118 protein-coding genes, 4 tRNA genes and 3 pseudogenes (1 of these 125 cut by a window edge) are annotated in these 109,150 nt (G+C 61.9%); 36 read left to right on the forward strand and 89 right to left on the reverse strand.

The genetic code is table 11. The features are described 5' to 3' along the window. Positions 1-197 (forward strand): hypothetical protein (locus tag ACWUKX_RS14655; protein ID WP_456007595.1); only part of this gene is annotated, 197 nt, incomplete at its 5' end. A 1,150-nt stretch (positions 198-1,347) separates the two neighbouring features. On the opposite strand, the gene ACWUKX_RS14660 is transcribed toward ACWUKX_RS14655, so the two are convergent. Next, a tRNA-Ser gene (locus ACWUKX_RS14660) sits at positions 1,348-1,437 on the reverse strand. A gap of 105 nt (positions 1,438-1,542) precedes the next feature. After that, positions 1,543-1,818 carry a hypothetical protein gene (locus ACWUKX_RS14665; RefSeq protein ID WP_456007597.1) on the reverse strand — a complete coding sequence of 92 codons (276 nt, stop codon included), beginning with the start codon at positions 1,816-1,818 and terminating at the stop codon, positions 1,543-1,545. Between the two features lie 35 nt (positions 1,819-1,853). On the opposite strand from ACWUKX_RS14665, the gene ACWUKX_RS14670 reads away from it, so the two are divergent. The 8 genes from ACWUKX_RS14670 to ACWUKX_RS14705 all read left to right on the forward strand — a co-directional run bounded on the left by ACWUKX_RS14670 (position 1,854) and on the right by ACWUKX_RS14705 (position 9,986). Further along, the gene (locus ACWUKX_RS14670; RefSeq protein ID WP_456007599.1) at positions 1,854-3,086 is read left to right on the forward strand and encodes a septal ring lytic transglycosylase RlpA family protein; all 1,233 of its coding nucleotides are present in this window, start codon (positions 1,854-1,856) and stop codon (positions 3,084-3,086) included. Positions 3,087-3,199: 113 nt separating this feature from the next. Next, positions 3,200-4,366 carry a D-alanyl-D-alanine carboxypeptidase family protein gene (locus ACWUKX_RS14675; protein ID WP_456007601.1) on the forward strand — a complete coding sequence of 389 codons (1,167 nt, stop codon included), beginning with the start codon at positions 3,200-3,202 and terminating at the stop codon, positions 4,364-4,366. 159 nt (positions 4,367-4,525) lie between these two features. Next, positions 4,526-5,197 (forward strand): dTMP kinase, encoded by a 672-nt coding sequence (gene tmk, locus ACWUKX_RS14680; RefSeq protein ID WP_456007603.1) that lies wholly within the window; start codon positions 4,526-4,528, stop codon positions 5,195-5,197. Continuing rightward, positions 5,194-6,249 carry a DNA polymerase III subunit delta' gene (locus tag ACWUKX_RS14685; protein WP_456007605.1) on the forward strand — a complete coding sequence of 352 codons (1,056 nt, stop codon included), beginning with the start codon at positions 5,194-5,196 and terminating at the stop codon, positions 6,247-6,249. Before tmk ends, ACWUKX_RS14685 begins: the two co-directional genes overlap by 4 nt. Positions 6,250-6,330: 81 nt before the next feature. Beyond that, entirely contained in the window at positions 6,331-7,884 is a 1,554-nt protein-coding gene (gene metG, locus ACWUKX_RS14690; RefSeq protein ID WP_456007808.1) for a methionine--tRNA ligase, read from the forward strand. After that, the gene (locus ACWUKX_RS14695) at positions 7,884-8,678 is read left to right on the forward strand and encodes a TatD family hydrolase (RefSeq protein WP_456007607.1); all 795 of its coding nucleotides are present in this window, start codon (positions 7,884-7,886) and stop codon (positions 8,676-8,678) included. The genes metG and ACWUKX_RS14695 overlap by 1 nt, the downstream gene beginning before the upstream one ends. 3 nt (positions 8,679-8,681) lie before the next feature. Next, positions 8,682-9,500: an MBL fold metallo-hydrolase gene (locus tag ACWUKX_RS14700; protein ID WP_287091922.1), complete on the forward strand. Its 819-nt coding sequence runs from the start codon at positions 8,682-8,684 to the stop codon at positions 9,498-9,500. 15 nt (positions 9,501-9,515) lie between these two features. Next, the gene (locus ACWUKX_RS14705) at positions 9,516-9,986 is read left to right on the forward strand and encodes a YbaK/EbsC family protein (RefSeq protein WP_456007609.1); all 471 of its coding nucleotides are present in this window, start codon (positions 9,516-9,518) and stop codon (positions 9,984-9,986) included. 17 nt (positions 9,987-10,003) lie between these two features. On the opposite strand, the gene ACWUKX_RS14710 is transcribed toward ACWUKX_RS14705, so the two are convergent. Beyond that, a complete protein-coding gene (locus tag ACWUKX_RS14710; protein WP_095520601.1) occupies positions 10,004-10,663 on the reverse strand; it encodes a TetR/AcrR family transcriptional regulator in 660 nt (219 codons plus the stop codon). A gap of 243 nt (positions 10,664-10,906) precedes the next feature. Between ACWUKX_RS14710 and ACWUKX_RS14715 the strand changes: the two genes are divergently transcribed. From ACWUKX_RS14715 to ACWUKX_RS14725, 3 genes and pseudogenes are all read left to right on the forward strand, one after another. Then, positions 10,907-11,854 (forward strand): homocysteine S-methyltransferase family protein, encoded by a 948-nt coding sequence (locus tag ACWUKX_RS14715; protein WP_456007611.1) that lies wholly within the window; start codon positions 10,907-10,909, stop codon positions 11,852-11,854. A gap of 265 nt (positions 11,855-12,119) precedes the next feature. Then, on the forward strand, positions 12,120-12,413 hold the full coding sequence (locus ACWUKX_RS14720; RefSeq protein ID WP_456007613.1) for a hypothetical protein: 294 nt from the start codon (positions 12,120-12,122) through the stop codon (positions 12,411-12,413). 130 nt (positions 12,414-12,543) lie between these two features. After that, positions 12,544-13,448, forward strand: a pseudogene (locus ACWUKX_RS14725) (agmatinase). Positions 13,449-13,592: 144 nt separating this feature from the next. Here ACWUKX_RS14725 and ACWUKX_RS14730 read toward each other — a convergent pair. The 4 genes from ACWUKX_RS14730 to ACWUKX_RS14745 form a co-directional block, all read right to left on the reverse strand. Beyond that, on the reverse strand, positions 13,593-14,156 hold the full coding sequence (locus tag ACWUKX_RS14730; protein WP_456007615.1) for a DUF2076 domain-containing protein: 564 nt from the start codon (positions 14,154-14,156) through the stop codon (positions 13,593-13,595). 126 nt (positions 14,157-14,282) lie between these two features. Beyond that, entirely contained in the window at positions 14,283-14,999 is a 717-nt protein-coding gene (locus ACWUKX_RS14735; RefSeq protein WP_029352369.1) for a Bax inhibitor-1/YccA family protein, read from the reverse strand. 20 nt (positions 15,000-15,019) lie between these two features. Further along, the gene (locus ACWUKX_RS14740) at positions 15,020-15,793 is read right to left on the reverse strand and encodes an anti-sigma factor family protein (RefSeq protein ID WP_456007810.1); all 774 of its coding nucleotides are present in this window, start codon (positions 15,791-15,793) and stop codon (positions 15,020-15,022) included. An 8-nt stretch (positions 15,794-15,801) separates the two neighbouring features. Beyond that, entirely contained in the window at positions 15,802-16,350 is a 549-nt protein-coding gene (locus ACWUKX_RS14745) for a sigma-70 family RNA polymerase sigma factor (RefSeq protein ID WP_051695153.1), read from the reverse strand. A 319-nt stretch (positions 16,351-16,669) separates the two neighbouring features. Between ACWUKX_RS14745 and ACWUKX_RS14750 the strand changes: the two genes are divergently transcribed. From ACWUKX_RS14750 to mazG, 3 genes are all read left to right on the forward strand, one after another. Next, entirely contained in the window at positions 16,670-17,827 is a 1,158-nt protein-coding gene (locus tag ACWUKX_RS14750) for an OpgC family protein (protein WP_456007617.1), read from the forward strand. 178 nt (positions 17,828-18,005) lie between these two features. Continuing rightward, the gene (locus ACWUKX_RS14755; RefSeq protein WP_456007619.1) at positions 18,006-19,190 is read left to right on the forward strand and encodes an amino acid aminotransferase; all 1,185 of its coding nucleotides are present in this window, start codon (positions 18,006-18,008) and stop codon (positions 19,188-19,190) included. An 82-nt stretch (positions 19,191-19,272) separates the two neighbouring features. Further along, positions 19,273-20,097: a nucleoside triphosphate pyrophosphohydrolase gene (mazG, locus tag ACWUKX_RS14760; RefSeq protein WP_456007621.1), complete on the forward strand. Its 825-nt coding sequence runs from the start codon at positions 19,273-19,275 to the stop codon at positions 20,095-20,097. A gap of 6 nt (positions 20,098-20,103) precedes the next feature. On the opposite strand, the gene hflX is transcribed toward mazG, so the two are convergent. From hflX to dusB, 8 genes are all read right to left on the reverse strand, one after another. After that, positions 20,104-21,495, reverse strand: a complete 1,392-nt coding sequence (gene hflX, locus ACWUKX_RS14765; RefSeq protein WP_456007623.1) for a GTPase HflX — start codon at positions 21,493-21,495, stop codon at positions 20,104-20,106. Next, positions 21,496-21,741: an RNA chaperone Hfq gene (hfq, locus tag ACWUKX_RS14770; RefSeq protein ID WP_128260111.1), complete on the reverse strand. Its 246-nt coding sequence runs from the start codon at positions 21,739-21,741 to the stop codon at positions 21,496-21,498. 145 nt (positions 21,742-21,886) lie between these two features. Beyond that, on the reverse strand, positions 21,887-22,750 hold the full coding sequence (locus tag ACWUKX_RS14775) for a D-amino-acid transaminase (RefSeq protein WP_065008747.1): 864 nt from the start codon (positions 22,748-22,750) through the stop codon (positions 21,887-21,889). A 182-nt stretch (positions 22,751-22,932) separates the two neighbouring features. Next, on the reverse strand, positions 22,933-24,294 hold the full coding sequence (gene ntrX / locus ACWUKX_RS14780) for a nitrogen assimilation response regulator NtrX (RefSeq protein ID WP_456007625.1): 1,362 nt from the start codon (positions 24,292-24,294) through the stop codon (positions 22,933-22,935). Then, entirely contained in the window at positions 24,284-26,569 is a 2,286-nt protein-coding gene (locus ACWUKX_RS14785) for an ATP-binding protein (protein ID WP_456007627.1), read from the reverse strand. The genes ntrX and ACWUKX_RS14785 overlap by 11 nt, the downstream gene beginning before the upstream one ends. Before the next feature lie 218 nt (positions 26,570-26,787). After that, a complete protein-coding gene (ntrC, locus tag ACWUKX_RS14790; protein WP_029352345.1) occupies positions 26,788-28,248 on the reverse strand; it encodes a nitrogen regulation protein NR(I) in 1,461 nt (486 codons plus the stop codon). Next, positions 28,245-29,387: a two-component system sensor histidine kinase NtrB gene (locus tag ACWUKX_RS14795; protein ID WP_029352343.1), complete on the reverse strand. Its 1,143-nt coding sequence runs from the start codon at positions 29,385-29,387 to the stop codon at positions 28,245-28,247. The genes ntrC and ACWUKX_RS14795 overlap by 4 nt, the downstream gene beginning before the upstream one ends. Continuing rightward, entirely contained in the window at positions 29,384-30,412 is a 1,029-nt protein-coding gene (dusB, locus tag ACWUKX_RS14800) for a tRNA dihydrouridine synthase DusB (protein ID WP_029352342.1), read from the reverse strand. The genes ACWUKX_RS14795 and dusB overlap by 4 nt, the downstream gene beginning before the upstream one ends. Positions 30,413-30,649: 237 nt before the next feature. On the opposite strand from dusB, the gene ACWUKX_RS14805 reads away from it, so the two are divergent. Both ACWUKX_RS14805 and ACWUKX_RS14810 read left to right on the forward strand, forming a co-directional pair. Further along, the gene (locus tag ACWUKX_RS14805) at positions 30,650-31,879 is read left to right on the forward strand and encodes a bifunctional 2-C-methyl-D-erythritol 4-phosphate cytidylyltransferase/2-C-methyl-D-erythritol 2,4-cyclodiphosphate synthase (protein WP_456007629.1); all 1,230 of its coding nucleotides are present in this window, start codon (positions 30,650-30,652) and stop codon (positions 31,877-31,879) included. Next, entirely contained in the window at positions 31,876-32,385 is a 510-nt protein-coding gene (locus ACWUKX_RS14810; protein ID WP_456007631.1) for a CinA family protein, read from the forward strand. Before ACWUKX_RS14805 ends, ACWUKX_RS14810 begins: the two co-directional genes overlap by 4 nt. Here ACWUKX_RS14810 and ACWUKX_RS14815 read toward each other — a convergent pair. The 10 genes from ACWUKX_RS14815 to eno form a co-directional block, all read right to left on the reverse strand. Next, positions 32,361-32,819, reverse strand: coding sequence for a type II toxin-antitoxin system RatA family toxin (locus tag ACWUKX_RS14815; protein WP_456007633.1), 459 nt, complete (start codon positions 32,817-32,819; stop codon positions 32,361-32,363). The genes ACWUKX_RS14810 and ACWUKX_RS14815 overlap by 25 nt on opposite strands. A gap of 12 nt (positions 32,820-32,831) precedes the next feature. Continuing rightward, positions 32,832-33,797, reverse strand: a complete 966-nt coding sequence (gene lipA, locus ACWUKX_RS14820; protein WP_029352336.1) for a lipoyl synthase — start codon at positions 33,795-33,797, stop codon at positions 32,832-32,834. Between the two features lie 133 nt (positions 33,798-33,930). Continuing rightward, on the reverse strand, positions 33,931-34,188 hold the full coding sequence (locus tag ACWUKX_RS14825; RefSeq protein ID WP_029352334.1) for a GlsB/YeaQ/YmgE family stress response membrane protein: 258 nt from the start codon (positions 34,186-34,188) through the stop codon (positions 33,931-33,933). 96 nt (positions 34,189-34,284) lie between these two features. Next, entirely contained in the window at positions 34,285-35,748 is a 1,464-nt protein-coding gene (lpdA, locus tag ACWUKX_RS14830) for a dihydrolipoyl dehydrogenase (RefSeq protein WP_456007635.1), read from the reverse strand. 224 nt (positions 35,749-35,972) lie between these two features. Next, positions 35,973-36,611 (reverse strand): SGNH/GDSL hydrolase family protein, encoded by a 639-nt coding sequence (locus ACWUKX_RS14835; RefSeq protein WP_456007637.1) that lies wholly within the window; start codon positions 36,609-36,611, stop codon positions 35,973-35,975. A gap of 143 nt (positions 36,612-36,754) precedes the next feature. Then, on the reverse strand, positions 36,755-38,131 hold the full coding sequence (locus ACWUKX_RS14840) for a pyruvate dehydrogenase complex dihydrolipoamide acetyltransferase (RefSeq protein WP_456007639.1): 1,377 nt from the start codon (positions 38,129-38,131) through the stop codon (positions 36,755-36,757). Positions 38,132-38,149: 18 nt separating this feature from the next. Then, entirely contained in the window at positions 38,150-39,580 is a 1,431-nt protein-coding gene (locus tag ACWUKX_RS14845) for a pyruvate dehydrogenase complex E1 component subunit beta (protein WP_456007641.1), read from the reverse strand. Positions 39,581-39,595: 15 nt separating this feature from the next. After that, positions 39,596-40,642, reverse strand: a complete 1,047-nt coding sequence (gene pdhA / locus ACWUKX_RS14850; RefSeq protein ID WP_456007643.1) for a pyruvate dehydrogenase (acetyl-transferring) E1 component subunit alpha — start codon at positions 40,640-40,642, stop codon at positions 39,596-39,598. Positions 40,643-40,813: 171 nt separating this feature from the next. Continuing rightward, positions 40,814-41,137, reverse strand: a complete 324-nt coding sequence (locus ACWUKX_RS14855; RefSeq protein ID WP_456007645.1) for an FtsB family cell division protein — start codon at positions 41,135-41,137, stop codon at positions 40,814-40,816. A 187-nt stretch (positions 41,138-41,324) separates the two neighbouring features. Next, on the reverse strand, positions 41,325-42,599 hold the full coding sequence (eno, locus tag ACWUKX_RS14860; RefSeq protein ID WP_287151778.1) for a phosphopyruvate hydratase: 1,275 nt from the start codon (positions 42,597-42,599) through the stop codon (positions 41,325-41,327). Between eno and ACWUKX_RS14865 the strand changes: the two genes are divergently transcribed. After that, entirely contained in the window at positions 42,586-42,885 is a 300-nt protein-coding gene (locus ACWUKX_RS14865; protein WP_456007647.1) for a hypothetical protein, read from the forward strand. The genes eno and ACWUKX_RS14865 overlap by 14 nt on opposite strands. Positions 42,886-43,000: 115 nt before the next feature. On the opposite strand, the gene ACWUKX_RS14870 is transcribed toward ACWUKX_RS14865, so the two are convergent. From ACWUKX_RS14870 to ACWUKX_RS14895, 6 genes are all read right to left on the reverse strand, one after another. Further along, entirely contained in the window at positions 43,001-43,366 is a 366-nt protein-coding gene (locus ACWUKX_RS14870; protein WP_029352317.1) for a PRC-barrel domain-containing protein, read from the reverse strand. 84 nt (positions 43,367-43,450) lie between these two features. After that, positions 43,451-43,654, reverse strand: coding sequence for a dodecin family protein (locus tag ACWUKX_RS14875; RefSeq protein ID WP_029352316.1), 204 nt, complete (start codon positions 43,652-43,654; stop codon positions 43,451-43,453). A gap of 101 nt (positions 43,655-43,755) precedes the next feature. Continuing rightward, a complete protein-coding gene (kdsA, locus tag ACWUKX_RS14880) occupies positions 43,756-44,586 on the reverse strand; it encodes a 3-deoxy-8-phosphooctulonate synthase (protein ID WP_287339333.1) in 831 nt (276 codons plus the stop codon). Then, positions 44,583-45,491, reverse strand: a complete 909-nt coding sequence (locus tag ACWUKX_RS14885) for a VOC family protein (protein WP_456007649.1) — start codon at positions 45,489-45,491, stop codon at positions 44,583-44,585. The genes kdsA and ACWUKX_RS14885 overlap by 4 nt, the downstream gene beginning before the upstream one ends. A gap of 283 nt (positions 45,492-45,774) precedes the next feature. Next, positions 45,775-46,065, reverse strand: coding sequence for a Dabb family protein (locus tag ACWUKX_RS14890; RefSeq protein WP_029352314.1), 291 nt, complete (start codon positions 46,063-46,065; stop codon positions 45,775-45,777). A gap of 106 nt (positions 46,066-46,171) precedes the next feature. Continuing rightward, entirely contained in the window at positions 46,172-46,306 is a 135-nt protein-coding gene (locus tag ACWUKX_RS14895; RefSeq protein ID WP_456007651.1) for a hypothetical protein, read from the reverse strand. 307 nt (positions 46,307-46,613) lie between these two features. Here ACWUKX_RS14895 and ACWUKX_RS14900 point away from each other — a divergent pair. Further along, a pseudogene (locus tag ACWUKX_RS14900) lies at positions 46,614-47,652 on the forward strand (class I SAM-dependent methyltransferase); the annotation flags it as partial. Between the two features lie 129 nt (positions 47,653-47,781). On the opposite strand, the gene ACWUKX_RS14905 reads toward ACWUKX_RS14900, so the two are convergent. Beyond that, positions 47,782-49,044 carry an NAD(P)/FAD-dependent oxidoreductase gene (locus tag ACWUKX_RS14905; protein WP_456007653.1) on the reverse strand — a complete coding sequence of 421 codons (1,263 nt, stop codon included), beginning with the start codon at positions 49,042-49,044 and terminating at the stop codon, positions 47,782-47,784. Between the two features lie 315 nt (positions 49,045-49,359). Here ACWUKX_RS14905 and ACWUKX_RS14910 point away from each other — a divergent pair, with 315 nt between their 5' ends. Beyond that, the gene (locus ACWUKX_RS14910) at positions 49,360-50,025 is read left to right on the forward strand and encodes a 5-formyltetrahydrofolate cyclo-ligase (protein WP_456007812.1); all 666 of its coding nucleotides are present in this window, start codon (positions 49,360-49,362) and stop codon (positions 50,023-50,025) included. On the opposite strand, the gene ACWUKX_RS14915 is transcribed toward ACWUKX_RS14910, so the two are convergent. Further along, positions 49,960-50,433: an Lrp/AsnC family transcriptional regulator gene (locus tag ACWUKX_RS14915; RefSeq protein ID WP_023675099.1), complete on the reverse strand. Its 474-nt coding sequence runs from the start codon at positions 50,431-50,433 to the stop codon at positions 49,960-49,962. The two genes, ACWUKX_RS14910 and ACWUKX_RS14915, sit on opposite strands and share 66 nt — an antisense overlap. 160 nt (positions 50,434-50,593) lie before the next feature. Here ACWUKX_RS14915 and ald point away from each other — a divergent pair, with 160 nt between their 5' ends. Continuing rightward, complete coding sequence (gene ald, locus ACWUKX_RS14920; RefSeq protein WP_065008786.1) at positions 50,594-51,709, forward strand: alanine dehydrogenase; 1,116 nt, start codon at positions 50,594-50,596, stop codon at positions 51,707-51,709. A 199-nt stretch (positions 51,710-51,908) separates the two neighbouring features. Beyond that, positions 51,909-53,207, forward strand: a complete 1,299-nt coding sequence (locus ACWUKX_RS14925; protein WP_456007656.1) for an outer membrane protein — start codon at positions 51,909-51,911, stop codon at positions 53,205-53,207. 239 nt (positions 53,208-53,446) lie between these two features. On the opposite strand, the gene ACWUKX_RS14930 is transcribed toward ACWUKX_RS14925, so the two are convergent. From ACWUKX_RS14930 to ACWUKX_RS14960, 7 genes are all read right to left on the reverse strand, one after another. Then, positions 53,447-53,914: a DUF1203 domain-containing protein gene (locus ACWUKX_RS14930; RefSeq protein ID WP_456007658.1), complete on the reverse strand. Its 468-nt coding sequence runs from the start codon at positions 53,912-53,914 to the stop codon at positions 53,447-53,449. A 77-nt stretch (positions 53,915-53,991) separates the two neighbouring features. Further along, complete coding sequence (dapB, locus tag ACWUKX_RS14935) at positions 53,992-54,798, reverse strand: 4-hydroxy-tetrahydrodipicolinate reductase (RefSeq protein WP_456007660.1); 807 nt, start codon at positions 54,796-54,798, stop codon at positions 53,992-53,994. Between the two features lie 247 nt (positions 54,799-55,045). Then, positions 55,046-55,603, reverse strand: a complete 558-nt coding sequence (locus tag ACWUKX_RS14940) for an OmpA family protein (protein ID WP_456007662.1) — start codon at positions 55,601-55,603, stop codon at positions 55,046-55,048. 99 nt (positions 55,604-55,702) lie between these two features. Next, positions 55,703-56,266 (reverse strand): GNAT family N-acetyltransferase, encoded by a 564-nt coding sequence (locus ACWUKX_RS14945; protein WP_095494886.1) that lies wholly within the window; start codon positions 56,264-56,266, stop codon positions 55,703-55,705. After that, on the reverse strand, positions 56,266-57,123 hold the full coding sequence (gene sseA / locus ACWUKX_RS14950; RefSeq protein WP_456007664.1) for a 3-mercaptopyruvate sulfurtransferase: 858 nt from the start codon (positions 57,121-57,123) through the stop codon (positions 56,266-56,268). The genes ACWUKX_RS14945 and sseA overlap by 1 nt, the downstream gene beginning before the upstream one ends. A gap of 35 nt (positions 57,124-57,158) precedes the next feature. After that, positions 57,159-57,902: an alanyl-tRNA editing protein gene (locus ACWUKX_RS14955; protein ID WP_455840488.1), complete on the reverse strand. Its 744-nt coding sequence runs from the start codon at positions 57,900-57,902 to the stop codon at positions 57,159-57,161. After that, positions 57,902-58,936, reverse strand: a complete 1,035-nt coding sequence (locus ACWUKX_RS14960) for a cysteine synthase A (protein ID WP_029352299.1) — start codon at positions 58,934-58,936, stop codon at positions 57,902-57,904. Before ACWUKX_RS14960 ends, ACWUKX_RS14955 begins: the two co-directional genes overlap by 1 nt. 213 nt (positions 58,937-59,149) lie before the next feature. Between ACWUKX_RS14960 and ACWUKX_RS14965 the strand changes: the two genes are divergently transcribed. After that, positions 59,150-59,971: an SDR family oxidoreductase gene (locus tag ACWUKX_RS14965; protein WP_456007666.1), complete on the forward strand. Its 822-nt coding sequence runs from the start codon at positions 59,150-59,152 to the stop codon at positions 59,969-59,971. 92 nt (positions 59,972-60,063) lie between these two features. Then, positions 60,064-61,038 (forward strand): alpha/beta hydrolase, encoded by a 975-nt coding sequence (locus ACWUKX_RS14970; protein WP_456007668.1) that lies wholly within the window; start codon positions 60,064-60,066, stop codon positions 61,036-61,038. Between the two features lie 100 nt (positions 61,039-61,138). On the opposite strand, the gene ACWUKX_RS14975 is transcribed toward ACWUKX_RS14970, so the two are convergent. Next, on the reverse strand, positions 61,139-62,542 hold the full coding sequence (locus tag ACWUKX_RS14975; RefSeq protein ID WP_029352295.1) for a DEAD/DEAH box helicase: 1,404 nt from the start codon (positions 62,540-62,542) through the stop codon (positions 61,139-61,141). 388 nt (positions 62,543-62,930) lie between these two features. Here ACWUKX_RS14975 and ACWUKX_RS14980 point away from each other — a divergent pair, with 388 nt between their 5' ends. Both ACWUKX_RS14980 and ACWUKX_RS14985 read left to right on the forward strand, forming a co-directional pair. Next, positions 62,931-64,463: an acyl-CoA carboxylase subunit beta gene (locus ACWUKX_RS14980; protein ID WP_455840483.1), complete on the forward strand. Its 1,533-nt coding sequence runs from the start codon at positions 62,931-62,933 to the stop codon at positions 64,461-64,463. 276 nt (positions 64,464-64,739) lie between these two features. Beyond that, complete coding sequence (locus ACWUKX_RS14985; protein WP_456007670.1) at positions 64,740-65,540, forward strand: M48 family metallopeptidase; 801 nt, start codon at positions 64,740-64,742, stop codon at positions 65,538-65,540. A gap of 34 nt (positions 65,541-65,574) precedes the next feature. Here ACWUKX_RS14985 and ACWUKX_RS14990 read toward each other — a convergent pair whose 3' ends face one another. Both ACWUKX_RS14990 and ACWUKX_RS14995 read right to left on the reverse strand, forming a co-directional pair. Further along, on the reverse strand, positions 65,575-67,581 hold the full coding sequence (locus tag ACWUKX_RS14990) for a hypothetical protein (RefSeq protein ID WP_456007672.1): 2,007 nt from the start codon (positions 67,579-67,581) through the stop codon (positions 65,575-65,577). Then, positions 67,578-69,110, reverse strand: coding sequence for an NAD(P)H-hydrate dehydratase (locus tag ACWUKX_RS14995; protein ID WP_456007674.1), 1,533 nt, complete (start codon positions 69,108-69,110; stop codon positions 67,578-67,580). Before ACWUKX_RS14995 ends, ACWUKX_RS14990 begins: the two co-directional genes overlap by 4 nt. Before the next feature lie 398 nt (positions 69,111-69,508). Here ACWUKX_RS14995 and ACWUKX_RS15000 point away from each other — a divergent pair, with 398 nt between their 5' ends. Beyond that, entirely contained in the window at positions 69,509-69,847 is a 339-nt protein-coding gene (locus ACWUKX_RS15000) for a P-II family nitrogen regulator (RefSeq protein ID WP_006205430.1), read from the forward strand. A 54-nt stretch (positions 69,848-69,901) separates the two neighbouring features. Further along, on the forward strand, positions 69,902-71,311 hold the full coding sequence (gene glnA, locus ACWUKX_RS15005) for a type I glutamate--ammonia ligase (RefSeq protein ID WP_292406131.1): 1,410 nt from the start codon (positions 69,902-69,904) through the stop codon (positions 71,309-71,311). A gap of 169 nt (positions 71,312-71,480) precedes the next feature. Here glnA and ACWUKX_RS15010 read toward each other — a convergent pair whose 3' ends face one another. Then, positions 71,481-72,521 carry a glutamine synthetase beta-grasp domain-containing protein gene (locus tag ACWUKX_RS15010; protein WP_456007676.1) on the reverse strand — a complete coding sequence of 347 codons (1,041 nt, stop codon included), beginning with the start codon at positions 72,519-72,521 and terminating at the stop codon, positions 71,481-71,483. 317 nt (positions 72,522-72,838) lie between these two features. On the opposite strand from ACWUKX_RS15010, the gene ACWUKX_RS15015 reads away from it, so the two are divergent. Continuing rightward, complete coding sequence (locus ACWUKX_RS15015) at positions 72,839-73,033, forward strand: DUF2735 domain-containing protein (RefSeq protein WP_127211217.1); 195 nt, start codon at positions 72,839-72,841, stop codon at positions 73,031-73,033. Between the two features lie 87 nt (positions 73,034-73,120). On the opposite strand, the gene ACWUKX_RS15020 is transcribed toward ACWUKX_RS15015, so the two are convergent. The 6 genes from ACWUKX_RS15020 to ACWUKX_RS15045 form a co-directional block, all read right to left on the reverse strand. Then, positions 73,121-75,010 (reverse strand): MFS transporter, encoded by a 1,890-nt coding sequence (locus tag ACWUKX_RS15020; RefSeq protein WP_456007678.1) that lies wholly within the window; start codon positions 75,008-75,010, stop codon positions 73,121-73,123. A 270-nt stretch (positions 75,011-75,280) separates the two neighbouring features. Next, positions 75,281-76,072 carry an ATP12 family chaperone protein gene (locus tag ACWUKX_RS15025; protein WP_456007680.1) on the reverse strand — a complete coding sequence of 264 codons (792 nt, stop codon included), beginning with the start codon at positions 76,070-76,072 and terminating at the stop codon, positions 75,281-75,283. Positions 76,073-76,083: 11 nt separating this feature from the next. Continuing rightward, entirely contained in the window at positions 76,084-76,959 is an 876-nt protein-coding gene (locus ACWUKX_RS15030) for a DMT family transporter (RefSeq protein ID WP_456007814.1), read from the reverse strand. A 50-nt stretch (positions 76,960-77,009) separates the two neighbouring features. Further along, a complete protein-coding gene (locus tag ACWUKX_RS15035) occupies positions 77,010-77,990 on the reverse strand; it encodes an RluA family pseudouridine synthase (RefSeq protein WP_455840476.1) in 981 nt (326 codons plus the stop codon). A 132-nt stretch (positions 77,991-78,122) separates the two neighbouring features. Continuing rightward, the gene (crcB, locus tag ACWUKX_RS15040) at positions 78,123-78,500 is read right to left on the reverse strand and encodes a fluoride efflux transporter CrcB (RefSeq protein WP_029352249.1); all 378 of its coding nucleotides are present in this window, start codon (positions 78,498-78,500) and stop codon (positions 78,123-78,125) included. Between the two features lie 183 nt (positions 78,501-78,683). After that, positions 78,684-79,601 carry a LysR family transcriptional regulator gene (locus ACWUKX_RS15045; protein WP_456007682.1) on the reverse strand — a complete coding sequence of 306 codons (918 nt, stop codon included), beginning with the start codon at positions 79,599-79,601 and terminating at the stop codon, positions 78,684-78,686. Between the two features lie 76 nt (positions 79,602-79,677). Between ACWUKX_RS15045 and ACWUKX_RS15050 the strand changes: the two genes are divergently transcribed. Continuing rightward, the gene (locus ACWUKX_RS15050; protein WP_456007684.1) at positions 79,678-80,088 is read left to right on the forward strand and encodes a cupin domain-containing protein; all 411 of its coding nucleotides are present in this window, start codon (positions 79,678-79,680) and stop codon (positions 80,086-80,088) included. 7 nt (positions 80,089-80,095) lie between these two features. On the opposite strand, the gene ACWUKX_RS15055 is transcribed toward ACWUKX_RS15050, so the two are convergent. The 30 genes from ACWUKX_RS15055 to tuf all read right to left on the reverse strand — a co-directional run bounded on the left by ACWUKX_RS15055 (position 80,096) and on the right by tuf (position 99,103). Then, positions 80,096-81,406, reverse strand: a complete 1,311-nt coding sequence (locus tag ACWUKX_RS15055; protein ID WP_127315873.1) for a replication-associated recombination protein A — start codon at positions 81,404-81,406, stop codon at positions 80,096-80,098. A gap of 50 nt (positions 81,407-81,456) precedes the next feature. After that, positions 81,457-82,944 (reverse strand): DegQ family serine endoprotease, encoded by a 1,488-nt coding sequence (locus tag ACWUKX_RS15060; RefSeq protein WP_456007686.1) that lies wholly within the window; start codon positions 82,942-82,944, stop codon positions 81,457-81,459. A 192-nt stretch (positions 82,945-83,136) separates the two neighbouring features. Then, complete coding sequence (rplQ, locus tag ACWUKX_RS15065) at positions 83,137-83,568, reverse strand: 50S ribosomal protein L17 (RefSeq protein ID WP_023799277.1); 432 nt, start codon at positions 83,566-83,568, stop codon at positions 83,137-83,139. Positions 83,569-83,684: 116 nt separating this feature from the next. Then, positions 83,685-84,695 (reverse strand): DNA-directed RNA polymerase subunit alpha, encoded by a 1,011-nt coding sequence (locus ACWUKX_RS15070; RefSeq protein ID WP_023799278.1) that lies wholly within the window; start codon positions 84,693-84,695, stop codon positions 83,685-83,687. Between the two features lie 100 nt (positions 84,696-84,795). Continuing rightward, complete coding sequence (gene rpsK, locus ACWUKX_RS15075) at positions 84,796-85,185, reverse strand: 30S ribosomal protein S11 (protein WP_023799279.1); 390 nt, start codon at positions 85,183-85,185, stop codon at positions 84,796-84,798. Between the two features lie 146 nt (positions 85,186-85,331). Then, on the reverse strand, positions 85,332-85,700 hold the full coding sequence (rpsM, locus tag ACWUKX_RS15080; RefSeq protein ID WP_029352234.1) for a 30S ribosomal protein S13: 369 nt from the start codon (positions 85,698-85,700) through the stop codon (positions 85,332-85,334). Positions 85,701-85,891: 191 nt separating this feature from the next. Continuing rightward, complete coding sequence (locus ACWUKX_RS15085) at positions 85,892-86,500, reverse strand: adenylate kinase (protein WP_456007689.1); 609 nt, start codon at positions 86,498-86,500, stop codon at positions 85,892-85,894. Continuing rightward, positions 86,497-87,837: a preprotein translocase subunit SecY gene (gene secY / locus ACWUKX_RS15090; RefSeq protein ID WP_065008707.1), complete on the reverse strand. Its 1,341-nt coding sequence runs from the start codon at positions 87,835-87,837 to the stop codon at positions 86,497-86,499. The genes ACWUKX_RS15085 and secY overlap by 4 nt, the downstream gene beginning before the upstream one ends. Before the next feature lie 191 nt (positions 87,838-88,028). Then, positions 88,029-88,502: a 50S ribosomal protein L15 gene (gene rplO, locus ACWUKX_RS15095; RefSeq protein ID WP_029352230.1), complete on the reverse strand. Its 474-nt coding sequence runs from the start codon at positions 88,500-88,502 to the stop codon at positions 88,029-88,031. Positions 88,503-88,524: 22 nt separating this feature from the next. Beyond that, positions 88,525-88,722, reverse strand: a complete 198-nt coding sequence (gene rpmD / locus ACWUKX_RS15100) for a 50S ribosomal protein L30 (RefSeq protein WP_006205449.1) — start codon at positions 88,720-88,722, stop codon at positions 88,525-88,527. Between the two features lie 25 nt (positions 88,723-88,747). Then, on the reverse strand, positions 88,748-89,311 hold the full coding sequence (gene rpsE / locus ACWUKX_RS15105) for a 30S ribosomal protein S5 (RefSeq protein ID WP_006333394.1): 564 nt from the start codon (positions 89,309-89,311) through the stop codon (positions 88,748-88,750). A 155-nt stretch (positions 89,312-89,466) separates the two neighbouring features. After that, positions 89,467-89,826, reverse strand: coding sequence for a 50S ribosomal protein L18 (gene rplR, locus ACWUKX_RS15110; protein ID WP_029352225.1), 360 nt, complete (start codon positions 89,824-89,826; stop codon positions 89,467-89,469). An 85-nt stretch (positions 89,827-89,911) separates the two neighbouring features. Next, positions 89,912-90,445, reverse strand: coding sequence for a 50S ribosomal protein L6 (rplF, locus tag ACWUKX_RS15115; RefSeq protein WP_023799285.1), 534 nt, complete (start codon positions 90,443-90,445; stop codon positions 89,912-89,914). 92 nt (positions 90,446-90,537) lie between these two features. Then, complete coding sequence (gene rpsH / locus ACWUKX_RS15120; protein ID WP_006205453.1) at positions 90,538-90,936, reverse strand: 30S ribosomal protein S8; 399 nt, start codon at positions 90,934-90,936, stop codon at positions 90,538-90,540. A 12-nt stretch (positions 90,937-90,948) separates the two neighbouring features. Then, positions 90,949-91,254 carry a 30S ribosomal protein S14 gene (rpsN, locus tag ACWUKX_RS15125; RefSeq protein ID WP_029352223.1) on the reverse strand — a complete coding sequence of 102 codons (306 nt, stop codon included), beginning with the start codon at positions 91,252-91,254 and terminating at the stop codon, positions 90,949-90,951. Positions 91,255-91,281: 27 nt separating this feature from the next. After that, positions 91,282-91,860, reverse strand: coding sequence for a 50S ribosomal protein L5 (gene rplE, locus ACWUKX_RS15130; RefSeq protein ID WP_023799287.1), 579 nt, complete (start codon positions 91,858-91,860; stop codon positions 91,282-91,284). Further along, entirely contained in the window at positions 91,853-92,167 is a 315-nt protein-coding gene (rplX, locus tag ACWUKX_RS15135; RefSeq protein ID WP_013531428.1) for a 50S ribosomal protein L24, read from the reverse strand. The genes rplE and rplX overlap by 8 nt, the downstream gene beginning before the upstream one ends. Positions 92,168-92,179: 12 nt before the next feature. Further along, positions 92,180-92,548: a 50S ribosomal protein L14 gene (gene rplN / locus ACWUKX_RS15140; RefSeq protein ID WP_006205457.1), complete on the reverse strand. Its 369-nt coding sequence runs from the start codon at positions 92,546-92,548 to the stop codon at positions 92,180-92,182. An 81-nt stretch (positions 92,549-92,629) separates the two neighbouring features. After that, positions 92,630-92,869: a 30S ribosomal protein S17 gene (gene rpsQ / locus ACWUKX_RS15145; protein WP_023799288.1), complete on the reverse strand. Its 240-nt coding sequence runs from the start codon at positions 92,867-92,869 to the stop codon at positions 92,630-92,632. An 11-nt stretch (positions 92,870-92,880) separates the two neighbouring features. Further along, positions 92,881-93,081: a 50S ribosomal protein L29 gene (rpmC, locus tag ACWUKX_RS15150; protein WP_023799289.1), complete on the reverse strand. Its 201-nt coding sequence runs from the start codon at positions 93,079-93,081 to the stop codon at positions 92,881-92,883. A gap of 13 nt (positions 93,082-93,094) precedes the next feature. Beyond that, complete coding sequence (gene rplP / locus ACWUKX_RS15155; RefSeq protein WP_023799290.1) at positions 93,095-93,508, reverse strand: 50S ribosomal protein L16; 414 nt, start codon at positions 93,506-93,508, stop codon at positions 93,095-93,097. Between the two features lie 27 nt (positions 93,509-93,535). Further along, positions 93,536-94,261, reverse strand: coding sequence for a 30S ribosomal protein S3 (gene rpsC, locus ACWUKX_RS15160; protein WP_456007693.1), 726 nt, complete (start codon positions 94,259-94,261; stop codon positions 93,536-93,538). After that, positions 94,261-94,650, reverse strand: a complete 390-nt coding sequence (gene rplV, locus ACWUKX_RS15165; RefSeq protein WP_023799292.1) for a 50S ribosomal protein L22 — start codon at positions 94,648-94,650, stop codon at positions 94,261-94,263. The genes rpsC and rplV overlap by 1 nt, the downstream gene beginning before the upstream one ends. A gap of 2 nt (positions 94,651-94,652) precedes the next feature. Further along, positions 94,653-94,931, reverse strand: coding sequence for a 30S ribosomal protein S19 (rpsS, locus tag ACWUKX_RS15170; RefSeq protein ID WP_006205463.1), 279 nt, complete (start codon positions 94,929-94,931; stop codon positions 94,653-94,655). Positions 94,932-94,947: 16 nt separating this feature from the next. Then, a complete protein-coding gene (gene rplB, locus ACWUKX_RS15175) occupies positions 94,948-95,781 on the reverse strand; it encodes a 50S ribosomal protein L2 (protein ID WP_029352208.1) in 834 nt (277 codons plus the stop codon). A 23-nt stretch (positions 95,782-95,804) separates the two neighbouring features. Next, a complete protein-coding gene (locus tag ACWUKX_RS15180; RefSeq protein ID WP_010909275.1) occupies positions 95,805-96,098 on the reverse strand; it encodes a 50S ribosomal protein L23 in 294 nt (97 codons plus the stop codon). Continuing rightward, positions 96,095-96,715 carry a 50S ribosomal protein L4 gene (gene rplD, locus ACWUKX_RS15185; RefSeq protein ID WP_065008704.1) on the reverse strand — a complete coding sequence of 207 codons (621 nt, stop codon included), beginning with the start codon at positions 96,713-96,715 and terminating at the stop codon, positions 96,095-96,097. Before rplD ends, ACWUKX_RS15180 begins: the two co-directional genes overlap by 4 nt. Continuing rightward, positions 96,715-97,461: a 50S ribosomal protein L3 gene (rplC, locus tag ACWUKX_RS15190; RefSeq protein WP_456007695.1), complete on the reverse strand. Its 747-nt coding sequence runs from the start codon at positions 97,459-97,461 to the stop codon at positions 96,715-96,717. Before rplC ends, rplD begins: the two co-directional genes overlap by 1 nt. A gap of 94 nt (positions 97,462-97,555) precedes the next feature. Then, positions 97,556-97,864 (reverse strand): 30S ribosomal protein S10, encoded by a 309-nt coding sequence (rpsJ, locus tag ACWUKX_RS15195; protein ID WP_006205468.1) that lies wholly within the window; start codon positions 97,862-97,864, stop codon positions 97,556-97,558. Between the two features lie 63 nt (positions 97,865-97,927). Next, positions 97,928-99,103, reverse strand: coding sequence for an elongation factor Tu (gene tuf / locus ACWUKX_RS15200; RefSeq protein WP_029352152.1), 1,176 nt, complete (start codon positions 99,101-99,103; stop codon positions 97,928-97,930). A 308-nt stretch (positions 99,104-99,411) separates the two neighbouring features. On the opposite strand from tuf, the gene ACWUKX_RS15205 reads away from it, so the two are divergent. After that, positions 99,412-100,299, forward strand: a complete 888-nt coding sequence (locus ACWUKX_RS15205) for a DMT family transporter (protein WP_456007697.1) — start codon at positions 99,412-99,414, stop codon at positions 100,297-100,299. 138 nt (positions 100,300-100,437) lie between these two features. Here ACWUKX_RS15205 and ACWUKX_RS15210 read toward each other — a convergent pair whose 3' ends face one another. After that, positions 100,438-100,695 (reverse strand): GlsB/YeaQ/YmgE family stress response membrane protein, encoded by a 258-nt coding sequence (locus ACWUKX_RS15210; RefSeq protein ID WP_065008269.1) that lies wholly within the window; start codon positions 100,693-100,695, stop codon positions 100,438-100,440. Positions 100,696-100,832: 137 nt separating this feature from the next. Here ACWUKX_RS15210 and ACWUKX_RS15215 point away from each other — a divergent pair. Then, a pseudogene (locus ACWUKX_RS15215) lies at positions 100,833-100,972 on the forward strand (YidB family protein); the annotation flags it as partial. Between the two features lie 124 nt (positions 100,973-101,096). On the opposite strand, the gene ACWUKX_RS15220 reads toward ACWUKX_RS15215, so the two are convergent. Beyond that, positions 101,097-101,170, reverse strand: a tRNA-Gly gene (locus ACWUKX_RS15220). A gap of 89 nt (positions 101,171-101,259) precedes the next feature. Next, a tRNA-Tyr gene (locus tag ACWUKX_RS15225) sits at positions 101,260-101,344 on the reverse strand. 200 nt (positions 101,345-101,544) lie between these two features. Here ACWUKX_RS15225 and ACWUKX_RS15230 point away from each other — a divergent pair. Further along, positions 101,545-102,390, forward strand: a complete 846-nt coding sequence (locus ACWUKX_RS15230) for a TrmH family RNA methyltransferase (protein ID WP_456007699.1) — start codon at positions 101,545-101,547, stop codon at positions 102,388-102,390. 73 nt (positions 102,391-102,463) lie between these two features. On the opposite strand, the gene ACWUKX_RS15235 is transcribed toward ACWUKX_RS15230, so the two are convergent. The 3 genes from ACWUKX_RS15235 to gcl are packed head-to-tail and all read right to left on the reverse strand — an operon-like array spanning position 102,464 to position 105,984. Then, the gene (locus tag ACWUKX_RS15235; protein WP_456007701.1) at positions 102,464-103,351 is read right to left on the reverse strand and encodes a 2-hydroxy-3-oxopropionate reductase; all 888 of its coding nucleotides are present in this window, start codon (positions 103,349-103,351) and stop codon (positions 102,464-102,466) included. Positions 103,352-103,385: 34 nt separating this feature from the next. Further along, the gene (gene hyi / locus ACWUKX_RS15240; protein ID WP_456007703.1) at positions 103,386-104,183 is read right to left on the reverse strand and encodes a hydroxypyruvate isomerase; all 798 of its coding nucleotides are present in this window, start codon (positions 104,181-104,183) and stop codon (positions 103,386-103,388) included. A gap of 19 nt (positions 104,184-104,202) precedes the next feature. Continuing rightward, a complete protein-coding gene (gene gcl / locus ACWUKX_RS15245; protein WP_456007705.1) occupies positions 104,203-105,984 on the reverse strand; it encodes a glyoxylate carboligase in 1,782 nt (593 codons plus the stop codon). Between the two features lie 205 nt (positions 105,985-106,189). On the opposite strand from gcl, the gene bhcR reads away from it, so the two are divergent. Next, the gene (gene bhcR, locus ACWUKX_RS15250; protein ID WP_456007816.1) at positions 106,190-107,008 is read left to right on the forward strand and encodes an HTH-type transcriptional regulator BhcR; all 819 of its coding nucleotides are present in this window, start codon (positions 106,190-106,192) and stop codon (positions 107,006-107,008) included. A 94-nt stretch (positions 107,009-107,102) separates the two neighbouring features. Here bhcR and ACWUKX_RS15255 read toward each other — a convergent pair whose 3' ends face one another. Then, positions 107,103-107,411, reverse strand: a complete 309-nt coding sequence (locus ACWUKX_RS15255; protein ID WP_456007707.1) for a BA14K family protein — start codon at positions 107,409-107,411, stop codon at positions 107,103-107,105. Positions 107,412-107,600: 189 nt separating this feature from the next. After that, positions 107,601-107,768 (reverse strand): hypothetical protein, encoded by a 168-nt coding sequence (locus ACWUKX_RS15260; RefSeq protein WP_456007709.1) that lies wholly within the window; start codon positions 107,766-107,768, stop codon positions 107,601-107,603. Positions 107,769-107,920: 152 nt separating this feature from the next. On the opposite strand from ACWUKX_RS15260, the gene ACWUKX_RS15265 reads away from it, so the two are divergent. After that, positions 107,921-107,996: transfer RNA gene (locus ACWUKX_RS15265), tRNA-Thr, on the forward strand. A 277-nt stretch (positions 107,997-108,273) separates the two neighbouring features. Here the strand turns inward: ACWUKX_RS15265 and ACWUKX_RS15270 are convergent. After that, complete coding sequence (locus ACWUKX_RS15270; protein WP_456007711.1) at positions 108,274-108,687, reverse strand: hypothetical protein; 414 nt, start codon at positions 108,685-108,687, stop codon at positions 108,274-108,276. 108 nt (positions 108,688-108,795) lie between these two features. Here ACWUKX_RS15270 and ACWUKX_RS15275 point away from each other — a divergent pair, with 108 nt between their 5' ends. Further along, positions 108,796-109,150, forward strand: partial view of a hypothetical protein gene (locus tag ACWUKX_RS15275; protein ID WP_456007713.1) — the 5' portion only. It continues 35 nt past the right edge of the window; the window shows 355 of its 390 coding nt (coding positions 1-355); the start codon lies at positions 108,796-108,798; its stop codon lies off the right edge, out of view.

A 109,150-nucleotide genomic window follows, 5' to 3' on the forward strand; every position in this document is an offset into this window, starting at 1 on the left:
TGCAGCGGGCGGTCGAGATTACTCGTGGACATGGACAACCTCCTCGCCCCGGATCAGTCAAGAAAGGCAACACGACAAGGGCTTCGGAGTTGAGCCCGTGCTGGGGGGCGCAAAAACTTCCTGCCCAGGGCAAATTAGCTTTCGGCCTCTGCCATATTGCCGAGGTCGAGATTACGCGTGTTGCAAACCCATCATAACACGAAAATGCATCTGCGGGTCGCCCCTTTTCGCCAGCCGTCTCGAGCGCCGCAGTAAACAAATGGGTCGTCTCATCCGTGCCATGGCGTGATACAGCGGTGAGACCGATTGGATCTTCAGATACGCGCGTCCTTGCGGTGTTCAACGTCTTGAAACTTGGGCGGGCCTCGATGTGACCGGACGCCAAATGTCGTGAATGACCCACACTAGAGCACTCCCGAATGCTCTTGCGCTGAAGGTCAGGTTCCCGACCTGGTTTGGACGTTCAAATCTGCAACGACCAAGGTCGTCAACGGGGCCGACACCTGCCGAAGCGCGAACGGCGGGTTTGGAGAAACACCATGAATGTCGGGAAATGGCGCGACTACGACTTCCAGCATGGTCACCCGGGATGTCTGCTTCCGGGCGGAGACAAAGTTTGGCTTTTGGTCGACATGAGGCGCATTTCCTCCCCGCAGGCTTGTGGCCGGAAGCAGCTGGGCCGCTTCTGGCATCGGAAAATCGCTAGCGGACGTACAAGTCGTGGATGCCGACGTCTCGGCCTGACCCTTTCTGGTCATTCGCGTGCGTCTACCTTTACGTCCGCTTGGCGGACCAAAACCAGCCGTTCACTGACCCTATAGGGATAACCAGATGCATGCCTGCTGGTGACAAATCTGAAGCAGCCCCTCAGCGCCTAGCCGACAAGTCTCGATGTGACAGTGCATAAGCACTCATCCACCGTCGCGGAAGATTAGCGGCGCTGCGCGGAAATGGCGAGAAGCGTCTTCGTTTCGTGGCCTGCCCGGCGGCCAGCGCGAGTTTGCGCTCTATGGCCGACTTGCGGCGCACTGCTGCCAATCGCGGCGAGGAGAATGAAGGTCTGCAATGGTCAAATGCGGACATACGATTTGGATTTCAACTAAGGTCGCCTAGCGAGAAGGCTGCCAACTCCAAATGGTCGCCTGCTCCGTAAGCCGCTGAAATTGTTGAGGCCAAAACCTCTGAACCAAATCTGCGTGGTTCATAGCTTTGGAGAATTTCGCCCAAAGAGAACGCTCATTCAACGTGAATGGGCGCGCCCGTGGTTCACAGGTTTCTCTCAAGCCCGCAGTTCCGCGGGGTTCCGTGCCGTGAAGCACGGGCAGAGAAAGTTGGGGCAGGGTGCATTGGCGGAGGGAGTGGGATTCGAACCCACGGTGGGCTTGCACCCACGCCGGTTTTCAAGACCGGTGCCTTAAACCGCTCGGCCATCCCTCCATCGTGATTTTTCAACCACTTGGATGCTCGTCCTGATCTCAACTCATACCTGTTGGCACCGCTGCGCCGCCTGGAGATCGTCCGCGCTTCATTGCTCTAGTGCGCCTAGCGAAGTCCTGTCAACCGGCCGTTGCCCGTTCCTGCCAAGGGCAGGGCATGGGCGCTTGACGGCGGGGCTGAAAGCAAGCCGAACAGCGCAGCGCCGAAGGTCGAAAAGCGGTGATTTTTCACAGCGACCACCGGGACGGTTTGTGCCACAATGTCGCCCGGTTCCGACCACAATCGGTTAATACGGTGATAAACAATTCCTGTGCACAAGGGATTGCGAATCAAGGTGGCGCTGGCGTTTGTCGAGTGGGTTTTGGCCCCGCCGACGATCAAGTTGCGGTGCCTTTGTTGAGAGGGGACAACCGAAAATGCAAAGCACGGCGCGCCCGCGTCTTCGTCGCGCTTCCGCGTTCGCCTTGTTTGCCCTGTCGGCTGCATTGCTGGCGGCTTGCGCCGCGCCGCCACAGCCGAAGGCGATGGTCAACAAGAAACCCCGCTCCAAGGAATATTTTTCCGAATCCGAATACGGCGTGAAGGCCAGCCCGCGCGTCACCTTCAAGATGTCGGGCCTGCAGCGTGGCGGCGGACGCGACCAGCTCGGCAAGCCCTATCAGGTGCGCGGCAAGTGGTATTACCCGAAAGAAGATAAGCGCTATGCCAAGATGGGTCTCGCCTCCTGGTATGGCGAAGCGTTCCACGGCAGGCTGACCGCCAACGGCGAAGTCTACGACATGACACATCTGACCGGCGCGCATCCAACAATGCCGCTGCCGAGCTATGCGCGCGTCACCAATCTGAAGACCGGCAGCTCGGTCATCGTGCGCGTCAACGATCGCGGCCCTTACCATGACGGGCGCATCATCGATGTTTCGAAGCGCGCCGCCGAAATGCTCGACTATGCCAATATTGGCACGGCCAAGGTGAAGGTCGAATATGTCGGTCGGGCGCCGCTTGACGGTAATGACGATCAGTACCTGATGGCCTCCTACAATCCAGGGAACAGGGTGCCGGATCCGTCGGACGGCCTGCCGACCGGTGTCATGATCGCCATGAATGGGCCATCGCCGAGCAGGGCGTTGGGCGCTGTCGCCGCTCCATTTCCCGGTCAGTTGACGAATTCCGCATCAGCACAGCCTGTCATTGCGGCGCAGGCGCCAGCCTTTGGCAATGTGACGCTGCCCGATTTCGGGCCGATCGTGCCGGAACGCCCGCAGATCAATCTGCCGGCGCAATCGCCGTTCAGCGTAGCGTCGCTGTCTTACGCGGACGAACGCGTGCAGCGCGCCCCCAATGTCTTTGCCGCGCTGGATGGCGCCGGTATGTCGCCTGCCGAAATCCTTCGATCGTGGAAGCGGCAAGCTCCTCCCGCCGATTCGCCCACGGACTATATCGCGGCGGGCTCGTTCGAGGATGTCGCCGAGGCGCAGCGTGTGGCAGCCCGGCTTTCCAGCTTCGGCAAGACCGAAATCCAGCGCTCCGAATTCGAGGGCAAGGACTGGTCCTCGGTCAACCTCTATCCGGACGGCCATGGCAGCCTGGACGAGATGCTGCAGGCGGCATGGTCGCATGGCGCACCGGACGCGCTCGTGGTTCGGAACTGACCGGCAAGACCTGAAGTTCTGCCCCTGTTGTCTATCGCGTGGTTGATCGGCCGGGACAAAGCCTGATAGCCTAGAGCTTCCCCAGAAATACCGGCTGACAGGTCGAACTTCTCATGAAATCTCGCTTCGCCGCGCCTCTCGCCGGGCTTTTGGGTTTTGCCCTCCTGCTGTTTTCGCTGGCTCCGGCCGCGGCGCAGCTTTTCGAGACCAAGGCCGCGCAGGCCTTCATGATCGATGCCGAAACCGGAACGGTGCTGTTTTCCAAGGATGCCGACAGGCCGATTCAGCCGGCGTCGCTGGCCAAGCTGATGACGATGGAGGTGGTGTTCAACGCCATCAAATCGGGGCGCGTGACGCTCGACGACACATTCGTGGTGAGTGAAAACGCATGGCGCACGGGCGGGGCGCCATCCGGGACGTCGACAATGTTTGCCAAACTGAAGTCAACGATCCGGCTTGAAGACCTGATCCAGGGCGTGACGGTTCAGGCCGCCAATGACGGCTGCATCATCATCGCCGAAGGTTTTGCGGGATCGGAGGCGAATTTCGCGACTGAGATGACCGAGCGCGCAAGGCAGATTGGCCTTGAGAAATCGACATTCGTCAATTCAACCGGTCTGCCGGCCGACGGTCAGCAAACGACGGTTCGAGAGCTTGCGCTTCTGGCCCTGCATATCTGGCGCTCGTACCCGGACCTCTATCGCTATTACGGCCAGAAGGATTTCACCTGGAACAAGATCACCCAAAGGAACCGCAACCCGCTGCTGGCGATGGATATCGGCGCCGACGGCCTGGCGATCGGCAGGAGCGAGGCATCAGGCTTCGGCGTCGTCGGCTCGGTCAGCCAAAGTGGCAGGCGGGTCATTGCGGCGATGAGCGGCCTGGCAAGCGACCGCGAGCGCGCCGAGGAAGCGCGAAAGCTGCTCGACTGGGGCCTTCGTTCCTTCCAGAAGACCGAGATTTTCGCCAAGGACGAGGTGGTCGGCGAGGCCCAGGTTTTCGGCGGTGCGAAATCCGGCGTGGCGCTGAAGGCAAAAGCGCCCGTGGTCATCTTCCTGCCCATCGCCAACCGCGACAAGCTGACCGCCAAGATCGTCTATGACGGGCCGGTTGCAGCCCCGGTGGAGGAGGGGCAACCAGTGGGTGCGCTGCGGGTCTGGATCGGTGATACGCTGAGCCAGGAGACGCCGCTTTTCGCGGCCGAATCGATCGGCGTCGGCTCGCTGCCGCAACGCGCGCTCGATGCTGCCAAGGAACTGGCCGTCGGCTGGCTGCGTTAATGCGTGTCGCCCAAAAGTGCTCAGCGGTTTGAGGCGACGACACGCATGAAAAGGGCCTAAAGCGCGTCGCATCTCTTCAGACGCGACGCGGTTTGGCACCGTGGCGTGGACCTTTTCTCAAGTCAGGACTATTACGGTCCCGCAGCATGGATATAGGCTTTGGTGCACGGATTTTTCATCACCTTCGAAGGCGGAGAAGGGGCAGGCAAGTCGACGCAGATCGAGCGGCTGGCCAGTAAGATGCGCGCCAAGAAATACGATGTCCTTGTCACGCGCGAGCCGGGGGGCTCGCCAGGCGCAGAGGCGGTCCGGCATGTCCTGCTTTCCGGCGCTGCCGAGCCATTCGGCCCCAGGATGGAGGCGCTGCTTTTCGCCGCCGCGCGGTCCGACCATGTCGAGCAGGTCATCCGGCCGGCGGTCGAGCGCGGCTCGATCGTGCTTTGTGATCGCTTCATGGACTCCTCGCGCGTGTACCAGGGCGTCACCGGCGGCCTCGATCCGGCGTTCATGGGCGCGCTGGAAAAGGTCGCCATCAACGGCATGGTGCCCGACATGACGCTGATCTTCGATATCGACCCGGCCGAAGGGCTGCGGCGCGCCACGGCACGGCGGGGCACCGATACCGGCGCCGATCGTTTCGAAAAGGAAACGCTTGATATCCATCAGCGCCGCCGCGAAGCCTTTCTGGCGATCGCCGCGGCAGAGCCCGAGCGCTGCATCGTCGTCGACGCGTCCGCCGACCCCGACACAGTGGAGAATGTCGTCACCACCGCCGTGTTCGCGGCCCTGGAGACGATGACAACGGCGCACAGGAAGCAGGCGCCGGGATGATTTTCGAACGGATCGCACCAGAACAACACGACACATTGGACGGCGTTCCGGAGCCGTCCGAGACCCCGCGCCTGGTTGGACATGGCCAGGCAGCGATCATGCTGGCGTCGGCCTATCGCTCCGGGAAGCTGCCGCATGCGCTGATCTTTGTCGGACCGGTCGGCATCGGCAAGGCGACACTCGCCTTTCACCTTGCGCATCATCTGTTGAAGCATCCGGCGTTCGAACAGGCGCCGGAAGTCCTTGCCGTTCCTGATCCGGCGTCATCGCTGTTTCGCCAGATCGCCACCGGCGCACATCCTTCGGTGCTGCATCTGACCCGCCCGCCGAACGATAAGACGAAGAGCTTCAAGACGGTCGTCACCGTTGATGAGATCCGCAAGGTCAGCCGCTTCCTGTCGCTGACCTCGCATGACGGTAGCTACCGGGTGGTGATCGTCGATCCGGCCGACGACATGAATACCAATGCGGCCAACGCTTTGTTGAAGAATCTTGAAGAACCACCGGCACGCACACTGTTCATCCTCATCGTCCATGCGCCGGGCAGCCTGCTGCCGACGATCCGCTCGCGCTGTCAGATGGTGCGGCTGACGCCGCTCGACGCTGAGAGCCTGATGACGGTTCTGGAGAGCGTCGAACCACCGCCGCCGGGCGATCCCGCGGCGCGCGCGGCACTGGCCAAGCGGGCAGGGGGCAGCGCGCGCACCGCAATCCTGTTGACGCAGTATGGCGGGCTGGAAATCGCCGAGACGCTCGACGCCCTGGCGACAGCAAGAAAGAGCGATGTTGCCGGTGCCTATCGCCTCGCGGAAGCGGTCGCCGGTCGCGACCAGGCGATCCAGTTCGATATCTTCAATCGCCGTGCGCTCGACCTGCTCTCGACCGGCGCAAGCCAGGCCGCGCTGGCGGGCGATCTGGCGCGGGCGAAAACTCTGTCGGATACTTGGCACGAGGCTTTGAACGCTATATCTGAAACCGACACCTACAATCTCGACAGGAAGCAGCACGCCTTGACCATGATCGACCGCTTGAATTCTGCAATGCGAATGTGACGGCCCATCGGGATGGCAATCGCCGTTTCGATGCGATATCTCACCGGCATCTTTCATTCAGACATTCATGACGGCTCATCCATGGCACGCGATAAATACTACCTCACGACGCCGATTTTTTATCCGAACGGCAAGCCGCATATCGGTCATGCCTACAATGTCATCGCCAGCGACACGCTTGCCCGCTTCCAGCGGCTCGACGGCAAGGACGTCTTCTTCGTCTCGGGGACCGACGAGCACGGCTTGAAGATGCAGCAAACGGCGGACGCTGAAGGCCTGACGCCGAAAGCGCTTGCCGATCGCAATTCGGCGATCTTCCGCTCGATGCTCGAAGCGACCGGCTGTTCTAACGACGTTTTCATCCGCACCACCGAGGAGCGCCACTACAAGGCCTGCCAGGCGATCTGGACGCGCATGGCGGAGAATGGCGACATCTACCTCGACCGCTATAGCGGCTGGTATTCGGTGCGGCAGGAAGCCTATTTCGACGAGGCCGAAACCAAGGTCGGCGACGACGGCATACGCCGCGAACCGCTCGGCTCGCCCGTCGAATGGACCGAGGAAGAGAGCTATTTCTTCCGCCTTTCCGCCTATCAGGACAGGCTGCTCGCGCTCTATGAGAGCAGCCCCGAATTCATCGGTCCGGCGGAGCGGCGCAACGAAATCGTCAGCTTCGTCAAATCCGGGCTGAAGGATCTGTCGATCTCGCGCACCACGTTCAAATGGGGCGTGCCGGTGCCGGGCGACGACAAGCATGTGATGTATGTCTGGGTCGACGCACTGACCAACTACATCACGGCTGCCGGTTATCCGGATACGGCCAATGACAGATGGTCCTTCTGGCCGGCGAACGTCCACGTCATCGGCAAGGACATCGTCCGCTTCCACGCCGTCTACTGGCCGGCCTTCCTGCTGTCGGCAGGAATCGAACTGCCGAAGCGCGTGTTCGCGCATGGCTTTTTGTTCAACCGCGGCGAGAAAATGTCGAAGTCGGTCGGCAATGTCGTCGATCCGTTCGCGATGATCGAGCATTACGGCCTCGATCAGGTGCGCTATTTCTTCATGCGCGAAGTGCCGTTCGGCCAGGACGGCAGCTACAGCCACGAGGCCATCGTCAACCGCACCAATGCCGACCTCGCCAACGATCTCGGCAATCTGGCGCAGCGCTCGCTGTCAATGATCGCCAAGAACTGCGGCGGCATGGTGCCGAAGCGCGGTGAACCGAACGATGCCGACAAGGCGATCCTCGACCAGGCAAGTGCTGCCCTTGTCACCGCGCGCAGGACGATGGCCGAACAGGGCATCCATCTGGCGCTGGCGGCGATCTTTGGCGTGGTGGCCGAAGCCAACCGCTATTTCGCGGGGCAGGAGCCGTGGGCGCTGAAGAGGACCGATCCCGCGCGCATGGAAACGGTGCTGTGGACGACAGCCGAGGTGATCCGGCGTATCGCGATCCTTTGCCAGCCCGTCGTCCCGACCTCGGCGGCAAAGCTGCTCGACCTGCTGGCGGTGCCGGCGGACAGCCGCGATTTCGCGCATGTCGCCGAGGGTCACGCGCTGGTTTCAGGTACGGTTCTGCCGGCGCCGGAACCGGTGTTTCCACGCTATGTCGAGCAGACGGATGCAAGCGTCTGATGTTGGTCGACAGTCACTGCCATCTCGACTTTCCGGATTTCGCAGAGGAGCGGGCGACCATCGTCGCCCGCGCTTTAGCCGCAGGAATCGGTCGTATGGTGACGATCTCGACGCGTGTGAAGCGGTTCCAACAAGTACTTGAGATCGCTGAATCTTTCGACGAAGTCTGTTGCTCGGTCGGCACCCATCCGCACAACGCCGCCGAAGAGCTTGATGTGACTGTCGAGGATCTTGTCCGGCTATCCGCTCATCGCAAAGTGGTGGCGATCGGCGAGGCCGGGCTCGATTACTTTTACGATCATGCGCCGCGCGTTGCCCAGGCGCAGGGTTTTCGAACCCATATCGCCGCCGCGCGCGAGACGGGCATGCCGCTGGTCATCCATTCGCGCGACGCCGACAGCGACATGGCTGATATCCTCGAGGATGAAACAGGGAAGGGCGCCTTCCCCTTCATCCTGCACTGTTTTTCGTCCGGGCGCAGGCTGGCCGAAGTCGGCGTGGCGCTCGGCGGCTATGTTTCCTTTTCCGGCATCCTGACCTTCAAGAATTCGGCCGAGCTGCGCGCCATCGCCGCCGATGTGCCACGTGACCGCCTGCTGGTCGAAACCGACGCGCCATACCTCGCGCCGATACCGTTTCGCGGCAAGCGCAACGAGCCTGCCTATGTCGCGCATACAGCCAAGGTGCTGGCCGAAACGATCGGCGTCAGCGAGGCCGAGATCGCAGACGTCACCACGGACAATTTCTTCCGGCTGTTCAGGAAGATGCCGCGCCCAAGCGCGCTGAGCACCTGACGCATGAGCGACCGGCTGCGCCTCACCATTCTCGGCTGCGGCTCATCGCCGGGCACGCCCCGCATTACTGGCGACTGGGGCAATTGCGATCCGGCCAATTCGAGGAACCGGCGCATGCGCACCGCAGCGCTCGTCGAGCGGATCGCGGCAAACGGCGACAAGACCACCGTCGTCATCGACACCGGGCCGGATTTCCGCGAGCAGATGCTGCTGGCAGCGGTCAGGCGCATCGATGCAGTCGTCTATACGCATCCGCATGCCGACCATATCCACGGTATCGACGATTTGCGCGGCTTCGTGCTCGAGCAGCGTCATCTGATCGATATCCACGCCGACCAGCCCACCATGCTGCGGTTACGGGAAGCGTTCGGCTATTGTTTCGAAACACCGCTAGGCAGTTCCTACCCGCCCATCGTCGAGCCCCATATCATCGACCACGCCAGGCCGGTGGTGATCGAAGGCGAGGGGGGTGCCCTCACCCTCGAGCCGCTGCCGCAAATCCATGGCGACATCATATCGCTTGGTTTTCGTATCGGCGGGCTCGCCTATTGCCCCGATATCAGCGATTTCCCCGACGCCACGGCCGAACGGCTGCGCGGTCTGGACATGCTGGTCATCGACGCGCTGCAATACAGGACGCATCCGAGCCATCTTTCGCTCGGCCAAGCACTCGACTGGATCGAAAAACTTGCGCCGAAAAAGGCCGTGCTGACGCATATGCATGTGCCGCTCGACTACGCCACGGTGATGGCGGAGACGCCGGCCGATGTCGAGCCAGCCTATGATGGTATGATGATCGAAATCAATTTTGAATCAGCATGATAGGTTCGGTTCTTCATGGCTGGCAGCATCGATCGTGTGACCAAGGCAGCAGCCGATGCCGGCCTCGACATCGAAATCAGACGCATGGGCGCCTCGACACGCACCGCCGAGGAAGCCGCCGCGCAATGCGGCTGCACCGTTGCACAGATCGTCAAATCGTTGGTTTTCCAAGGACAAGCTAGCGGAAAGCTGTTTCTCTTCCTGGTTTCCGGCTCCAATCAGCTGGATCTAGCCAAGGCTGCCGCACTGATCGGCGAGCCGCTGAAGCGCGCCGACCCGCGGCAGATCCGCGACGAAACCGGCTTTGCCATTGGCGGCGTAGCGCCGATCGGCCATCTGATCGCGATCCCGACGTTCGCCGACAAAATGCTGCTCGGTTTCTACCGCGTATGGGCAGCGGCCGGCGCGCACGACGCGGTGTTCGCCGCCGAGCCACAAGCAATGGTCAAAGCAGCGCAAGCCGTCGTAGCGACGCTGGCAGCCTGAATCGAACGTGCCGGACCCTATTCGGCGGCGATGGCGGTGGGGGCGGTTGGCAGCATGATGTCGGGCGCAGCCGGCGCGAACAGCATCTTTATGACGCTTCGGAAGGCGAGGATCTGGCGTCCGAGGACACGGGGATCGCCGAGCCCCCGCGACATGATGATGCCGCCATCGATCACACAGGAGAACATGATGGCCACGTCGTCGAGATCCATGCCTTTGCGGGCAGGATAAACGGTCGCGATCTCGTTCAGCGCATCGCGAAAACGCCCGTTCCAGGAACGTACGGCGTCGGCGGCGATGTCGCGAACGTTGCGGTCGAAGAGGCGCTCCTGATAGGTGAACGTCGCGATCAGGCAGCCGGGGTGGCCGTTCGGCAGGTCGCCCATCAGCTCGGCAAGCAGCTTGAGCGTGATCAGGAACGACTGCAACGGATCATCGGACAATTGCCGGCCGCGGTGAAACACCTCATCGAAGATGCGGTCATTCTCCTCGACGTAGCGCAGCATCAAGGCGCGGGCGAGTTCGTTCTTGTCCTTGAAATGATAGAAGAAGCCGCTCTTGGTAATGCCGGCTTCGGCGATCACCTCCTCGATGGAAGTCGCGCCGAACCCCTTGGCGAGCACCGAGGCCTCGGCGATCTCCAGAATGCGTTCGCGCGTTTCCGCACCCTTGCGCATGACCGAATGCCCTCAAATCAACTGTACCGGCGGTATGGTTTTCACACCCGCCAACATCGGCACCGATAGCAATTCGACCGACCCATCGCAGCTATCCGTCTGTAGTTGCTGCGGTTTCCGCTTCGGTGGAGTACCGGACCACAAGCCTTCTACCGCACCGGCGGCACGTGCTGCTAAAACTTGGCTATTCCGAACCGGCCGCCACCAGGGCGGCACGGTGTTATCTTACCACTGGAGACACACATGGCCAAGTACCGCCAGAATCTGCCGCAACTCGCCAACAGAACATTCCTGAGCGATGGCGGCATGGAAACGACTCTCATCTTTCACGAAGGCCTCGACCTTCCGCACTTTGCTTCCTTCACGCTGATGGCAACGCCTGAAGGCCGGCAGAAGCTCAAGGAATATTACGTCCGTTATCTGACCATTGCGCGCAGAAGTGGGACCGGCTTCATCCTCGACACGCCGACGTGGCGAGCCAATCCCGATTGGGGAACCTTGCTCGGCTACGGGCCGGAAGCGCTACGCGCCGTCAACGAGGCCTCGATCGAGCTTCTTCTCGACCTGCGCAAGGAGTTCGAGACCGCCGAAACGCCCTGCGTCATCAGCGGCGCGATCGGACCGCGCGGCGACGGCTACAAAGCCGGCAAGATGGATGCCAACGAGGCAGAAGCCTATCACGCGGTGCAAATTGAGAGTTTCGCGCGGACCGAAGCCGATATGGTGTCGGCCTACACGCTCACCAATTTCGAAGAGGCAATCGGCGTGGCGCGGGCGGCCAAAGCGCATGCCATGCCCTGCATGATCTCGTTCACCGTGGAGACGGACGGGAAGCTGGTGACCGGCATGGCGCTCGGCGAGGCGATCGACAGGGTCGACGACGCGACGGATGGTGCGCCGGCCTACTATATGATCAACTGCGCCCATCCGACGCATTTCATGCAGGCGCTGAAAAAGGGCGAGCGCTGGGTCGATCGCGTCTATGGCGTAAAGGCGAACGCTTCGGCCAAAAGCCATGCCGAACTGGACGAATCGGAAACGCTCGACGCGGGCGACCCGGACGATCTCGGGCGGCGCTACAGCAGGCTGACAGCTTCGTTTCCGACCATGCGCATCCTGGGCGGCTGTTGCGGCACCGACCACCGGCACATCGCGGCGATCTGCGAGGCCTGCGTGCCGCAAGCGGCGTAGGAGCCTGTGTGCGCCCCAGGAGACGCAAACGCTAACAACCGCAGTTCCGCTCAGGGAACGAGGTTGGGCCGAAAGCACGCAATCAAAATCGCAACTCAGTTCCATAATCTATCTTATGCGACTGAGCCATGGTATCGGCCGCGCGTGTCCTGGAGCTGACACACTTGCAAAGTTAGCCGCTGCGGAGTGATGATGTCGCACATGGTGGCGGAATGAATCAGAGCATCACCTATGTCAATGTTAGGATCGATCCGGCGGGATTCAAATGAGCTTGCTGAACAGAGCCATTCTTGGCGTCCTGGCCGTTGCCTGCGCCTTCTCCCTCGCCTTTTGGATGGGGCGCAATTCAAGCGCAATTGTCCGGACAACAGAAGTTTCGGGAACCGTAATCTCTGTCGTTTCGGGTGAAGGTGGCGCACGATATTTCGTTCAATTGAACGGCTCTCGGACGATTGTGATTCCCGGACCAACCCTTCCCCTCTATCCCGTCGGCGCTACGGTTACGTTGCTCCAAGACATCCATGAAAACGGTTCGGACAAGTATCACTTCCCGCCGTAAGCGGCGCCGAAGCACACTGCCCACACTGAATCAGCTTACGGCTTAGCATAGGATTTCGTCCATCCCGCAAACGATCCCATCCTGCGCGCCCTCAACACCGAAATTTCAGCCATCATCCAGGCCATCAAAAATGACCGCCTCGCCTCCCTTTCTCGGCTTTCCCGATCGCCTCGCCGATGGCCGGATGCCTCGTGCAGTGATCTTCGGAACCGGTCACGGCAGCACCTATCCGGGCAAGGACAGCAGCGGCTATGCCCTGGCCGCCCAAGCCATCCGCGCTGCAAGCCAGGACGATGCCGCGCTCGTCGAGCACTGGGATTCGGCGGCCCGCTGTTTGACGGCAAGCCGATCTGTTGCATCGACGCCGGCGATATCCCGACCACCATGCATGACAATGCCGGCAACCGGGCCCGGATCGAGGCGAAGACGCGCGAGGTCCTGGCATTGCCGGCCGTGCCGATCCTGCTTGGCGGCGACGATTCCGTGCCCATTCCCTTCATCGCCGGCTTTGCGGATCACGGGCCGGTCTGGATCCTGCAGATCGACGCCCATATCGACTGGCGCGACGAGTTGAATGGCGAACGCTACGGCTATTCGAACCCGATGCGCCGGGCGAGCGAGATGCCGCATGTCGCTGGCATCGTGCAGGTCGGCCTGCGTGGCGTCGGCAACGCGCGCCTCACCGAAATCGAAGCGGCGCGGCGCTTTGGCAGCCGCTTCGTGACCGCCCGCGAGGTTCACGCCCAGGGCGTCGAAGCCGCTCTCCGGCATATTCCAGAAGGAGCGCGGATCGTCGTCACCCTCGACTGCGACGGCCTCGATCCCAGCATCATGCCGGGCGTGGCGGCGCGTACGCCCGGCGGCCTCACCTACACGCAGGTGATTGACCTGATCGCGGGCCTCGGCAGGCGGGCCAGGATCGCAGGATTCGACCTTGTCGAGCTCTATCCTCCGGCCGACACTGACGGCCTATCGGCCCTGACCGCCGCGCGCCTTCTCGTCAATGTGATCGGCACCATCGTCCGGCAGATTTGAACCCGGCTTCTCGGGCGATCCGGTCAGTGACAGGAAGGCTCGTCATCGCCTGATGCGACATTTCTGGTCGCAGGGGATGTGACTGTCCCTTGCCCGCGAAGGCCGATTTCCTGGTCAGACCGCCCTCCGCGCTTTCCATTCGTGTCAAAATTCGATATCGCCAAAGTCGCCGCCGCCATCGGAGCCGGCGTCGCCTGCCGGGTCGGCAGCGGCTTCGTCTGGCTGTGACGCCGCCGGCTCGGTTGCCTGCGCTTCGCTTCCGCCAAACATGCCTGCGATGGCGTTGCCGAGAAGCACACCCCCAGCCACGCCCATCGCAGTCTGAGCGGCTCCTGCGAGGAACCCGCCGCCTGCCCTCTGCCGATCATTGCCCGAAAGCGGCTCCTGCGGCACAGCGGCAGCGGTGCGCCCGACCCGCGGGACCGAACCCGAGCGCCTGGCGCCGCCGCCGAAGAGCCCGCCAAGCAATCCGCCGCCGGCAGACTGCTGTGCCTGTTGTTCCAGTTCCTCGATGCGGGACTGTGCCGCGTTCAGGGCCTGCTCTTGCACGACGATGGTCTGCGCCATGTAGTATGGCGCGCCGGGCTGCCGGGCAATCTGATCGTTGATGAAGCGTTCCGCTTCGGCATCGCGCGGCGGCGTCTGTCGCTCGACATTTGCAAGTTTCTCGAAAAGATTGCCGATCGCCTGCTGGTCGTTCCTGTCCATGGGGAAGCAACTCCGGTTATCCGGGCGCGCCGCGTCCAAGAGATTCTCGCGACGCGCTCTAAGTCCCTGTTTTATGCATGTCGCGGCTCCAAAACCGCTGCCGCGACATGCAGTTGATTGAGGGGCCTATTCGCGCTCGCCAGTGAAGTTCAGCAGCAGCTGGAAGATGTTGATGAAGTTCAGATAGAGTGAGAATGCACCGAAGACGGCGAGCTTCTGCTGCGATTCCGCACCGAAGTTTTCCGCAAACTGCTCCTTGATCGTCTGGGTATCCCAGGCGGTGAGACCGATGAAGACGGCGATGCCGATCACCGAGATGGCGAACTGGAGTGCGGTCGAGCCGAGGAAGATATTGACGATGCTGGCAATCACCACGCCGATCAGGCCCATGATCAGGAACGACGAGAACTGGGTCAGGTCGCGTTTGGTCGTATAGCCGTAAAGGCTGGTCGCGCCGAACATGGTGGCGGCGATGAAGAAAGTGCGCGCGATGCTGGTCCCGGTGAACACCAGGAACACGGACGCCAGCGACAGGCCCATGACCGCACAGAATGCCCAGAACATCGCCTGAGCGCCGGCCGCGGACATCGTCTGGATCCGGAACGAGAACAGCAGCACAAAGGCGAGCGGTGCCAGCATCACCACCCACTTCAACGGGCTGGAAAAGATCGGCACGTAGAGGGCTGGCGTGGAAGCCACCACGAAGGCGATCACGCCGGTAACGACGAGGCCAACTCCCATGTAGTTGTAGACGCGCAGCATGTGCTGGCGCAGGCCTTCGTCATAGACGGCGCCGGTTTGGGCTCCGACGCCGGTGCGGTATCCTAGATTGGGGGTATTCATGCGGGTTCTCCTTTGTGAGGTCAGTAAAGCGTGTTGGCGAGCGTCCCTGCGGTGCGATCGAGATCGCGGACACCGCGTCGGGCGACGACTGCGTAAGCAACTTCGCCGATCTGGAAATAGGCCGAGGAAATTTCGCCCGAGGGGGCGACGGTCGGCTGGACTACGTCGAACGTTCCGGGCCTGATCGCGAACAGCGAGACCAGTCCCAGGTCCCTTGTTTCGACAGCCATCTCGACGCTCGGGCCGAACTGCGATGGATAGATCTGCACGTCACGGACTTTCCAGTCCTTCGGCAGCGACGGCATGACGATCGCCGTGGCGGCGCGGATTTCGTCCGCATCGTAATCCGGCGCTTCGGGCTGGGATGACATGGCCTCGCGCATGATCGTCGTCCTGTGTGCCCGGATCGCCTCCTCCACATAGACAGGGGGCTGGGTCGAGGCGACGACTTTCGTCACCGATATCGGCCCGACGATCCCGTTCGCAAACCAGCCCGCGGCCACCAACACTGCGACCGCCGAAGCCCGCTGCAACGTGCGTAAGGCCCGACCCCGGGCCAACCCCCGCTCCAGCCGCCGTGCTGCGTCGGCCGTTGCCGGCCGCGCCATGCCCTTGGATCCGGCAAGCGCCACCCGCAGTTCGTCGCGCGTCCTGAGATCGGACATTACGCGAGCGGCCGCCTCCGGACGGGCGGAAAGAAACGCCTCGACCTCGATGCGGCGGGCAACGTCCAGCTGATCGTCGACATAGGCGTCGAGGTCGGCATCGGTCACCGGGTCGCGCAGTTCGCTCATCATGGACATCACGGGCCTCCCACGATCTTGAGGTGGCTTTTCGCACGTGCCGGCAATTTGTCCTCCATCTCGCGGAGCGCCGCGCGCGCCCTGCCGATGCGCGACATCAGCGTTCCCAGCGGTACGCCGCTGGCCTCGGCCGCCTGGCTGTAGGTAAGTCCCTCGATGGCGACGAGATGCAGCGCCGAACGCTGCTCATCCGGTAATTTGAAAAAAGCTTCGCGCACCTGTGCCAGCCGGACGGAATGCTCCTGGGGAGCCTGCACGCTGGCGTCGATAAGATATCCGGCCTGCTCGACGCGCGCCGCTTCGGACTTGCGGGACCGCAAACCGTCAATGAAAGCATTGTGAACGATCGACAGCAGCCATGCGCGCAGGTTCCCGCCGGAGCGGAAGGTGCCGCGCCGCTCATAGGCACGCACCAGCGCGTCATGCACCAGATCCTCTGCTTCTGCGCTGTCGCGCGTCAGCGAACGCGCGTAGCGCCTCAGGGAACCAAGCTGTCCTATGATATCGAAGCGTGGCATCGACCCTCTCATGTCCCGTTTACGGAGCATGGCAGGTTTTTAATCCCGCTCTTTGAGTTTTTTTGCGATCCGGAAAGGTCTGGCATCAACGGTACAACGCCACCATCGCGCGTACGGCTTCTTTGTCCGCGAACGAGCAGCCCTCCCCTCAGCCGCCACAATTCGCCGCGCGGTTTTAGCCCCACCGGGGATTTCGATGTTTATACCTGAATTAATTTGTGACGCGGAAAACCGGGAAGTTGTCATCTTTCTCGGGCACTTGCCAGTTAAAGGCAGGAACATTCACCGCCGAATCTTCCTTCGCCAACGGCCCTTGGGCCTGCCTTGTTCAACGAATTACCGACCCAACATGACAAGCAATGTGCCAACCCAGCGGGATACCCGCATCGATGTCTTCCGCGCGCTAGCGCTACTGACGATCTTCACCAATCACGTGCCGGGGACGATCTTCGAGTATGTCACGCACAAGAATTTCGGCTTTTCCGATTCGGCCGAAGCCTTCGTGCTGATTTCGGGGATTGCCGTTGGGCTCGCCTACGGACTGAAGTTCCGGCCGGGAAACCGGTTGCTCGTTACCCTGAAGGCTTGGCGGCGCGCCGGTGTCCTCTATGTCACCCACGTCACGACCACGGTGGCGACGCTGGCGATCTTCTCGGCGGCTGCACTGCATTTCTCGCGGCCCGATCTTTTGAAGCTGATCAACATTCAGATGATCATCGAGGACACGCCGGAAGCGCTGCTCGGCATCGCCGCGCTCGGTCATCAGATCGGCTATAACAACATTCTTTCCATGTATGCCGTCGTACTTCTGATGATGCCGCTTTTCCTGTGGATCGGCACTACTTTCAGCCTGCGCCTGATGCTTGCTGCGTCCGCGCTTCTCTGGCTCATCGTCGGCATTTTCCAGATCGCACCTTCGAATTTTCCCGGTGACGGCTTCTGGTTCCTGAACCCGCTCTCCTGGCAGTTTCTGTTCGTTATCGGGATCGCCGGCATGCTGCACGTCAAGCGCGGCGGCGAAATCCGCTTCAACTGGATGATGGCGAGCGCGGCCGTCGGGTATCTGGTCGGCGCGCTGATTTGGGTGCGGCTGCCGCTGTGGGGCATCGAAACGGCCTCCGGCCTGCCTACGGTGCTGACCGGCTTCGACAAGACATTCCTGTCGCTGTCGCGGCTCATGCACATTCTGGCGATCGCCTACCTGATCGTGGCGATCCCGGCGCTTTCCAACCTGGCGAAGACGGGCCCCGGCCACCCGCTCGCGGTTCTTGGCAAGCATTCGCTGCCGGTCTTCATCGCCGGAACAATCCTCGCCATGATCGCGCAGGTCATGAAGGTCGTCAGCCCGGGCGGACTCCTCTACGACGCGATCCTGATCTCGACAGGCATCGCGCTGCAGTTCGGCTTTGCCTATTACCTCGAATGGCTGCCGCGGATCGGTTGGGGCGGCAAGAAGCAGCAACCTGTCGCCGCCTTGCCGTCTGCTGCCCTCAAGCTGGCGTCATAGAACGGCGTCGACGAGCCGTGCCGTCAAGCTTTCGCCGCGTGCGAGCCTTTCCTCAAGGCATGCTATGGATTTGTGCGTCCTGTCTCCTGGTTTGGGGGTTTTCAGCCTAGTGCAAATGAAACCGCTGGCGTAGCACAGCCGATTTGCGTATCACTCCGCCGCCAACGGAACCGCGCCGATGTTCGAAGACCTCCAGCCTGCCCCAGCCGACAAGATCCTTGCCTTGATCGGCCTCTATCGCGCCGATCCCCGCCCCGGCAAGGTCGACCTCGGCGTCGGCGTCTACAAGGATCGCGATGGCAAGACGCCGGTGATGCGCGCCGTGCGCGAAGCCGAAAAGCGACTGCTGCAGAGCCGGGACACCAAGACCTATCTCGGCCTTCCAGGCGATACCGGCTTCAACACAGCGACGGCGAGGCTGGTCTTTGGCCCTGCGGCCGACTTTTCGCGCGTCCGCGCGGCGCAGGCACCCGGCGGCTCCGGCGCGCTGCGGCTGGCGGCCGAACTGCTCAAGAGGACGCGATCCGACGCGACGATCTGGCTGTCGGACCCGACATGGCCGAACCACCTGCCGGTGATGCGCGCCGCCGCCTTGCAGATACGCGAATATCCCTACTTCGACGCTGCATCAGGTGCTGTTCGCTTCGCGGACATGATGAGCGCGCTGGCGACCGCCAAGAGCGGCGACGTGGTGCTGCTGCATGGTTGCTGCCACAACCCGACAGGCGCCAATCTGGACACCGCGCAGTGGGCCGAAATAGCCGACCTGGTCATCGAGCGTGGCCTGCTGCCTTTTGTCGACATTGCCTATCAGGGCTTTGGCGAGGGCCTGGACGCGGACGCCACCGGCTTGCGCCTGCTGGCTGAAAAAGTTCCGGAAATGGTGGTTGCCTCGAGCTGCTCCAAGAATTTCGCCGTGTATCGTGACCGTGTCGGCGCGGCCATGATCCTGGCTAAAGACAGCGCGCAGGCGGATGTCGCAATGAGCCAGATGCTGTCGGCGGCGCGCGCTATGTACTCGATGCCGCCGGACCACGGCGCGGCCGCGGTGCGCATCGTGCTTGAAGACGCCACACTGCGCGCCGACTGGGAAGCGGAGCTAGAGGAGATGCGCCTGCGCATGCTGCGGCTTCGGGTGCAGTTCGCCGAAGCGCTGCGGCGGCAGTCCAATTCCGATCGCTTCGATTTCGTCGCCAGCCATCGCGGCATGTTTTCCCGGCTTGGCCTGTCCGAAGCGCAGGTCGAGCGGCTGCGTGCCGAGCACGGTGTCTATATGGTCGGCGACAGCCGCATCAACGTCGCCGGCCTGCCGGAGGACGGCATGGACGCGCTCGCCAAGGCGATCGTCTCAGTGCTCGATTGAGCCGACCGTCGCTGGCAACTGTGGACAATGCGCCCTTGCCCACAGCATTGGCTGAGTGACCGCTGCACGATAGCGTCGACAGATGAAACCTTCGAAAGACATCTCCCGGCTGATCGAGATTATGGCGGCGCTGCGTGCGCCGGAAACCGGCTGCCCGTGGGATATGGAGCAGGATTTCTCGACCATCGCGCCCTACACGATCGAGGAAGCCTACGAGGTGGCGGACGCGATCGCGCGCGGCGACCTGGACGATCTGCGCGACGAGCTCGGCGACCTCCTGCTGCAGGTCGTCTACCATGCGCAGATGGCCGAGGAGGCCGGTGAATTCGCCTTTGGCGATGTGGTCCAGGCCATTACCACAAAAATGATCCGCCGCCATCCGCATGTCTTCGGCGACGAGAAGGCGCGCAGCGCCGGCATGGCCAAGGGCATGTGGGAGAAGATCAAGACCGAGGAAAAAGCGGAAAAGCGAAACGCCCGCCTCGCCCGCGGGCACGATCCTGAGGATCATGGCAACGGTTTTCTGGACAGCGTACCGGTCGCCCTGCCCGCTTTGACCCGGGCGCTCAAGCTGCAGGAAAAAGCGGCCCGCGTCGGCTTCGACTGGAGCGAGGCCACGCCGATCCTCGACAAGATCGAGGAAGAGATCGGCGAGTTGCGCCAGGCCCTTGCCAAGGGCGATACAGCTTCGATCAAGGACGAGTTCGGCGACATGCTGTTTGCCGTCGTCAATCTCGGGCGTCATCTCAAGGTTGATTCCGAAGCGGCACTCAGCGGCACCAACGAGAAATTCCGGTCGCGGTTCCGCTATGTCGAGCAAGCGCTGGAAGCGTCCGGAAACACGCTGGAAAGGGCGACGCTCGACGAGATGGAGGCGCTTTGGCAGCAAGCCAAAAGCGCGAAGTAATAGAAATTATCCGTTGTTTTTACGATGCAATCTGGTTTCTATCTCTTCGTGTGCGCTTCGCGTCGCTTTGAGCGACACGGTTATACCGCCATCGTCATTGTCGGTGCGCGAGACGACGTCGCCATTGCGGTAGAGCCAGTCGACGAACCCAAGCTGGTCAGGCTTGAGCGTGACGGTCAGCGTTTCCAGTTCGCCTGAAACTCTTGTCTCCATGATCGCCTTCAGCACATCGATGCCCTCGCCGGTGGCGGCCGATATGGCAATCGGCGGCGCCTTGTTGCCGTCGATGCCGTCGGCGAGCAATCGCGCCCGGTTGCCTTCATCGAGCCGGTCGATCTTGTTCCACACTTCGATGACGCGCTTGCTGTCGCCGGCATCGACGCCGAGATCGGCGAGGATGCGCTCGACATCCTCGGCCTGGGCGGCCGTATCGGGGTCCGAAATATCGCGCAGATGGATGACGAGATCGGCCTCGACCACCTCTTCCAGCGTTGCCCGAAAGGCCGCGATCAGATGCGTCGGCAGGTCCGAAATGAAACCGACGGTGTCCGAAAGGATGACCGGCGTGCCGTGCGGCAGTCGCACCCGACGCAACGTCGGGTCGAGCGTGGCAAACAGCATGTCCTCGGCCAGCACCTCTGCTCCGGTCAGCCTGTTGAACAGCGTCGACTTGCCGGCGTTGGTATAGCCGACGATCGCCACAACCGGGAACGGCACCTTCTTGCGCTTGGCGCGGTGCAGATCGCGGGTCCGCCGCACTGTTTCCAGCTCGTGCTTCAGCTTGTTGATCTTGTCCTGCAGGACACGGCGGTCCGATTCGATCTGCGTTTCGCCAGGCCCGCCAAGGAAACCGGCGCCGCCGCGCTGGCGCTCGAGGTGGGTCCAGCTTCGCACGAGCCGGCCCTTCTGATAGTTGAGGTGCGCAAGATCGACCTGCAGCGTACCTTCCTTGGTGCGCGCGCGCTCGCCGAAAATCTCCAGGATCAGCCCGGTGCGATCCAGCACCTTGGCGTTCAATTCTTTTTCCAGATTGCGTTGCTGCACCGGCGTCAACGGATGGTCGACAATAACCAGTTCGGCACGGCCCTCTTTGACGATCTCGGCGAACTCCGCGACCTTGCCGCTGCCGAGCAAGGTTGCAGGCCGCGGATCATTGACGGTCACCACCGCGGTATGGATCGGGTCGAGGTCAATGGCTTGGGCAAGACCAACCGCTTCGTCGTGGCGGGCCTCGGCGGAACGCATCAGGCGCGGACGATTGATGTCTTCGTCGCCGCGCGGCTGGCGGGTAAGCACCGGCACGATGACCACGGCCCGGGTCGGGCCTTCGGCTTCCGTCCCCGGCTGATATGCTGGTTTTTCGCGAACGCTGCGGTCCGCGTCTTTCTTACGTGCCAATCAGACGCCCTGGCTTTCCTCGCCATCGAACATCTGAACCGGCTGGCTCGGCATGATCGTGGAAATGGCGTGCTTGTAGACGAGCTGGGAATGGCCGTCTCGACGCAGCAGAACACAGAAATTGTCGAACGAAGTAACCACACCGGTCAGCTTCACGCCGTTGATGAGAAAGATGGTGAGTGGGTTTTTGCTTTTGCGAACTGAATTCAGGAACAGGTCCTGAAGATTTTGCGATCGTTCCGCCATTGTTCTTGTCTTTCGCCGATCCCCTTCGGTTTGCACCTCAATGCGCCAAATTACCCGGCACGTGTCAAGCGCGCAAACACCATCTTGCCGTCAATAACGACAAGCAGAACGAGATATATTGATGTTCATTCCACCTGTGCGGTTATCAGGCTGGACTTTTTTCCGCAACGTCAAAAAAGGCTTGCCGCAAGGAAAGTGTTATCGAGCCCGGATGGCCATTGGCGACGGGAGCGCCGTCGATCGCCACGATCGGCATGGCGATGGTGGTCGCGGAGCTGATGAAAACCTCGCGCGCAGCCTTGGCCTCGGCGACCGAAAAGCCGCGCTCCTCGATCTTCAGGCCGAGCTTGGCGGCCACTTCGAACAGCGTGGTGCGGGTGATGCCGCGCAGGATGCCGTGCTCGGCCGGACGCGTTACCAGCACACCATCCCTGGTGATGATCCAGGCGTTCGACGATCCACCTTCCTTGACGGTGCCGTCGGCATCGACGAACCAGGCTTCCTGGGCGCCGGCTTCCTTGGCCTTCTGCTTGGCGAGCACATTTGGCAGCAGGCCGACCGACTTGATATCGACCCGATCCCAACGATTCTCCGGCACGGTGATAACCTTGATTCCGCTTTCGGCTCTCTTCGCGGCAGCAGCGGGGTCGGCTTTCCTGGCGGTCACCACCAGCGACGGCTTCGTGCCCGCCGCCGGGAAAATAAAGTCACGGCTGGCGACGCCACGCGTCACCTGAAGATAGACCAGGCCATCGGTGACATGGTTGCGGCGAACCACCTCACGCATAATAATCGGCAACACGCCCCGCGTGACCGGCCAGTCGATCGACAATTCGGTCAGCGAGCGGTTTAGCCGTCCGAGATGGCGAGGCATATCAACGATGAAGCCGCGCGCTACCTCGCAGACCTCGTAGACGCCATCGGCGAACTGATAACCACGGTCCTCGACATGCACGAAGGCGTCGGCGTGAGCGACATAGCGCCCGTTCACATAGGCAATGCGCGGCATGGGGTCACCCTGGAGAAGTCAGCGCATGACCCCGAAAATCGGAATCGATTTTCGGGGTCATGCGCAAAAATCAAAATGCTACAGCGTCCTTTGAGCGTCCCAAAAGACCCGCGGCGCTGCAGCGCTTTCTTATGCGATTCCGCCGGTGCCGTAACCGATAATTGCGTAGGCCATGATGGAAATCAGACGCCCAGCGACTTCAGCTTGCGGTGAAGCGCCGAGCGTTCCATGCCGATGAACTCGGCCGTTTTCGAGATGTTGCCGCCAAAACGATTGATCTGGGCGATCAGATAGTCCTTCTCGAATTGTTCGCGCGCTTCACGCAACGGCAGCGCCATGATGTGCTGATCGGATTGGTTTGGCGTGCGCGGCATGACATCGCCGATCTCGGCAGGCAAAAGATCGGCGGTGATCGGTGCATCGATATCGTCGCCGCGCGCCAGGATCATCAGTCGCTCGACGTTGTTGCGCAACTGGCGGACGTTGCCTGGCCAGTTGTGCGCCTGCAGCACCGCCAGCGCGTCGTCGCCGATGCGCCGCGGCCGGATACCGGCCTGGCGGGCGATCTGTTTCATGAAATTGTCGACAAGATAGGGGATGTCCTCCCGCCGCTCGGCCAATCCCGGCACCATGACCGGAACCACCGCCAGACGGTGATAGAGATCCTCCCGGAAACGACCGTCGGCGATCATCGCCTCCAGGTTCTGCGAGGTCGACGAAATGATTCGGACATCGACCTTGACCCGTTTGGTGCCTCCTACCCGCTCGAACTGCTGTTCGACCAGCACGCGCAGAATCTTGTTTTGCGTTTCGCGCGGCATGTCGGCCACTTCGTCGATGTAGAGAATGCCGCGATGGGCTTCCTCAAGCGCGCCGATCTTGCGTTCGACACCGTTGGATTCGGTACCGAACAGCTCGACCTCCATGCGTTCGGGCGTGATGTTGGCAGCGCTCAGCGTGACAAATGGTGCGCTCTTGCGCGCCGACAGCGTGTGGATGGCGCGAGCCGCGAGTTCCTTGCCCGACCCGGACGGGCCGATGATCATGACGCGGCTGTTGGTCGGCGCAACGCGCTCGATGGTCTGGCGCAACTGGCTCATCGCCGACGACATGCCGATCAGGTCGAAGGTTTCGCCGCTGCGCAGCTTGAGATCAGAAACCTCGCGTCTGAGTTTCGAGGTTTCAATCGCACGTTCGGCGATGAGAATCAGCCTGTCGGCCTTGAACGGTTTCTCGATAAAGTCATAGGCGCCGCGGCGGATGGCCGAGACCGCCGTCTCGATGTTGCCGTGGCCCGAGATCATCACCACAGGCAAGCTCGGATGCATCGTCTTGATCTCGTCCAGCAACGCCAGTCCGTCCAGACGTGAGCCTTGCAGCCAGATATCAAGGAAAATCAGCCTCGGCGCCCGGTCGGCTACCGCCGCCAGGGCGCTGTCGGCATCGAATGCCGTGCGGGTTTCGTGACCTTCGTCGCTTAGGATACCGGCGACGAGTTCACGGATGTCTTCCTCGTCATCGACGATGAGAATGTCAGACGCCATTACCGACCTTTTCAGTTTCTCTTTCGTTTTCCGTCTTGCCTTCGCCGCGCGACGGCACGGTGGCGGCGAGCGGCAGAATGATGCTGATCATCGCGCCTCGCCCGTCGTGGAAATCCGCCGGCGCGTCATGCAGTTCGAGCCGGCCGCCATGGTCCTCCACTATCTTCTTGACGATAGCGAGGCCGAGCCCCGTGCCTTTCTCGCGTGTCGTCATGTAAGGCTCGAGCAATCGCTGGCGATTCTCGCGCGGCAAGCCCTTGCCGTTGTCGATGACATCGATGCGAATCGCACCATTCTGGCGCCCGGCTTGAATCCGGATTATGCCGTGCGAGCGGTCCTTTTGATCAAGTCCGTCAATCGCCTCGGCCGCGTTCTTGATAACATTGCCAAAAGCCTGCGCCATCAGGCGGCTGTCGAAAGTGCCTTTGAGCGGTTCGTTGCCGAACACGCGCTCGAAGGTGATATCGGATCGGCTCACTTCGACGAGGAACGAGGCTTCACGCAACGATTCGCGCAAATCGAGGGCCTTCATTTCGGGCTCGGGCATGCGTGCGAAAGCGGAGAACTCGTCGACCATCCGGCCGATGTCCTCTACTTGCCTGATGATCGTATCGGTGCACTGATCGAAAACCTCGCGGTCTTCGGTGATGACCTTGCCGTAGCGGCGCTTGATGCGCTCGGCGGAAAGCTGGATCGGTGTCAGCGGGTTCTTGATCTCGTGGGCGATGCGCCGCGCCACATCCGCCCAGGCCGAGGAACGTTGCGCCTGGACCAGATCGGTGATGTCATCGACCGTTACGACATAGGATTTCTCCTCCGAACCGTCGTCGCCGGCCTCGACCGTGATCTGCACGTTGAAGGTCCGCTCCGTACCGGCGCGATAGAAGGTCACCTGCTCGCGGTGGACAGGCTTGCCCGACTTGCGGCCGATCTCGAAGACGCGGCCGACATGCGGCAGCACGGCGGAGAGGTTTTGCCCGAGTGCGGCGGTAGCGGATATGGCCAGCATCGTTTCGGCGGACCGGTTGACGATGGTGACGATGCCATATGGATCGACGCCGATGACGCCGGCGGTGACACCGGCAAGCACGGCTTCCGAAAAACGCCGCCGCTCGTCGATCAAATCCTTGGCCGACAGTATCTCGTTACGCTGCGATTTCAGTTCCAGCAGCATCTTGTTGAAGGTGTCGCCGAGCGAGGCGACGTCGCCGTCGGAGGGCCGAACCGGCACGGCAACGTCGAGATTGCCGGTCGCGACCTCGTCGGCCGCGCCGATGAGCTGGCGGATCGGCCGCACCAGGCGGTCTGCCACGGCGATTCCGGTCCAGATGGCGGACAGAATGATGATCAGCGTCAGCGACAGGTAGGGAAGTGCGAACGCCACCTGCGAAGTGCGGCGATTGTCTTCCAGACCGCGATATTCGTCGGTGTTGGATCTGACAATCTGCCGCGCCTTGATCACCTCGGGATCGACGAGCCGAATGGTGTAGAGATAGAGCCCTTCGATCTCGCGCAGTTTGACGATGGCGCCCATGATGTTGCGCGTCTTCGGCTCGATCAGCACCGGCCTGCCGTCGGCGGCACTGCTCATGGCGCCTTCCGGCGGCTCCGGCATGGCAAAATCGGCGTCGGTCTTGGCGCTCATGACGAACGAACCGTCGGGCCTGACCAGTGCGGCATGGGCCAGCGAGCGTCCGACGGCTTCCTTGTTCATGAGATCGAGGAAGCCGGTTCGATCGAGGCCGTAGAGCGTACGGGAGGCGTCGAGATCGTAAGCCATCGACAGGGTCGTTCCCTGGAGATTGCGCGCGTTCTCCTGCACATAGGCATCGGCGATCGACAGCGACGAATTGACGATCGTCTTGGTACGGATCTCGAACCAGCGATCAAGACCGATATCGAGTGTGATCGAGGCGATAATGGCCACCATGATGGCGGGAATCGCGGCGACCAGCGCGAACATCGCCACGATCCGTACATGCAGCCGCGACGCCGCCTTGCCGCGCCGGCGCGCCATCACGATACGATGCACTTCGCGGCCGACCAGCGCGATCAGAAACAGGATGAACGCCGCATTGAGGGCGATAAGCGCCAGCGTTGTCCTCTCGTCCGGCGTGATCGGCGTGGCGCCGACGAGGATGGCGAAGGAGATCGCCGCCGTAACCAGCGCACCGGCAATTGCCACCACGCCGGGCAGCGCAAGCAGCCGGCGCCCGTCCCGTGTGCCAGGTTCGCTGAAAAGCGCTTCGCTCGGTGTCGGTGCCTGTGGAGCCATGTCGCCGTCTAGAGCCAGTGATTGCGTCGGATGTATGCAACGCATTGTGGCGATTATGCAACAAGTGTGACCTGGACGGAAATGTTTCGGCGATCGATCCCCCGAAAAGCTTCGCTCTGTCGCACCGGCCCGAAAACGGAATCGATTTTTCGGAAAGCACGATGCGCAAAGCTCAAAGTGTTAGAGAACTTTGTACGTCCGAACGGACGCACGTCGCTCTAAGCCTGCCTGGTCGATTTGTAGACGTTGACGCCGAGTTCGCGAATTTTCTTGCGCAGCGTGTTGCGGTTGAGGCCCAGGAGTTCCGCAGCCTTGATCTGGTTGCCGCGGGTTGCCGTCATCGAGGCCAGCACCAGCGGATATTCGACCTCGGAGAGAATGCGCTGATAGAGGCCGGCGGGCGGCAAATCGCCTGCGAAGGAAGCAAAATAGCGCTGCAGGAAATGTTCCACCGCCTGGCCGATGGAGAGATCGTCGGGAATGAGGTTGCCGCCACCGGGAACGACCGGCCTCTCGCCGGTCTTCAGTTCCGCCTCGATGATTTCGGCGGAAATCTCATCCTGCGAATAGAGTGCGGCAAGCCTGCGGACAAGATTTTCGAGCTCGCGCACGTTGCCTGGCCACGGATAGCGCTTCATCAGCTCGATGCCGCCGGTGGAGATCCGCTTGGTCTGCAGCCCTTCGCTGGCGCCGAGCTTGAAGAAGTGCCGGACGAGATCCGGAACGTCCTCGGACCGCTCGCGCAGCGCCGGCAGCCTTAGCGGCACGACATTCAGGCGATAGAACAGATCCTCGCGGAAAAGTCCCTGATTGATCAGCGTGCGCAGATCCTTGTTGGTGGCGGCGACGATGCGGACGTCGGTTTTGATCGGCGTACGGCCGCCGACAGTGGTGTACTCGCCCTGCTGCAGGACACGCAGCAGGCGCGTCTGCGCTTCCATCGGCATGTCGCCGATCTCATCGAGGAAGAGCGTACCGCCTTCGGCCTGCTCGAAACGGCCGGTGGAGCGGTTCTGCGCACCGGTGAAGGCGCCTTTCTCATGCCCGAACAGTTCCGATTCGATCAGGTCGCGCGGGATCGCCGCCATGTTGATCGCGACGAAGGGGCCGCCGCGGCGGCGGCCATATTCGTGCAGCGCGCGCGCCACCAGTTCCTTGCCGGTGCCCGATTCGCCTGAAATCATCACCGTTAGGTCGGTCTGCATCATACGCGCCAGCATGCGGTAGATATCCTGCATGGCGGCCGAGCGGCCGACCAGCGGCATCGTTTCCGGCGGCTCGTCGGCCCGTGCATCGATCTTCGGTCGTCGGGGCTCGGAAAGCGCCCGGTTGACGATGTTGAGAAGCTCGGTCAGGTCGAACGGTTTCGGCAGATATTCGTAGGCCCCGGTTTCGGAGGCACGAATCGCGGTCATGAACGTGTTCTGGGCGCTCATGACGATGACGGGCAGTTCCGGTCGCGCCTTCTTGATGCGCGGCAGCATGTCGAAAGCGTTCTCGTCCGGCATGACCACGTCGGTGATGACGAGATCGCCCTCGCCGGCCGCCACCCAGCGCCATAGCGTCGAGGCGTTGGACGTCACGCGCACCTCGTGGCCGACGCGCGAAAGCGCCTGATTGAGGACCGTGCGGATCGCCGCATCGTCGTCGGCGACGAGAATATTGCCGCGAACCATCATTTGCGGTCTCCTTCGCCATCATCGTCTGTGCCGAACGGCGTTTCTTTCCAGGCTGGCATCAGGATGCGGAAGGTGGTTGCGCGCGGCGTCGAATCGCATTCGATGATGCCGCCATGCTCGCCGACGATTTTCGCGACCAGCGCCAGACCAAGCCCCGACCCGTTCGGCTTGGTGGTGATGAAGGGATCGAACAGGATCGGCAGGATATCTTCGGAAACGCCAGAACCGTTGTCGCGCACGCAGAATTCCAGCGGCAGCGACACGCGGCCCTGCGTTCCGGGAACGGAAACACGGATGCCCGGCCGGAATGCGGTCGACAGAGTGATCTCGCCTTGCGGATCGCCGCCAATGGCCTCGGCCGCATTCTTGACCAGGTTGAGGAACACCTGGATGAGCTGGTCGCGGTTGGCGAAAACCGGAGGCAATGATGGATCATAATCCTCCAATATCTTGATCCGCTTGGCAAAACCGTTCTTGGCAATCGCCTTCACATGGTCGAGCACGACGTGGATGTTGACCGGATAGCGATCGATGGGCCGCTCGTCGGAAAACACCTCCATGCGATCGACCAGCGAGACGATGCGGTCGGTCTCGTCGGTGATCAGCCGGGTCAGCGCGCGATCCTCGTCGGAAGCCGACAGTTCGAGCAGCTGGGCAGCACCCCGGATGCCGGATAGCGGGTTCTTGATCTCGTGGGCGAGCATCGCGGCAAGGCCGGTTACCGAGCGTGCCGCACCGCGGTGCGTCATCTGCCGGTCGATCTTGTCGGCCATCGATCGCTCCTGGAACATCACCACGACGGAGCCCGGGAATTCCGACACCGGCGCGACATAGAGATCGACGACCTTCTCGATGCCGAGGCGCGGCGACGATACGTCGACCCGGTATTCGTTGACGGGTGCCCGGCGCTCGCGCACCTGGTCGACAAGCGTCAGCAGCGGACTGCCGAAGGGAATGAGCTTGGGTAGTGTATTGCGGGCGAGCATGGTCGCGCTCGAGCGGAAGAAATCCTCGGCATCGGCATTGGCGAAGGTGATGAACCCGTCCGCATCGACCATGATCACTGGGCGGCGGATGGTGTTGAGCACAATGTGGGCGGCGTCCGCCATATCCATGCTCTGTGCAACGGTGGCGTTCATGCTGCGCTCCGCAGGTTCATCGCCTCGGCAGCGCGTGAAAACACCTCGCGCAACGCGGCAACGACGCGGACGGGCTCGAAGGAGGTGAGGATCGCCTTTCGCTGCTCATCAACGACGCCAACAGCGTGGCGGTCGAGATACCAGCCAAGATGCTTGCGCGCCTGGCGCACGCCGCTTTCGATGCCGTAGAGCGTTAGCATGTCCTCGTAGTGGGCAACGATGTAGTCGGCCAGCGCTTGCGGACTTTCGGGCACGCCGGGCGCCGCATCTTTTGCCGCGGCTGCCGCGATGCTGCCTGCCGTCCAGGGCGCGCCATAATGCGCGCGGCCGATCATCACCGCGTCGGCGCCCGACTGGTCGAGGATCATTGCCGCCTCCGCCGGCGATCCGACATCGCCATTGGCAACGACCGGGATCGACACGGCCTGTTTTGTTCGTGCGATGGCGCGCCAGTCGGCCTTGCCCTGGTAGAACTGGCAGCGCGTGCGGCCATGCACCGTCACCATCTGGACGCCCGCCTGCTCGGCGCGGCGCGCCAGCAGCGGCGCGTTGAGCGCGCTTTCGTCCCAGCCGAGCCGCATTTTGACCGTGACCGGCACCTCGACGGCGCCGACCACCGCCTCAATCAACGACAAAGCGTGATCGAGATCGCGCATCAGCGCCGAACCGGCATAGCCGCCCGTCACCTTCTTGGCCGGGCAGCCCATGTTGATGTCGATGATGTCGGCGCCCTCGCCCGCGGCGATTCGAGCGCCCTCGGCCATATGCGCCGCCTCATGGCCGGCAAGCTGGACCATGTGCACAGGCAGCCCGGAATGGCGGATGCGAAGGCCACAACCGGCCCTGCCCCTGGCAAGCTCGCCGCTCGCCACCATCTCCGACACGACCAATCCGGCGCCATGCGCATACGCACGCTGCCGGAACGGCTCATCGGTTATGCCCGACATCGGCGCGAGAAAAGCGCGATTGCGGATTCTCACACTACCCACGTCCAGCGGCGAAGCCAATTTGGTGAGGTCAAACATGCACAAAAACCAAGCATCTTTAGTTGCTGCACAATCTCTAGCCAGAATGGCAGCAATGTGCAACGCGCAATGACGTCACATTAAGGCGCATTTGGGAAAAATGCTGGCCTTCGGCCCATACCCGCCCCCTAAGCGGCGTACGTCTTTAGGAAAGGACCCTTTGGCACTTTGCATCTGCGCATGATCTCTTCCGAAAAGCGATTCCACTTTTCGGGATCATGCGCTAAGCGTCTCGGCATGACAGATGCAAGCGAAATGCCAGCTTTGGCTACGGACTCTAGGGTTGCCGTGGTTATCGTCGCCGCCGGCCGCGGCGCGCGCGCCGGTCAGGCCGACGGCCCGAAGCAATACCAGAGGATCGGTGGCCATGCCGTTATCGCGCGCACATTGGATATGTTTTTGGCGCATCCGAGAATCGGTCCTGTCGTCGTCGCCATCCACGCCGACGACAGCGCGCTTTTTCGCAGCGCCGCCGGAGCCAACGCCGATCGAGTCATCACGGTGACCGGTGGCGCGTCCAGGCAGGACTCCGTCCGGCTCGGGCTGCTCGCGCTGAGAGGCCATGCACCGAGCCAGGTTCTGGTCCATGATGCCGTTCGCCCGTTCGTCGACGCCGAATTGATAGACCGTACGATCGCCGCTATCGGCGAGCGCCAGGGAGCGCTGCCTGCCTTACCCGTCGCCGACACGCTGAAACGTGAGTCGGCCGCCGGCATGATCGGCGAGACGGTTTCCAGGAACGGGCTTCATGCCGCCCAGACGCCGCAAGGCTTCCCGTTCTGGCCGATCCTGGCCGCCCACGAAAAGGCCCATCACTTGGGCAAGGCGGACTTCACCGACGATGCCGCGATTGCCGAATGGGCGCATATTCCGGTGAAAATCGTTCCGGGCTCGCCGGACAATGTCAAGCTCACCTGGGCAAGGGATATTTCGATGGCGGATCAGCGGCTTTCCGGCGAGCGGCTGCATTTTCCGGACATCCGCACCGGCAATGGCTACGACGTCCATGCCTTCGAGCCCGGTGACCATGTCGTCCTGTGCGGCGTCTCCATCCCGCACGACAAGAAACTGGCCGGCCATTCGGACGCCGATGTCGGCCTGCACGCCTTGACCGACGCGCTGCTCGCCACCTGCGGCGCCGGCGACATCGGCACGCATTTCCCGCCGTCGGATCCGCAGTGGAAAGGCGTGGCCTCGCGGATCTTCGTCGAACATGCGGCAAGACTGGTGCGTGCGCGCGGCGGGCGCATCGCCAATGCCGACATCACGCTGATCTGCGAGGCGCCCCGGGTCGGCCCACATCGCGAAGCAATGACCGAAACCCTTTCGGAAATGCTGGCAATTTCCCGGGACCGTATCTCTATCAAGGCAACAACCAACGAAAAGCTCGGCTTTGTCGGACGCGAGGAAGGCATAGCGGCTATCGCGACCGCCAGCGTCGTGTTTCCGGGGGATGTACCCGAATGAGCAACAGCGATCTCGCAGATGCCCTGCTTCAGGCCTGCCGACAGCGTGGCATCATGCTGGCGACGGCCGAAAGCTGCACAGGCGGCATGATCATCGCCGCCCTTACCGACATCGCCGGCTCTTCCACGGTGGTCGACCGGGGTTTCATCACCTATTCCAACGAGGCCAAGACTGAGATGCTCGGCGTTTCCGCCGCCACGCTTGAGACGCACGGCGCGGTCTCGCGGGAAACCGCAGTCGAGATGGCGGCCGGCGCGTTGGCCCATTCGCGCGCCGGACTCACCCTTGCCGTTACCGGCATTGCCGGTCCGGGCGGCGGCTCGGCGGAAAAGCCCGTCGGCCTGGTCTGGTTCGGTATCGCCTTGACTGGCCGGCCGGTCGTCAGCGAATGTCAGTTGTTCGCCGACAAAGGCCGCAATTTCATCCGCCGGGAGACGGTCAGGCATGCGCTTGAACTGGGCTTGCGCGCACTCGCTGCGGATCAGGCTGCCGGCGTTGCGCCATAGATGACGTCGGCGCGCTTCTCGAACGCCTCGGAAAACATGCGGAAGGCGCGATCGAACATCGCTCCCATCACCGCACCCAGAATACGGCTCTTGAATTCGTAGTCGATGAAGAAGCAGACATCGCAACCGCCGTCGGCCGGCTCGAAACGCCAGGCGTTGCTCAGATATTTGAATGGACCGTCGATGTATTTGACGTCGATGGCGTTCTCGCCAGGTTTTAGCAGCACCTGCGTGGTGAAAGTCTCGCGGATCGCCTTGTAGCCGATGCTCATGTCGGCGACGAGCAGGGTGCGTCCGTCGCGTTCCTTGCGCGAGCGAACCGTCAGCGCCTCGCAAAGCGGCAGGAATTGCGGATAGGATTCGACATCGGCGACCAGAGCGAACATCTGTTCCGGCGTATGCGCAACGCGGCGGTGGGCTTCGAATTGTGGCATGAAACCAGTGTGTTAGGCGGACTTCCTGAGAAACGCTTCCCGTGCCGCGCGCAGCTTGGCGAAATCGTCGCCGGCGTGATGCGACGAACGCGTTAGCGGGCTCGATGCCACCAGCAGGAAGCCCTTGGTCTTGCCGATCGTCTCGAAGGACTTGAATTCCTCCGGCGTGACGAAACGGATCACAGGGTGGTGTTTCTTCGACGGCTGCAGATACTGGCCGATGGTCATGAAGTCGACATTGGCCGAACGCAGATCATCCATCAACTGCAGTATCTCGTTCCGCTCCTCGCCGAGGCCAACCATGATGCCGGATTTGGTGAAGATCGACGGGTCGAGTTCTTTGACCCGCTGCAGGAGCCTAATCGAATGAAAATAGCGGGCGCCGGGCCGGACCGTCAGATAGTTCGACGGTACGGTCTCCAGATTGTGGTTGAACACGTCCGGCTTCGCCGCCACCACGATCTCCAGCGCACCTTCCTTGCGCAGGAAGTCGGGCGTCAGGATTTCGATCGTCGTCGAAGGCGTTGCCGCCCTGATGGCGCGGATGACCTCGGCAAAGTGCTGAGCTCCGCCATCGGCGAGATCGTCGCGGTCGACTGAGGTGATGACGACATGGCTCAGACCCATTTGCTTGACCGCATGGGCGATGCGCGCCGGTTCATCGGGATCGAGCGCTGTCGGAATGCCGGTGGCGACGTTGCAGAAGGCACAGGCGCGCGTGCAGATCTCACCCATGATCATGAAGGTGGCGTGCTTCTTTTCCCAGCACTCACCGATATTGGGGCAACCGGCCTCTTCGCACACCGTCACCAGTCTGTGCGACTTCACGATTTCGCGCGTCTCGGCATAGCCTTTTGACATCGGCGCCTTGACGCGGATCCAGTCGGGCTTGCGCAGCACATCCTGGTCAGGCTTGTGCGCCTTTTCAGGATGCCTCAGGCGCGGCGCATTGGCGATCGTGTCGAGGACGGTGACCATCAGAAATCCAGTTCATTCGCGATTGCCTTCCGGCGGTCGCTTTCACAAGTCATCTAGGACTTTTCGCTGCAAAGAAAAAGGCCGCGGCGGCGCATGCCGCCACAGCCGTTTTCGCATGGCAAGAGTTCAGCAACTAACGGCGCACCATGCGCCCTACCCAGATCAGCAGGCAGGCGCCGATGAAACCGGTGATCAGATAAGCGATCCAGCCAGCGCCGAAGGCGCCGATGTTGAGCGCCTGCAGGATGGCATTCAGCACGATCGCGCCGACGATGCCAAGAATGATGTTCATCAAGATGCCCATGTTGCTTTTCATGAACATCTCCGCAAGCCACCCTGCCAAACCGCCGATGATGATGGCTGCGATCCAGCCCACGCCATTCACGTCCATATGCCCTCTCCTTGTGTGATGAATGCATCCGGAAACGAATTACCTTGCCGTTGAGTTCCTTGGCTTTCACGTGTCGAGTCTCACGCGGTCAATTTATCACGCGTTCAGCGCGCGGCCATAGGCGTCGAGGACGCTTTCCTTCATCATCTCCGACAGCGTCGGATGCGGGAAGATGGTGTGCATCAGTTCTTCCTCGGTGGTCTCCAGGTTCATCGCCACGACAAAGCCCTGGATCAGCTCGGTCACTTCGGCGCCGACCATATGCGCGCCGAGCAACTGGCCGGTCTTCTTGTCGAAGATGGTCTTGACGAAACCCTGGTCTTCGCCGAGCGCGATGGCTTTGCCGTTGGCGGCGAACTGAAAGCGGCCGACGCGGATGTCCTTGCCCTCGGCCTTCGCTTTCGCTTCGGTCAAGCCGACGGAGGCAACCTGCGGGTTGCAATAGGTGCAGCCCGGAATCTTCAGCTTGTCAGTGGCATGCACGCCGGGGAAATTGGCGATCTTCTCCACGCACACCACGCCTTCATGTTCGGCCTTGTGGGCGAGCATAGGCGGGCCGGCAACGTCGCCGATGGCATAGATTCCGGGCACATTGGTGTTGCCGTAGCCGTCGACGACGACGCAGCCGCGTTCGGTCTTCACGCCGAGCGCTTCGAGGCCGAGATTCTCGATATTGCCCTGCACACCGACGGCCGAGATCATCCGGTCGGCGGTGATCTTCTCAACCTTGCCGTCCTTCATCTCGACATGCGCGGTGACCGAGTTCGCACCCTTCTCGACCTTGGTCACCTTGGCCTCGAGGATGATCTTCATGCCTTGCTTCTCGAACTGCTTTTGCGCGAATTTCGAGACCTCGGCGTCCTCGACCGGCATTACCGCCGGCAACAACTCGACCACAGTCACCTCCGCGCCCATGGTGCGGTAGAATGAGGCGAACTCAATGCCGATTGCGCCCGAACCCATCACCAGCAGCGATTTAGGCATCTCCTTCGGGACCATCGCTTCGAAATAGGTCCAGATCAGCTTGCCGTCGGGCTCTATGCCGGGCAGCGCGCGCGGCCTGGCGCCGGTCGCCAGGATTATGTGCTTGGCGGTATAAGTGCCCTCACCCTTGACGCCCTTGGGCGCCGGCGGCTGCGGCTCCATCGGCTTCTTCGACGAGTTCGACACGACGATCTCGCCCGGTTTATCGCCGGAAGCCGCCTTGGAGAGCCTGGCTTCGCCCCAGATGACGTCGACCTTATTCTTCTTCATCAGGAAGGCGACGCCGCCGTTGAGCCGCAGCGAGACCTTTCGCGAGCGGTCGACCACGGCAGCGGTATCGACGCTGACCTTGCCGTCGATCTTCAAGCCGTAGTCCTTCAGATGATCGGAATAGTGCATGATCTCGGCCGAACGCAGCAGCGCCTTGGTCGGGATGCAGCCCCAGTTGAGGCAGATGCCGCCGAGATGCTCACGCTCGACGATCGCCGTCTTGAAGCCGAGTTGGGCGGAACGCACCGCCGTGACGTAGCCGCCGGGGCCGGAGCCGATGATGATGACGTCGTAGTTCTCAGCCATTTTGTGGTCCTTATTGAAGCGAGGCTTCACCGAAAGAAGGCTTCGGGATCGAAATTGGCTCGCACCTCAGTATTGGAGGCGCGAAAGCTTGCTCGTGCATCAGTATCGAAAGGGAGTCGGATACCCAGAGCCCCAGAAATGCGTAACCTGCAAGAAGCCGACTTCGACGGCGGCCTTGCCAATGCACAGCCAACCAGAGGCCATGATCAGACTTGCATCGACTATCATGTCGCTAACATCACACGCACCAGCGGTGCCAGCGCCTCGCCAATGTTGCGCGTGTTTTCCGCATCAAGATGGACGCCGTCGAGCGGCGTGGTCGTTGCCACCGTGCCGGCATCGAAAAAGCCGCAGCCGGCCTCGTCGGCAAGGGCGGAATATTGCGGCGCCAGCCGCTTCGAAGCTTCGTCGCCGCCGGCGAACATTTCCTTGAACTCAGCGTTGTCGGTTCGGCTGACCGCGGGCGGCGCAACGAGCAGGATCTGCGGCGCCGGCCAGTCGAACGGGTAGTCGTGGCCGCGCACGATAGCGATCAGGCGCTGGATGCCTTGCTTGGCCGCCACCGGATTGCCGTGGATCCACGGCTTCATGTCGTTGGAGCCGAGCATGATGACGATCAGGTCGAGCGGCGCATGTGTCATCAGCACCGTCGGCAGCACTCTTGCGCCGTTACGGTCGGCGCCGGCCAGATGGTCGTCGAAAGCCGTTGTGCGGCCGTTCAAGCCTTCGGCAATGACCTGGATATCGCCTCCCAACGTCGCCTGCAGCACACTCGGCCAGCGGTCCTTGAGCGGGTGGCGATCCAGACTTGCCGCATCATAGCCCCAGGTCAGCGAGTCGCCGTAGCAAAGGACTGTTTTCATTCGTTTGCCCCCCTCCTGCTGAAATCTGCCCGCGCGCGCCTCACCCGCCAGCGCACCAACAGCCATTGCACATGATCGTTGCGACGCCGGAAGGGCTGAAGGCAACAAGGCTGGTGAAGAATTTCCGCACCGCCTCCTTCCTTCTAGACCAGCATGCCCATCGGATTTTCGATCATGCGCTTGAAGGCGACGAGCAGTTCGGCGCCGAGCGCGCCGTCGACGGCGCGGTGATCGGTCGACAGCGTCACCGACATGATTGCCGCGATCTTGATCTCACCGTTCTTGACCACCGCGCGCTCTTCGCCGGCGCCGACCGCCAGGATCGTGGCATGCGGCGGGTTGATGACGGCGGCAAAGTCCTTGATGCCGAACATGCCGAGATTGGACACCGCCGTGGTGCCGCCCTGGTATTCCTCCGGTTTCAGCTTGCGGCTGCGGGCACGGCTGGCGAGATCCTTCATCTCGTTGGAGATGACCGACAGCGTCTTTTCATCGGCGCGCCGGATGATCGGCGTGATCAGCCCGCCAGGGATCGACACGGCGACACCGACATCGGCATGCTTGTGCTTGACCATGGCGCTTTCGGTCCATGACGCGTTGGCATCCGGCACCGCCATCAGCGCCATTGCCATCGCTTTGATGACCATGTCGTTGACCGACAGCTTGTAGGCCGGCGCCTCCCCCTTGTCGGTCTTCTTCATCGGGGCGGCCGCGTTGATCTGCGTGCGCAGGGCCAGAAGCGCGTCGAGCTCGCAGTCGAGCGTCAGGTAGAAATGCGGAATGGTGGTCGTGGCCTCGACCAGCCGGCGCGCAATGGTCTTGCGCATGTTGTCGTGCGGGACAAGCTCGTAGGAGCCTTCGGCAAACAGTTTTAGCACCTGGTCGTCCGACATTGGCTTGGCTGCCGCTGCAGATGCCGGAGCGCCGGCAGGTGCCGCTTTCGCAGCCGGTGCCGCCTTGACGCCGCCGCTGGAAATCGCTGCGTCGACATCGGCCTTGACCACGCGGCCATGCGGGCCGGAGCCGGTCACCGCCGAGACATCGACACCGGCTTCCCGGGCGATGCGGCGCGCGAGCGGCGAGGCGAAGACACGCTCACCGCTTGCATGGCCGTTGGCGACCGGAGCCGCTTCCGCCTTGGGGGCAGGTGTGGCGGCAGGTTGCGGCTTCGACGCTTCGGGCTTTGGTGTTTCGGCTTTGGGGGCATCCGCTTTCGGAGCCTCGGCCTTTGCCGGCGCAGCGCCGTCACCGCTCTTGGCGGCAGCCGCCGCATCCTCGCCCTCAGCCGCGAGCACGGCGATCAGCGCGTTGACCTTGACGCCTTCGGTGCCGGCCGGAACCACCAGCTTGGCCACCGTGCCCTCATCGACGGCTTCAACTTCCATCGTCGCCTTGTCGGTCTCGATCTCGGCGATCACGTCGCCTGGCGAAACCTTATCGCCCTCCTTGACCAGCCACTTGGCAAGATTGCCCTCTTCCATCGTGGGCGACAGGGCCGGCATGGTGATGTTGATCGGCATGTTTTCCTCCCGCCCTGCTCAGCGATATGTGACGGCTTTGACCGCCTCGACGACCTCGCCGACATTGGGCAGCGCCAGCTTTTCGAGGTTTGCCGCATAGGGCATCGGCACGTCCTTGCCGGCAATGGTGATGACCGGCGCGTCGAGGAAATCGAAGGCGCGCTGCGACACTTGGTTGGCGATATGGTCGCCGACCGAGTTCTGCGGAAATCCTTCTTCCACCACCACCAGCCGGTTGGTCTTCCTGACCGAGCCGATGATGGTGTCGAAATCGAGCGGCCGGATGGTCCTGAGGTCGATGATCTCGGCATCGACGCCCATGCCGCGCAATTCGGCCTCGGCCTTGATCGCATAGGTCATTCCGATGCCGAAGGAGACGATGGTGACGTCCTTGCCCGGTTTGTGGATGCGCGCCTTGCCGATCGGCAGCACGAAATCGTCCATCTTCGGCACGTCGAAGGACTGGCCGTAAAGGATTTCGTTCTCGAGGAAGATGGTCGGGTTCGGGTCGCGGATCGCGGCCTTAAGCAACCCCTTGGCGTCGGCGGCGGAGTAAGGCATCACCACTTTCAGGCCGGGAATGTGGCTGTACCAGGCGGCATAGCACTGCGAATGCTGGGCGGCGACACGAGCAGCCGCGCCGTTCGGCCCGCGGAAGACGATGGGCGCGCCCATCTGGCCGCCGGACATATAGAGCGTCTTGGCGGCGGAATTGATGATTTGGTCGATCGCCTGCATAGCGAAGTTGAAGGTCATGAACTCGACGATCGGTTTCAGGCCGGCCATCGCCGCACCGACGCCGACGCCGGCAAAACCGTGCTCGGTGATCGGCGTGTCGACGACGCGCCTCGGCCCGAATTCCTGCAGTAGCCCTTGCGTGATCTTGTAAGCGCCCTGGTACTCGGCGACCTCCTCGCCCATCACGAAGACGTCGCCGTCTCGACGCATCTCCTCGGCCATCGCGTCACGCAGCGCCTCGCGCACAGTGGTCGAGACCATTGCTGTGCCAGCCGGGATGTCAGGATCGGCGGCGGCCTTCATGGCGGGGGCAGCGGGAACGGACGCCTTCGGCGCCTCGCCGGCATCCTGCGGCGCGGACTTCGAGGCTTCCTCGGCTGCGTCGGTGCGCTGCCCGCCGTCTGAAACCGCATCCTGGGTGGAAGCCGGTGCAGCCTTGGCATCCTTGCCGATATCGGCGGCGCTCTCGCCGTCCTGCAGCAGCACCGCTATCGGCGTGTTGACCTTCACGCCTTCGGTGCCCTCGGCGACCAGGATCTTGCCGAGCGTGCCGTCGTCGACCGCTTCGACTTCCATCGTCGCCTTGTCGGTCTCGATCTCGGCAATGACGTCACCGGCGGCGACCTTGTCGCCCTCGTTCTTCAACCATTTGGAAACATTGCCCTCTTCCATGGTCGGCGAGAGTGCGGGCATGAGAATTTCGATCGGCATGTCCTTGCCCTCTCGTTACAATACGATGTCGGTCCAGAGCTCGGACGGATCCGGCTCTGCGTCGTTCTGGGCAAATTCGGCGGCGTCGGCGACAATGTCGCGGACCTCCTTGTCGACGGCCTTGAGCTCGTCCTCATCAGCCCACTTCTTGTCGAGCAGGCGCGCCTTGACCTGCTCGATCGGGTCACGCTCGGAGCGCATCTTCTGCACTTCTTCCTTGGAGCGGTACTTTGCCGGATCGGACATCGAGTGGCCGCGATAGCGGTAGGTCTGCATTTCGAGAATCAGCGGCCCCTTGCCGGCGCGGCACCATTCAGTTGCGAGATCGCCGGCTGCCTTGACCGCGCGGACGTCCATGCCGTCGACCTGCATACCGGGGATCTTGAAGGAGGCGCCGCGCTGCGAAAAATCCGTCTCGGCCGACGAACGCGATACCGAGGTGCCCATGGCATAGCGGTTGTTCTCGATGATGTAGATCACCGGCAGCTTCCACAGCGAGGCCATGTTGAAGCTTTCATAGACCTGGCCCTGGTTGGCGGCGCCGTCGCCGAAATATGTCAGCGTTACATTGTTGTTGCCTCGATAGCGATTGGCGAAGGCGAGGCCGGTGCCGAGCGAAACCTGCGCGCCGACAATGCCGTGGCCGCCGTAAAAATGCTTTTCCTTGGAGAACATGTGCATGGAGCCGCCCTTGCCCCTGGACAAGCCGCCGCGGCGGCCGGTCAACTCGGCCATGACGCCGCGCGGCGACAGTTCCATAGCCAGCATGTGACCATGGTCGCGGTAGGCGGTGATCATCTGATCGCCATCGACCAGCGCCATCTTCATGCCGGTGACAACTGCTTCCTGGCCGATATAGAGATGGCAGAAGCCGCCGATGAAGCCCATGCCGTAGAGCTGGCCGGCCTTTTCCTCGAAGCGGCGGATAAGCAGCATGCGCCGGTAGGCGTCAAGCTCCTCGTCTTTGGTGAAGTCGACAGGTTTGGGGGCCGAAACCCCCGCCGATTTGCCGTCGGATCTGGATTTGGATTTGGCAGGCGCTTTTCTGGCGGCGGTGGCCATGCATCACTCCCTGTTGGCGTCTCTTGCGGACACTGAGGGAGATCAGTTCTCCCCACCGATTTGGGGAGGCTAACACGCGGGAAAGCGTTTCGCCATGCTGAAAAATGCATGGCTGACATGCATCTAAGCGGTTAAAATCATTGAAAATATCGTCGATTAACTTGAATTTGGTTATCTTGCCGTAGCTGGCAACATGATGGTGATTTCGTCGACATGGGACATATTGAGCGCCTTGCGCGCCTGCTCGTCGAGCATGTCCTTCTCCAGCGTGCCCTGATGCATCAGCTGAACGCGCCGCTGCAGGTCGACCCGGCGCGCCTTGACGGCATCGAGCTCACTTTGCAGATCGACGGCTTCGGCTTCCAACCGATACTTGGAATAGATGCCGAATTCGCCATGATAGGCGTGGAATCCGAAATAGGCCAGGAATGCCACGCAGAGCGAGGGAATGATCAGCCGACCGGTGTTTCTCTGCTTGTGCTGACGTGTCCACATGATCCAAATCCCTTAGAGCGCCGCGCGTCGGCTTGGACGCGCAAAGGGCGCTCTAACACTCTGCGACCTAGCCCCTTTCTCGCCCGATTGTGCTTAATGGACGGTTACGGATGACCGGATTTGGCGGTGTTGAACAAAAAGGGCGAGGAATGCCCCCGCCCTTTCATTCCGGATATCTTCTGTGGGCTCAGCCTTTCACGATCGACTTGCCGGCGTAGAGCGCCTGCTTGCCAAGCTCTTCCTCGATGCGGATGAGCTGGTTGTACTTGGCCATGCGATCCGAGCGCGACAGAGAGCCCGTCTTGATCTGCCCGCAATTGGTGGCGACGGCGAGATCGGCGATGGTCGAATCTTCGGTTTCGCCCGAGCGGTGCGACATTACCGCGGTGTAGCCGGCCTTGTGCGCGGTCTCGACGGCGTCGAGCGTTTCGGTCAATGAGCCGATCTGGTTGACCTTGACCAGGATAGAATTGGCGACGCCCATGCGGATGCCGTCGCGCAGCCGCGCCGTATTGGTGACGAACAGATCGTCGCCGACCAGCTGGGTCTTCTTGCCGATGAGGTCGGTCAGCGTTTTCCAGCCGTCCCAGTCGTCCTCGGCCAGCCCATCCTCGATCGTGATGATCGGATAATCCGCCGCAAGCTTGGCCAGATATTTGGCCTGGGTCTTCGGATCGCGGGTCTTCTTCTCGCCTTCGTAGACGTAGTTGCCGTCCTTGAAGAATTCGGTCGCGGCGCAATCGAGGCCCAGCGCAACCTCTTCGCCCGGCTTGAAGCCAGCCTTCTCGATCGATTCCATGATGAAATCGAGCGCGGCGGGCGCGCTTTTCAAGTTAGGAGCGAAGCCGCCCTCGTCACCTACATTGGTGTTGTGGCCGGCGCCCTTCAGCTTCTTCCTCAACGTATGGAAGATTTCCGAGCCCCAGCGCACGCCGTCACGCAGTGTCGGCGCACCGATCGGCAGGATCATGAATTCCTGGAAATCGATCGGGTTGTCGGCATGGGCGCCACCGTTGATGATGTTCATCATCGGCACCGGAAGCACGTGCGCCTTGGTGCCGCCGACATAGCGGTAGAGTGGCAGGCCGGCCGCTTCCGCCGCAGCCTTGGCCACAGCCAGCGAGACGCCGAGGATAGCGTTGGCGCCGAGCCGGCTCTTGTTGGGCGTGCCGTCGAGTTCGATCATGGTCTGGTCGATGTGGATCTGGTTCTCGGCTTCCATACCGCCGATCGCCTCGAACAGCTCGCCATTGACGGCCTCTACCGCCCGCAGGACCCCCTTGCCGAGGTAGCGGGCGCCGCCGTCGCGCAGTTCGACCGCCTCATGCGCGCCGGTCGAGGCGCCGGAGGGCACCGCAGCGCGGCCCATCGAGCCATCTTCGAGGACGACGTCGACCTCAACGGTCGGGTTTCCGCGGCTGTCCAGGATTTCACGCCCGACAATGTCGATGATGGCAGTCATTGCGATGTCCCCGATTGATCTGACGAAGCGTCGGGCACGTCTTAGCCAAAGTGCTGCAAAACGCAATCGGGCGTCCGCAAATATTGCCGCCACCTCCGCCACATCGATTCACGAAGCACAAATTGCTGTCATCATAAGTCATGTCAGTCATAAGTCTTGGCGGCATGCGGCTTTCTGGTTTATGCTCGCGCTGCGCGGGGCGAAACAGGAGGAGTTTCGCCATGTCTCAGTTGAGCGGTATTGTGAGTTTGTTCCTAATCGCGGCGGCGTTTTTGACGTCGTGTGACACTCAGCAGCCTCAACAGGGCGCGGTAGAGTTGTCGACCGTTGCGGCGGAGTAGATATCCTGCAAAAAGGCCCCCGGTCCAGCCGGGGGCCTCTTTGATTCCGGCAGAGCAAGGTCAATGCCAATAAGGCTCGACCTTGTAGTAACTGTATGAAGCATCACGCGCGGCCTCGCCGTCGGCGCCCGTCAATTCGTTGATCGAATAGGCGGGAGCCGCCTTCAGTTGCTCCTTCGTGAACGGCACGACGTAGCCGCCCTTGTCCTCGTCATAGTCGAGGCTCGCCCACGGAATAGCGTGGTACTTCTCGCCGATGCCGAGAAATCCGCCAAAGCCGATCACGGCAAACATGATTCCGTTCGACAACTTGTCGAGCATGACATCCTCGATGTCGCCGATGTGCGTGCCTTCCGTGTTATAAACCGATGTGCCGATAACCCGCGAAGCGGCGATGGCTTCGGTGTGTCCTGTCTGGGTTGTCATGGTGTGCTCCTCTTGTCGTTCACTTCAGGTTGGACAATGAGGAGAGGGCTGCGAAGGTTCCCGACTTTTATCCATGCGGCATGATCACTCAGCGAGGATAAAGGTAACCTTCATGTTGACGCGGTAGGCGGAGATCTTGCCGTCCTCGACGACGACTTTCTGATCCTGGATCCAGGCGCCTTCGACGTTCTTTAGGGTTTTTGCGGCGCGCGCAATCCCCACTTCGATGGCGTCCTGAAAGCTCTTATTCGACGATGATGTGATTTCGGTGACGCGGGCGACGGACATGGCTTCCTCCTCCAGGCACTCGGTTGCCTGGGCAGCGTACAACCGGCACCTGTTGACTACAAGTTTAGGGGTCGGGACTTAGAGCCGGAGCCCTAAACTGCTCAGCCCTTGGCGACGCGATCGAATGCCATCAGCCTTTCAAGCAGCGCCCGAAGGTCCTTCAGCGGCACCATGTTGGGACCATCGGAGGGGGCATTGTCGGGATCCTGATGCGTCTCGATGAAGACGCCGGCGACACCGACCGCAACCGCAGCGCGCGCCAGCGTCTCGACGAAGCGCCGATCGCCACCCGAGGAGCCGCCCTGCCCGCCCGGCTGCTGCACCGAATGCGTGGCGTCGAAAATCACCGGCGCGCCGATCTCGGCCATGATCGGCAGGGCGCGCATATCGGACACCAGCGTGTTGTAGCCGAAAGACACGCCGCGCTCGGTGACCAGCACGTTGGCGTTTCCGGAACCGGTGATCTTGGCGACAACGTTCTTCATGTCCCACGGTGCGAGGAACTGGCCCTTCTTCACGTTGACGACCTTGCCGGTTCTTGCCGCCGCGATCAGCAGATCGGTCTGGCGGCTGAGGAAAGCCGGGATCTGCAGGATATCGACGTGCGGCGCCACAAGCGCGCACTGTTCCTCGGTGTGGATATCGGTCAGGATCGGCAGCGAAAACGCCTTGCGCAAATCGTCGAAGACGGGCAGCGCCGCGTCGAGCCCGGCGCCGCGCGTGCCGCCAAGCGAGGTGCGGTTGGCCTTGTCGTAACTGGTCTTGTAGACGAGGCCCAGCCCTAGCTTCCCGCTCAGCTCCTTCAGTGCGCCAGCCATGTCGAAGGCGTGCTGGCGCGATTCAAGCTGGCACGGGCCGGCAATCAGCGACAGCGGCGCGGTGTTGCCGAAGACGACGTTGCCGACGGTTACGGACGAATTGGGCTTGCTCATGCTTTCTCCCGGAAAATGAAGGCCGCACCCTGCCCGGATGCCGGCCGGACGACAATATCATCGCCGCGTATTTCGTGTTTGACGGAACTGGCTGCAAACAGCTTGGCGACCGTGTCAGCGAAACGAACCGAAAAGACGATCCCCGCAAAGCGGAGTTCCGACGGCGCGCCGGCAGGTATGCCGAAGCGCGTCTCGAAAGCGACTGGGTCAAGCAGGGCCAAGGTTGCGTTCGGCAGGCCAAACGCAGTGCTGCTCCCCTGTCCGGTCGCCGGACTGCGCGTCGCGATCGAAATCAATCGGTGCTGTTTGGGTGGCTCGTTGCTGACCGCCACGACTTCGATGATGCCGGTTGCGCCATTGGGGTGGATCTGCAACGCGGTGCGGTCTACTTTCGGCGCATTGATCCGCTCACAGGCGAACAGGAATGCGTCCGTCGCCCCGGTGCCGGAGGCGAAGGCCAGTTTGAACGATGCCGTGTCGCTCTTTCCCGCCGCGTCGGTGAAGGCGCGCGAAAAGCCCAGCATGTCTCCGGCAGACAGGCCGGCTTCGATGTAGCGCGCGTGATCGGCATCCGCATTTTCGGTGCCCAAGACAAGGGCGGAAAATCCCTCACTGCCGCACCTGTCGCGATAGGCACGATCGCGCGCGACGAAGACGTTGCGGTCCGCGATCGCTTTCGCCACCGCTTGCCCGTTGCCCACCGCCAGCGGCTCGAGATAGGTGCCGTCCTCAAGGAAGACGCAGCAGTTTTCCGTCCCGAAAGGATGGATGCCGGTCGGCGCCACGACAAAGCCAAGCGAAACCAGCCGCGCCCGCGCCACGTCGAGGCTCGCGGTCGGCAGCACAAGATGGTCAAGCGGATAAGGGCCTAGCGGACAAGGGCCTGCTGTCATCGTCTCGGTCATGCCGGCGCGGTGTGCATCATTCCGGAATTTGGTTCAAGAGCCTCACCTGACGCCGCGAAGATCCGGCGGCCTATCGTGGCCGCATGCCTCTGGAATACTTGCCGCTGCCGGAAACCAACCTACGTCACCCAAATAAGAAAGATCCTGTTCATAACGGCAGCGGTCGTAGCGATGGCTGTTCTCGCCATGCTGGTCTGGGACGCGCCAAAGCGGCCGGGCGCCGCGACCGAACCGACCGCCGCTCAGGCAGAGTAATGTAGCTCCTGCTTCGGTCAATTTCTCTTCAGGTTGCAGCCACAACATCCGCCGAATATCGCAATTCGCGCAGCGGTTTGACCTGGCTGGTCGTCTCGGCATAGAGCGGATGCGCCTTGTAGGCGGCCAGAGCGGCATCATCCTCGAACTCGGCATAAACGACCACGTCGATCTCGTCCGAAAGCGGGTCAACCTTGGTGTTGAGCGTCACCTCGAAAAGGCGGGAATGGGGGATGTTGCCCAGCGCCAGCAAGCCCCTGCGTACGGCCTCGACATCCTCTTTGTGCCGCGCGCTGAAGAAAACGATATGCCGGATCAACCCCAGCCTCCTCGATCGATGTGCAAGCGTGTTTTGTGTGGGCAAAACGCTCGCGTCAACCGGCAACGATGTCGCGGCGACAACGCGTTGGGCGGGGGAAAGATACCTAAACCATATTGGTGATGTAGCGCACGATGCGCGTTATCTCCCCGACCGTCGTGTCGAGATAGCGGCCCTGATTGTAGAGTCCGTCCCAGATCAGGAAGAACGTGACGGCGCAGATGACGATGACATAACGCATGCGTGAAACTACTGCATCTGGGTGGCTGCAACCATAGTGATTCCGGCGTTGAGCAGCGCCCTCCCCCCAAATCTATCCATTGATCCGTGTTCGCCTGCCTTGGCTCTTGAAGTTCCCTTTGATGGCATGAAAGATTGCTGCGGGGATTCATCGGGAGGCGGCGTTCGCGCCCTCGCGAATGAACTGCAAGAGTGTGTGGAAACCGGCCATTTTTCGCCGGAGCCGCAGAAGTCCCGGGGGCGTGACATGGCTCACAAGGAAGACACCGGCGTTGCATCGGGCGACGCGGTCAGGTTGGACGAATTCAATTAAGAACTCGCGCTTGCCCGGCCGCGCCTTCAACGGCCGCACCATCGGCATCGCCGAATCCTACATGGACGGCGATTGGGACAGTCCCGACGTGACCAGTTTCCTGGAACTGTTCGTGGTCAATTCTGAAATCGGAGAGAGCATCGCCGGCGGCGCCAGCTGGCTGGTCAACGCCGTCCAGCGTGTCCGCCACTGGTTCAACCAAAACACCCGGACCGGCTCGAAGCGCAACATTTCGGCGCATCACGATCTCGGCAACGCCTTTTACAAGGAATGGCTGGATCCGAGCATGACCAATTCGTCCGGCGCTCTATGCGGCTGGCGCCAACGATCTTGAAAGCGCGCAAGCCGCCAAATATCGCGCGCTGGCCAAGGACACGGGCATCGGCGCGAAAGACCACGTGCTGGAAATCGGTTGCGGCTGGGGCGGCTTTGCCGAATTCGCCGCACGCGAGATCGGCTGCCGCGTCACCGGGCTGACGATCAGCCGCGAGCAGCATGATTTCGCCAGAGAACGCGTCCATAAGGCTGGACTTGCCGACAAGATCGACATCAAGCTGCAGGACTACCGCGACGAAACCGGATGCTACGACCGCATCGCCTCGATCGAGATGTTCGAGGCGGTCGGCGAAAAATACTGGCCTGTGTTTTTCCGCGAGATGAAGGATTGCCTGCGGCCTGGCGGCACCGCCGGCCTGCAGATCATCACCATCAACGAAAAGCCTACGACACCTATCGCGCCCGGCCGGATTTCATCCAGCGTTACGTCTTTCCCGGCGGCATGCTGCCGACGCCGTCGATCGTGAAAGCGCTCGGCAAAGACCATGGGCTTGCTCATCTGGGCGAGCGCATTTTCCCGGACGACTATGCCGGCACGCTCGCCGAATGGCGCCACCGCTTCTGGGCGTCCTGGGAAAAGATCGTCCCGCTCGGTTTCGACGACCGCTTCTAGCAGCTCTGGATTTTACCTGCACTACTGCGAAGCCGGCTTCCGCGCCAGCTACATCGATGTCCGGCAGGTGGTTTACACGGCTTAGGGTTTTCTCCTGTTCGACAAATCAGGCTTCAACGACGTGCCAGCCTTCAACAGCGCGTGCCAAGTCCTGCCCGAAGCAAGCGAGTCCATCAGGAACAGATGACGTGAATGAATGTGCGGGGCGGAGACATCAGCTCCTGTCGTCGCCTTGGGTGATCAGCCGCGCGCTGCGCTGACCGGTCACGTAGATCCATAGCCAGCTCAGCGAAACCGCAAGCCGGTTACGGAAGCCGATCAGGAAATAGATGTGCGCGAGGCCCCACAGCCACCAGGCCAGCCGGCCGGTGAGCTTGATCCAGCCGAAATCGATCGCGGCAGCGCGCTTACCGATCGTCGCCAGATCGCCGTCATGCTTATAGCGGAACGGGCGCGGGGTTGCGTCGCCGGCCAGCCGGGCCTTAATGGTCGCGGCGACATGCCGGCCCTGCTGCTTGGCGGCGGGTGCTACGCCGGGCACCATGCGGCCATCTGGCCGCAGGACGTGTGCAGCGTCGCCGACGACGAAAATCTCCGGGCTGCCCGGCACGGTCAGGCCGGGCTCGACCAGCACCCTGCCCGCACGGTCCGCTGCCGCCCCCAACCATTCGGCGGCCGGCGAAGCGGCGACGCCTGCTGCCCACAGGATAGTCCTGGCCGGCAGCTGCGTGTCGCCGAAGACGACACCCTCGGCGTCGCAGCGTATAACGGGCCGACCGAGTTCGACCGTCACGCCGAGCCGCTCGAGCGCCTTGCTGGCATAGTCGGAAAGTTCCGGCGCGAAATTGGGAAGGATGCGGTCACCGGCCTCAATCAGCACCACGCGCGTCAGCCGCGTATCGAAGTTGCGGAACTCGCCCCGCAGCATGTCGTGCGCCAGTTCAACAATGGTGCCGGCCAGTTCCACGCCGGTCGGTCCGCCACCAACGATCGCCAGCGTCAACAGCGCTTGGCGCTTGGCGGGATCGGTCTCCCGCTCGGCCTGCTCGAAGGCGAGCAGAATGCGCCGCCGAATGGTGGTGGCGTCCTCCAGCGTCTTCAGCCCCGGTGCGAAAGGCTCCCATTCGTCATGGCCGAAATAGGCGTGGCGGGCGCCGGTGGCCAGCAGCAGCGTATCGTAGGCGACCGCGCCGCCATCATCGAACAGCACGCGTTTGCCGATGCGGTCGACGCCGGCGACGGTGGCGAGCAGCGTGGTCACGTCCTTGCGCTTGCGCAGGAGATGGCGGATTGGCCAGGCAACTTCCGAGGTCGCCAGCGCTGTGGTCGCCACCTGATAGAGCAGCGGCTGGAAGAGATGATGGTTGCGCTTGTCTATCATGGTGATGCGCACCGGCGCACCGTCAAGCGCGCGGGTAAATTCGAGCCCCCCAAAGCCCGCCCCCACGACCACGACATGGTGACTGGATTCCTTCATCTCATTCACTCCGGGAGAGCAGGTTGGCCGGGAGAGCAGGTTGGCCGGGAGAGCAGGTTGGCCGGGAGAGCAGGTTGGCCGGGAGAGCAGGTTGGCCGGGAGAGCAGGCTTGAGAGCAATTTCGCCAAGGCTGATGTAGATACTTTTGTGCACCGCAACAACATCCGACTTGCTGACTGCCCGCCGTAAGATGTCGCGAATGTACATGCTCTATCCTGCCGCCGAGTATAATTTCATTGAAACTGACGACAGGAGTGGAGCTTGAATAGCGATCATGACGACTGTCCGGGTCAATATTCCTCGCCGCCTTGCTTCATGCATGAGCTCGACCCGGAATTCCGGACGTCCCTATCCGATTGGACCGACGTGAAACGATGGCGCAAGGCCGAGCGCGAGCGGCTGATTGCGGCGCGCCTCGCTATCTCGGCTGACGCGCGGGTGGCAATGTCGCAGCGCATCGGCGAAAGCCTCGACACGTTGATCGGCGACATCGCCGGCCGCATGGTCAGCCTCTACTGGCCGTTCCGGGGCGAGCCGGATCTGCGCCCATGGATGGCTTCCGTCAATGAGCGCGGCGGCCGTACCGCACTGCCTGTTGTCGTCGAGAAAGGCCAGCCGCTTGTCTTTCGCGCTTACGCACCGGGCGACCGGCTGGAGAAGGGCGTCTGGAACATTCCGATCCCTGCTGAAGGCGACCCGGTGCAGCCCGAGGTCGTCATTTCACCGATCGTCGGCATCGATCCGAGACAGTACCGGCTGGGCTATGGCGGTGGCTTCTTCGACCGCACACTGGCGGCGATGCCGTTCAAGCCGCTGGTCATCGGTGTCGGCTACGAACTGCAGCGCATCGCTACCATCTACCCGCAGCCGCATGACATCCCGATGGACCGGGTGGTGACGGAGGCGTTCAAGAGCCTAGGCCAGTTCCGGCTTCATCCCCACCGCCGTCCGGTCGACGATCTCGCGCAAGGCGAAGGATGAATTGATCTTCGTCACATGCGGCATCGCCGACAGCCATTCTTTATGGATGCGCTCATAGTCGACGAGGTCTTTTGCCGCGATGCGCAGGATATAATCGTATTCGCCCGACATCAGGTGGCAGGACAGGACATTCGGGCAGCGCTTTATCGCCGCCTCGAAATCCGACAGCGTCTTCTCGAATTGCCCCGACAGCGATATATGCACGATCGCCGTCATCTGGTGGCCAAGAGCGGCATTGGAAAGCCGGGCGTGATAGCCGCGGATGGTTCCGGATTTCTCCAGGTTGTCCAGTCGCCGCGAGCAGGCCGACTGCGACAGGCCGACTTTCTCGGCAAGCGCCGCGTTGGGTATCCGTCCATCCTTCTGCAACGTTTCGAGAATGGCGATATCGATCCTGTCGAGCGGCATTTTTCGGGATTCCTGCGACAATCCAGCTATTTTGCGCAACGATTATCGAGCCGTGCCCTTCTGCGCAAGCGCATTCGCAAACACTTACGGGACGATTCGTGGTTCACTATCTCTAAACAGGGAACGTGCCTCAAAAGGGCCGGATCAGGAGGAGAAGAAGATGCGCGTCGGCTGCCCCCGGGAAATCAAGAACCACGAATACCGCGTCGGCCTGACGCCGGGCTCGGTCCGCGAATATGTCGCGCATGGCCACGAAGTGCTGGTCGAGACCGGCGCCGGCGCCGGCATCGGCGCCGACGACAACGCCTATCGCGCAGCCGGCGCCACCATCGCCAAGACGGCCGCCGACGTGTTTGCCAAGTCCGACATGATCGTCAAGGTCAAGGAGCCGCAACCCGACGAATGGGTTCAGCTCCGTGACGGCCAGATCCTCTACACCTATCTCCATCTCGCGCCGGATCCGGAGCAGACCAAGGGCCTGCTGGCCTCGGGCGTGACTGCCATCGCCTACGAGACCGTCACCGACGACCGCGGCGGCCTGCCGCTGCTTGCGCCGATGTCGGAAGTCGCCGGCCGCCTGTCGATCCAGGCCGGCGCCACCGCGCTGCAGAAGGCCAATGGCGGTCGCGGCGTGCTGCTCGGCGGCGTGCCCGGCGTGCTGCCCGGCAAGGTCACTGTGCTCGGCGGCGGCGTCGTCGGTCTGCATGCCGCCCGGATGGCGGTCGGCCTTGGCGCCGACGTCACCATCATCGACCGCTCGATCCCGCGCCTGCGCCAGCTCGACGACATCTTCGGCGGCCGCGTCCACACCCGCTACTCGACTGTCGAGGCGCTGGAAGAGGAATGTTTTTCGGCCGACATCGTCGTCGGCGCCGTGCTGATTCCAGGTGCCGCCGCGCCGAAGCTCGTTTCCCGCGAGATGCTGTCGGGCATGAAGAAAGGTTCGGTGCTGGTCGACGTCGCCATCGACCAGGGCGGCTGCTTCGAGACCTCGCACGCCACAACTCATGCCGTGCCGACATATGAGGTCGACGGCGTCATTCACTATTGCGTCGCCAATATGCCGGGTGCAGTGCCGGTCACTTCGGCCCACGCGCTCAACAACGCAACGCTGCATTACGGCCTGCAGCTCGCCGACAAGGGCCTGAAGGCGCTGATCGACGATCATCATTTGCGCAACGGCCTGAATGTCCACAAGGGCAAGATCACCAACCGCGCGGTGGCCGAAGCACTCGGCTATGAGTTGGTCGAGCCAAAGGCCGTTCTCGCCGCCTGAACCGCCGCTCAATCCTCTCCCGACCGAGCCGCCGACGCCCTCGGCGGCTTTTTTCCACAAGCAAATTTCACGGTTTGCGATTAGCTGACCGGCTTTGCCCGTCCTGCTTGCAATGTGTCTTTCCTGTGGCTTTTTTGTTACAGCCGCCAGCATGGGCAGGTGCTAGACGGCTGGTGGGTTTTTCAAAAAGGTAGGGGCAATGACCAGCAAACGATTAGCAAAATCTCTTCTTCTTGGCGCAGTTTCCGTCCTGGCGCTCGGTTCGGTTGCTCATGCCGCCGACGCGGTTGTGCCGGTCGTCGAGACGTCGGCCTTCAACTGGAGTGGCATCTATGTCGGATTTGGCGTTGGCGCCGGCGCCAATGTCCACGAGCTCAGCAGCGATCTGGTTCCTGGCTTCTCGTTCAACGGCATTGGTGGTGAAGGCGTATACGGTGAAGTGACCGTTGGGTACGACTATATGGTGTCGCCGCGCTTCCTGATCGGCGGACTGCTGGATGCCCATGCCGGCAACATTGAAACCACGCTCGATGTTGCTGGTTTCGATGCTTCGGTCCGCGAGACGTACGGTTTCGACGCCGGTTTGCGGCTTGGTTACCTCTTCACGCCAAACACTTTGGGCTATGTGCTCGGCGGCTATTCCTGGCAAAAATATAAATTCGACACGAACGCTGGTTTTGATTTCGATTGGGACCAGAGCGGCTACTTCGTCGGAGCTGGCGTTGAAACGGCCATCAACAGTAACTGGACCATCAAGTCAGAATATCGCTATACCCGCTTCGGTACTGAAAACATTCTTTCCGAGTTCGATATACCGGACGGCGTCCTCGACACGGATACGTCGCGGCATACGTTCCAGGTTGCGGCCAACTATCGCTTTGGCGCCCAGAATGGTGGCGTCGCCTCTTTTGAGGCTCCTGCCTATAATTGGACCGGCTTCTACGTCGGCGGCGCCGCCGGCGCGGGTGCGTCGGTGCATCAGATCGACGTTCCGCCGGCTGGCGACCTCGAGTTCAACGGGATCGGTGGCGAAGGCGTGTTCGGCGAATTGAACGTCGGCTACGACCATGATTTCGGCAGCTGGGTCGCAGGCGTCATGGTGGATGCCCGCTACTCCGGCATGACTTCGGAGTTGGAAGTTCCGGGCGGATCGATCAATCTGGATACAGATTACGGTTTCGATGTACTTGCCCGTGTCGGTATGAAAGTCAACGAATCAACCCTCGCCTACGTGCTCGGTGGTTACAGCTGGCAGCACTTCGATCTGAACGCGTCTTCACCCATCGGCGATATCCTCGATTGGGACTCCAGCGGCTTCTCGGTGGGTGGTGGTCTGGAAACGGCCATGTCCAGCAACGTGACCGTCGGCCTCGAGTACCGCTATTCGCAGTTCTCCGAGAAGGATTTTTCGTCGGATCTTGGGCTGCCGGACGATACTCTCACCTCCACGCCTTCGTTCCATACCGTCCGCATCGGTGCGAAGTACAAGTTCAACTAGAACCGCCCAAACAACACTCAAAGCCCGCCAGTCATTCCGGCGGGCTTTTTCTTTGGGCGGAAGAAATGCGGGGCGGACAGCGCGGGCAACAAAAAAGCGGAGCCAAAGCCCCGCTTCCTCTGATGTCGAGACTTCCCGCCGGTTCATCCGCGGTCGGCAAATCGATCGACAATCAATTCCGTAACGCGACAATGCGACAGGCGTACGACAGCTGCGATCGATGAATACCGCCCGAATCGTCACGCGCGCTCGATACGGCACTGGTAGCAATTGTTGCGCGCCGAGCGGACATGCACATAGGCGATCTCGTCGCGTTCGAACAAGGTCTCGGCCCGCGCCGCGATGGCGCCCGTCGGAATGACGCCGCCGCTGCCATAGACGATGCGGTCGTCCCTGCCGTAGCCGCGCACGATGTAGTCGGCGCTTTCGAGCATTTCTGGAAGCGCCTCGGCTTCGGCAGCGCGCTCGCATTCTTCGGCATGCAGAAAGATCGGACCGGTCTCGGCGTAGGGCTGCAATTCCGGGAATGGCCGGTAAGCCAGGACGAGATAGGCTTCTCCAGCGGCCACGTTCTTCAGGCAGTGGCGGCAAGGCACGCCGTCACCGTCGGATATTTTCCGCTCTGGTATCAGGCCATAGGCGTCCGGCGCGCCGCGCTGCAAGGCTCTGACATCTTCCGTGGGCAAGGCTTTGAACTGGATGGTCATGGCGAAATCTCCGGTGTCGTCGACCGAAAATTACGCCGCTGCGCCAGCGTCTCCCACCCGATTCCTGCCAATTTGGATCAGTCCATCAAGGCGTCGAGACCGCGCACCAGCCCTGTGATCTCCTGTACCCGCCTGATAGCGAGCAGCGTGCCGGCCACGTAAGGAGCAGCGGACGAGCCGGCGTCGTGACGAATGGTCAGCCGCTCGTCGGGCAGGCCGAACAGCGCCTCACAGGACAGGATGTAGGAAGGCAGGCGAAGCGCATGCACCTGCACCCCCTCGCCCGTACCGACCGCCGCACCGCGGGTTCCCGGCACACCCGAGACATCCGAGACCGGCCCCGCGGTCGAAGGCTTGCGGACATCGGCCAGCGCTTCGGCAAGCTCGCGCGCGGTGCCGGACGGCGCGTCGGGTTTCTTGGCGCTCGCATAGTCGATCACCTCGACATCCGGCACGTATTTCGCCGCCATCAGGGCAAACCGCTTCATCAGCGTGGCGGTGATTGAAAAATTGCCGGCTGCAATGACGCCGACACGATTGGCGCGTGCTGCAGCGTCGATCTCGCCGAAATCGGTCGCACCCAACCCCGACGTGCCTATCACAACGTGCCGTCCTTTTTCTATGGCCAGCAGCGCATGGTCTTTCACCAGATGCGGCTTGGTGTAGTCGACCAGCACGTCCGACGGCACCTCCAGCGCCTCGGCCAAAGAGGCGGAAACGGTGACGCCGTTGGCCGGCATGCCAACCAGGAGGCCGGAATCCTGCCCCGCGCTGCTGCGTGACACAGCCCCGGCCAGTGCCATGTCGCCTTGCGCCCCGATCGCCGGAACCAGCGCCTTGCCGACCCAGCCGGTCGCACCGGCCATCACCACCCGTATCGTCATCGTTTGGGTCCTCCATCACCATCGAGCTTTGACCGACAGCGATATGTAAAGACCGCGGCTCATTCAAGCCCGGCTCTTTTCCGGGTGTTGATCCAGACCGCAGTGACTGAGCCTGATTCGAAAATCGCAGTGGCGAGTCAGATGATGGTGTCTTCGAGAACCGGAGCGGAGCGGACATTCAGGTCCGTGAGCACCGGAAGCGCAGAAGACGCCTTCAGATGGCCGCCAATGCGGATTTCGGACAGGCTCAGCGGATGAAGTCGTCGAAGCGGCGGAGCGTCACCCGGCGATTGCGCCAATTCTCGTTCTGCGTCTGCACGAGCAGGAATTCCTCGCCGTAGCCGACGGTTTCCAGCGTATAGCCCGGCACGCCGAATTCGCGCACCAAGGTGCGCCTCAGCGAGGCGGCGCGCTGTTCGGACAGGATCTGGTTCGATTGGAAGGAGCCAACCGCGTCGGTATGGCCTTCGATCAGCACGCGGGCGCCGGGGTCGCGCCGCAGGATGCGCTGAAGCGCATCGGCGATGTTTTCGATCTTGCCATATTGCGATTCGGAGATGGCCGCCGAGCCAAAGGCGAAATTGATCGACTGGATATCGATCGAACGGGCCATGCGCCGCAGGTCCGGCCGCCTCTTGAATTCGCGGATGGTGACGCGCTGGTTCGGGCGCAGCTTAACGCGGGGCGCGGCCTCGAGCTGACGCTCGATCGTCGCCGCCGAAGGCGTGGTTGCCTGAGCGGCGGCAAGGGTCGGCATGGCCAGGGCCGCAACCAGCGCGGCGGCAAATGTGCGTCGGATCAGCATGTCTTTTCTCCTTCGGCCTCGGCCGCATTGATGGTGCCGGCAAGATGGCGAAGACAAGCTGAAGCATTGATTAACAATAGGTTCAGTTTGCGGAGAAAATCATGGCCGCATGACACTGGCCGCACGCTCGGCGAAGGTCATTGGATGTACGATCTCCTTCTTTTGCGCGACCGGTGCAAAGCCGAGCTTCTGGTAGAGCGGCAATGCCGCCGGATGGTCGAGCGTGCAGGTCTGCACCGTCACCCGCCTTGGACCGTGCGACCAGGCGGCGGCGATCGCCGCACCCAGGAACCAGCGGCCGATGCCTTGGCCGGTCGCGTGCTCCATCATGCCGAAATAGGCAAGTTCCACTTCTTCCGGCAGATGCGGCTTTAGGTCAAAGAAACCGGCGGGCGACCCATCGAGATACAGCACCCTGATGTCGCGGTCCTCGCGATGGATGCCCGCAGAAAGCTCCTCGTCGCTGAGCCTCAGCACGTTGACCCAGTGCCATTTGCGGCCTACCCGATCCATCAGGTAGCGGTAGAAATGCAGCGGAATGTCCTTGGTCTTCAGCAATGCGATCTGGCGGTTGTACGGCACCGGCGGCGAGTAGGCCGGCGGCACATGCATTTCGAGAAACGTCACCGTGACCTCGATGTCTTCAAGCGCTCCGTTTTCCATCACTGTCGATCCTTGCCCGTCACGACGGGCGTATCGCTAAGCCCACCCCATTCCGTCCATGAACCGTCGTAGAGCCTGTTGTCGGTATGGCCAAGCGTCTCGAGCGCCAGCGTGATCACCGCCGCAGTGACGCCTGAGCCGCAAGAGGTGACGACCGGCTTCGACAGGTCGATGCCGGCGTCCTCGATCACCTTGCGCAGTCGGTCTTTCGACAGCAGCTCGCCGTTCTCGGCAAGCGCCGAAAACGGCACGTTGTGCGCGCCGGGCATATGGCCTGAGCGGACGCCGGCGCGAGGCTCCGGCTCGGTACCGGCAAACCGGCCAGGCGAGCGCGCGTCGGCGATCTGGTTTTTCCCGGTCTCGACGATACGGCGCATGTCGGCCAGGCTGGCGACGCGGGCGGCATCGAAGTCGGCATGAAACACGCAAGGCGCGATCTTCGTCGGCTCCGCCGTCACCGGCCGTCCAGCCGCTTTCCAGCGGTCGAAGCCGCCGTCCAACACGTAGACCTGGAACACCCCCATGACACGGAACATCCACCAGGCGCGCGGCGCCGAGAAGAAGCCCGGACCGTCATAGACCACGATGCTGTCGTCGGCCGAAATGCCCATGGCGCCGACATATTGGGCGAAATGCTGCGGCGACGGCAGCGTGTGCGGCAGTGGGGAATCGGGATCCGAGATCGCATCCTGATCCAGGAAACCGGCGCCTGGAATGTGCGCTGCGTCATATTCGGCGCGCGCGTCACGCTTCTGCGCCGGCAGATACCAGGACGCGTCGACGATGGTCAGGCCAGGCTCGCCGAGGCGCTTCTGCAACCAGTCCGCATCGACGGTGAAAGGGCTGTCTTCGGCCATTCTTCTTCTCCTGCCCGCCTTTGACAATCTGTTTATCAGGCCGGCGGCATCGGTCCAAAGCGTATTCGGAAGCGTCGATTCTCGCGACCCTTCTTCTCGATCTTGCCGATATGGATCTCGCCGACTTCTCCAGTGCTCATCACATGGGTGCCGCCGCAAGGCTGGCTGTCGATCGAGGCGTTCTCGCCAATGCAGACCAGGCGGATCTTGCCCGTGCCGGCGGGTGGCCGAACATTCTTGGATTTCACCAGCGCCGGATTGGCCGCCAGTTCCTCGTCGGTGATCAGCCTGACAAAGACCGGGTGGTCGGCCCGCACCAGTTCCATCAACCTGGCCGTCACGTCTTCCCTGGTGAAGCCGGCATCCGGGATGTCGAAGTCGACACGGCTGTCGTCCTCGGAAACCGAGGCGCCGGTGATCGGGAACGGGCAGACGACGGTGAGCAAATGGCAGGCTGTGTGCATGCGCATCAGCAAATGCCGCCTCTCCCAATCGACGGCGAGCTTTATCGGTTCGCCGACCTCAAGCACCGCCTGCTCAGGCTGCGGCACATGAATGATCTCATCTTTGGTCTGACCGGTGATGGTGGCGGCAACAGCGATCAGGCTGCCGTCGTCGCGTTCAAGGGTGCCCGTATCGCCCGGCTGCCCGCCCGACGTGGCATAGAAGATCGTCCGGTCCAGTATTATGCCGCCACGATCGTTGACGGCTACAATCGTGGCGTCAGCCGTCCTGAGATAGGCGTCGTCGCGAAACAGCGCTTCCGTCCTGTAAGCCATCACGCGACCTTTTCGAACGGCACCGAAATTGTGCTCCGCTGTTCCATCCAGCCCGGTACCGGCAGCTTCTTTTGGCGCAGGAATTCCGGGTTGAACAATTTCGACTGATACCGCGTGCCGTAGTCGCAAAGCACGGTCACGATGGTGTGGCCGGGGCCCATTTCACGCGCCAACCGGATCGCGCCGGCAATGTTGATGCCGGTCGAGCCGCCGACGCACAGACCCTCCTCCTGGATAAGGTCGAAGACGATCGGCAGTGCATCCTCGTCCGGAATCTGGAAGGAGAAATCCGGCGTGAACCCTTCCAGATTGGCGGTGACCCGCCCCTGCCCGATGCCTTCGGTGATCGAGCTGCCTTCGGATTTCAGCTCTCCGCTGGTGTAGAAACTATAGAGCGCCGCACCCAGCGGATCGGCGAGCGCGATCTTGACGTCCTTGCTCTTGGACTTAAGCCCGAAAGCGATGCCGGCCAGTGTTCCGCCGGAGCCGACCGCCGAGACGAAACCGTCGACCTTGCCGCCGGTCTGGGCCCAGATTTCTTCCGCTGTGGTGCGGGTATGGCCGTCACGGTTGGCGACGTTGTCAAACTGATTGGCCCAGATCGCGCCGTTCGGCTCGGACCGGGCCATCTGCTCGGCCAGACGGCCCGACAGTTTCACATAATTGTTGGGGTTCTTGTAGGGAACGGCAGGCACCTCGATCAGCTCGGCGCCGAGCAATTTGATCGTGTCCTTCTTCTCCTGGCTTTGCGTCTCGGGGATGACGATCACGGTGCGGTAGCCAAGCGCTTTGGCAACCAGCGTCAATCCGATGCCGGTGTTGCCGGCCGTCCCCTCGACGATGACCCCACCCGGCCTCAAGAGCCCGCGCTGCTCGGCATCGCGGATGATGAACAGCGCGGCACGGTCCTTGACCGACTGGCCCGGATTCATGAATTCGGCCTTGCCCAGGATCTCGCAGCCGGTTTCTTCCGAGGCTTTTTTGAGGCGGATCAGAGGCGTATTGCCGATCGCTTCGATCACAGAACGGGGCATGGAGATTCCTTTATGCTTGCGGCGGAACCCTAGAAACCCGAAGCTTCGGTTTCAAGGCAAGAATTTGCCTGGTCCAGCGGCATTTCAGGGCTGCAATCTCCTAACATAGACCTTGCGTTCCGCCATTCATTGAAGCTCCCCATTGAAAAGCGCTCTTTTAATCCGATTTCTTCACCGCTAGAGCACAGGCTAAGAAAAGTCGCAGGGCATAGCATGACACTCTATCGGGCCCACCCGAAGCACGGCGTCGCCTGGATAACGGGCGGCAGCAGCGGCATCGGCCGTTCACTGGGCAAGGACCTTGCGGCGCAAGGCTATGCCGTCGCGGTGACGGCGCTCGACGAGGATCCGATCGACACGCTTGTTGTCGAGACGGCGCAGATGCCGGGCCATGTCACGGCCTATCCTTGCGACGTCACCGATGAGAGACGCATGGCAAAGACGGTCGCAGCGATCGAGAAGGATCTTGGCCCGATCGTCTTGGCCGTCTTCAATGCCGGGAGCTATATTGCGACCGCCGGCGAAGACCTCACCGTCCGTGGATTTCGCCAGTCCTTCGATGTCAATTATTTCGGCATCATCAACGGCCTGGTGCCGGTCATCGAACGCATGCGCGTCCGCGCCCGCGGCCATATCGTCCTGGTCGGTTCGGTCACCGCTTATTTCGGCTGGCCGACCACAGCCGCCTATGGCGGCACCAAGGCGGCGATCAATATCCTCGCCGAGTCGCTGAAGTACGATTTCGACAAGATGAACGTCCGCATCCAGGTGATAAACCCGGGCTTTGTCGACACCCCGCTGACCGAGAAGAATTTGCTGCCGATGCCCGGGTTGATGCCCGTCAATCGCGCCTCGCGCCGCATGGCGCGCGGCATTAATTCCGGCGGCTTCGAAGTCACCTTCCCGCGCCGCTTGAGCTGGGGCCTGAAGCTGCTCAGAATCCTGCCGAGACCGTTCTGCCGATGGGTCATCAGCACCACGACCCGCTGGAAGGCGCGTCCGCTGAATTTCGACCGCAAGCCGCCCAGCGAATAGCCCGGCCATCAAGTTGGCGATCCCGCGGGCGGGACGTCGTTGCCTGTTTGCCATCGCGGCCATAGGTTGAGAATTGTTGCGTGGAGTCTGCGATGGGGCGACGAATCGTGCTTGCGGTGTTGGGTCTCGCCATCATTCTTTTTCTTGCCTTCGTGCTTGGCCCGCGCGTCCAAGCCGACACCACGATCCGCTTCGATCCTTCTGTGATCGGCGATGACCCGCAAGCCTATCTGGCAGGCAAGGAGGCTGCCGTACCGGGCATCTACGACGGGCTGGAAAAGGAAATCATCTGGGCCAATCCGATGGTTCATGCCAGGACGCCGCTGTCAATCGTCTATATCCACGGCTTTTCGGCGTCGAAGGGCGAGGTTCGTCCGCTGCCGGACGAAGTGGCCGACCAGCTCGACGCCAACCGTTATTACACCCGCCTCACCGGCCACGGACAGGGCGGTGCCGCGATGGCCGAAGGCAGCGTCAACGCCTGGATCAACGACTACGAGGAAGCGCTCGCCATTGGCCGGGCGATCGGCGACAAGGTGATCGTCATCGCCACCTCGACCGGCGGCTCGCTGGCAGCCTGGGCTGCGACGCAGCCGGGCGCCTCGAACGGGGTTGCGGCAATCGCGTTCATCTCGCCGAATTTCGGCGTCAAGGCTTCCGGCGCCGAACTCCTGACCATGCCGTGGGGCCGAGAGATCGCCGAGCTGGTCGCCGGCAAGCAGCGCAGCTTCGTGCCACGCAATGCCCTGCACGAGAAATTCTGGACCTACCGCTATCCGATCGCGGCGACCCTGCCGATGGTGGCGCTGACTGAGCTTGCCTACGGCGCGCCGGTAGAGAAGGCGACCATCCCTGCCCTCTTCATCTTTTCGGATTCGGACAAGATCGTGCGGTCCGACCGCACCCGCGAAATTGCCGGGCGCTGGGGCACCGCGCACGAACTGGTGCCGGTCGATGATACCGGCGATCGGGACAACCACGTTATCGCCGGTGACGCGCTGTCGCCAGCAACCACGGCTTTCCTCGCGCAGCGCATTGTTGTGTGGGTAGAGGCGGTGGTGAAGTAGATCTCAGGCGAAAAAGGCGACCGAAGCATCGTCCGATCGCCTTTTTCAATTGTGAGCAGCCGAGCCGAGCCCGACAGGCTCGGCCGGATGCACTATCTGATTACGCAGCCCGCGCTGCTGGCCGCTTGCCGCCGAAACGACGCTTGTTGTTGCCTTTGAACGGCTTGGCGCCTTCCGGCTTACGCTCGCCGGCGAAGGCCTCGCCGAAGCGCTTCTTGCCGAAGCCGTTGTTCTGGCCACCTGGCCGCCTGCCGTCGCGACGGCCATTGCGGTCGTTGGCCGGCTCGAAGCTGCGCTCGTTCTTTTCGGCGGGATTGCGCTGCGGGTCGGGGCTGCCGAGATGGTCGGCAACGATCGGCAGCTTGGTGCGGATGATACGCTCGACTTGGCGCAGCTTGCTGTTCTCGGACGGATCGCAGAGCGTGATGGCGATGCCGTCCATGCCGTTGCGGCCGGTACGGCCGATGCGGTGGACATAGCTCTCCGCCTCGTCCGGCAGGTCGAAATTCACCACGTGGCTGATGCCGGGCACGTCGATACCGCGCGCTGCAATATCAGTCGCCACAAGAATGCGCACCGAACCCTCGCGGAAATCGTTCAGCGCCTTCTGGCGAGCGTTCTGTGACTTGTTGCCGTGAATGACGGCGGCCTTGAAGCCGTCGCGCTCGAGGTCCTTGGTCACCCTGTCGGCGCCATGCTTGGTGCGCGAAAAGATGATGACGGACTTCATTGCCTCGTCGGCCAGCATCGTCGACAGCACCTGGCGCTTCTGCTTGGTGCGGGCAAAGACGACGCCCTGCACGATCTCGGCCGCAGCTGTGCTCTGCGGCGCGACCTCGACGCGGATCGGATTCTTCAGCAGGCCTTTCGCCAGCTCGGCGATTTCATTCGGCATGGTCGCCGAGAACAGCACCGTCTGACGGTCCGGCGCGGTTGCCCTGGCGATGCGCTTGACGTCGTTGATGAAGCCCATGTCGAGCATGCGGTCGCCCTCGTCGAGCACCAGCCATTTGGTGTCGGCAAGCACGAGGTCGCCCTCGCGCACCAGGTCGGTCAACCTGCCAGGCGTGGCGATCAGGATGTCGACGCCGGGGGCAACCTTCTTCACCTGGCTGAAGCGCGAGACGCCGCCCAGCACCAGCGCGGTCGAGACATGCGCGCCCTTGGCCAGGATCTTGATGGTATCTTCGATCTGCACGGCCAGTTCGCGCGTCGGCGCGAGAATCAGCGCACGAGCGGTCTTCGGCCGGCGCTTGGTGCCGAGCCCGATGATCTTCGACAAGATCGGCAGCGCGAACGCCGCGGTCTTGCCCGAACCGGTCTGGGCGATGCCGAAAATGTCACGGCCTTCCAGCTGCGGCGGGATCGCCTGGGCCTGGATCGGTTTGGGATCAGTGAAGCCGGCGCCGTGGGTGGCCTTGAGCAGCGCGCCGGTAATTCCAAGTGCTGCGAAACCCGAAAGTTCCCCAGTGTCCTTACCGGCCAAAGTGTTTTCGTTGGTCAAAATATTCTTCTTTCACGCGGCTCCTGGCCGCAAACATCAGTGGCGGCAGGGCGCAACCTGCCGTCGAAAAATTCTCATGGAACGACAAGGCGGCGGACATAATCGTCCGCGCGGCTGCGCTGTCGTGCCCGCATGCATCATGCCGCGGGGCTTTTTCGCCGCCTTGCCGATCTCGGAAAGAGGGAAAACAGACGCAACCAGTCTCATTCGTCGAGAAGGCCGGATACTCCCGGCCCAAGCGCCTATGTCGCCGCATATGGCCCAGTTCGCCGCGAAATGCAAGGGGCGTTATGTTGCAGCGCAGCGAAAGCCATGGCGAAGCGGCGCTTGCGCTGCCCTGCTGCCATGATTACCACAAATCAGGCTTTCCGTTTTTGGGGATCGAGCGATGAAGGACGTGCTGAAGGAACTCGAGCGCCGCCGCGACATGGCGCGCATGGGCGGCGGCCGGGCCCGCATCGACGCTCAGCACAAGAAGGGCAAGCTCACCGCGCGCGAACGCATCGACGTCTTTCTCGACGAGGGCTCGTTCGAGGAGTTCGACATGTATGTCGAGCACCGCTCGACCGATTTCGGCATGGAGAAGACCAAAATCGCCGGCGACGGCGTCGTCACCGGCTGGGGCACCGTCAATGGCCGCCCGGTCTATGTCTTCGCCAAGGACTTTACCGTGTTCGGCGGCTCGCTGTCCGAGGCCCACGCCGAAAAGGTGGTCAAGGTGCAGGAGATGGCGCTGCGCAACCGCGCACCGATCATCGGCCTCTACGACGCCGGCGGCGCCCGCATCCAGGAAGGCGTGGCAGCACTTGGCGGTTATGCCGAGATCTTCCAGCGCAATGTGCTCGCCTCCGGCGTCATCCCGCAGATTTCACTGATCATGGGCCCTTGCGCCGGTGGCGACGTCTATTCGCCTGCCATGACCGACTTCATCTTCATGGTGCGCGACACCTCCTACATGTTCGTCACCGGGCCGGACGTGGTGAAGACGGTCACCAACGAAACGGTGACTGCCGAGAGCCTCGGCGGCGCCTCCGTCCACACGACCAAGTCCTCGATTGCCGATGGCGCCTACGACAATGACGTCGAGGCGTTGCTGCAGATGCGCCGGCTGGTCGATCTGCTGCCTGCCTCCAATACGGCTGATATCCCCGAGATCGAATGCTACCAGTCGGTCACCGATCACGATCTGTCGCTCGACCGGCTGATCCCCGACAACGCCAATAAACCCTACGACATCAAGGAGTTGATCCTTAAAGTTGCCGACGAGGGTGACTTCTTCGAGATCCAGCAGAGTTTTGCGAAAAACATCGTCACCGGCTTCGGCCGCGTCGAAGGCCGCACGGTGGGCTTCGTCGCCAACCAGCCGATGGTGCTGGCCGGCGTGCTCGATTCCGACGCCAGCCGCAAGGCGGCGCGATTCGTGCGCTTCTGCGACTGTTTCTCGATTCCGATCGTCACCTTTGTCGACGTTCCAGGCTTTCTGCCCGGCACCGCGCAGGAATATGGCGGGCTGATCAAGCACGGCGCCAAGCTTTTGTTCGCCTATGCCGAAGCGACCGTCCCGAAGATCACCGTCATCACCCGAAAGGCCTATGGCGGCGCTTATGACGTGATGGCGTCAAAGCATCTGCGCGGCGACATGAACTATGCCTGGCCGACGGCGCAGATCGCGGTGATGGGCGCCAAGGGCGCGGTCGAGATCATCTATCGCAAGGACATCGGCGATGCGGAGAAGATCGCAGCGCATACAAAGGCTTACGAGGATCGCTTCTTGTCGCCCTTCGTCGCCGCCGAGCGCGGCTATGTCGATGAGGTGATCATGCCGCATTCGACCCGCCGCCGCATTGCGCGCGCGCTCCGCATGCTGCGCAACAAGGATATGCAGAACCCTTGGAAGAAGCACGACAACATTCCGTTGTGAGACGCTGATGTCGCGCCTGGTCCTCTACACGGGAGAGCACTTCGGCAGGTTTGCCGACTGCTTTTTGTTCTGCCGCTTTTCTGCCCGGTGCTCCTCTGGCTGCTGCTCGTTGACCGGCATCCGCTCGCGGCTATCGCGGGCGGTGTTATTGCCGTACCGGCTGCAATGCTGGCTTTCGTTCTGTTAATTGGAGCATTGTTTGCCGGGTTTCGGCCTAGCAGGGTGGAAGGTATTACTCGGGACTCGGCGCCAAAATTGTGGGCAGTGTGGGAAAGCGTGGCTGGCAAACATCGCGCCAGCCAGACGACGATTGTGCTAAGCAGTGATCTGAACGCCAGCATTGGGGAAGAGCGCCCGTTTCTGGGTCTGCTTGGCCGTCGGGCGATCTTGACCGTCGGTATCCCGTTGCTTGCCGTGACCGACGAAAAGGCATTTTCGGCAATCCTTGCTCACGAAAACGCTCATCTGAAAAACAGGGACACAAACGGCGGTCTCAATCTTGCCGAGCTCGACAAAAGCTTCGATTTGATTTTCGAATATGCTCCTCCCGGAAAAACAGTTTCCGGCAGCCTGTTTTACTGGATGCTGGCTCCGCTGTCGTACTCTCTGGAACGCGAAGGAATACGGCTATCGAGACGAGCGGAAATCGATGCCGATCGTCATGCGGCAATGTCAGGCGATTCGCACGAAGCGGCGCGCGCCCTGCTCCTGATCGCCGCAGCCGATAAGTTCTTCGATGATCGGGTTTACAATCCGCTCAAGTGTGAGTTGCTTGGTGCGATGGCACCGCCTCGCCCGCCGCTCAATAGAGTTCTGGCGGTGTGCAGCGACTTGTCGAGCACCAGCCTTCTGCAAGAATATGCACTGAAGGCCTGGGACGCCCCCGATGACGAGAAGGCGGACCATCCACCATGGTCGGAACGTCTGGCTGCTCTTGGATATAGCTCCGTTCCAACGATAGAGCCGGTTTTGGTTCCTGCCCTGTCGAGCCTGCTGAGCAATGAAATGGTCGCAGAGCGAGTTCGCCATTTCGACAGTGAATGGACATCGAAAATCGCCGATTATCTCGATCGGTAGGCGATCCATTTGGATTTTTGCGACGAGGTACCGGTCACTCCGCTTCCGCCGCGCCGAACCCCGCGCCCATCGTCGCGCGGACGGCGCCCGACCACGGCGTGGCATGATTGTCGATGCGCATCTGGAAGATAAAATAGGTCGGCGAGCAGAAGCCGATACCTTTCACCCTGCCGATACCAGGCGTATCGGGCGGTAGCGACTGGCACATATAATCCTCACGGCAGAAATGATCGGCCGAGCAGGCCGGCCGGTTGCCGCGGTTGACTGCGCCGCCTAGGCACTGGTCGAAATTGTTGGTCGCCACGCAAATGTCGAATTTTTTCCCGCCAACCAGCCCGCAGATCTCGTTCGGCATCGGCTTGCCCGGCTTGAAGGCGGCAAAGGCACGATCCTTGTCGTCGCAGCCGCGATAGGCAATGCCGGCCGGCACGCCGATCTTCGGCGGCCGGCAGGTGTAGGCGGCGCGCGAAATGTCGGTCGCGAAGGCCGCGAACTGGCCTGATATGCTGTAGCGGTCATTGAAAGGCTGCCCCGGGTTGCTGGTGATCGAGCCGGTCAGACATGGATGGCCGGAAAACATCTTTTCGCTGTCCTTGGGCAACAAGCATTGCGCCTGCTTCGTCCGCACGCCGGATGCAGTCGCCAGGGCCGTGCAGACGGTGCCGCCGTCGCATTGCCAGGTTGTGCCGAAGCCGGCCGCATCCTCCGGCATGAGACACGGCATCGCCACCTCGGCCGGCAGATAGGCGACCTCGTCCGCGTCCTTCCATGCAGCCGGCGGCGCGAAGGACAAAGGGCGGAATCGGTTCGGCTCCTTGCCCTCTGCGGTCGCGCGCAGCCAGGCCTCGCGTCGCGGCATCTCGGCATGAAGATGCGGCGAGATACCGACCTCGATGCGGTTCAGCGGCGAAGTCGTCTTGTCATCGAGGCCGATGAAATGGAAACCAGCGGTCGAACCAGCTTGATGACACCCCTGGCAGGCGCCATTGTCGAGCCGCTCGACCAGCGCTTCCGGCGTGCGCACCAGCTTCAGCGCGGAATAGTCGAGCCCAGAAAAATCCGCGGGCTGGAATAGCGGCGTGAACGGGTGATTGGCCTGCCTTGCGCTGCCGAAAGTCGACCACGAGATGACCTTCTTCGCCAGGAATTCATGCGGGATTTCGTAGACGCCGAGATCGACCGCCGCGAGATTGGCGCTGATATAGTCGGCGAGTTTTGCTTTCAGCGCGGCGTCGTCGGCAAGCCGCGCCGCGTCGGGCGTGTTTTCCAGCGACTTTTCGATGACCGTCTCTCTATCGAGGCCAAAAATCCGCATGAGATAGGCGGCCTGCCCGCCGAATTCGGTCTCCTGGCCGGAGGGAAAGCGCACCACCTGGGCGTTGAGCTCGAGCTGCTTGAAGCTCAGTCCGGCCTTCTCCAGCGGCCCGCCGATGAGCCAGCCGGTATCGACGGTCTCGTCGAGCTGCGGCGTCCAGCGCCCGGCAACGCCGACGCAGCCGCCGTCGGCGTCCGGCGCGGCGCTGTAGATGGCATTGAAGTTGAACGGCAGGCGCGAAGCCAGAACCTTGCCGTTCTTCTTGAAGCTGTAGGCAAGGCGGTAGATGAAACGCACCTCGCCGCAGCGCCCGTCGCCTCGTATTTCGGCGAAATCACGCCGATCGAGCCTATTGACGACACCGACCAGCCGGAAGCGCGCGGCGTCGGACTTCAGCCAGCGCATGTCCATGATGCGGCCAACATTGCCGTCGGTGACTTCGTAGAGCGGCCGCCCACCGGCCTTCATCTCGGCCCGCAGTGCGGCGACATCTCTTGCAACCGTTTCGATGATTTGGTGATAGGCCGGCGCCTTGTCATAGAGCGCCTTCAGGTCGCGCCCGTCGCCATCGAGACCGAATATGCCGGCGAAATCAAAACCCTTGGCATCGAGGGCGGCGAGCACGGCCGGATCGTCGACAATGGTCACGGGACCTTCGGCACGCGCGGTGTGCGCCATGAAAACGGCGACGAAGATTGCGGCAAGCAGCGCGAACCCGCGGCTCATCGAGCAGTCACCTCGTTGCGACATTCGGCAAGCTCGCGCAGCACCGGCACCAGCGCCAGCAGCAAATCCTCGGCGATCAGCCCTGGTCCGAAACGGCTGCCGGCCTCGGCATGAATCCAGACCGCCGCACAGGCGGCTTCGAAAGCCGGCATGCCTTGCCCCAGGAAGCCGGCAATGACCCCCGACAGCACGTCGCCCGAACCGGCGGTGGCCAGCCATGGCGCGCCATTGCAGTTGATCGCCGCTCTGCCATCGGGCGCCGCGATCACCGTGTCCGCGCCTTTGTAGACGACGATGGCGCCGGCGCGCTCGGCCGCAGAGCGCGCCTTGGCCAGCTTGGACAGGTTCCTGTCTCCGGCGATGTCTGGGAACAGCCTGGCGAATTCGCCCTCATGCGGCGTCAGCACCAGCGCTGGCGTGTTCAGACGACGGGCGGCTTCGAACAGAACTTTCGGGGTATCGCGAAACGAGGTGATGCCATCCGCATCGAGGACCAGCCCGTCGGCCCTGCCGTCTTGCCGCTGCCCGGTGGCCAGCACGCCAACGGCAAAATCCCGTGTTTTTTCGCCGACGCCGAATCCGGGTCCGAGGACGAAAGCCGTCGGCCGGCGGTCGCCGATGAATTCCTGTACGTCCGCGATGCTGTCGGCCTTGCGCAGCATGATCGAGGTCAGATGCGCGGCGTTCGCCTGCAGCCCGTTCGCCGGCGACAGCACGGTCACCGCCCCTGCCCCGCTTCTGGCCGCGGCAACCGCCGACAGCCGTGCGGCGCCCGTCGCCGACGGCCCGCCGGAAAAGACGCAGACATGGCCGCGCCTGTACTTATGGGCGTCGACGGCTGGAACCGGGAAGTTCCCTAGCCAAAGCGGCGGGGTGTTCTCGAAGGTTCGCGGTTCAAGCTGCGCAACAATCCCGTCGCCGATGCCGATATCAGCAAGCACCAACTCGCCGCACATCTCGCGCCCAGGCAACAGCAGATGGCCGGGCTTTTTTCGCGCAAACGTCACCGTGATCCGGGCGTGGAATGCCTGGCCGAGAACCTGGCCGCTCTCGCCTGACACACCTGAGGGCAGATCGACCGCAACGACAGGCAGGTTCAGCTCTGTCGCGACCTCGACCGCCTTGGCGGCATCGCCGGACAGCGGCTTGGACAGCCCTGCCCCATAGAGCGCGTCGACCAGGATCGCTCCTGCCTCGGCGGCAAATTCCGACAGCGGCCGAGGCCCGACCCGGCATTCCGAAGCGGCGAGCGCCGCGTCGCTGCCGGCTTTGGGGAAGCCGGATGCCCACATCAAGACGTCGACGGCGCTGTCCTGAAGAATGCGGGCGACGACATATCCGTCGCCGCCATTGTTGCCGGGCCCGCACAGTACGTGTACGCGTCTGGCAGCCGGAAAACGGGCGAGCACCACCGCAGCGACCGCGGCACCTGCATTGCGCATCAGGCCAATGCCGTTGAGTGGTCCGGCGGAAATCGTCAACCAGTCGGCCTCAGCCATTTCGGCCGGAGACAAAATTTCATTGTTCATGGATGCCGATCCGCATTGGCTCAAGCCCGATCCCTGTGGTCAAACCCCGATCCCTGTGGTCAAACATTGTCCAGTTTTCGGTTCGAAGCAAACGGTGATGAGAGGGCACGATCTATAAGCACATCGTTAGGGACAATGGCCTCTTCGAAGCACAAATGCTCGCGAAATGCTCTGTCTGCCCAATTATTGTGCGGACGGAAGCGCCGACAATGTGTAGGTTCCCAGTATCCATGACGCATCCAACACGGCGAATGACGCGAATTTATCCCCCAACGCGGCATGGCATCGAAATCGCGTGATACCGCTTCGAATCCCCTCAAATTGGCACAGTTCGTGCTTGAAGGAGGCGCAAGCGGGGCTCACAACCCGTCTTTTTGGCAGTGGAGGCCACTTTTTACATGAAAAAGATCGAAGCGATCATCAAGCCGTTCAAACTAGACGAAGTGAAAGAAGCGCTTCAGGAGGCCGGGCTGCAAGGCATCACCGTTACGGAAGCCAAGGGTTTTGGCCGCCAGAAGGGCCATACCGAACTCTATCGCGGCGCTGAATATGTCGTGGATTTTCTGCCCAAGGTGAAAATCGAGGTCGTGCTCGGCGACGACGCGGTCGAAGGCGCGATCGAAGCCATCCGCAAGGCCGCCCAGACCGGCCGGATCGGCGACGGCAAGATCTTCGTCTCCAACATCGAGGAAGTTGTACGCATCCGCACCGGGGAAACAGGGATGGACGCGGTCTGAGCTTTCTGATTTCAGATCATCTCCTCGAAACGTCATCACACAGGGAAACATGACATGACGACAGCCAAAGACATCATGAAGCAGATCAAGGACAACGACGTGAAATTCGTTGACCTGCGCTTCACCGATCCGAAGGGCAAGCTGCAGCACGTGACGATGGATGTCGTTGAGGTCGAGGAAGACATGTTTGCCGACGGCGTCATGTTCGACGGATCTTCCATCGCCGGCTGGAAGGCGATCAACGAGTCCGACATGGTGCTGATGCCCGATACCGAGACAGTGCATATGGATCCGTTCTTCGCACAGTCGACCATGGTTATCCTGTGCGACATCCTCGATCCGATCTCCGGAGAATCCTACAACCGCGACCCGCGCGGCACCGCCAAGAAGGCAGAAGCCTACATGAAGGCGGAAGGCATCGGCGATCAGATCTTCGTCGGCCCGGAAGCCGAGTTCTTCGTGTTCGACGACGTCAAGTACAAGGCCGATCCGTACAACACTGGCTTCAAGCTCGACTCCACCGAACTGCCCTCCAATGACGACACCGACTACGAGACGGGCAATCTCGGTCATCGTCCGCGCATCAAGGGCGGCTATTTCCCGGTGCCGCCGATCGACTCGGCGCAGGACATGCGCTCGGAGATGCTGACCGTGCTCGCCGAAATGGGCGTGCGCGTCGAGAAGCATCACCACGAAGTCGCCGCTGCCCAGCACGAACTCGGCATCAAGTTCGACACTCTGGTCCGCAACGCCGACAAAATGCTGATCTACAAATATGTCGTGCACCAGGTCGCCAATGCCTACGGCAAGACGGCCACCTTTATGCCGAAGCCAGTCTTTGGCGACAACGGCTCGGGCATGCACGTCCACCAGTCAATCTGGAAGGGCGGCAAGCCGACCTTCGCCGGCAACGAATATGCCGGCCTTTCGGAGAGCTGCCTGTTCTACATCGGCGGCATCATCAAGCACGCCAAGGCGATCAACGCCTTCACCAACCCGCTGACCAACTCCTACAAGCGTCTGGTGCCGGGCTATGAAGCGCCGGTGCTGCTCGCCTATTCGGCGCGCAACCGCTCTGCCTCCTGCCGCATTCCATTCGGCTCGTCGCCGAAGGCCAAGCGCGTCGAGGTCCGCTTCCCCGATCCGGGCGCGAACCCCTACCTCGCCTTTGCCGCCATGCTGATGGCCGGCCTGGACGGCATCAAGAACAAGATCCATCCCGGCCAGCCGATGGACAAGGATCTCTACGACCTGCCGCCGAAGGAACTGAAGAAGATCCCGACCGTCTGCGGCTCGCTGCGCGAAGCCTTGCAGAGCCTCGACAAGGACCGTGGCTTCCTGAAGGCAGGCGGCGTGTTCGACGACGACCAGATCGACAGCTACATCGAGCTCAAGATGGCCGAAGTGATGCGCTTCGAAATGACCCCGCATCCGGTCGAATACGACATGTATTATTCGGTCTGACCGGATCGGCTAAGGGACAAACAAAACCCCGCCGGAGCGATCCGGCGGGGTTTTTTGTTTGGGATGGAGAATACAAATCGAGCAGTTGGTGTAGTCGCCCTTGGCAAAACGCCGACGCGACGAGAGCGAGACACGGCGCAGACACGAAGTCCACGCCGTGACTGCATGCTCAAGCGGCAGCCGAAACCTCGGCGCTGGCCGGGACGGAGGCGATCGTCTTCAGGATTTGCGAGGCGATCTGGTAGGGGTCGCCCTGCGAGTTCGGGCGGCGATCCTCGAGGTAACCCTTATAGCCATTGTTGATGAAGGAATGCGGCACTCGGATCGAGGCGCCCCGGTCGGCGATGCCATAGCTGAACCTGTTCCATGGCGCGGTCTCATGCTTGCCGGTCAAACGCTTGTCGTTGTCCGGCCCGTAGACGGCGATGTGATCCATCAGGTTTTTGTCGAAGGCAGCCATCAGCGCCTCGAAATAGTCCTTGCCGCCGACTTCGCGCATATAGGCGGTCGAGAAGTTGGCGTGCATGCCGGAACCGTTCCAGTCGGTGTCGCCGAGCGGCTTGCAGTGGTATTCGATGTCGATCCCGTATTTCTCGGTGAGGCGCTGCATCAGGTAGCGGGCCATCCACATCTGGTCGGCGGCCTTCCTGGAGCCCTTGCCGAAAATCTGGAATTCCCACTGGCCCTTGGCTACCTCGGCGTTGATGCCTTCGTGGTTGATGCCGGCGGCAAGGCAGAGGTCGAGGTGCTCCTCGACGATCTGCCTGGCGACGGAGCCGACGTTCGAATAGCCAACGCCGGTGTAGTACGGGCCTTGCGGCGCCGGGTAACCGCTTTCGGGGAAGCCGAGCGGGCGGCCATCCTTGTAGAAGAAATACTCCTGCTCGAAGCCGAACCAGGCGCCCTCGTCATCGAGGATGGTGGCGCGCTTGTTGGAAACATGCGGCGTCACGCCGTCCGGCATCATCACTTCGCACATGACGAGCACGCCATTGGTGCGCGCGGGATCCGGATAGATGGCGACCGGCTTCAGCACGCAGTCGGACGAGTGGCCTTCGGCCTGCATGGTCGAGGAACCGTCGAAGCCCCACAGCGGAAGCTGGTCGAGCGTCGGAAATTCGGCATATTCCTTGATCTGCGTCTTTCCACGAAGGTTGGGAACCGGGGTGTATCCATCGAGCCAAATGTACTCGAGCTTGTATTTCGTCATTCTAGCCTCTCGTTGCTTTGATCACCGAACCTTGGACGGCGCCGGCATGCCAGCCACCCTGCAGCCGACCTGCCGGATTATTAAAGAGCAATTCGTGTGCCATTTTCAGCGGCCAAGGATGCGACAAAAGTGGCGCCGCATCCCAACAAATCCGGCGCCGCGCAATCGCAATGCGTCCGGATCAATCACAAGCATGTTTTGTATAAATAACAGGCAGATACTGATCTTTTTATAATCATATTGCCTAACTCGATTGCAGAACCTATCTTCGGGAAAGATTGAATCGGCAAGGCTCTGCAGAAGAAGGGAGACCGACTATGGAAATCACTCCTACCCGTCAGTCGGCCAAAATCCTGATGTTCCCGCTGGCAGCGCGCGCCTCTGCCTCAAATTTAAGCGGAAAGGCTAAATTCGCGGCAGAGCTTGCTTCATTGCGCAACCGTACGGATTTCGGAAGCGGCTGGTACCACGAGGCCGCCATCGAGGAAGAAAAACAGGAGCGGAAGAGCTAAACCTTTCCTCCGAATCGCTTTGACGAATTGTAAAAGCCCGGCGCGATCGCTCGCGCCGGGCTTTGCATTTTTGCTGTCAGCCCAGGATCAGGTCTTGGCGTGCAAGTCGGTTCCCAGCGTATCCCTGACGAAGATCGTGCCGATGACCAGCGACATCGCCGCGATCACCACCGGATACCAGAGGCCGTAGTAGATATCGCCGCTGTAGGCGCTGAGCGCGAACACCGTCGCCGGCAGCAGGCCGCCGAACCAGCCATTGCCGATGTGATAGGGCAACGACATGCCGGTATAGCGGATGCGGGTCGGGAACATTTCTACCAGGATCGCGGCGATCGGTCCGTAGACCATGGTCACGTAAAGGACCAGGATGAACAGGATGCCGATGACCTTTGCCCAGCTGACCTGTTCAGGGTCGGCAAACATCGCAAAGGCGCCTGCTCCCGGGACATTGTAGACGGTGATCTCGGGCGCTCCCGCCGCAGCCTCATTGACCGTCAGCAGCTTGTCCTTGACCGCCTGGTCGGCCGCAACCGTCGTCTTGTCGCCGGCGCGGATTGCGGCGGCGTCGAGCTTCAGTTCCGGATTGGCCGCGACAAAGGCGTCAAGCTTCTGGTCGGCGACCTTGGCCGCAGTACGCTTCAGCGGATAGCCACCGTCCTGCAACGCAATGTTGATTGCCTTCTTGAACGCGGCGTCGCTTGAAGTTGCCTTGTCTGCGGCTGCCACGGCATCATAGGACGCCACCGTTTCGGTGCCGATCTTGACGCTGGCCGCCGTTCCCGGTGCCGCTGTCGTGACAATGTCATAGGGCACGGAGCTCTTGGCAAGGAAGTCCGTTGCAATATCGCACGACGTGAGAGGCTTGCGCGTTCCAGTCGGATTGAACTGGAACTTGCAGTCGCCAGGCGCTGCGGTAATCGTGGCACGGGTGTTTTGCTGCGCGGTGGCGAGCGCCGGGTTGGCTGCCCAGGTCAGCGCCTTGAACAGCGGGAAGGTCGTGACGATCGCCAGCGCCAGGCCCGCCATGATGATCGGCTTGCGGCCAATCTTGTCGGAAAGCCAGCCGAACACGACGAAGAATATCGTTCCGAGCGCCAGCGCGATAGCGATCATTATATTGACCGACTGGCCGTCGACCTTGAGCACGTTCTGCAGGAAGAACAGCGCATAGAATTGGCCGTTATACCAGACCACGGCCTGGCCGGCGGTAAGGCCGAGAAGCGCCAGAATGGCGATCTTGGCATTTTTCCATTGGCCGAACGCTTCCGTCAGTGGCGCCTTGGAGCCCTTACCTTCGTCCTTCATCCGCTGGAATGTCGGCGATTCGGCAAGCGACAGGCGAATCCAGACCGAAATGCCCAGCAGGACAGCAGAGACCAGGAACGGAATGCGCCAGCCCCAGTCCGCGAAGTCTTCCTTGCTCAGCGAATTCTGCACGATCAGGATGACGATCAGCGACAGGAACAAGCCGAGCGTGGCCGTCGTCTGGATCCATGACGTGTAGAAGCCACGACGGTCGTCGGGTGCGTGCTCGGCGACGTAGGTCGCGGCACCGCCATACTCGCCACCGAGCGCCAGGCCTTGCAGCATGCGCAGCGCAACCAGGATAATCGGCGCCGCGATGCCCCAACTGGCCGCGCCAGGAAGTATGCCGACCAGGAAGGTCGACAGGCCCATGATCAGGATGGTGACGAGAAAGGTGTATTTGCGGCCGACGAGATCGCCGATGCGGCCGAACACCAGCGCACCGAACGGGCGCACGAGGAAGCCTGCCGCGAAAGCCAGCAGCGTGAAGATGTTGCGCGTTGTTTCCGGATATTGCGTGAAGAACGCAGCGCCGATCGCGGCCGCCAAGGTGCCGTAGAGATAAAAATCATACCATTCGAAAACAGTGCCGAGTGAGGAAGCGAAGATGACTTTCTTCTCTTCCCGCGTCATGCCGCGGCTTGCTCTGCCGGCGGTCGCTGCCATTGCCATGAATTCGTCCTCCCGTGACATCTCGCTGTGCTTGATGCTGCGCGGTGTCGTGCCTCTGGACACGAACTCGGGCAGCAATCGCCGCGAGAAATGACAGAAAGCGTCGCCCAGAGGCAGCCCGCCTTTGGGATTATGACTTTGGTCCAATGCATCGGCCCGAAGATCGGAATCGATCTTCGGGCCGATGCATTGATTCAAAGTGTTAGAGCGTACTTTGTGCGTCCGACTGGACGCACGTCGCCCTAACGTGCAACGCGGGCGGCGTTGCGATTAGGCTTTGAGTGCCTCGAGAAGACCGACGGCCGCCACGAAATCGCGCTTGCGGTGGGCACGGCGAGCGACAGCCCCTGCGTCATGGCCCCAGTGCTCGGCCTGCCAGTCCTCGTCGACATGGCCGGCGGCCCAGGCTGCCTCGCCGTCGATCTCGCCGAAATCGACGGCCAGCGCCAACAGGGCCGACCCCGTCAGCGACGTCATCACGTGGATGGCCGCCAGCCGTAGCGGGTCGGCACGCTGGGCAAGATGAACACCGAGCACTGCGATGCTCTCGCGCGGCTGCTCGACATGGATCACCCCCTCGGCGAGATGAAACCGGGCGCCGAGCGCGCTCCGCGCCCAGTCGATGATGGGATCCCAATATTCGTTCTGCCGGTCGACCAGCCCCTGCGGGGCGTCGGCGCGATAGCAGAGCAGGTCGGATGAGGCGAACCGCAGGATGTCCTCCAGCACCGCTTGCGGGTCACTGGCGACACCGTCGATGGCCGTATTGGCCAGACGCATGACCGGCATCGTCACCGGGTCGATGGTCTCACCTTGCGCAGCGAACTCGTCGGCGACCAGAGCAGCCGCTTTTTCGGTCGGCAGGACCAGCAGCGCCTTGCCCGGCGTGCGGACCGGCTTGCCATCGAGATGAACGGCAAAAACATCTTCGGCCGGTGCGACCGAGACGGCTTTGTAGAAGCGTTTCGGCAGTTGCGTCTTCATCTGGATCTGGGCACGGCGCACCGGATCCGGATCGGAAAGCTGCTTTCCCGCTTCGAGGTCGTTGAGAATATCGCGCATGCCGGAGCCTTTCATCCGGGGATATGTTTTCGGGCCGGCCGATTCACAATGACCAGACCGGCTGCGATGAGGCCGAGTGCCAGGAAAATACGAATGGTCAGCGGCTCGTTCAAGAAGATGGCGCCGCACAGCACGCCGAACACCGGTGACAGGAAGGTGAAGCTCGACAGGCCCGATGCCGGATAGCGCCTGAGCAGCCAGAACCACAGCACATAGGTGAAGGCGACGATGTAGACCGCTTGGAAAAGCAGGGCCAAGGTCGGCAACGCGGCGAAATCGCGGACGGGCGGCCCGGCGAAAGGCAGCACCAGGGCGCCGACTACGGCAGCGCCGGCCAGTTGGTAGAGCAGCAATTTCTCGGCGCTCGTTTCCGCCAATTTCGTCCGCTTGATGACGATGTAGGTCAAGGCCCAGAGAATGCCAGCGCCGAGACTGAGCAGGTCACCGGTCAGTGTCGCACCATTATCGGCGCTCAGCTGGTCGGAGAACACCGCGACCAATCCAGCGAATGCGAGCAGAAGTCCGACGAGCCGGCGCGCGGTGATGCGTTCGTTCAGCAGGAAATGCCCGCCGACCAGCACCCAGAACGGCATGGTGTTGACCAGCAAGGTGTTGCGCGCGACGGTCGTCTGTTCGAGCCCGACATAGAGAAACAGGAACTCGAGACCAAAAAGCGCGCCTGCCAGAATGCCGGCGACAAACGTTCCGTCGCGGGTAAAAAGCACAATGCCGCGCCAGCGGCACCAGGCGAGCACGCACAGCCCGCCAATGACCGACCGTGCGATCGACAGGAAAACGGGATCGTAGCCGGCATAGGAGATTTTGGCGGCGACGTAGTTCAGCCCCCAGGAAAAGGTCAGCCCAACCATAATGGCGGCCGCCGCCATGTCGACCCTGTCGCGGCGGTCGAGTGTATCGGTGGCGATACCCACTGGACCTAGTCCTCCGCGCTGGCGTCGTCGAAGCCGATCAGGTTCCAGCTCTGGCGCATATGCGGCGGCATCGGTGCGGTAACGTCGATAAACCCCTTGTCGGGATGCGGGATGACGATGCGGCGCGCGTGCAGATGCAAGCGGTTCTGCATGCCGCCGGGGAAATCCCAATTGGTGTCGGCCTCGAAATATTTGGGGTCCCCGATGATCGGGCAGCCGATGTGAGCGGCATGGACGCGAAGCTGGTGGGTACGGCCGGTATAGGGTTCCATTTCCAGCCAGGACAGGGTCTGCGCCGCCTGTTCGACGATCCGGTAATAAGACACCGCGTGGTCCGCGCCCTTTTCGCCATGCTTGGCAACGCGCACGCGGTCGCCGTCGGGCGTCGGCTCCTTGATCAGCCAGGTCGAGATCTTGTCCTCGCGCTTCGGCGGCACGCCCTTGACCAGCGCCCAATAGGTCTTCTTGGTCTCACGCGCCCGGAACGCCTCGGCAAGCTTCATGGCGGCGAGCCTGGTGCGGGCGACGACCAGCACGCCTGACGTGTCGCGGTCGAGCCGGTGCACCAGACGCGGTTTCTCGCCCTTCTGGTTGCGCCAGGCTTCCAGCATGTCGTCGACATTGCGGGTGACACCCGAGCCACCCTGAACGGCAAGGCCTGCAGGCTTGTTGAAGACGAAGACTTTCGGATCTTCATGGATCAGCATTTGGGCCAGAACGTCGGCGTCGCCCTGATTGCGGATCGAGTGACCGGTGAGCGGGCTCTCGCCCTTCTTGTCCACTTCGAGCGGTGGGATGCGAACCGTCTGGCCCGGCTCGACGCGGGTATCAGCCTTCACCCTGCCACCATCGACTCGGATCTGGCCGGAGCGCAGCAGCTTTTGCAGATGGCCGAAGCCGAGACCCGGAAAATGGGTCTTGAACCAGCGATCGAGCCGCATGCCCGCCTCGCCGGCCTCCACCGTGATCTGTTCTACGCCTGCCATTGTCTCGTTTTACCCGTTTCCAGCGCATGACCTGAAATCGTTTTTCGGAAAGGTCATGCGCAAAATCAAAATGCTACAGCGTCCTTTGCGCGTCCTAAGGGACACGCGGCGATGTGAGCGGGGGCAATAGCATTAAGGGAGGCTTCTTGCGAGCCAAAGACCCAGAAACAGCGCAATGATCGCGCCAATGAGGCTGGCAAGGGCATATCCGAACGCCGGCAGCGTCGCGCCACGCTCCCACAGCGTCGCGAAATCGAGCGAAAAGGCGGAGAAGGTGGTGAAACCGCCAAGAATGCCAGTGGCGACGAACAGCCGAAGCTCGTTCGATCCGCCGTAGCGCCGCGCCAGGGTCGTGATGAACAGACCCATCGCAAAGGAGCCGACAATGTTGATCGCCATCGTGCCCCAGGGAAAACTCGGGCCGACAAGACGCAGCGCGACGAAATTGGCGACGTGGCGCAGCCCCGCACCAATAGCGCCGCCCGCGGCAACGAGGAGGAGATTAATCATCGCCGTCTACTGCCCTTACAGGGCCTTCTCGGTCAATCCCTGCCGCGTGCACTCGGAGTTGGCGGATGCACAAATCGTCGAATGCGCTCCACCCTGCACATCACAGTGGTGTGAGCGGAGGCCGCAACCGCTTCGGACGCTTCGCCGCAGGTCCGTGCGCAGGCCTGTCGAGCAGGTCGTCCATCATCCCATCAGGATCGGGCGGACCATGTCCAGCTTTTCGACGACGAAATCGAAAAATGCGCGGATGCGTGGAGTTTGCCGAAGCTCTGGGTGGGTCAGCAGATACCAACCCCTTGTCAGTTCCGGCACTGGCGGCAGGATCCGGACCAGATCGTCGTCCATATCGGCGATCGTTGTCGGCAGCGGCGCAATGCCGATCCCCGATTTGACGGCATGCAGGACACCCAGCACGCTGTTGTTGCGCGCCGTGATATTGGCGCCTGGCGCTATCGCCGCGAGCCACTTTGCCGCTCGGTGATTGATCAGCATGCCGTCAAAACCGACGAGTGCATGACGCCCAACATCCTCGATACGTTGCGGAGCGCCGTGTTGCTGGACATAGGAGCGGCTGCCATAGACGGCCCAGATGGAGTCGGCGATCTTGCGGCCAATCAGGGTTTCGTCAGCGGGCTCACCGGATCTGAGCGCGATGTCGGCCTCCCCCTTGGACAGATCGAGATAGCGGTCGCTCATCACAAATTCGATGCGCAATGCCGGGTAGCGCGCATGAAACATGTCGAGCAGCGTCGAACCGACAATGCGTGAAACGAGTGGTTCCGGAACGGTCAGCCGAATGGTTCCAGCCAGGTCGCTGCGATAGGCGACGATCCGGCGTTCGAGTGCCATCACGGACGTCTCGATGGCCTCGGCCGCCGGAAGCAGCGCCTCGCCGAACTCCGTCAACCGGTAACCGGCGGGGTAGCGCAACATCAGCGGGCCGCCGATGCGCCGCTCAAGCTCGGCGATGCGCCGATGCACCGTCGACTGATTCACGCCGAGCGCCCTTGAGGCGGCAAGTGTGCTGCCATGGCGCGCGACGGCCAGGAAATAGCGAAGGTCGCTCCAGTCGAACATCGCCGATGTTATGCATCCTTGCATGCTTGCTCCGCAACCTTGCTGCTGCCGCCCGCACAGCACCGGTACTAAGCTCAGCCTGGTGAAATGGAGAACGGCGATGCACAAGACGGCGGAAGTCGGTTCGGCGATCTCCGGCCTCACGGTCGGCGTCACCATCTCGGCGCGGGAAACGGGCGCCGCCAAATTGCAGGTGCTGCACCGGGAAGCAACCGCAGCAATGCCCAAAACGTCCGACCAGGAAATACGCGTGCTTCTGGCCACGCTCGAGCCCGGCGATTGCACACCCTATCATTCGCATCGCTTTCCGGTAACGGTCTACATGCTGGAGGGCACTTTCACTCTGGAACTGGACGGGCGTGAAGCGGTCACGGTGAAAGCCGGAGAGATTTTTGTCGAACCGCCGCTGGTCAAAATGACCGGACGGAACCTGGACGCGCGGCAGACGGCGCGCATGGTTCTGTTCTATGTCAGTGATCCAAACATGCCGTTTGCCGATCCGGCCGAATGAAGCGAGCTTATTTGTTCCGCTCACCGCGCAGCTTCGCCCAATAGTCGAGCCGTTTCCTGATATCACGCTCGAAACCGCGCTCCGGAGGATCATAGAATGTGCGGCGGCCCATCTTTTCCGGAAAATAATCCTGTCCGGAAAAAGCGTCCGGCTCGTCGTGGTCGTAACGGTAGCCGGCGCCGTAATCTTCTTCTTTCATCAGCTTGGTCGGCGCGTTGAGGATGTGTTTGGGCGGCAGCAGCGAGCCGAACTCCTTCGCCGCCTGAGTGGCGGCCTTGAAGGCGGTGTAGACGGCGTTGGATTTGGGCGCGCTGGCGAGATAGACGGTGGCCTCGGCGAAGGCGAGCTCGCCCTCTGGCGAGCCCAGGTAGTCGTAGGCATCCTTGGCGGCATTGGCGATGACCAGCGCCTGCGGGTCTGCCAGTCCGATATCCTCCATCGCCATGCGCACCAGCCGGCGGCCGAGATAGAGCGGATCCTCGCCGGCGTCGAACATGCGGGCGAGATAATAGAGGGCGGCGTCCGGGTCGGAGCCGCGCACCGATTTATGCAGCGCCGATATCAGATTGTAGTGGCCGTCCTGGCCCTTATCGTAGATCGGCGCCCGGCGCTGGACGATGCGCTGCAGGCCCTCGGCGCCGAACACCTCGCCTGACTTGGCGGCGCGCCAGACCTCTTCGGCCAGCGTCAGCGCCGCGCGGCCATCGCCATCGCTCATGCGGATGAGCATCGCCCTCGCCTCATCGTCGAGCGGCAGCGCCCTGCCCTCGGTCTCCTCGGCACGCACCAGCAGTTTTGCGATGCTGTCCTCACCGAGCGAATGGAAGACCAGCACGCGCGCGCGGGATAGAAGCGCCGCGTTCAGCTCGAAGGACGGGTTCTCCGTGGTGGCGCCAACCAGCACGACTGTGCCGTCTTCCATCACAGGCAGAAAACTGTCCTGCTGGGCCCGGTTGAAGCGATGAATCTCGTCGACGAAGAGCAGCGTCTGACGGCCGTTGGTGCGGCGCAGCTTTGCCGCCTCGAATACTTTCTTCAGGTCGGCGACACCGGAAAACACCGCCGATATCTGTTGGAAGGCAAGGCTGGTTTCGCCGGCAAGCAGCCGCGCGACCGTGGTCTTGCCCGTCCCGGGCGGCCCCCAGAAGATCATCGAGCCGAGCGAGCCGGAGCCGATCAGCCGCGTCAGTGCGCCGTCAGGCCCGGTCAGATGCTCCTGGCCAACGACCTCGCCGAGGTTCTTCGGGCGCAGTCGGTCGGCCAGCGGCCTGCCGGGCGGCGCCTTTTCCGGTTCATCGACACTGAACAGATCGGCCATGCACTTCTTTTCGTTGAGCGCGATCTCGTCCGAAGGATCGAGGCTCGGGCTTAGTAACGCAACACCTGGCGCAGTATCTGCCCGCCTCGCTCGACGGTAAAGCGCCACCAGCGCGTCTCTTCCATGGCTGCCTGTTCCAGGGTCTCGGCGGTGTCGATGGTTAAGCCATTGACCTCGCGAACGATGTCGCCCGGCTGGAAGCCGAAACCGGCTGCAGGCGAACCGCGATTGATGTCGACCACGGTAACACCCTTGACATCTGTGCGCATGCCGAGCCGCTGCGCGAGCCGAGGCGACAGGTCCGCAACCTTGGCGCCGGAAAACGGGCTGCGACCGCGCAGTGTCACTTCCGCGAGTTTTGCACCTTCCGGCGCGCGCTCCAGCGCAATCTCCATCGTCGCTTGCTGGCCTTTGCTGAGGACGCCGAAGCTGGCATTGGTGCCGATCGACAGCGTCGCCATTCGGTAATCCAGCGCCTCGATACTCTCGACCGGCGTGCCGTTGAGCGACAGCACGACATCGCCGGGTTTGAGCCCCGCCGTGGCCGCCGGCCCTGCTTCTTCGACGGTCGAAACCAGCGCCCCGGTCGGGGTCTCCAGACCGAGCGATTCGGCGATCTGCGGTGTCACGCGCTCGAATTCGGCGCCGATATAGGGCCGCTCGAAGAAGTCGCGCCCGGCCTTGGCCGCATCGGCAAACGCGCGAACCATGTTGGAGGGAATAGCAAAGCCGATGCCGATCGAGCCGCCGCTGCGGCTGTAGATCGCCGTGTTGATGCCGACCAGTTGGCCACCCATGTTGATCAGCGCACCGCCGGAATTGCCCGGATTGATCGCTGCGTCCGTCTGGATGAAGAAACTGGAATCGGAAACGCCGATGTGGCTGCGGGCAAGCGCCGAAACGATGCCGCTGGTCGTGGTCTGGCCGACACCGAAAGGGTTGCCGATGGCCAACAACAGGTCGCCAACCTCGAGCGCGTCGGAATCGCCGATGGCGACGACCGGAAATGGCTTGTCGGAGGAGATCTTGAGCACGGCGAGGTCAAGCGTCTCGTCCTTGAGCAGCACCTTGCTGTCGAATTCACGCCCGTCCGCGGTGGCGACCTTGACCTGATCGGCGTCCTTGATGAGGTGGAAATTGGTGACCACTATGCCTGTCGGATCGACCAGCACGCCGGAGCCGAGCGAGGACTGCGCACGCGGCTGCGAACGGCCGAAGAACTCTTCGAAGAACGGATCGCCGTCAAAGGGCGACCTCATCTTGGCCGTTTGCGAGGCATAGACATTGACCACGGCCGGCGCCGTCTGCTTGACCAGCGGCGCGAAGGACAGTTGCACCTCCTCGCGGCCGAACGGCACGCGCTTGTCTGGACCGGAGGTGGCATTTTCGCCTTCGGCGCCGCGCAGCATGTCGGTCAGCACATCGGACAGACCGGGATCCGCCTTGGTGTCCTGAGCCAGCGCCTGCCTGGCCGCCGGCACGACTGCCAGCGCCATCAAGGCGCAGAGTAGAACAAGAGACAGCCGTTTTACGTGCATTCCGAATCCTCCGGGTCGGGCGCCATTGTCCCGACGATTGTGCAAAATGAAAGGCTAAGGCAATGAAATCGAATCATTTTGAGCGATAAGGTCTGAGCTGAGCCAAGAAATGGTCGCAAATGTTCCCTGCCGCATTTCGGAATACAAAAAGGGGCCCGCAGGCCCCTTTGAACTCTTTACGCAAACCGAAGCTTATGCGGCTGCGGCTTCCTCGTCGGTGCCTTCTGCCTCGATGCGGGCACGGTCGCCGGCGCCCTTAGCCGAGGTGTCGCGATCGACGAACTCGATGACTGCCATGGCGGCATTGTCACCGTGGCGGAAGCCCGCCTTCATGATGCGCAGATAGCCGCCATTGCGGGTGGCGTAGCGCGGCGCGATCGTGTCGAACAGGCGCTTGACGACACCTTCATTGCCGATCTGGGCAATCACCTGACGGCGGGCATGCAGATCGCCGCGCTTGCCGAGCGTCACCAGCTTTTCGACGATCGGACGCAGATCCTTCGCCTTCGGCAATGTGGTGAGGATCTGCTCATGCTCGATGAGCGATACGGCAAGGTTGGCAAACATCGACTTGCGATGGCTTATGCTGCGGGCGAACCGGCGGCCTTTAAATCCGTGGCGCATGGCTCTTCTCCTTCATTCCGGGTTCAAGAGGCCACAGCCTCAGTTGGTTAGCCGCATGATCTTGTCCGAAAAATCTGCAACTTTTTGCTGCGCTGACCTTCGGTTCGGGACCATGCTTAGTATTGATCTTCGTAACGCTTGGCGAGGTCTTCGATGTTTTCCGGCGGCCAATCCGGCACTTCCATGCCGAGGTGCAGGCCCATCGCCGCCAGGACTTCCTTGATCTCGTTCAGCGACTTGCGGCCGAAGTTCGGGGTGCGCAGCATCTCGGCTTCGGTCTTCTGGATCAGGTCGCCGATATAGACGATGTTGTCGTTCTTCAGGCAGTTGGCCGAACGCACCGAAAGCTCCAGCTCGTCGACCTTCTTGAGCAGCGCCGGGTTGAAGGCAAGCTCGGTCACCTGCTCGGCGGCGACTTCCTTCTGCGGCTCGTCGAAATTGACGAACAGACCAAGCTGGTCCTGCAGGATGCGGGCAGCGAAAGCCACCGCGTCCTCGCCCGAGATCGAACCGTCGGTGTCGATCGTCATGGTCAGCTTGTCATAGTCGAGAACCTGGCCCTCACGGGTGTTCTCGACCTTGTAGGAGACCTTTTTGACCGGCGAGTAGAGGCTGTCGACCGGGATGAGACCGATCGGCGCGTCTTCAGCACGATTACGGTCGGCCGGAACGTAGCCCTTGCCGGTATCGACGGTGAACTCCATGCGGATTTCAGCGCCCTCGTCCAGCGTACAGATGACGTGGTCGGGATTGAGGATCTCGACGTCGCCGACCGTCTGGATGTCGCCGGCGAGAACAGCGCCCGGTCCCTGCTTGCGCACGACCATGCGCTTGGGGCCGTCACCTTCCATGCGGATGGCGATTTCCTTGATGTTCAAGACGATATCGGTCACGTCCTCGCGCACGCCGGCGATGGACGAGAATTCATGCAAAACGCCGTCGATCTGCACGGCAGTTACTGCCGCGCCACGCAGCGAAGACAGAAGCACGCGACGTAGCGCATTGCCGAGGGTCAGACCAAAGCCGCGCTCGAGCGGCTCGGCGACCAGCGTGGTCAGCGTCTTCTTCTTCGACGAAAACTCGATCTTGTTCGGCTTGATCAGTTCCTGCCAATTTTTCTGGATCATGATGCTTTCCTTCCGTTGACCCGCCACCATCCAATCGTGGCGGGCGACCTGGAATGCCGTGGAGGAACGCTACTGGCGTTCGCGCGGCGTTCGGTAATTCTTAGACGCGGCGCTTCTTGCGCGGGCGGCAGCCATTGTGCGGGATCGGCGTCACATCACGGATCGAGGTGATGGTAAATCCGGCTGCCTGCAGCGCGCGCAGCGCGGATTCACGACCGGAGCCGGGCCCACAGACTTCGACCTCAAGCATGCGCATGCCGTGTTCCTGGGCCTTCTTGGCAACGTCCTCGGCAGCCATCTGGGCAGCGAACGGGGTCGACTTGCGAGACCCCTTGAAGCCCTGGGCTCCCGCCGACGACCAGGCAATCGAATTGCCCTGCGCGTCGGTGATGGTGATCATCGTGTTGTTGAAGGTCGAGTTGACGTGGGCAACGCCCGACGAAATATTCTTGCGTTCGCGACGGCGAACACGTGTGGCTTCCTTGGCCATAATGGTCCTTTCAGTTGATCTCTACACCGCCGTAATGCCAGCGGCTCCACCTTCGTAAGGGAGTAGGGGAATAGGGCAGTAAGGCAGTAGGGAAACGCGCGGCTGTTCCCTACTGCCTTACTCACCTACTCCCTTATTCCCCTAAATTACTTCTTCTTGCCGGCGATCGACTTGGCCGGGCCCTTGCGGGTGCGCGCATTGGTATGCGTGCGCTGGCCGCGAACCGGCAGCGAGCGGCGATGGCGCAGGCCGCGATAGCAGCCGAGGTCCATGAGCCGCTTGATGTTCATCGACACTTCGCGGCGCAGATCGCCCTCGACCTGATAGTCGCGGTCGATCGTCTCGCGGATCTGCAGCACTTCCGCGTCGGTCAGCTGGTTGACGCGGCGCTCGGCCGGGATGCCGACCTTGTCGACGATCTCCTGGGCGAAGTTCTTGCCAATGCCGTGAATGTACTGAAGCGCAATGACGACGCGCTTGTTGGTTGGGATGTTGACGCCGGCTATACGAGCCATGTTCTTCTCTTCTCCATGTGGGCCGGGCAAGCCGGCGCTATCAAAGTTGCCCCGCGTCCGGTGGAGGCCGGCCCATGCGGGAGTTTCCAGTTCAAAGCGGCTGCCTTGCCCTTGCGGGCAAGCAAGCCTCATGCCTGATAGGAAGACGGGCCGCCATACCCCAGCGAACCGCTCCCGTCAAGCGTAATCGTTTATTTTCCCTTTGCCGCCGCGTGGGTGGCAGCGGTGAGCACCACTTCGATCTGTCGCGTCACCGCATCGATGTCGGCCATGCCGTCGACACCTCTGAGCTTGCCCTTGGCATAGTAGTAGCCGATCAGCGGCGACGTTTTCTTGTAGTACTCCTTCAGGCGCTCTTCGAACACCGCCGGGTTGTCGTCCTTGCGTACCGGCAGACCCGCAGCCTTGGCCTCTTCGACGCGCCTGCCGATTCGACCAACCAGCGCCTTGTCGTCAACGACAAGTTCGATGACAGCGTCGAGAGTGAGGCCGCGATCCGAGAGCATCGATTCAACCGCGTCCGCCTGCACCAAAGTTCGCGGGTATCCGTCAAGGATGAAACCCTTTGCACAATCGGCCTGATCGATACGCTCGGCCACGATGGCGTTGACAATGGCGTCGGAGACCAGTTCGCCAGCGTCCATCACCGCCTTGGCGCGCTTGCCGACTTCGGTGCCAGCCTGGACAGCAGCGCGCAGCATATCGCCCGTGGAGAGTTGGGGTATGCCGTATTTTTCTACCAGTCTTTGTGCTTGCGTCCCCTTGCCCGCCCCTGGCGGTCCAAGCAATATCAACCTCATCTGGCCTTTTTCCCCCCGCGCAGCTTCGACTTCTTGATCAGGCCCTCATACTGGTGCGCGATCAGGTGACCCTGAATCTGCGCCACCGTATCGAGCGTTACACTGACCACGATCAGAAGCGATGTGCCACCGAGGTAGAATGGTACGCCAGTCGCTGAAATCAGGAACTCGGGCAGCAGACACACCAGCACTAGATAGATGGCGCCGACGACGGTGATACGGGTGAGAACATAGTCGATGTAATCGGCTGTGCGCTCGCCCGGACGGTAGCCCGGAATGAAACCCGAATGCTTCTTGAGCTGGTCGGCGGTGTCCTTCGGGTTGAAGACGATCGCCGTATAGAAGAAGGCGAAAAACACGATCATCGCCGCATAGAACGCCATGTAGAGCGGCTGGCCATGGCCGAGTGCCGCCAGGACGGTGCTGGCCCAGGCTGGCATGTTGGTCGTCTGCGAGAAGCCGGCGACCGTCGCCGGCAGCAACAGCAGCGAAGAGGCGAAGATCGGCGGAATGACGCCAGCCGTGTTGAGCTTGAGCGGCAGGTGCGATGTGTCGCCCTGGAACATTCGGTTGCCGACCTGGCGCTTCGGATACTGGATCAGCAAGCGCCGCTGGGCGCGCTCGAAGAACACGATCAGCGCGATGACGACGACGGCGAGAACGATGATCGCCAGGATCAGGCCGGTCGACAGCGCGCCGGTGCGGCCAAGTTCCAGCGTACCGGAGATGGCTTGCGGCAGGCCGGCGACGATACCGGAAAAGATGATCAGCGAAATGCCGTTGCCAATGCCGCGGGCGGTGATCTGCTCGCCGAGCCACATCAGGAACATGGTGCCGCCGACCAGCGTGATGACGGTCGAGATGCGGAAGAACATGCCGGGATCGCTGACGATGCCGTTGCCGCCCTCCAGTCCGACCGCAATGCCGTAAGCCTGGACCAGGGCCAATAGCACGGTGCCGTAGCGGGTATACTGGTTGATGACCTTGCGGCCCTGTTCGCCTTCCTTCTTCAACGCCTCCAGAGTCGGGATGACGGAGGTCATCAGCTGCATGATGATGGAAGCGGAGATATAGGGCATGATGCCGAGGGCAAAGATCGCCATGCGCTCGACGGCGCCGCCGGCGAACATGTTGAACATGCCAAGCACGCCCTTGCTCTGCGACGAGAAGGCCTGGGCGAAAGCGTCGGGATTGATGCCAGGCAGCGGGATATAGGTGCCGAGGCGGTAGACGAGCAGCGCGCCGATGGTGAACCAGATGCGCTTCTTCAGATCCTCCGCCTTGGCGAAGGCCGAGAAATTCAGATTCGAGGCTAGTTGTTCAGCAGCCGAAGCCATGCCTGATTCTCCGCTTGGTCACGCTCGATGGCCCGCAACTCAGGCGGCGCGTGTCACCGAAGCTCACGAGATAAGCTCCGGACTGCAAACATGCAAGCGGCCGCGTTGATGCGGCCGCCATATTGATCGGATCAAAGCGCAATCGAAAGCGAAACGTGTCTCACTCTTGCCGATCGCGCTTCAAATCGCCGTTACTCGGCGGCTGCCTTTTCCGGCAGCTTCACCGAACCGCCGGCCTTTTCGATCTTCTCGATGGCAGCCTTGGAGGCGCCGGCCACGTCGAAGGCGAGCTTCGACTTGATGTCGCCGTCCGAGAGGATGCGCACGCCGTCCTTGACGCGGCGGATGACCCCGGCAGCGACCAGCGCTTCGGCCGTCACAGTCGTCTTGGCGTCGAGCTTCTTGGCATCGAGCGCGGCCTGGATGCGGGCCAGCGACACGACGGCAAAGCTCTTGGCGAAGATGTTGTTGAAGCCACGCTTCGGCAGGCGCCGGTAGAGCGGCATCTGGCCACCCTCGAAGCCGTTGACGGCGACGCCGGAGCGCGCCTTCTGGCCCTTGACGCCGCGACCGGCAGTCTTGCCCGAGCCGGAACCGATGCCGCGGCCGAGACGCTTCTTGGAATGCGTCGCGCCGTCCTTGTCACGCAGATCGTTGAGTTTCATCTGAGTTCTCCTGCGCTCTGGTTCAGCCCTCGTCCACGACGCGGACGAGATGCTGGACGGCAGCGATCATGCCGCGCACGGAGGGCGTATCCTCCAGCGTGCGCTGCTTGTGCATCTTGTTGAGGCCGAGGCCGACCAGCGTCGCGCGCTGCTCCTTCGGCCGGCGGATCGGCGAACCGATCTGCTCGACGGTGATGGTCTTGGTTGCTTTCTTGGCCATGGTCAAAATCCCTGGTCAGCGTCGACTATTCTTCGGCCGCAACGGCGGTGCCGCGGCGGGCCTGAAGGGTCGAATACTTGATGCCGCGCGCAGCAGCCACATCCTTGGGATGCATCTGGCTCTTCAGCGCGTCGAAGGTGGCGCGGACCATGTTATACGGGTTCGACGAACCCATCGACTTGGCGACCACGTCATGCATGCCGAGCGTCTCGAAGACGGCGCGCATCGGGCCGCCGGCGATGATGCCGGTACCCTGCTTGGCAGCGCGCAGCAGAACGCGTCCGGCGCCCCAGCGTCCCTCGACGTCGTGGTGCAGCGTACGGCCCGAACGCAGCGGCACGAAGATCATGTCGCGCTTGGCCGATTCGGTCGCCTTCCGGATCGCCTCAGGCACTTCGCGCGCCTTGCCGTGACCGAAGCCGACGCGGCCCTTCTGGTCGCCGACGACGACGAGTGCTGCAAAGCCGAAGCGCCGGCCGCCCTTGACGACCTTGGCGACGCGGTTGATGTGGACGAGCTTGTCCACCATGCCGTCGTCGCGCTCTTCGCGATCACGGCCGCGGCCGCCATCCCTACGTTCCTGTGCCATATCCTGTTCCTTGTTTTTTTCCGGAAGCACGGTTGATGATGATATCCGGCAACTCTGTGGGTTGCCGGGGGCGAAACTCATTTTTTCCTTCGCATGATCCTATCCGAAAAGTCTGCAACTTTTTGCTGCGCTGACCTCCGGTTCGGGATCATGCTTTAGAAGCTCAAGCCGCCTTCACGGGCGGCCTCGGCCAGCGCCTTGACGCGGCCGTGATAGATGTACGGTCCGCGGTCGAAGACGACTTCCTTGACGCCGGCCTTCGAAGCGCGCTCGGCAATCAGCTTGCCGATTGCCACTGCGGCGGCAGTGTCGGCACCGGTCTTGAGCGAACCCTTGAGGTCCTTCTCCAGCGTCGAGGCGGCAGCGATTGTGTGGCCCTTGGCGTCGTCGATCACCTGGACGTAGATGTTCTTCGACGTGCGGTGGACCGACAGCCGCGGACGCTCGCCCGCGACCTTCTTGATCTGGCGGCGGACGCGCTGAGCGCGGCGTTGTGTGGATTCTTTCGAGCCCATGATATCACTTCCTTGCCTTCAAAAAACGGGGGCAACCCTGTGCGGTAGGACAAGCCTCCCGCGACCGCTCGCCGCGGCGTTGAAATTACTTCTTCTTGCCTTCCTTGCGGACGATCTTCTCGCCAGCGTAACGAACGCCCTTGCCCTTGTACGGCTCGGGACCGCGATATTCGCGGATCTCGGCAGCAACCTGACCGACCTTCTGCTTATCGATGCCGGTCACGGTGATTTCCGTCGGCTTCGGCACGGTGATCGTGATGTCCTGCGGCGTTTCGTAGACGACGTCATGGCTGAACCCGAGCGCCAGCTGCAGGTTCTTGCCCTGCATAGCGGCGCGATAGCCGACGCCGGTGATCTCAAGCTTCTTTTCAAAACCGTCCTTGACGCCCTGCAGGATGTTGACGATCTGCGTGCGCGACATGCCCCATTTGGAGCGAGCGGTCTTGGTCTGGTCGCGTGGCTGGACAGCGATCTCGCTGCCTTCCATTTTGACCAGCACTTCGTCGTTCACCACGAACTTCAGCTCACCCTTGGGACCCTTCGCCGTGACGGTCTGGCCGTCCACGGTCGCGGTCACGCCCTGCGGCAGCGAAACGGGTTTCTTTCCAATACGAGACATTTTGTTGTCCTCGTCACTTCTCTTGTTTCAGGTCTCTGTTTTCGAACATGTGTCCGAAAACCGGATTCCACTTTCCGGGATCGCGCTCCAGATCAGAATATCTGGCAGAGGATTTCCCCGCCGACATTCTGTTCGCGCGCTTCGTGGTCGGCCATGACGCCCTTCGGCGTCGAAAGGATCGCGATGCCGAGGCCGTTGGCGACGTGCGGGATCGACTTCGCCGAAACGTAGACGCGACGGCCCGGCTTGGAGACGCGGGCGATTTCGCGCACGACCGGCGCACCGTCGAAATACTTCAGTTCGATCTCGATTTCGGACTTGCCGTTGTCGAAGTCGGTCTGGCTGTAGTCGCGAATATAGCCTTCCGCCTTCAGCACGTCGAGGACGCGGGTACGCAGGCGCGAGGCCGGCGTCGAAACGCTCGACTTCTTGCGGCCATAGGCGTTGCGGATGCGAGTCAGCATATCGCCGAGAGGATCGCTCAATGACATGTTATGTCCTCCTTACCAGCTCGACTTGACCAGGCCCGGGATCTGGCCGTTATTGCCGAGATCACGAAGCGCGATGCGCGATACTTTGAGCTTGCGATAGTAGGCACGCGGACGGCCGGTGACTTCGCAGCGGTTGCGGATGCGGATCTTGGCCGAGTTGCGCGGCAGTGCCGCAAGCTTCAGCTGGGCGCGGAAGCGCTCTTCCATCGGCTTGGACTGATCCATGATGATCGCCTTGAGGGCCTTACGCTTGGCAGCGTACTGGTCCACAAGCTTGCGGCGCCTGTTGTTCTTCTCGACTGAGCTGGTCTTTGCCATTTCAGATTATTCCTTTTCTCGCTGCCGTTACTGGCGGAAGGGGAAGTTGAAGGCCTTGAGCAATGCCCTGGCTTCGTCGTCCGTCTTCGCAGTCGTACAAACGATGACGTCCATGCCCCAGATCTGATCAACCTTGTCGTAATTGATCTCCGGGAACACGATGTGTTCCTTGATGCCCATGGCATAGTTGCCACGGCCATCGAAGCTCTTCGGATTGAGCCCGCGGAAGTCGCGGACGCGCGGCAGCGCGATGTTCACGAGACGGTCGAGGAACTCATACATGCGTTCCTTGCGCAGCGTGACCTTGGCGCCGATCGGCATCTTTTCGCGGACCTTGAAGCCGGCGATCGAGTTGCGCGCATGGGTGACGACCGCCTTCTGGCCGGCGATCAGCGCAAGATCTTCCGCCGCGATCGAAGGCTTCTTCGAATCGCCGGTCGCTTCGCCGACTCCCATGTTCAGCACGATCTTGTCGATGCGCGGAACCTGCATCTCGTTCTCGTAGCCGAACTGCTCCTGCAGAGCCTTGCGAATGGTCTCGTTGTAGACCTGCTTGAGGCGCGGCGTGTTCTGGGCAGTCGCCTGCTTGGTTTGAGCCTTAGCCATTGATGACTTCTCCCGAGCGCTTGGCGACGCGCACCTTCTTGCCGTCCTTCTGGAAGATGAAACCGACACGGGTCGGCTTGCCATCCTTGGGGTCGGCCAGCGCGATGTTCGACAGCTGGATCGGCGCTTCCTTGGTGATGATCCCGCCCTCTTGGGACTGGGACTGCTTCTGGTGACGACGGATCATGTTGACGCCGCGCACCAGCGCGGTGTCTTCCTTCGGCTGCACCGAGAGGACTTCGCCCGAACGGCCCTTGTCCTTGCCGGCCAGCACGACGACCTTGTCGCCTTTTCTAATCTTCTGCATTGGTCCGGCTCCTTACAGCACTTCAGGCGCGAGCGAGATGATCTTCATGTGGTTCTTGGCGCGGAGTTCGCGCGGAACCGGTCCGAAGATACGCGTGCCGATCGGCTCTTTCTTGTTGTCGACGAGAACGGCCGCGTTCTTGTCGAAACGGATCACGCTGCCGTCCGGACGGCGGATGTCCTTGGCCGTGCGAACCACGACCGCCTTCATCACATCGCCCTTCTTGACGCGGCCGCGCGGGATGGCTTCCTTAATCGACACCACGATGATGTCGCCTACGGAAGCGTATTTCCGCTTCGAGCCGCCCAGCACCTTGATGCACATGACACGACGGGCGCCGGAATTATCCGCGACGTCGAGGTTTGTTTGCATCTGAATCATGACTGGCCGCCTTTTTCTCTTTTAACGGGACGGGTTCTTCACCCTTCCCCGGTCTGTCCAAAATTCGTTTCGTTGCCCTGATCAGGCCTGGTCCGAAGACACGACCGTCCAGCGCTTGTCCTTGGAAATCGGCTTCGATTCCTGGATGAACACCTGATCGCCAACCTTGTGGGCGTTGTTCTCGTCGTGCGCCTTGTATTTCTTGGTCATGCGCACGGTCTTCTTCATCACGGGATGCGTGAAGCGCCGTTCGACCTTGACGACAACCGTCTTCTCGTTTTTGTCGCTGACGACGGTGCCCTGCAGAATGCGCTTTGGCATGGTTTTCGTCCTTAAGCCTTCTTAGCCGCGGACTTTTCCGCAGCGATGGTCTTGATACGCGCAATGTCCTTGCGGACCTGCCTCACGCGCGCGGTCTTCTCGAGCTGGCCGGTGGCCTTCTGGAAGCGCAGGTTGAACTGCTCCTTCTTCAGGCTGGCCAATTCGTCGGTCAGCTGGTCCTGGGTCTTGGTCCGGATGTCTTCGGCTTTCATGATCAGCCCGTCCTTATTCTGCGATGCGCTGTACGAAGCGCGTCCTGACCGAGAGCTTGGCCGCGCCGAGACGCAGCGCCTCACGGGCGGTTTCCTCATTGACGCCGTCGATCTCGAACATGATGCGGCCGGGCTTGACGCGCGCCGCCCAGTAATCGACAGCGCCCTTGCCCTTTCCCATGCGGACTTCGGTCGGCTTCGACGTCACCGGTACGTCAGGGAAGATACGGATCCAGACGCGGCCGGCACGCTTCATCTCGCGGGTGATCGCGCGGCGAGCCGCCTCGATCTCGCGCGCGGTGACGCGGTTCGGCTCAAGCGCCTTCAGCCCGAAACCACCGAAATCCAGATTGGTGCCACCCTTCGCGGCACCATGGATACGGCCCTTGAACTGCTTGCGGAACTTTGTGCGCTTTGGCTGCAGCATCGTTCTAACTCCAAATTCTCAACTGTCTCAGACGTTTTCGCGACGGCGACCGCGTTCGCGCTCACCACCACCGCCATGCGCATGATCGCCCTCGGTGGCGCGGCGCTCCGAAGCCATCGGATCGTGCTCGAGGATTTCGCCCTTGAACACCCAGACCTTGACGCCGCAGATGCCGTAGGCGGTGTGTGCTTCGGCCGTGCCGTAGTCGACGTCGGCGCGCAGCGTATGCAGCGGCACGCGACCTTCGCGGTACCATTCCATGCGCGCGATCTCGGCGCCGCCGAGACGGCCGGCGCAGTTGATGCGGATGCCTTCGGCACCGAGGCGCATAGCCGACTGGACGGCGCGCTTCATGGCGCGGCGGAACGCGATGCGGCGCTCGAGCTGCTGGGCGATCGACTGGGCGACCAGCGTGGCGTCGATCTCGGGCTTACGCACTTCGACGATGTTCAAATGCGTCTCGGACTTCGTCATCTCCATCAGCTTCTTGCGAAGCTTCTCGATGTCGGCGCCCTTCTTGCCGATGATCAGGCCCGGACGCGCCGCATGGATGGTGACGCGGCACTTCTTGTGCGGACGCTCGATCACAACCTTCGAAATCGCAGCCTGCTTGAGTTCCTTCTCAAGATACTTACGGATCTTGATGTCCTCATGCAGCAGCTGGCCGTACTCGCCGGTGTTGGCGAACCAACGCGAATCCCAGGTACGGTTGATGCCGAGACGCAGACCGATCGGATTGATTTTCTGGCCCATTATGCGGCCTCCACTTTTTCTTCGACTTCACGAACGACGATCGTGAGGTGCGAGAACGGCTTCTCGATACGGCTGGCGCGGCCACGGCCACGGGCATGGAACCGCTTCATGACGATCGACTTGCCAACATAGGCTTCCGCCACGATCAGCGCATCGACGTCGAGGTCGTGGTTGTTTTCCGCGTTGGCGATCGCCGATTCCAGCGTCTTCTTGACCGTGCCGGAAATTCGCTTGGCCGAGAATTCGAGATCGGAAAGCGCTGTCGCGACCTTCTTGCCGCGGATCAGCGCGGCAACCAGGTTCAGCTTCTGCGGGCTGATACGGATCGTGCGCAACACGGCGCGCGCTTCGTTATCAGCAAGCCTGCGCGGAGCTTTGGCCTTGCCCATGATTATTTCCTCTTCGCCTTCTTATCCGCGCCATGACCGTAATAGGTCCGGGTCGGAGCGAATTCACCGAACTTGTGGCCGACCATGTCTTCGTTCACCGAAACGGGAACGTGCTTCTGGCCGTTGTAGACACCGAAGGTGAAGCCGACGAACTGCGGCAGGATGGTGGAGCGACGGCTCCACATCTTGATCACCTCATTGCGACCACCTTCACGAACCTTGTCCACCTTCTTGAGAAGGTAGCCGTCAATGAAGGGGCCTTTCCAAATCGAACGAGTCACTTGGCGTTACCTCTTCTTAGCTCTTGCGCTGATGGCGCGAGCGCAGGATGAACTTGTCGGTCGCCTTATTGGACCGCGTCTTCTTGCCCTTGGTAGGCTTGCCCCAAGGTGAAACCGGATGGCGGCCACCGGAGGTGCGGCCTTCGCCGCCGCCATGCGGATGGTCGACCGGGTTCATGGTCACGCCGCGGTTGTGCGGACGTTTTCCCCGCCACACAGTGCGGCCTGCCTTGCCGTCATTGATGTTGCCGTGGTCCGGGTTGGACACGGCGCCGACAGTGGCCATGCACGAGCCGTGGACGACGCGCTGCTCACCCGAGTTCAGGCGCAGGATCGCCATGCCCTGGTCACGGCCGACGAGCTGGGCGTAACCGCCAGCCGAACGGGCAACCTGGGCGCCCTTGCCCGGCTTCAGCTCGATGTTGTGGACGATCGTGCCGACCGGCATCGAGGCCAGCGGCATCGCATTGCCCGGCTTCACGTCGACCGCTTCGCCGGCCACGATCTTGTCGCCGGCAGCAAGGCGCTGCGGGGCGATGATGTAGGACAGCTCACCATCGTCATACTTGATCAGCGCGATGAAGGCGCTGCGGTTCGGATCGTATTCGATACGCTCGACAGTTCCGACAATGTCGAACTTGCGGCGCTTGAAGTCGATGATGCGGTAGGTACGCTTGTGACCGCCGCCGATGAAGCGGGCCGTGATGCGGCCGTAATTGTTACGGCCGCCCGACTTGGTCAGGCCTTCTGTCAAGCCCTTGACGGGCTTGCCCTTGTAGAGGCCCGAGCGATCGACGATGACCAGCTGGCGGGTGCTCGGCGTTATCGGGTTGAATTTTTTCAGTGCCATGTTTGTTGTCCTCGCGGTCTTGCTCAGAGACCCGTCGCGACGTCGATCGACTGGCCGTCGGCCAGCGTCACGATCGCCTTCTTGACGTCGCTCTGGCGGCCGATCGTGCCGCGGAAGCGCTTGATCTTGCCCTTGCGGACAAGCGTGTTCACGGCCATCACCTTGACGCCGAACAGCGCTTCGACGGCAGCCTTGATTTCCGGCTTCGACGCCTTCTTGGCGACGTTGAAGACGACCTGGTTCTGCTCGGAAGCCATGGTCGACTTTTCGGTGATCGCCGGCGAGACGATCACGTCGTAGTGACGAAGGTCGGTCATTTGAAGCGCTCCTCGAGAGCCTCGACGGCGGCCTTCGAAAGGACCAGCGTGCCGCGGCGCAAAATGTCGTAGACGTTGATGCCCTGGATGGGCAGCACGTCGATGTTCGGGATGTTCGTCGCCGCCAGCTTGAAGTTCTTATCGAGCTCGGCGCCACCGATCACCAGGGCATTGGACAGGCCCAGCGTCGCGAAATTCGCGATCAGCGCCTTGGTCTTGGCCTCGGTCAGCATCAACTCGTCGATGATGATGAGCGACGCGCTCTTGGCCTTGGCCGAGAGAGCATGCTTGAGGCCCAGCGCGCGCACCTTCTTCGGCAGGTCGTGCTCGTGGCTGCGGACGACCGGGCCATGGGCCTTGCCGCCGCCGCGGAACTGCGGAGCGCGTGCCGAATGGTGGCGGGCGCGGCCCGTACCCTTCTGCTTGTACATCTTGGCGCCGGTGCGGGCGATCTCGGCGCGACCCTTGGTCTTGTGCGTGCCCTGCTGCTTCTTGGCAAGCTGCCAGCGCACGACGCGCTGCAGGATGTCCTCGCGCGGATCAAGGCCGAAAATCTCCTCGGAGAGTTTCACCTTGCCGGCGTCCTTGCCGCCAAGCGTTGTGATCTTGAGGTCCATTATTCCGCTCCCTCTGTGGCCGGGGCATCTACTGTGGCCGGGGCATCGTTCTTGGCGCCATCAGTGGTTGCAATGACGCGGATTGCGGCGGGCTTCGGCGCATTGGCCGGCAGCGCAAACTTGGCCGCGTCGCGGACCAGGATCCACGCGCCCTTCGAACCGGGAACCGCGCCGCGGATCAGGATCAGGCCGCGATCGGCGTCGGTCGAGACGACCTCGACATTTTGCGTGGTGACGCGGGTGTCGCCCATGTGGCCGGCCATATGCTTGCCCTTGAACACCTTGCCCGGGTCCTGGCGCTGGCCGGTCGAGCCGTGGGTACGGTGCGAGACCGAGTTGCCGTGGGTCGCGCGGCCACCGCCCATGTGGTGCCGCTTGATAACGCCCTGGAAACCCTTGCCGATCGTGGTTCCCGTCACATCGACCTTCTGGCCGGCGACGAAATGATCGACAGTGATCTCGGCGCCGACATCGATCATGTTGTCGGCGGAGACACGGAATTCGGCAACCTTGGCCTTCGGCTCGACGGAAGCGGTCGCGAAATGGCCGCGCATCGCCTTCGACGTGTTCTTCACCTTGGCAAGGCCAACGCCGAGCTGGACGGCGGTATAGCCGTTCTTCTCCTGCGTGCGCTGCGCCACGACCTGGCAGTTCTCCATCTGGAGAACAGTGACGGGAACATGTTCCCCGGCATCGTTGTAGATGCGGGTCATTCCCACCTTCTTTGCAATCACACCTGAACGCATCGGTTCAATTCCTTTAGAGTTCCCTGTCGGGGCTGTCGCCCCTCCACGCCTCTTGTTCCTTCAGAGTTCCGGGTCGCCCCGCCCCTCTGGTTCCTTAAAGCTTGATCTCGACGTCGACACCGGCGGCAAGATCGAGCTTCATCAAAGCGTCGACTGTCTGCGGGGTCGGATCGACGATATCGAGCAGACGCTTGTGCGTGCGCATCTCGAACTGCTCGCGGCTCTTCTTGTCGACGTGAGGCGACCGGTTGACCGTGAACTTTTCGATCCGCGTCGGCAGCGGAATGGGGCCGCGGACGTTGGCGCCGGTGCGCTTGGCCGTCGACACGATTTCCCGCGTCGAGGCGTCAAGCACCCGGTGATCAAACGCCTTCAGGCGGATGCGGATATTCTGTCCGTTCATGCGTCACTTCCTTGTTCTGGCGCGGCGCGGGCAGCGCCCGCGACAGATCGGTTTAAGTCCAAATTACTCTTTGATGGTGACGACGATGCCGGCACCGACGGTGCGGCCGCCTTCACGGATGGCGAAGCGCAGCTTCTCTTCCATGGCGATCGGCACGATCAGCTCGACATCGACCGTGATGTTGTCGCCCGGCATCACCATCTCGGTGCCTTCCGGCAGCGACACGATGCCGGTCACATCGGTCGTGCGGAAATAGAACTGCGGACGGTAGTTGGTGAAGAACGGCGTGTGACGGCCACCCTCGTCCTTGGTCAGGATGTAGGCTTCGGCGACGAACTTCTTGTGCGGCTTGACCGTGCCGGGCTTGGCCAGAACCTGGCCGCGCTCGACACCTTCGCGGTCGACGCCGCGCAAGAGCGCGCCGATGTTGTCGCCGGCCTGGCCCTGGTCGAGCAGCTTGCGGAACATCTCGACGCCCGTGCAGGTCGTCTTGGTCGTCGGACGGATGCCGATGATCTCCAGCTCCTCGCCGACCTTGACCACGCCGCGCTCGACGCGGCCGGTCACCACCGTGCCGCGGCCCGAGATCGAGAACACGTCCTCGATCGGCATCAGGAACGGCTTGTCCAGCGGACGAACCGGCGTCGGGATGTAGTCGTCGACCGCAGCCATCAATTCGCGGATCGAATCCTCGCCGATCTTCTTGTCGGAATCTTCCAAAGCGGCAAGTGCCGAACCCTTGACGATCGGAATGTCGTCGCCGGGGAACTCGTTCTTGGTCAGCAGCTCACGCACCTCGAGCTCGACCAGCTCGAGCAACTCGGCGTCGTCGACCTGGTCGACCTTGTTCAAAAACACCACGATCGACGGCACGCCGACCTGACGGGCCAGCAGAATGTGCTCGCGGGTCTGCGGCATCGGGCCGTCGGCGGCCGACACAACCAGGATCGCGCCGTCCATCTGCGCGGCACCGGTGATCATGTTCTTCACATAGTCGGCGTGGCCGGGGCAGTCGACATGGGCGTAGTGGCGGTTGGCCGTCTCGTATTCGACATGCGCCGTCGAGATGGTGATGCCGCGCGCCTTCTCCTCGGGCGCCGCATCGATCTGGTCGTAGCGCTTGTATTCGCCAAAATACTTGGTGATCGCCGCCGTCAGCGACGTCTTGCCATGATCGACATGGCCAATCGTGCCGATGTTCACATGAGGCTTTGTACGCTCGAATTTACCTTTTGCCATAGTCTTCTTTCCTTGGACGGCCTGGACCTTCAGTTCAGTCGAATGCGGGGCGATTAGCGACTACGGCCGAAAAACACAAGTGCCTTGTGGCCGGGCGCTTTCTCACCCGGTCTGAACCCATGATCCGGTTTTCGGGGATGTGGCGCGGATATAGGAACGAACAAGAAGGAATGGAATGGCCGAAGATAGGTTCCGCGGGTATCCGCATTCAACGGGTGGATATCGCCGCTTCCGCCTGTTCGCCGTGCCGGATTTCCAGCCGGATCTGGCCCATTGCCGGTGTGGCGCCGGTCTGATTTCCTGATCCGATGCATTTCATTCCGATCGCCATCCGCGGCCCGCTGTTCATGATCCTCTCGACCGGGTCCTATGTCGTCAACGACACCATGATGAAGCTGGCGACGGTGGGGCTGCCACCCTATCAGGTGTTGTTTCTGCGCGGGACGGCGGCAACGCTGTGGGGCATCCCGTTGCTGCTTTCGCTAGGTTACGCCAAGCAGATTCCGCTGATCCTCGACAGGAGAGTGTTACAAAGAAACCTGCTCGAGCTGGCGGCAATCCTTTGCTACGTCGTGGCGCTCGCCAACATGCAGATCGCCGATTCGACCGCCTTGGGGCAGATCACTCCCCTGCTCATGCTGATTGGCTCCTCTGTCCTGTTCCGCGAACGCATCGGAGGGGTGCGCACGGCGCTGATCGGGCTTGGTTTCATCGGAGCGGTGATGGTGGCGCAGCCGACGATGCAGGGTATCTCGATCTACGCCTTGCTGGCGCTCGGCAACGCGGCTTTCGCCGCCGCGCGCGATCTCGCCGGGCGGCGGGTCGCCGCCGATGTGCCTGGAATGATCGTCGCAATTTCCGCGGTGGTGGTGGTGCTGGTCGGCTCAGGCGCTGCGCATCTGATGTCCGAGCGTTGGGTGATGCCCGAGACACATCATTTGATGCTGATGGCCGGGGCCGGCTTGTTCCTGATCTTCGGCCACTTCTTCATCTTCATGGCCTATCGCGTCGGGCCGACCGGCGTGGTGGCGCCGTTCTATTACTGCTTCACCGTCTGGGCGGTCATTTCGGGTCTGGTGGTGTTCCAGCAATTGCCGAACGCGCTGGCGATCGGCGGCATCCTGCTGGTGGTGGCCAGCGGGCTGACCATCGTGTCGCTCGACGAGCGCAGGCGCCGTCTGACCGTGGTGGCCTAGAACTGGATACTGCCCAAGGACGACAGTCGGCTGAGTGTAGAACTCATGGCAAGCCTGAACGAGGACCTAGCGATGTTGCTGACGGTTAAAAACGTCGGGCAGGCTGCCGAAGCGACAGCTCTGCCTGGCTTCTAATTTCTAAAGAGCCCGGTTCCCGGTGAACTGGTGATAGGCCCACAGAACGACCACCGATCCCAGCACGGCGACGATCAGGCTGTAGATGTTGAGGCCGGTAACGCCTGACGCGCCGAAGGCGCTGAAGATCAGGCCGCCGACAACAGCGCCGACGATCCCGAGTACGATATCAAGAACAAGGCCCTGCCCGCTCTTGTTGACGATCTTGCTGCCTATAAAGCCGGCGATGGCGCCAAGGATGATCCAGCTTAATATTGACATTTTCCTCTCCATTCCCCGCACCAGATTACTTCCACATTATTAAACAAAGCTCAAGCCAACTTGAAATTTCATGATTACGGAAAGCTCAACCAGCTTGAAATTCGGCCGGATGCGTCATTGTGGAGATGGAACGGCAGGCCAACGACCCGGGCAAAGCGCTAGACCCACAGATCATTCGCGAGATCGCGCAAAGGACAGGGCTGAACGAGCAGGACTTGCTCAAGCAACTATCCGCGGCTTTGCCGGGCGTCGTCGATCAGTTGCGCCGAACGGATAGGTGCCGCAACAGCATCAGATCGCTTCCGCGTTCAACAGCCAGTGAGTTGGAGCCTGCGCGTCCACCGGGCGCGCAATGCTCTAGCACCTTGATTTCTGGCATTTTGATCTTGCGTGTGGAAATCTGGAGCGGGTAGCGGGAATCGAACCCGCATATTCAGCTTGGAAGGCTGCTGCTCTACCACTGAGCTATACCCGCGCCTTTCAGTTAAGCATCGGATTCATCCGAAAACCGCTATACACTTTTCGGTCCGATGCTCTTGCGTTTCAAGGCTTCCGGGCTGGCAGTGGTGGAGAGGGTTGGATTCGAACCAACGTAGGCTAAGCCAACGGATTTACAGTCCGTCCCCTTTAACCACTCGGGCACCTCTCCAGCCTGCCGTAGAAGCCTTGCAACGAGGCATTCTCGCCGATTAGGGTCGAAACCTCTGGTTTTGTCCGAAATCAGCGAAGCGCCTTATGGCGGCAAGGTCATTGAGTGTCAACCGCGCAGCCAGGCTTTTTCGTTGTTGTTCGGTATCCGCCGCGACGTGCCATATCCTTAGCCGAAGGAGGCGGTTATAGAGGCCAACCATGAGCAATAAGTCAGGCACCCCAAAAGACACCCACTACGCCAAGCTGCGCCGAGCGCATCGCGACGAGAAGAGCGGCGGCGCGGCGGCGTTCAGGCCGCGCCAGCCGGTGCCGCCAGGAGAGACAGCAGCGGACGGCCTGGTGCGGCTTTACGGCCTGCACACGGTGCGAGCAGCGCTCGACAACCCGCGCCGGCGGATCAAGAAGATGCTGGTAACGCGCAACGCCGCAGAGCGGCTGGCGATCGCCGACCTCGCCGCCCTGCCCTTCAAGACGGAACTGGTCGAGCCAAAAGACATCGACAAGGTCACCGGCTCCGACGCCGTCCATCAAGGCGTGCTGATCGAGGCCGAGCCGCTAAAACCCAAGCGGCTCGATGCGCTCGGCAATACGACGCTGGTGCTGGTGCTCGACCAGATCACCGATCCGCACAATGTCGGCGCGATCCTGCGCTCGGCGGTCGCCTTCGGCGCCGGCGCGCTGATCACCACGGCGCGCCACAGCCCGCATGAATCCGGCGTGCTGGCGAAATCGGCCTCCGGCGCGCTGGAGCATATCGACCAGATCGAGGTGAAGAACCTCGCCGACGCGCTCGGTCAATTGCACGAGGCCGGCTTTCAGACCATCGGCCTCGACTCGGACGGACCGGCGGAATTGGAGACGAGTTTCGCCGGCGACAAGCTCGCGCTGGTGCTCGGCGCCGAAGGCAAGGGCCTGCGCCAGAAGACGCGCGAGACGGTGACGACGCTCGCCCGCCTCGACATGCCCGGCGCCATCCGCTCGCTCAACGTCTCGAACGCCGCGGCGGTCAGCCTTTATGCAGCGAGGAAATTTCTAGGGCAGTAGGGGAATAGGGCAGTAAGGGAGTAGGGAAGTGCAGTTTGTCGGATGCCGTGAATTTTGACCTCCCCCTACTGCCCTACTCCCCTAGCCCATGTCCCGCCATCCGCTCCAGCGCCCTGACCAGCGCCGAGTGATCCTCCTTGGCGCCGCCATTGGCCGCGCAGGAGTTGAACAATTGCTGCGTCGTCGAGGTGTTGGGCAGCGAAACGCCGAGCGCTTTGGCCCCTTCCAGCGCCAGGTTAAGATCCTTCTGGTGCAGTTCGATGCGAAACCCCGGCGAAAAGCTGCGCTTGATCATGCGCTCGCCATGCACTTCGAGGATGCGCGAGGCGGCGAGCCCGCCCATCAGCGCCTGACGCACCTTGGCCGGGTCGGCCCCGGCTTTCGATGAAAAAACAAGCGCTTCGGCGACCGCTTCAATGGTCAACGCAACGACGATCTGGTTGGCGACCTTGGTGATCTGGCCGACGCCATTGGGGCCGACCAGCGTGATGTTCTTGCCCATCTTTTCGAACACCGGCCTGGCGCGCTCGAAGGCCTTTTCCTCGCCGCCGACCATAATGGTCAGCGACGCGGCCTTGGCGCCGACCTCGCCGCCCGACACCGGCGCATCGAGATAGTCGCAGCCGAAGTCGTTAATCTTCTTGGCAAAAGCCTTGGTCTCGACCGGCGAGATCGAGCTCATGTCGATGACCAGCTTGCCTTCGGTCAGGCCGGCAGCGACGCCGTTGTCGCCGAACAGCACATCGGCCACCTCAGGCGTGTCGGGAACCATGGTGACGATGATATCGGCCGTTTTCGCAACGGCGTTGTGGCCGGAGACGGTCTTCAGACCCTTGGCGACGAGATCGGTCGGCGGTTTCGAGCGGTGATCGCTGGCGACGACGATGTAGCCCGCGTCGAGCAGATGCCCCGCCATCGGCGCGCCCATGATGCCGAGGCCAATGAAACCGATGGTGTCCATTGTTGTTCTCCGTTTCAATAATCCCCGGCCTGCCCTACGCCGCCGCACTGCCCTGCCCTGCAAATTTCCTGAACCAGCCCAGTCCGGCTTCCGTGCCGGCCTTCGGCTTGTACTCCGCCCCGACCCAGCCGGAATAGCCGATACTGTCGATGTGGTTGTACAGAAAAGGAAAATTGATCTCGCCCGTCCCCGGCTCATGACGGCCGGGATTGTCCGCAAGCTGGATATGCGCAATGCGGTCGAGGTTTGCCTCAATGGTGCGGGCGAGATCCCCCTCCATGATCTGCATGTGGTAGATGTCGTATTGCAGGAACAGGTTCTTCGAGCCGACGCGGTCGATGAGCGCCAGAGCCTGATCCGAATAGTTCAGGAAGAAGCCGGGAATATCGAGCGTGTTGATCGGCTCGATCAACAGCCTGATGCCGGCTTGCTCCAGCTTCTCCGCCGCGAACGCCAGGTTTTCGGCGAAGACGTCTTCCAGCACACTCCGGTCGACGCCCTGCGGCGCAATGCCGGCGAGGCAGTTAACCTGTTCGCAGCCCAGCGCATGCGCATAGGTGATCGCCTTGGCGACGCCTTGCCGGAACTCGGGAACGCGATCCGGCAACACGGCGATGCCGCGCTCGCCCTTGCCCCAATCGCCGGCTGGCAAGTTGAACAGCACCTGCGTCAGGCCGTTCTTCTTCAACCTCGCCGCAACCACCTCCGGCGCATGGTCGTAAGGCCGGATATATTCGACACCCCTAAAGCCGGCGTGGGCGGCGGCTTCGAAGCGGTCGAGAAACTCGTGCTCGCCAAAGAGCATCGAAAGATTGGCTGAAAAACGCGGCATTCTTTTTTCTCCGTAGAGTCTAATCAAGCATGACGATCGCCGTGGGGGCATCCTCGTGGCTCTCGGCAAGCTCCTCGAATTCGGTGATCTTGTCGATTTCGGTGCCCATCGAAATGTTGGTGACGCGTTCGAGGATAAATTCGAGCACGACGGGAACCTGGTGCTCCTTCATCAGGCGCTGCGCCTGCTTGAAGGCGCCCGCGAATTCCTCCGGCCTGCGCACCCGGACCGCCTTGCAGCCCATCGCCTCGGCGACGGCGACATGGTCGACGCCGTAGCCAGCCTCAGGGTCATCCTTCCGGTTGACGTTCTCGAAGCCGAGGTTGACCTCGAAATCCATCGAAAAGCCGCGCTGCGCCTGACGGATCAGGCCGAGATAGGCATTGTTCACGACGACGTGGATATAGGGCAATCTGTGCTGCGCGCCGGCCGCCAGCTCCTCGATCATGAACTGGAAATCATAGTCGCCGGACAGCGCCACTATATTGCGGTGCGGATCGGCGGCGCGAACGCCGAGTGCTGCCGGCAGCGTCCAGCCGAGTGGACCGGCCTGGCCGCAATTGATCCAGTTGCGCGGCTTGTAGACATGCAGGAACTGCGCGCCGGCGATCTGCGAAAGCCCGATCGTGGTGACATAGGTGGTGTCGCGGCCAAATGCTTTGTTCATCTCCTCATAGACGCGCTGCGGTTTCAGCGGCACCTGGTCGAAATGCGTCTTGCGCTTCATCGTCTTCTTGCGGGCATGGCATTCCCTGGCCCAGCCCGACCAGTCGCGCAATTTTCCCGCCGTCCTCCACTCGGTGGCGACGTCGAGCAGCATTTTGAGCGCCGCACCGGCATCCGACACGACACCGAGGTCCGGCGCGAAGACGCGGCCGATCTGAGTGGGCTCGATGTCGACGTGGATGAATTTCTTGCCCCTGGTGTAGACGTCGACCGAGCCGGTGTGGCGGTTGGCCCAGCGGTTGCCGATGCCGAAGACGAAATTGGCTTCGAGCATCGTCGCGTTGCCGTAGCGATGCGATGTCTGAAGCCCGCACATGCCGGCCATCAGCCGGTGGTCGTCGGGGATCGCGCCCCAGCCCATCAGCGTCGGAATGACGGGCACGCCGGTGACTTCGGCGAACTCGATCAGCAAATCCGAAGCATCGGCGTTGATAATGCCGCCGCCGGCGACGATGACAGGCTTTTCCGCCGCGTTTAGCATCGCCAAGGCTTTCTCGGCCTGGCTGCGCGACATCGCCGGCTTGAACGGCACCAGCGGCTCATAGGCATCGATGTCGAACTCGATCTCGGCCAGTTGCACGTCTACTGGCAGATCGACGAGGACCGGACCGGGCCGCGACGAGCGCATCAAGTGGAACGCCTTCTGCAGCGCCATCGGCACCAGATAGGGTTCCATGACGGTGACCGCCCATTTGGCGACAGGCGCGGCGATGGCGGCGATGTCGACGGCCTGGAAATCCTCCTTGCTGAGACGCGCGCGCGGCGCCTGGCCGGTGATACAGAGGATCGGGATAGAATCGGCCGCGGCCGAATAGAGCCCGGTGATCATGTCTGTACCGGCCGGACCCGAAGTGCCGATGCACAGGCCGATATTGCCTGATTTAGCGCGGGTATAGCCTTCGGCCATGTGCGAGGCCGCCTCGACATGGCGCGCCAGGATGTGGCGGATGGTGCCCCTCGCCTTCAGCGCCGAATAAAACGGGTTGATCGCCGCGCCCGGCACCCCGAAGGCGCAGGAGATGCCTTCCTTTTCGAGAACGAGAACCGCTGCGTCGACCGCGCGCATCCTTGCCATGTCCGCCTCCACGGAATTTGTTGATGGCCGAGAATGCCAGTGTGCCGACTATTTTTCAATTTTTTCGAAATATTTTTTCATTTCTAAGAAGTGACGGCTAGCGATTGATTTCATTGAGTTATCCGTTTTCCATAGGTTCGGCTTGGCAGATCAGTGAAAAACTTTTTCATTGCGTATTCGACGCGAAATCGGCAAGAATGCCGCCATGGAAACCACCGAAAAACGCCAGCGCGGACGTCCGCGTGCCTTCCATGGTCCGTCCGACGCCGCTTCGGTGCAGTCGCTCGACCGGGCGCTGCGCATTCTGGCCATCGTCGCCGAAGGCAGCGGCCTGTCGCTGAGCGAGATCGCCGCGCAGAGCGACCTTGCGGCTTCCACCGCCTACCGCATGCTGACGACGCTGGAAAACCACGCCATGGTCGAGTTCGACAGCAACGACCAGCTCTGGTCGATCGGCGTCGGGACTTATCGCATGGGCGCGGCGTTCCTGCGCCGCCGCAAGCTGGTCGATCGCGCCCGCACGGTCATGCAGGAACTGATGGAGAAGACCGGCGAGACCGCCAATCTCGGCGTCGCCGAGGACGATTGCGTCGTCTTCGTCAGCCAGGTCGAGACGCATCAGGCGATCCGCGCCTTCTTCCGGCCGGGCACGCGCAGTTCCTTCCATGCGTCGGGTATCGGCAAGGCGGTGCTGGCGCATCTCGAGCCGGAACGCGTCGGCGCCATCCTGCGCCGGGCCGGGTTGGAGCGCTTCACCGAAAACACGCTGTCCGACATCTCGGCGCTGGCCCGTGATCTGGTGGTCATCAAGCTGCGCGGCTGGTCGGTCGACGACGAGGAGCGGCACCCCGGCATGCGTTGCGTGGCCGCCGCCATCTTCAACGAGTTCGGCGAACCGATCGGCGGCGTTTCGGTTTCGGGACCGACGGTGCGGGTGACGCCGGAGCGGCTCGCAGAGATCGGCCCGCTCGTGCATGATGCAGCGGCGGCGGTGACGAAGATGATCGGCGGCAGGACGCCCTAAGGACCTGACGCCGTAAGCATGAGCGGGCAACCCTCCAGACAAAGAAAAAGGGGCCGTGGGGTGCACCTTCTTCCGGTTGCCTGAAACGGTCCTCTCAAAGCCGGCAGCAGTGACGGTAGCCGTCGTAGCCGACATAGGTGTCCGCGTAAGGATCGTAACTCTGATAGCGGTTGAGGCAGCGACGGACGTGCCATGAGCCGCCGTTCTCGTCGATATAGACGGTGCGCAGTTGGGCGAGCGCGCTGCCGAGCAGGAAGCCGCCGACGCCGGCGGCGATGCCGATGCTAAGGTGCTTGTTGTGATGGTGCTTGTGATGGGCGGCCGAAGGCTGAACGGTGCCGGCCAGCATGGCGGCGGCGACAGTGATGGCGAAGAGGCCGGAAACGATGGTGCGCTTGAACATGATGATCTCTTTGCTGCGTTGTGAGAGAGGCGATCCATCCGCTCTTGACGATCAGTCGTCGCAGCAAGGAAAAAGGTTCGATAATTTTTTGGATTTTTTCGAATGCGCAAAAGCGGCCAGTCTGAACAGGGCTTGCAGCCGGCATCGCGACCGCGAGGAGCGCCAGTCGACAGTCCGCCGGCGGAAGCCTCAGCCCATGCCGGTGATATGGCGCAGCCAGAAGGCGAGCGCGATGAAGCCGATGATGGTGGTGAGTCCGGTCCAGTCGACGTTGGCGCTCTTCACTTGCTTGATGAGCTTCACCAGGAGAATCCAGGCCACGACCACGACCAGGGCAATGACGACAAGTCTGATCATGCGACACCCTCGCCTATGCGATTGCACCTTCGACCAATATAGGAATCGAATTGGCCGTTTTCAGGATGCCGCGCCGGCGGTTCCGGCGCGCTCACCGGCAAAACAGAGTTTTGTCTTTACTGGCGCAACAAATATGCTAACCGGAGCGCCGTGCCCTTGTAGCTCAGCTGGTAGAGCAGCGGTTTTGTAAACCGAAGGTCGGCGGTTCGATTCCGTCCGGGGGCACCAGCAAAACCAATATAATCAAATACTTCATGGGAAGAGCGCGGCCACATGGGCGGCTTTTCATGTGGCAACACGTTACATTGAAAACCGCTGATTTGCGGGCTTTTCAACGTGTTGCTGTTTATTCCATGCAACACGGATGCAACGCGAGCCACGAAAAAGCCCGCCGAAGCGGGGTCTCCGGTCTTTGTGGTGGGGCGTCGGGTCAGTTGCCTATGGCGCTGACATGCATCGCTAATGCGTCGGACCTGCTCGGCCGAAATCGTGCGCAGGTGGTCCACTAGTCGACGATGCCAAGACCGGAGAGAAGACCGTAGGCAGCAAGGATGCTGAGGGACACCGTCTTGAACGACACGACAAGGCCGAGGACAGTCGTGTAGGCAGCGGGCACAAGCTTGACGGCCGTTCCCGAACCCGCCTCGCGCCGGATGCGCCACTCGCGGATCGGGAAATTGACAGGGCCGCCGAGGAACTCGAGGTAGTCTCGCAGGAATACCCTCAGTCGGTAGCCGACGATGCCCGGGACCTCGCTCCAGTGTCCGGAGAGCCAGCGGAGGCCGTAGATGCCGTAGCCCGCCATCAGGAGCAGAAGCAATCCGATCCAGGCCCACCCGAGCCAGCTGTACGCAGCGGGCGAAATCGGGTTCTCCTCACCGGCGACCCACAGCCACAGGACGTAGGCGCCCAGAAGCACGAGGATGCATCCGGCCGCCGTGGCGAAGGCGATGGGGCGTTCCCCGCAGGACGCCACTCGGTCCCGATCCACGACAGGATTGCGCGGACTCCTATGAGGACGAGGTGAATGGCGAAGATGGCGATCGCGACGACGGCGAAGCGCTGTAGGCCGCTGGTCATTGCCTCCCGACCGAACAACAAGACGCCCGCAATGACCGCGAGCAGTATATTGATGATGCCCCTCAAGTCTGCCTGCGGTTCCCAAACATTGCCTCAGGTCGGGAAACAGTTGCGAAATCGCCTCATTGTCCGGTGGGGAGAGAGGGCTTGGACAGATGCCGTCATGACAATCGCTCTGACCAGTGGCGAAAGCGCACTGGAGCACGGCGATCTCGCGCACGTGGCGAAGTCCTGCGGCGCCTGCGTAGGCTCATTGCGGCCGCAAAACGAAAACGCCAAGGTTTTGACGCAACTCGCTATCG

It is taken from the genome of Mesorhizobium sp. f-mel (assembly GCF_053850215.1).

What these genes read in the sequence shown, in the direction of transcription:
- ACWUKX_RS14855 (WP_456007645.1), bottom strand. Translation starts at nt 41,137, where the DNA reads ATGTGGACACGTCAGCACAAGCAGAGAAACACCGGTCGGCTGATCATT.
- rpsC (WP_456007693.1), bottom strand. Translation starts at nt 94,261, where the DNA reads ATGGGCCAGAAAATCAATCCGATCGGTCTGCGTCTCGGCATCAACCGT.
- ACWUKX_RS14925 (WP_456007656.1), top strand. Translation starts at nt 51,909, where the DNA reads ATGACCAGCAAACGATTAGCAAAATCTCTTCTTCTTGGCGCAGTTTCC.
- ACWUKX_RS14915 (WP_023675099.1), bottom strand. Translation starts at nt 50,433, where the DNA reads ATGCCGCTCGACAGGATCGATATCGCCATTCTCGAAACGTTGCAGAAG.
- ACWUKX_RS14795 (WP_029352343.1), bottom strand. Translation starts at nt 29,387, where the DNA reads ATGAACGCCACCGTTGCACAGAGCATGGATATGGCGGACGCCGCCCAC.
- ACWUKX_RS14730 (WP_456007615.1), bottom strand. Translation starts at nt 14,156, where the DNA reads ATGGACAGGAACGACCAGCAGGCGATCGGCAATCTTTTCGAGAAACTT.
- ACWUKX_RS14940 (WP_456007662.1), bottom strand. Translation starts at nt 55,603, where the DNA reads ATGCTGATCCGACGCACATTTGCCGCCGCGCTGGTTGCGGCCCTGGCC.
- sseA (WP_456007664.1), bottom strand. Translation starts at nt 57,123, where the DNA reads ATGGCCGAAGACAGCCCTTTCACCGTCGATGCGGACTGGTTGCAGAAG.
- ACWUKX_RS14775 (WP_065008747.1), bottom strand. Translation starts at nt 22,750, where the DNA reads ATGCCGCGCATTGCCTATGTGAACGGGCGCTATGTCGCTCACGCCGAC.
- ACWUKX_RS14755 (WP_456007619.1), top strand. Translation starts at nt 18,006, where the DNA reads ATGTTCGAAGACCTCCAGCCTGCCCCAGCCGACAAGATCCTTGCCTTG.
- lipA (WP_029352336.1), bottom strand. Translation starts at nt 33,797, where the DNA reads ATGGTCACCGTCCTCGACACGATCGCCAATGCGCCGCGCCTGAGGCAT.
- rplX (WP_013531428.1), bottom strand. Translation starts at nt 92,167, where the DNA reads ATGCAGAAGATTAGAAAAGGCGACAAGGTCGTCGTGCTGGCCGGCAAG.
- ACWUKX_RS15205 (WP_456007697.1), top strand. Translation starts at nt 99,412, where the DNA reads ATGCATTTCATTCCGATCGCCATCCGCGGCCCGCTGTTCATGATCCTC.
- rplF (WP_023799285.1), bottom strand. Translation starts at nt 90,445, where the DNA reads ATGTCTCGTATTGGAAAGAAACCCGTTTCGCTGCCGCAGGGCGTGACC.
- ACWUKX_RS15235 (WP_456007701.1), bottom strand. Translation starts at nt 103,351, where the DNA reads ATGGACACCATCGGTTTCATTGGCCTCGGCATCATGGGCGCGCCGATG.
- ACWUKX_RS14700 (WP_287091922.1), top strand. Translation starts at nt 8,682, where the DNA reads ATGAGCGACCGGCTGCGCCTCACCATTCTCGGCTGCGGCTCATCGCCG.
- ACWUKX_RS15230 (WP_456007699.1), top strand. Translation starts at nt 101,545, where the DNA reads ATGAGCAATAAGTCAGGCACCCCAAAAGACACCCACTACGCCAAGCTG.
- ACWUKX_RS14745 (WP_051695153.1), bottom strand. Translation starts at nt 16,350, where the DNA reads ATGCTCCGTAAACGGGACATGAGAGGGTCGATGCCACGCTTCGATATC.
- crcB (WP_029352249.1), bottom strand. Translation starts at nt 78,500, where the DNA reads ATGATTAATCTCCTCCTCGTTGCCGCGGGCGGCGCTATTGGTGCGGGG.
- eno (WP_287151778.1), bottom strand. Translation starts at nt 42,599, where the DNA reads ATGACTGCCATCATCGACATTGTCGGGCGTGAAATCCTGGACAGCCGC.
- ACWUKX_RS14965 (WP_456007666.1), top strand. Translation starts at nt 59,150, where the DNA reads ATGACACTCTATCGGGCCCACCCGAAGCACGGCGTCGCCTGGATAACG.
- ACWUKX_RS14905 (WP_456007653.1), bottom strand. Translation starts at nt 49,044, where the DNA reads ATGAAGGAATCCAGTCACCATGTCGTGGTCGTGGGGGCGGGCTTTGGG.
- ACWUKX_RS14970 (WP_456007668.1), top strand. Translation starts at nt 60,064, where the DNA reads ATGGGGCGACGAATCGTGCTTGCGGTGTTGGGTCTCGCCATCATTCTT.
- ACWUKX_RS15180 (WP_010909275.1), bottom strand. Translation starts at nt 96,098, where the DNA reads ATGACCGACCTTCGTCACTACGACGTGATCGTCTCGCCGGCGATCACC.
- rpsQ (WP_023799288.1), bottom strand. Translation starts at nt 92,869, where the DNA reads ATGCCAAAGCGCATTCTGCAGGGCACCGTCGTCAGCGACAAAAACGAG.
- ACWUKX_RS14980 (WP_455840483.1), top strand. Translation starts at nt 62,931, where the DNA reads ATGAAGGACGTGCTGAAGGAACTCGAGCGCCGCCGCGACATGGCGCGC.
- rplV (WP_023799292.1), bottom strand. Translation starts at nt 94,650, where the DNA reads ATGGGCAAGGCCAAAGCTCCGCGCAGGCTTGCTGATAACGAAGCGCGC.
- ald (WP_065008786.1), top strand. Translation starts at nt 50,594, where the DNA reads ATGCGCGTCGGCTGCCCCCGGGAAATCAAGAACCACGAATACCGCGTC.
- rplN (WP_006205457.1), bottom strand. Translation starts at nt 92,548, where the DNA reads ATGATTCAGATGCAAACAAACCTCGACGTCGCGGATAATTCCGGCGCC.
- ACWUKX_RS14750 (WP_456007617.1), top strand. Translation starts at nt 16,670, where the DNA reads ATGACAAGCAATGTGCCAACCCAGCGGGATACCCGCATCGATGTCTTC.
- rpmC (WP_023799289.1), bottom strand. Translation starts at nt 93,081, where the DNA reads ATGAAAGCCGAAGACATCCGGACCAAGACCCAGGACCAGCTGACCGAC.
- secY (WP_065008707.1), bottom strand. Translation starts at nt 87,837, where the DNA reads ATGGCTTCGGCTGCTGAACAACTAGCCTCGAATCTGAATTTCTCGGCC.
- ACWUKX_RS15045 (WP_456007682.1), bottom strand. Translation starts at nt 79,601, where the DNA reads ATGCAAGGATGCATAACATCGGCGATGTTCGACTGGAGCGACCTTCGC.
- rplE (WP_023799287.1), bottom strand. Translation starts at nt 91,860, where the DNA reads ATGGCTAAGGCTCAAACCAAGCAGGCGACTGCCCAGAACACGCCGCGC.
- dapB (WP_456007660.1), bottom strand. Translation starts at nt 54,798, where the DNA reads ATGACGATACGGGTGGTGATGGCCGGTGCGACCGGCTGGGTCGGCAAG.
- ACWUKX_RS15085 (WP_456007689.1), bottom strand. Translation starts at nt 86,500, where the DNA reads ATGAGGTTGATATTGCTTGGACCGCCAGGGGCGGGCAAGGGGACGCAA.
- ACWUKX_RS14785 (WP_456007627.1), bottom strand. Translation starts at nt 26,569, where the DNA reads ATGGCTCCACAGGCACCGACACCGAGCGAAGCGCTTTTCAGCGAACCT.
- ACWUKX_RS14870 (WP_029352317.1), bottom strand. Translation starts at nt 43,366, where the DNA reads ATGACAACCCAGACAGGACACACCGAAGCCATCGCCGCTTCGCGGGTT.
- ACWUKX_RS14995 (WP_456007674.1), bottom strand. Translation starts at nt 69,110, where the DNA reads ATGAACAATGAAATTTTGTCTCCGGCCGAAATGGCTGAGGCCGACTGG.
- ACWUKX_RS14670 (WP_456007599.1), top strand. Translation starts at nt 1,854, where the DNA reads ATGCAAAGCACGGCGCGCCCGCGTCTTCGTCGCGCTTCCGCGTTCGCC.
- rplQ (WP_023799277.1), bottom strand. Translation starts at nt 83,568, where the DNA reads ATGCGCCACGGATTTAAAGGCCGCCGGTTCGCCCGCAGCATAAGCCAT.
- ACWUKX_RS14960 (WP_029352299.1), bottom strand. Translation starts at nt 58,936, where the DNA reads ATGCCCCGTTCTGTGATCGAAGCGATCGGCAATACGCCTCTGATCCGC.
- ACWUKX_RS15255 (WP_456007707.1), bottom strand. Translation starts at nt 107,411, where the DNA reads ATGTTCAAGCGCACCATCGTTTCCGGCCTCTTCGCCATCACTGTCGCC.
- rpsN (WP_029352223.1), bottom strand. Translation starts at nt 91,254, where the DNA reads ATGGCAAAGACCAGCTCAGTCGAGAAGAACAACAGGCGCCGCAAGCTT.
- dusB (WP_029352342.1), bottom strand. Translation starts at nt 30,412, where the DNA reads ATGTTTGACCTCACCAAATTGGCTTCGCCGCTGGACGTGGGTAGTGTG.
- metG (WP_456007808.1), top strand. Translation starts at nt 6,331, where the DNA reads ATGGCACGCGATAAATACTACCTCACGACGCCGATTTTTTATCCGAAC.
- lpdA (WP_456007635.1), bottom strand. Translation starts at nt 35,748, where the DNA reads ATGGCTGAGAACTACGACGTCATCATCATCGGCTCCGGCCCCGGCGGC.
- ACWUKX_RS14835 (WP_456007637.1), bottom strand. Translation starts at nt 36,611, where the DNA reads ATGAAAACAGTCCTTTGCTACGGCGACTCGCTGACCTGGGGCTATGAT.
- ACWUKX_RS14675 (WP_456007601.1), top strand. Translation starts at nt 3,200, where the DNA reads ATGAAATCTCGCTTCGCCGCGCCTCTCGCCGGGCTTTTGGGTTTTGCC.
- ACWUKX_RS15025 (WP_456007680.1), bottom strand. Translation starts at nt 76,072, where the DNA reads ATGCGCGATATTCTCAACGACCTCGAAGCGGGAAAGCAGCTTTCCGAT.
- ACWUKX_RS15015 (WP_127211217.1), top strand. Translation starts at nt 72,839, where the DNA reads ATGGAAATCACTCCTACCCGTCAGTCGGCCAAAATCCTGATGTTCCCG.
- rpmD (WP_006205449.1), bottom strand. Translation starts at nt 88,722, where the DNA reads ATGGCCAAGAAAGCAACCAAGACCATCACCGTCGAGCAGATCGGTTCG.
- gcl (WP_456007705.1), bottom strand. Translation starts at nt 105,984, where the DNA reads ATGGCAAGGATGCGCGCGGTCGACGCAGCGGTTCTCGTTCTCGAAAAG.
- rplR (WP_029352225.1), bottom strand. Translation starts at nt 89,826, where the DNA reads ATGGGCTCGAAAGAATCCACACAACGCCGCGCTCAGCGCGTCCGCCGC.
- ACWUKX_RS14930 (WP_456007658.1), bottom strand. Translation starts at nt 53,914, where the DNA reads ATGACCATCCAGTTCAAAGCCTTGCCCACGGAAGATGTCAGAGCCTTG.
- ntrC (WP_029352345.1), bottom strand. Translation starts at nt 28,248, where the DNA reads ATGATGGTTCGCGGCAATATTCTCGTCGCCGACGACGATGCGGCGATC.
- glnA (WP_292406131.1), top strand. Translation starts at nt 69,902, where the DNA reads ATGACGACAGCCAAAGACATCATGAAGCAGATCAAGGACAACGACGTG.
- ACWUKX_RS14695 (WP_456007607.1), top strand. Translation starts at nt 7,884, where the DNA reads ATGTTGGTCGACAGTCACTGCCATCTCGACTTTCCGGATTTCGCAGAG.
- ACWUKX_RS15000 (WP_006205430.1), top strand. Translation starts at nt 69,509, where the DNA reads ATGAAAAAGATCGAAGCGATCATCAAGCCGTTCAAACTAGACGAAGTG.
- ACWUKX_RS14910 (WP_456007812.1), top strand. Translation starts at nt 49,360, where the DNA reads ATGCATGAGCTCGACCCGGAATTCCGGACGTCCCTATCCGATTGGACC.
- ACWUKX_RS14720 (WP_456007613.1), top strand. Translation starts at nt 12,120, where the DNA reads ATGAGCTTGCTGAACAGAGCCATTCTTGGCGTCCTGGCCGTTGCCTGC.
- ACWUKX_RS15260 (WP_456007709.1), bottom strand. Translation starts at nt 107,768, where the DNA reads ATGATCAGACTTGTCGTCATTGCCCTGGTCGTGGTCGTGGCCTGGATT.
- ACWUKX_RS14955 (WP_455840488.1), bottom strand. Translation starts at nt 57,902, where the DNA reads ATGGCTTACAGGACGGAAGCGCTGTTTCGCGACGACGCCTATCTCAGG.
- ACWUKX_RS14705 (WP_456007609.1), top strand. Translation starts at nt 9,516, where the DNA reads ATGGCTGGCAGCATCGATCGTGTGACCAAGGCAGCAGCCGATGCCGGC.
- ACWUKX_RS14815 (WP_456007633.1), bottom strand. Translation starts at nt 32,819, where the DNA reads ATGCCACAATTCGAAGCCCACCGCCGCGTTGCGCATACGCCGGAACAG.
- rplP (WP_023799290.1), bottom strand. Translation starts at nt 93,508, where the DNA reads ATGCTGCAGCCAAAGCGCACAAAGTTCCGCAAGCAGTTCAAGGGCCGT.
- ACWUKX_RS14895 (WP_456007651.1), bottom strand. Translation starts at nt 46,306, where the DNA reads ATGCGTTATGTCATCGTCATCTGCGCCGTCACGTTCTTCCTGATCTGG.
- ntrX (WP_456007625.1), bottom strand. Translation starts at nt 24,294, where the DNA reads ATGGCGTCTGACATTCTCATCGTCGATGACGAGGAAGACATCCGTGAA.
- ACWUKX_RS14825 (WP_029352334.1), bottom strand. Translation starts at nt 34,188, where the DNA reads ATGGACGTGAATGGCGTGGGCTGGATCGCAGCCATCATCATCGGCGGT.
- rplC (WP_456007695.1), bottom strand. Translation starts at nt 97,461, where the DNA reads ATGCGTTCAGGTGTGATTGCAAAGAAGGTGGGAATGACCCGCATCTAC.
- hfq (WP_128260111.1), bottom strand. Translation starts at nt 21,741, where the DNA reads ATGGCGGAACGATCGCAAAATCTTCAGGACCTGTTCCTGAATTCAGTT.
- ACWUKX_RS14805 (WP_456007629.1), top strand. Translation starts at nt 30,650, where the DNA reads ATGACAGATGCAAGCGAAATGCCAGCTTTGGCTACGGACTCTAGGGTT.
- rpsK (WP_023799279.1), bottom strand. Translation starts at nt 85,185, where the DNA reads ATGGCCAAGGAAGCCACACGTGTTCGCCGTCGCGAACGCAAGAATATT.
- rpsH (WP_006205453.1), bottom strand. Translation starts at nt 90,936, where the DNA reads ATGTCATTGAGCGATCCTCTCGGCGATATGCTGACTCGCATCCGCAAC.
- ACWUKX_RS15010 (WP_456007676.1), bottom strand. Translation starts at nt 72,521, where the DNA reads ATGACGAAATACAAGCTCGAGTACATTTGGCTCGATGGATACACCCCG.
- ACWUKX_RS14685 (WP_456007605.1), top strand. Translation starts at nt 5,194, where the DNA reads ATGATTTTCGAACGGATCGCACCAGAACAACACGACACATTGGACGGC.
- ACWUKX_RS15050 (WP_456007684.1), top strand. Translation starts at nt 79,678, where the DNA reads ATGCACAAGACGGCGGAAGTCGGTTCGGCGATCTCCGGCCTCACGGTC.
- mazG (WP_456007621.1), top strand. Translation starts at nt 19,273, where the DNA reads ATGAAACCTTCGAAAGACATCTCCCGGCTGATCGAGATTATGGCGGCG.
- ACWUKX_RS14875 (WP_029352316.1), bottom strand. Translation starts at nt 43,654, where the DNA reads ATGTCCGTCGCCCGCGTCACCGAAATCACATCATCGTCGAATAAGAGC.
- ACWUKX_RS14740 (WP_456007810.1), bottom strand. Translation starts at nt 15,793, where the DNA reads ATGAGCGAACTGCGCGACCCGGTGACCGATGCCGACCTCGACGCCTAT.
- rplO (WP_029352230.1), bottom strand. Translation starts at nt 88,502, where the DNA reads ATGAAACTCAACGATCTGCGTGACAAGGACGGCGCGACGCATTCCAAG.
- ACWUKX_RS14840 (WP_456007639.1), bottom strand. Translation starts at nt 38,131, where the DNA reads ATGCCGATCAACATCACCATGCCGGCCCTGTCGCCCACGATGGAAGAG.
- ACWUKX_RS15020 (WP_456007678.1), bottom strand. Translation starts at nt 75,010, where the DNA reads ATGGCAATGGCAGCGACCGCCGGCAGAGCAAGCCGCGGCATGACGCGG.
- ACWUKX_RS15055 (WP_127315873.1), bottom strand. Translation starts at nt 81,406, where the DNA reads ATGGCCGATCTGTTCAGTGTCGATGAACCGGAAAAGGCGCCGCCCGGC.
- ACWUKX_RS14885 (WP_456007649.1), bottom strand. Translation starts at nt 45,491, where the DNA reads ATGACCGAGACGATGACAGCAGGCCCTTGTCCGCTAGGCCCTTATCCG.
- ACWUKX_RS15060 (WP_456007686.1), bottom strand. Translation starts at nt 82,944, where the DNA reads ATGCACGTAAAACGGCTGTCTCTTGTTCTACTCTGCGCCTTGATGGCG.
- ACWUKX_RS15070 (WP_023799278.1), bottom strand. Translation starts at nt 84,695, where the DNA reads ATGATCCAGAAAAATTGGCAGGAACTGATCAAGCCGAACAAGATCGAG.
- rplB (WP_029352208.1), bottom strand. Translation starts at nt 95,781, where the DNA reads ATGGCACTGAAAAAATTCAACCCGATAACGCCGAGCACCCGCCAGCTG.
- tuf (WP_029352152.1), bottom strand. Translation starts at nt 99,103, where the DNA reads ATGGCAAAAGGTAAATTCGAGCGTACAAAGCCTCATGTGAACATCGGC.
- ACWUKX_RS14990 (WP_456007672.1), bottom strand. Translation starts at nt 67,581, where the DNA reads ATGAGCCGCGGGTTCGCGCTGCTTGCCGCAATCTTCGTCGCCGTTTTC.
- ACWUKX_RS14845 (WP_456007641.1), bottom strand. Translation starts at nt 39,580, where the DNA reads ATGCCGATCGAAATTCTCATGCCCGCACTCTCGCCGACCATGGAAGAG.
- ACWUKX_RS14715 (WP_456007611.1), top strand. Translation starts at nt 10,907, where the DNA reads ATGGCCAAGTACCGCCAGAATCTGCCGCAACTCGCCAACAGAACATTC.
- rpsE (WP_006333394.1), bottom strand. Translation starts at nt 89,311, where the DNA reads ATGGCACAGGAACGTAGGGATGGCGGCCGCGGCCGTGATCGCGAAGAG.
- rpsM (WP_029352234.1), bottom strand. Translation starts at nt 85,700, where the DNA reads ATGGCTCGTATAGCCGGCGTCAACATCCCAACCAACAAGCGCGTCGTC.
- ACWUKX_RS14945 (WP_095494886.1), bottom strand. Translation starts at nt 56,266, where the DNA reads ATGGAAAACGGAGCGCTTGAAGACATCGAGGTCACGGTGACGTTTCTC.
- rplD (WP_065008704.1), bottom strand. Translation starts at nt 96,715, where the DNA reads ATGGACCTCAAGATCACAACGCTTGGCGGCAAGGACGCCGGCAAGGTG.
- ACWUKX_RS14810 (WP_456007631.1), top strand. Translation starts at nt 31,876, where the DNA reads ATGAGCAACAGCGATCTCGCAGATGCCCTGCTTCAGGCCTGCCGACAG.
- ACWUKX_RS14865 (WP_456007647.1), top strand. Translation starts at nt 42,586, where the DNA reads ATGATGGCAGTCATTGCGATGTCCCCGATTGATCTGACGAAGCGTCGG.
- ACWUKX_RS15210 (WP_065008269.1), bottom strand. Translation starts at nt 100,695, where the DNA reads ATGTCAATATTAAGCTGGATCATCCTTGGCGCCATCGCCGGCTTTATA.
- bhcR (WP_456007816.1), top strand. Translation starts at nt 106,190, where the DNA reads ATGGAAACCACCGAAAAACGCCAGCGCGGACGTCCGCGTGCCTTCCAT.
- rpsJ (WP_006205468.1), bottom strand. Translation starts at nt 97,864, where the DNA reads ATGAACGGACAGAATATCCGCATCCGCCTGAAGGCGTTTGATCACCGG.
- ACWUKX_RS15035 (WP_455840476.1), bottom strand. Translation starts at nt 77,990, where the DNA reads ATGGCAGGCGTAGAACAGATCACGGTGGAGGCCGGCGAGGCGGGCATG.
- pdhA (WP_456007643.1), bottom strand. Translation starts at nt 40,642, where the DNA reads ATGGCCACCGCCGCCAGAAAAGCGCCTGCCAAATCCAAATCCAGATCC.
- kdsA (WP_287339333.1), bottom strand. Translation starts at nt 44,586, where the DNA reads ATGAGCAAGCCCAATTCGTCCGTAACCGTCGGCAACGTCGTCTTCGGC.
- ACWUKX_RS15030 (WP_456007814.1), bottom strand. Translation starts at nt 76,959, where the DNA reads ATGGCGGCGGCCGCCATTATGGTTGGGCTGACCTTTTCCTGGGGGCTG.
- hyi (WP_456007703.1), bottom strand. Translation starts at nt 104,183, where the DNA reads ATGCCGCGTTTTTCAGCCAATCTTTCGATGCTCTTTGGCGAGCACGAG.
- ACWUKX_RS14710 (WP_095520601.1), bottom strand. Translation starts at nt 10,663, where the DNA reads ATGCGCAAGGGTGCGGAAACGCGCGAACGCATTCTGGAGATCGCCGAG.
- ACWUKX_RS14735 (WP_029352369.1), bottom strand. Translation starts at nt 14,999, where the DNA reads ATGAATACCCCCAATCTAGGATACCGCACCGGCGTCGGAGCCCAAACC.